A 115,343-nucleotide genomic window follows, 5' to 3' on the forward strand; every position below is an offset into this window, starting at 1 on the left:
GACCACCTGAGCCTTTCAGCCCGGGGATCGCAGGCTATGCGGTTATCATTGTTTTGTTTATTCTTTTTGCTGCCCTTCCTGGTGTTGTCTATTTGAAAAGAGCCAAGATCCGAGTGAGTGGATCATGACCAGATTATCCCGACAACGCCCAAGGTAGCGATTGAGTAGTCCTATGAGAATTTAAACTATATCATATATATTTCAATATGTTATCAGGATCATATTGTTATATCTCCCCTGAAGTGTAAGATAAAGCCACTGTACACGACTAACTTTAGAAAAACTCAAAGGATAAAATCATGACCGATGAAAAACCAGTGTCAGAGGAAACTCCAAAGACGGAAAAAGAAGAAATCAACGTTAAATATATTGGACTAGGCCTTGTTGCGGGGGTCGTCTTTGGCAGCCTGCAAGGAAATGTTGGTTTGTGGATTGCGATCGGAATAAGTATCGGCGCAGCTCTCGCAGTAACTTACAAAAAAAAGTCGAGTAGTGAAGACTAGATGTGGGGAACCAAATCTAAGATTTAGTCTTTTATAAGTTCTTTTCGCACATTAGGCATGATCCGCCGGCTAACCGGCACCTTTGTTTTATCTTTAAGGGTCAAAACACCTGAGCCCGACGGATCGCGGATCAATTTATCGATAGCGTGTCTGTTAACGATCCAAGAGCGGTGCACTCTAATAAACAAGCTCCCTAACTCTTCGTGTAGGCCCGATATTGATTTTGATGCTAAAACGGTAGGCGCCCCTGACCGATATATTTCGGTATAATCGCTGGCTGCTTTACAGTGATTGATATGGGAAACTTGGATGATCACCACTTTCCCTTCTTGTGGGATTTGAATGTGAGCCGGTGCCTGCTGCTCTCTTTCTTCTTCAAGGGCCTGTTGTAAGTCAACAGCGCGTTGCTTATCTTCTTGGATCTGACGTTTTAATCGCTGTATTTTTTTTGTCTCTAAAACGAATAAAATCAAAATCAACGCCGAGACCAAATAAAAATAATAGATATCCAAAATTTTATAGGGCATCCCCAACACTGCGACAGCGAACAAGCAAAGCCCCCCCGCCATAATGCGTGCTGAAGCGTGTTGTCGAACTACCGGCATGCAAAAAAGCACGCCTAAACCACAAGCCGTTACAAAAACCATGAACGATTTATTATCAAAACCAGGCACAAAACCTATTGGCACTAAGAGAATAAAGAATGAGACTAAAGAAAAGAGTTTAATGCGCGCTGGCCAATATTCTTTTATCACATAGGAGATCAGGCTGAAGGCTGCAGCAAACCCGAAAAGTTGCACCAAAATTAGCCGCAAATCATGGTATATCCAGTCGTAATTTAAAATGCCCCGCGAAACTTCTGCAACCAAATGCCCCAATGCAAAAAGAGCAACAAGCGGTATAAATATTGATTTGGGCACGCCTTTTTCCGTCGCAGTTATCAGGCCAAAAAAGAGAACGCCTACCAATAAAACGCCGAGCGGAAGTAAAGCTGCTAAATGCCTACGCAGAAGAAAGTCAGAGGGATCACGCAAGCTACCAATGGCAATAAATTGAAGAGGTCGTTTCAATTCAAGAAGAGTTGCATGCGCTGATAAATCCATGATCAGCCTATTCTTCCCGGCTTTTAACCATTCATTTTTCAAATAAAATACTGCATCAATTTTTCCGGGCACTTCTCCCTGTGGGGTCGAAGATGGTCTGCCCGATTGTCCAACCAATTGATCTTCTATATAAAAACGCCCACTGGCTTTTCCTGAAAAAAACAATCCTATTGGCTCGACTCGATCAAGAAACTCTCGAGGAATGTTGATTGTGGTTTGCACCCATATACGTCGATTTTGAGGATTAATTTCTCCCCCAAAGACTTGACGACAGGTTGTTGAATTGAAATCGACTGCCTGAGCTGCCTCACCGCTGCCCTTACAGACCGTGACATCTTGATAGTCAATGAAATAGAGCGCGTCATTATAGCTCTGTCCTTCTACTTGAGCCAGCAAACCTTCACAGATCATCCCCAAAGAACTCAGCAGCGCAGCCATATATAGTATAAATCTAATCATGGAAATAAACCTAGCATTTTCAAAGTCTTCAAACAACTACCGTTCACCGGACAAAGCCTACCGCTTACAGAATACGGAGGGATTCAATCAACGTGTTATGCGATTAAGAGGTGATCTTGACGACAGACATAGGAGATAAAAAATGAAAACCATCATGCTAACCATCAGTTTGAGTTTGGGGCTTCAGCTAACTGCGATAGCGGAAGAAACCGTACCGAGTGAAACCGCGTTCGACTTTATCGCATCAGATGGCACCACGGCCCCTGCTTTTAAAGGTGAAATCTGGGTACCAGAGAATAGAACCGTGCCCAACAGCACTAAAATTCCTGTAAGATATATTCGATTTCCAGCCACTGGAGACACGAAAGGAAGTCCAATATTTTACTTAGCCGGGGGTCCAGGAGGATCCGGGATTCGCACAGTAAAACACCGCAGAACCAAAATGTTTATGGCCCTAAGAGCCTATGGGGATGTTATTGCAATCGATCAACGCGGTGCAGGGCGCTCTAAAGTGCATTCAGAATGCCAATCATCTATTACACTCCCCATTGATAAACGCCTTTCTGATCATGACTTCATTGGGTTCCATCAAAATGCCCTGAGGGAATGCATCGCACAGTGGCAAGATAAGAAAATTGATATCGCTGGATATAATACAATAGAAAATGCTGATGATTTAAACGATTTGAGGCGTCACTTTGGCGCGAAAAAAATGATCCTATGGGGCACATCTTATGGCAGTCACTTAGCCTTCGCTGCGCTAAAAAAATATGATGATGTTATAGAAAAAGTGATATTGTCTAGCGCCGAAGGACCAGATCAAACAGTGAAACGTCCGGCCGCAACCAATGCATGGTTTGATCGTCTTCAGACGGCAATTAATAGCCAGCCTGCAAGTAAAAAACTCTGGCCTGATGTGAAAGGACTTGTCACTCGGGTGCACCAAAAATTAGAAACCAATCCGTTGAACTTGACTTTGAAAATGAGGGATGGTTCTAAGTTCGACTATCTCTTTCAAAAAAGAGACATACAACAAATTGCCTCCTTTTTCATTTCCGATCCAACTTGGACAAGAAATTTGCTTGGCCTTTATTCAGACCTTGATCAAGGAAATGGGGAGAAAAGTGGTGAAATCATTGCTCGATTTTTTAATCCTGGGCGCCCGCTTAAGTTGGACTTAATGTCTACAATGATGGATATAGCCTCTGGCATTTCAATAGAGAGAAAGGCACGCATCAAAAAAGAACTCGAAACAGCCATTCTTGGCAGTTGGATGAATTTTTCGTGGCATTACGATGCTCTTTATCCTGAGTATGACCTTGGAAAACAGTTTAGAATGCCAACACAATCACGAACGCCTCTCCTATTGTTTAGCGGGACTTTAGATGGCAGAACTTATTTACAGCAACAACAGTCTACACTTGCTGAGATGCCCAACGCTGTCTCCATTATTGTAGAGAATGCAGGCCATAATCTTTTCATGTCTTCTCCGGAAATTCAAAAGACAATCAATTTGTTTTTGGAGAATAAACCAATAAAGAAAAAGACTATAACGATACCTTTGGTGTCCTTAACCTCACCGTAAGTAAAGTGATCACACTTTCAGACGATCATGCAAGACTAAAGCAGTCTTGCATGACTTTCCTCTCTAGCATGCAAATACTTTATTCGCCCCCCTCTACTTGCCCAGTACACCAGCCAAATGCATCAACAGTGTATCAGCCCACAGTGCATGAATAGTGCATCAACAGTGCGCCGGCGCACTGCCATTGATCTACTCTCTTTTCTCAGATGGAATTCACCTCCTTCTCGATATGCCCTTGAGGCCGTTTTTCAGACACCGGGCATTAAACTCTAAAACAATGTTCACTATTCTTCCTCTCTGTCTTATTTTTTATTCCATTATTTCCCCATGCTTTAGTTCTTCATCTTTCTCTTTTCAAAATGAGAAACATCGGAGGAGTTCACATTTTCTGTAACCTTTTGTTAAGGATCTTATGGTTAATTGAAATAGTTAAGACTACTGATCTGGGGGTTGGTATTAGAAAACTGTGTAATGAACACAGTTTGGATAGGTAAAGAATACCATTTTGAGCCACGTGCTCAGAATGACATAACTCCGTGTTATGTTATGAGCTGTACACCCCTGAGAGTCGTATAACCAGCGAACAGGACAGATAAAAATATGAGAAAGCAAGTCTTTTCTCAAGCATTGATATCTTACGTACAGACTTTGAAACATGCATAAAGTTACACTGAACTTAAAAACTCTTATGAGTTTAATATATTATTCGTCGTGGTTAACAAATAGCCCCGCCAATAAAAAATGACAGAAACAAAAGGAAAGAGATATGCGAAATCTTCTAATGCTAAGCTTAGTTGTCCCTATATTAGCAACGCTCAGTTTTAATGCCGCTTATGCAGAACTATCGGAAAAGCATGTACAGGTTGCTCTTAGATCAATTAAATTTATCACACCTAAAATTGGCTCTGGCGCTTCTGTTGCTGTTGTATACGCGGACGGCGATGCCGCTTCAAAGGCTACTGCCGAAAGCATAGCAGCCTTTATCAATTCTGGAAAAGCGGTCAGGAAAATTAAACTAAACGCAAAAGCTGTTTCTTCTTCTGGAGATTTATCAGGTACGCGCATCACCCTTTTCACAGATGGGGCAATGGCACAAGTTGATAGTGTTTCAGCTGCAGCTAAATCAAATAATTCTATTGGCGTTGCTTCTGACACGGCCTGCACACAAAGTGGTAAGTGTGTCTTAAGCATCCAAACAAAACCAAAAGTTCAAATCTTTCTTAATGCCGCAGCAGCAGGTGAAACAGGTGTAAGTTTTTCTAACGCCTTCATGATGCTCGTGAAGAAGCATTAATTTAATACTATTTTATCGGTTACAAAGGACAATATGATGACAATCCTAAAGAAAAAAATGCTTATCTCTAGCGCAAGCGCTGTGGCAATTTGCATAGCTACAGCAGCTCCTGCAGCAGCTCAAGACATAGACTATGGAACACTTGAAGAAATGTTTGGTCAGGCAGTGACCTTAGGGGCCACTGGCACACCTAAACTGGCTTCAGATGTGCCCGTAAACATGACAATCATCTCCGCTGAAGAAATTCGCCGCAGTGGTGCGCGCGATGTGCCGACAGTGCTGCGTCGTTATGCTGGCATTGATGTCCAAATGCTTGGGCCAACAGGCTCGATGGTCTCCATCCGCGGCAGAAACAATGATGGAATGCGCCTCCGTGTTTTAATTAATGGTCGCGACACATTCCGTCCTTATGAAGGCTCTACTCTTTGGTCATCTCTTCCTGTCTCAATGGAAGAAATTCGTCAAATTGAAGTAGGTCGAGGACCTTCTACATCACTCTACGGTGCGAATGCGGTGGCTGGCGTAATTAATATCATTACCTTTAGCCCCTTGCATGATAGCAAGAATGTTGCCACTGCACGTATCGGCGATAAAGGCGTGAAAGAGCTTTCAGCAGTAAGTACGATAAGTCTTGGTGATATGGGCGGCATCCGCTTATCAGGAGGCTATGCAGAATTGGATCGTTTTAATGGTCCTCTGAATGCATCAGAACAGCTGACCCGTCCTGAGACATTTGAGAACAAGCGGTTTTCTGGAGATGCCCTCTTTAACGTGACAGATACACTTAAAGTTGGTTTCGAAGCCACTTACTATGAAGGTGATGTCCTTGCTCAAACACCGCAAGGAGGATCTGTCGATGGATCAACAGAAGACAGTTCCTTCAAGCTTTATATGGCATTAGATAGTGACTTTGGTCGCTGGACATCAAGTGCTTTTAAAAACAGCAACACGGAAACTCGCGATTCTGTGATTGATATTGGTACAGGTCCTTTCGTCTTCTCTCAAGAGATCGAGGCCGAAACAAAATATTTTGATATCACGAATAGCCAATCGGTTGGCTCCAATACGACCCTGCGCTTCTCGGTAGGATACCGCGAAGATTCTGTAACACAGTTTGGCGGTAGTGCCATTGATAGGACTGGTGAGGTGGGTTATAAAACCACTTTTGCTTCAGCTCTAGCAGAACATGCTCTGTCTGATGCTACGACGATCACAGGCTCTCTCCGATACGACAGCCTTGATAGTTATAGCACTGCCAATAATTTTGCACTCACAAATTTCACGAATAGTGATTTTGGGACACTCAATGAAATTAGTGTCAATATTGGTGTGACCCACAAATTCTCTGAAACAGACACTGTGAAACTTATGTATGCTCGTGGATTTCAGTCCCCCAACTTATTTGAGCTTGGCGGTCAGGTGATTGACGTGGGGAATAGTGGTGTCTTTACAGGCATTGGGGCCCTAGGCGGACAACCTAATCTGAACTCTACAATTGATACGCAGTATGAAATTCAATATCTAAAATCTTTAGAGTCGCTGAATGGTAAGTTGAATGTTTCAGTCTTCTTGCGGGATGAAAAGGATCTAATTGGTGCTGCAATCACTGGAGAACTTTACTCGACGAATGAGCCAACTGTGCCTTTTTACGCCGGCACAACAAATGTTGGTGACGCAGAGACTTGGGGCCTAGAGATTGACCTTTCTGGAGAGACTGACAACGGCATCAGATGGGCGGCACGCTATGGCTATGCCAGCACAAGTGAAGATCTTGAGCAAACAGGCTTGGTTCTTTCTTCCCTCTATCCCTTTGTACCTCTTGGCTATGAGGATCGCAGCTCCAAGCATATTCTCACAGGCTTGATTGGCTATGAGAAAGACGCGTTCACAATTGATGCGATTGTCCAGTATAAGTCTGGCTTCACTTCGATTAAGGACTTTATCAACTTGCCTGCTTTTGGCCTTGACCCTTATGGATCAGTTGACGGTTTCTGGACAGCCAATTTGTCTGCGCGCTACCAGATCAATGAGAGTGTAAGCGTCTTTGCTTCAGGCGAGAACCTGCTGGAAAAAAGACATAACCAATCTGTAAATTCCACCATGATTGCAGAGCGTCGTGTCTGGGCAGGATTGACCATCGACTTTTAAGCCTTAGCGCACACAAAATAATGAAAGCCAGTTCTTTTGAGCTGGCTTTTTTTTATTAAGCCCCTAACCACTCTTTCAGAAAATATAGGGGGTGCTCATACAAAACCAACTCTTTGGGCTGGCTGAGAAAGGTAAAGCCTTCAAATGAGCGCAGGGCTAATTTTGAACAGAAGGGCCTATTTATAACTCCGCCACATACACAAGCGAAGGTTTATAAAATCCAATTCTAGAGTCAGCTTTTATAAGCACATCATAACGTGAGGCTCTTTCGATCATATGTCCAATCGTGTATTTTCTATCCTCTCGAGGCCCTTTTATGGGCAACATAAGTGTTTCAACATCTACAACTTTTCCATCAGGATAGTGAAGATAATATCGAACGAGGGCAGCACAGGCATTATCGTGAATTAGTTTTTGCACTTTCTCCACAAGGTCCATGACATCTACTGCATATTTTTCATATGGGTCTTCGTGGACCAGATCAATCTCAAGAACAGAATTTAAGTCCGATCCACTTAATCTGAAATTTACTCGTCCAGAGGGCAAATATTCGCAGACGCGAATTTTAGGGACTTCTTCACCAAGGTCTCTGAGGCCAATTTTTCTTCTCTCAGGCCAGTCTAAATTTTCATCAGAATATAGTTTAGTCCAGACATCCAGTAGCTTTTGATGCGACTTCATAAGCCTCTTATCGCCGAGAGAAAACCTTCCATCAATTTCAACAACCTGCTTCATTAAAGGGTTTCTTCCTCTGTCTCTGTGCGGAGAGAGTCCTTTTCAAGTTGAAAGCAGAGGCTATCAAGACGGTCCTGACCGAAAAATGGCTCCCCTTTATAGACAAATGTTGGGACGCCGCTATGGCCGCAAGCGTTGTGATCCTGATGATTATGAGATAATTCTGCCTCGTATAAAGATGTCTCTTTGACCGCCTTTTCCATAGCATAATAATCCAAACCGCTTTTAACTGTAGCAAGGGCCAACTTCCCTCCCTGATGCCAATCCTTAGTCCCCCCCCATATGAGAGACGACACTTCTTTTGCAAATTCAAGGCCTTTTCTTTGACGATTTGCTTCAATCCCTAGATAGATAAGGGTGTAGATATAGGGTTGCTCAGTCGCGATCTCAAAAGTTTCCATATTTTGGACAACAGGGTCAGGTGATGGCCATGCGTGTGGCATGTTCAATAACTCTGCTCGGCGTGTCCAATCCATAAGAATATAGTCAACCTTCTCACGATTAGCTGCTTTGAAAAAAGCTGGGTTTCTTAGCGCTTGAGGCAACACGGGGCGAAAATTAATATCCACATTATATCTGTTCTGAATTTCAATCGCACCTGGAACCGCTAGATAACTATAGGGGCTTCGAAATGAAAAATAAAAATCTATTACCTCAGGCATCCTATTCTCCTCTTAATGCTCAGATCACATATTCTTGGCGGCTAGGTCAGAAAAATCCTTCCGGCCATAAGCAAGAATGAATGCCGCTATAGGGCTAATAACCAAGGCGAGCAAAGCCATTGACTTTCCTATGGCCATATCGTCTTGAAAGAGGCCATCTGTGAACAACCCTATCAGTACTGGACCTAAGCCATATCCAAGAAGGTTTGCTGCTAAGACGGCAACAGCAGCGACCTGCCCCCTTAGGTGACTTGGGGTGATAATCTGTAGCCCGGCATAACAAACACCAATAGGCAAATTCAAGAATATGACTTGTGCACTAAGCATGAACCACATCAGCGAAATATTATCGGTCAGCGGAAAAATAAGTGACGGGATAAAGCTAAACAATAAAGCCAATAAAATGACAAGGATCGGCGCGTCCTTCCGACCACGTTTCCATAATTTATCAGAGGCCCATCCCCCAAGAAATAAACCCAATACGCCACCAACCAAGGTAATCCCCCCAAAGGTTTTACCGACTGTGCCAGGATCAATCTCATGAATTCTTCCCATAAATATCGCCAGAAACACGATCACGCCAAAACTAATTGCTAGCATCAATGAGGTGCCAATGATGATGGCATTATATGCCTTTGGTGCCTTTTTATACTGCTGTATCAAATCAGAAAAATTTAGTGTCTTCTTTGCTTTTTCTTGGACAGCGCCCTTTCGTAAAGGCTCTCTCAGTGCTGCCACCAAAAATGCGAGGAGGATCCCCGGCACCCCAACCATAAAGAATGCTTTTTGCCAGGCCTCTGCAACACTGAAACCCATAAAAGAAATCTCAGGCAGAGTATGTGCTAGATCGATAACATGCCCTCCTAAGATAAAAGCAAGGCCAGACCCTACAGGCAAACCCATTGAATAAACTGAGAGGGCCATGGATAATCTTTCACGTGGAAAGCTATCTGCTATCAAACTATTCGCTGCAGGTGCAAGCGTCGCTTCACCAACTCCCACGCCTATTCGGAATAAAAACAACTGCAAAAAGCTTTTAGAAAAAGCTGTTAAAGCTGTCATAATACTCCAGACGAACAATCCAAAAGCAATCAACCATTTCCGACTTTTTGTGTCAGCTATTTTTGCGAAAAACAACCCGAACGCCGCATAGAATAAAGCAAATGCATAGCCTGTAACCAATCCGAACTGGGTATCAGAAATAGCGAATGTCTGTTTTACTTCATTTCCAAGCAACCCAAGAATTTGGCGGTCTATGAAAGAAAATGTATACACTACCAACAATAGCGCAACAGTATACCAAGCATATGAAGCTTTCGGATAGCCGGAGGATAAATTATCAGATTTCTTTGGTTCCATTGTCATAAACTTCGCGTCCTTATGGCTTGTTAATTCACCATTTTCTCGTGATTTTTCCAATATGGCTCTCTGATTGTCACCTTTAAGACCTTGCCAGCAGAGGAGAGAGGAAATGCTTCTGTTCTATACTCAATAGACTTGGGGCATTTATATCCAGCAATTTTCTCTTTACAGAATTCTTGAAGCTCTTTTTCATCTACTTTTTGATCAGGAGACAGAATAACGATAGCATGCACTTGTTCACCCCATTGTTCATTGGGTATGCCGATCACAACAACATCATTCACTGCTGGATGAAGGGATAGGATACTTTCAACCTCAGAAGAAAATACATTCTCTCCGCCAGTAATGATCATATCTTTCACACGGTCCACTAAGAAAAGATATCCGCCCTCATCTAGATAGCCAGCATCGCCTGTTTTAACATACCCATCTATCAAAGTTTCTTGTGTGATTTCCGGCTTATTCAAATAGCCTAACATGACGTTGGGCCCTGAAACTTCCACTTCTCCCACTTGTCCTACATGAGCCAATTGACCGTTCTCTAGCCGAATGCGCACATTGGTACAAAACGTTGCCCGTCCTGCAGACCGCATACGTGGGTTTCCAATCTCATGATCTGACGGCATTGAGACTGTCGCGATAGGAGAAAGTTCCGTTTGCCCATAAGCCTGATATAGCTTGGTGTGCGGAAGACCTTCTATGGTCTTTAGGGCCACACTTTCTTGCATGGGCGATGCACCATAAATAAGCTTTTTTAAACTGCTCAAGTCGGCTTGATGAAAATCAGTATGCTCAATCATCATTTTAATCATCGTTGGCACTAAAATCGTGAATGTAACATTAGAATTCTGGATAGTATTTAAGACGGCAGCTGGGGTAAACGAGGGCACGAAGGTTTGAGCCGCACCAACAATTGTCGCCGCCATGCCAACGCCGCAGTCCGCCACATGAAACATCGGCGCTGCGTGCATAAAAATATCTGTGCTTTCAAGCTTTAGGTCCATGGCGATTGACATGCTACTGACAAAAAATCCATTATGAGACTGCATTACACCTTTAGGAAGCCCCGTCGTTCCTCCCGTATACATGATGTAAGCGACATCCTCTCCTCCTGTAGGGGTAGAGGGAATTGCCTCAAATTCTGACCATAATTTGATATAGGGCACAGCCCATTCTGGACACTCTTTTTGACCTATATGAATAAAATTTTTAATGTGTGGGCATTTATCTTTAAGAGCCCCAGCAATTTCAATAAAGGCATCATCAAAAACAAGTACTGTCGCATCACTATCTTCAAGTGCATACATATTCTCACTCAAAGACCACCGTATATTTAGCGGGACACAAATTGCCCCTAGCCAAGCTGGAATATACAGAAATTCAAAATAACAATCTGAATTCAACCCAAGGAGAGCTATTTTATCATTCTTTTGTACGCCCATGCGTCCCAGGCCTGCTGCTGCAGACGCGATACGGTCCTGAGTCTGTTGCCATGTTCTAGTTTCATGTTCACAGATTATTGCAGGTGAGTGCCCAAATGTTTGTGCATTTCTCTCAATAATGCGGCTAAGGCCAGTATATGTACTGTTCACTTTAAATATCCTATTGTCAGAACTTTTTTATGAATTGCACAACAAACTCTCAAAACTGAACAGAGATGTTGGTGATGGTATCAACGCTTAAATGAAGGCCGGCAAATCTTTTTCACATGCCGACCTTCCTCACTTAGAATTGAATTTTTGCCTGAAGCGTAATTGTGCGAGGCCGCATTACATTCGCTGTTCTAGACGGCGCTCCAAAACTTGAAAACGCAAGAGGCTGGTTAGCAGAATAGGTCACAATTGTCTCATTCTTGAGGTTTTTACCAAGAAGGAAAATACTCCATCCGTCATCAACATTTTCGATGCCAATTCGTGCATCAATGAGTTGATTAGACGGCTGAATCATACCACTATCCTGTGTGGCAGCTGGGTTAAAGCCACTTGTATGATTGATGTCCGCAGAAAGACTAAATTCTAGAGAATCTGAAATCATATCTCTATATTCTAAGCCAATATTTCCTTGGAATTTAGAATGGAATTGAGAGCGCAAACCTGAATAATCACATAACCCTGGGAAATCCCCTTCAGGGAGACCTTCTGGATTATCAAAAGAGCACTGTCCTGTGTGATAGTCCCCATATTTGAAATCATTATAGGCTGCTGCATAACGAGCTGTAATGGTTTCTGTCAGCGCAAGGCGGCCATCGACTTCAATCCCTTTTGAACTCGCGGTAGCCGCATTACCAACGTTAAATCCAAGTGTCCCATCATAAACTGACACTTGAAGATTTTCAAATGACTGATCATAGATCGCAAAATTGAGTTCGGCACGGCCATCCCAAAATCCAACCTTACCGCCAATTTCGTAGTTTTCAGCTTTTTCCGCCTCAAAATCAAAGGACTCTTCCATGGTATCATAATACCCTTGGTTATTCCCTCTAAAGTCAAAACCAGCTGATTTATACCCTATGGACCACGATGTATAAAGCAGCACATCATCGCTAGCATTCCATAATAATTTAACATCAGGACTAAACTTGCCCTCTGACAGCTCTCCGGCAACTTCATGTTCGATGACCTTAAAACCACCTGCATATACTAGATTGGCGATATTTCCAGCTGCTAGCTCTGACCCATCTGCATTTTGAACATCAAGCGTTCTTGCCCCTGTTTTTGATTCCTTCGTATAGCGACCACCAACCATCAACTGCACAGAATCAGAAAGCGTCCATGTTCCTTGGGCAAATACTGACCAACTATCTGTCTCAGTAGACGCCTCTCTGTGAGCACGTGTATCTGCTAAGAAAGCTCTAGCGCCACCCAAGGCAACCAGTAGCGAATCTGCTGTCACATTGATGTTATCATAAAAATCCAAATCACTTGTTTGATAAAACCCACCAATTACATAATCAAAATCTTCGCCCAACGGAGATTGGAAGCGAACTTCTTGGCTTAATTGATTATAGCGCTCATGCAGATCAAAACTAAAGATATCTACACTGGTAAAGTCGCAATCACATAATTCATCACTGCGGCTGTCTACATAGCCAGTTGTCGCCGTGAAAGTCCCTGCCTCTGTAGAATAAACTGCATTTAAGACATAACTATTCACAGAGTTGGCATCATATTCCTCACCTGTACTCATGACGTAATTTAATTGGTTATCAATATTTTCGCCGCCTGGTAATCCATATATCCCTGTCAAAACACCCAAGATTTGATTAAACCGCAATCCTGATCCAGCAAAAGAGCCTGCTCGGGCAGGCTCTTGCCCAACACTTTCATAAGGTTTACCGTCGCTATCAAATTCGCTGTGCTCAACTTTTAGGCCCACCACTAGATCATCAGAAACATCCCATTCCAGCTTGCCGCGAATTGAAAATTCATCTTTATTTCCAAGATCTTTATCTAAGAAATCATTATAAACATACCCACCTTCATCATTATACTTTACAGCCACACGTGCTCGCATCGTATCCGAAAGAGGCCCCGATAAAACTGCCGTAATAGCCTTAGAGCTGAATTCCATCTCATAATCGACAGCCACAAACCCTTCAACTTCGTCGGTTGGGGCAGCAGTCGTGATATTCAGCGCTCCTGCAATAGAATTTTTCCCAAATAAAATCGACTGTGGCCCCTTAAGCACTTCGACACGCTCTAAGTCATAAAAAGGTGCTTTTGACATCGGACCGCGACCAGTGTGAATGTTATCAACATACGTACCCACAGACTGCTCAAACCCTTGGTTTTGACCAGAATAAATCCCTCTCATTTGGATTGTATTAGCTGTACCCGCTTGAGTTATTTTGAAATTAGGCGTGTAGGATGACATTGAAACTAAATCTGTAATCCCCTTCTCTACCATCATTTTACTTGTGAGGGCAGATATTGAAATTGGAACATCTTGAAGGCCTTGCTCACGCTTTTGAGCAGTAATAACAATTTCCTCAAGCATTATCAGATCATCGTCTTGAGCTGACACTGCTGAAGCTTGCATACATAGCGCAACGCTCACTCCAGACATGAATAACATTTTCTTCCGCGAATTTAACATTTGAAATCTTCCCACTTTCCATTTCAAGATATATTTTCAAATCCACCAGAAACCCCACTTTCTAGTTTCAGGATTGAAAAACCGTCCCCATAACAGCTTATTCTTAAAACGTATCACTGATCACCTCGCTCAAAAGTCAACAAGTTGACAGGGGCGCAGTAAATACAAGGAAGTTTAATAAAATTATTAAATATCAATGAGTTAGATTCTAATAATTATTGAATCTAGTTAAAATTTCGACATCCTTTACATAGAGATGTCCACCTTTTGTAAAAATAGCCCCTTCTTTTTTTAGAGTTGAGAGCAACTTATTTGTACTTTGTCTTGAGACACCAATCATTCCCCCTAAAAACTCTTGATCTGTTTTAAAGTTTATCTTTATCCCAAGATCTGTTTCGACGCCAAACACATCCATTAAAGAGAGCAATCGACCGGCTAATCTCGCTTTCGGAGACTTAACGGCATATTCTTCAACATTTGAGAGGACAAGGCGTAAATACCCACATAGAACACGTACAACTTCAAGAGAATAATCAGGTTCTCTCTCCAGAGCTGTTCTGGCAACTTTTCCTTGCATCACAAGTAACCTTGTTGGTCCAACAGTTACCATATCATGAGGACTTTTCTTACCATCAAAAACACCAAGCAACCCAATGGCATTTCCTGGCACAAGCAGGGTAACTACATTTGACTTACCCTCAGCGCTTACTGAACATATTTTTACGATGCCTTCCAATATATAATAAATATTGTCGACAGGGTCATTTTGATGGACAAATTTGTGATCATTTTCCAGGTTCACTACATTACTATTTCTGAGTATCAACATTAAGCTTTTCTCAGGCAGACCGACAAAGGCGTTGTTTAAGGCGCGCATCCGTTTCTCTATTTCTACTTTTGTAGGAATAGAATTATTCATAATACTTTCCATCATTTGATACTCCTTCTTAACTTAGTATACTTAATCTTAGTGTTGTTTTGTCAACTAATTGACATATTTCCCAAAAAAACCACGCCACCTTATGAAAATATGAAAAGGGTCGATTTTACTTAAGGTAGGAAAACTATGACACTTCAGAGACTGCATTATGATGTTATCGTTGTCGGTTCAGGCATGGCTGGCGCTGCAGCAGCTAATCAAGCGATGAAAGAAGGCGCCCGCGTTTTGGTCGTCAGTAAAGACCCTCTGATTTGCTCAGATACAAAAATTTCTGAAGGTATTATTACTGTTAGAGAAAGTGGTTCAGAAAAAGACACCGTTGAAGAGCTTGCTAATAATATGCAAACTGGGGGAAGCGAGATAGGGGATACTAGCTTATCGCAAATCTTTGCTGAAAATTCTCAAGACGCGCACAAATGGTTATCAGATAACGGCCTCAGATCTAGAACGGATCCCAAAACTGGGAAGCCCATTGCTCTGGGAGTTCCCATGGGTGGTCATAGTCTTCCAAGATCTGTAGATCACGAAAATGGAGGACTTGACCATGCGCAAGCATTGCTCCACGCGCTTATCGCTGAAGGAAAGATTGATACTATTGAGGATGCGTGGTTTCTCGATCTCTACATAAGCAACCAGAAGAATAAGTCTATCTGTGGAGGACTTCTCTATCATGCCACAAAAGGAACTTTTATTTCTATTGTCGCGCCTTCAGTCATCATTGCCTGTGGGGGATTAAGCACTCTTTATTATCCTCATACAGATACGATGCGCGGTAACACAGGCGATTCTTTTGCCCTTGCTGCCCGGGCCGGAGCTCAACTTGTGGATATGGAGCATATTCAATTTATTCCCTTTGCCATAGCAACACCAGGTTCTTATCAAGGTCTTGTCATCGGGGAACCTGTCACCACAGGAATTTTAGGTGTCCTCAAAGATAAGGACGGTAATGAGATAGCAAACAATTTGATGACAATGACGAGAGCAGAAGCCAGTGCCATTATTGCCCAAGCTGTCGCCGCGGGGAAAGGTACAGAAAATGAGGGCTGTTACCTTGATCTAACTCCAAACATGATTGGTCAATCTGGGGCTCTCTTTAAACGAATTTACTCTGAAAAATTCCCGACTGTCTTAAAAACGGTTAAAAAAGCCCTTGGCCCGAAGGCTGCACGGATTGCAGAAGCATGGGAGGTAAGTCCCTCTGCTCATTATTGCATGGGGGGCATTAGGGTCACAAGCAGTACTGAAGTTTTAGACTCTGAACAAAAGGTTATCGAAGGTCTTTATGCAGCCGGTCAGGCTCTAGGTGGACTTCATGGGAGCAACCGGCTTGGCTCTACGTCCCTTTCAGAAGGAGCAATATTTGGTCAAATCTCAGGAAAGCGTGCTGCGCAACATCACCGCTCTTCTACTTCTAATGAGGATATCGATCAGCTTGAGAAAAAACATTATGATTTTTACTCCAGTAAATTAGGCCAACAGGGCGACACCGCTCCCATCCATGTTCAGCGTAACCTGCAAAGCCTTGCATGGACGGGCATTGGTCCTGCACGGGATAGTGCAAGCCTTAACAAGGTCCTTTCAGGACTAGAGACTGTCCGCGTATCAAATGAAAACTCTTCAATTCCGACTGATCATGTATGGAACCAATCTTTCATAGATTATGTTGAAACTCGCAATCTCAGTCTGTGTGCAGAAGTGATTGCATCCTCTGCTCTCGTCAGGACTAAATCAACTGGCGCCCATGTAAGGTTAGATGAGGATTCGTTTCCCTCTGATCCTATGAATTATGCCGTGACTAGCTTTTACCTTGACGGGAAAGTCTTCACGGCAAAGCTAGAGAGAGCTCTAAATCAAAGCGATTTCAAAGAAGCTCAAAGTCAATTGCACAATCAAAAAAGAGATCGACACTCACAGATTGCGCGGATGCCGCTTGAACAACAAGATCCTTTACTCTGCGATGTCTATAATAGCTTTTTAGGAGATGCACCATGAAGTTTACAATCACCAGAATAGATCCAAACAAGGATAGCCTTGACTATGAAGTTGATTTTTCTCCGCTTTCTCCAGATACAAAGCCGACGGCATTAGATGTCTTATTACAGGTTCAAGAAAACATATTCCCTGATCTCGCTTACCGGTATGGGTGTCGAAATGCCCTATGCGGTGTTTGCACCATCGAGGTTAACGGCAAACCCAAGTTAGCCTGCAAACATAAACTCCGAGAAAATGATCATATCACATCATTTTCGAGCTTGCCGACAATCCGCGATTTTGTCGTAAGACGGGATCTTGTCAACAAGCAGCTTCAGGGCCATCTTGAAAAAGACCAAGACAATGGCATAGTAAGCTCAGATCCAGCAGCAGTAGAAAAATTTGATTCTCTTAATCAATGTATAGAATGTTATGCTTGCTTGGATGGGTGTCCTCTCCATGAAAAAAATGAAGAAGGTGGTCATACAGAAGCGCTCCCTTATGGTAATCCGTATGCTTTCTTGAAAGCTCAGCAAGCCATTGTTGACCCTCAAGCCACATCCAAAAGCAAAGAGAAGGCACTTTCTTTTGCTACAGATCTAGGTCTCAATACCTGTATTGACTGTGACGGCTGCAAATGCGGCGTTGGAATTAATCTGATGCGTGAGGTGATTAATCCTTTGCTGGACGCTAAATCAGCTCAAGAAAAATAACATCATTTTTTCTAGGGGGCATCGAGCACCAAACACAAGCCCCCTATATATTTTTTTGTTTATTTGACATGCCAGGTTTGTCCGCCGAGGACGATGTCTTTAATAGATCTTTTCTTTTTCTGCCTTGCGTGGTCGATTTGGGCGTGGACAGCACGCTCATAAGAAAGGTCGACGCTTTCTTGATACAAGACGCCCATAGCCACAGGCTCTCCGTCTCCCGCTCCGAGTTCTGCCAGCAAGCGTGCGATCCCTATATGGCTTTCATCGTGGGTTAAAACATCCTCTTGTGTGATATTATTTTCGCCGATGGTGACCACTTTCAGGCTGAAGCTATCCATATCAAAGACAATGCCTTTGTTCCCTTCTTTCCCGAAGATCATCTTTTCCCCATGCTCCAGAAGCAACTGTTTGTCTTGGGCGGTTTTCTTATCCGTAATATCGGACCATGCATCATCATTATAGACGATACAATTTTGCAAGATCTCAACAAAAGCAGCGCCTTTATATTGGTGTGCGGCTTTGAAGACACCAGGCATATGTTTTTGGGCTGTATCCACTGTCCGTGCGACAAACTTAGCCCCGCAGCCAAGCGCAAAGTTAATCGGATTAAGGCTGGGATCCACAGACCCCATAGGAGTAGACGGGGTCTTAATCCCAACTTCTGAGGTGGGACTATATTGTCCTTTGGTCAGGCCATAAATCTTGTTGTTAAACAACAGAATATTCAGGTCCACATTCCGCCGCAGCGCATGCAGTGTATGGTTCCCCCCAATGGAAAGACCATCCCCGTCGCCTGTGATCAACCAAACATCAAGATCTGGATTTGCCAACTTAAGCCCGGTCGCTACCGCGGGGGCTCGACCATGAATGGTATGGAACCCATAGGTGTTCATATAGTAAGGGAACCGGCTCGAACAGCCAATGCCAGAGACAAAGACTGTATTCTCGAGCGTCGCGCCCATCTCAGGCAAGGTTCTCTGCATACATTTTAAAATCGCATAGTCTCCGCAACCCGGACACCATCTGACTTCTTGATCACTGGTAAAATCTTTAATGGTTAGTGGTGATTGATCTGTCATCGTCTCCCCTCCCCTATGCCTTCTCTGAGGCGAGATCGCGAATAGCGTTCAGCACTTCAGTAATTTTAAATGGTTGGCCCGATACCTTATTCAACGGCTGGGCATCAATAAAGAAACGATCGCGGATCACTGTTTTCAGTTGACCCGTATTCATTTCAGGGATCAGAACATGATCAAAGGATTTCAATAAAGCATCCGTATTCGACGGCATCGGATTCAGATGACGGAAGTGTACATGGCTCACATCCACTCCTTCTGACCGAGCAATCTTCACCGCTTCCTCAATCGGACCAAAGGTCGATCCCCATCCCACAACACCTATCCGAGCACCCGCGCTGCCCGTCGAAGGCTCTAAAGGCGGAATTTCCCGCGCAATACCCGCAACTTTCGCCGCTCTGACATCCGTCATCTTCTGGTGGTTCGCAGGGTCGTAAGAGATATGACCCGTATCATAGCTTTTCTCAATCCCGCCAATTCTGTGCATACATCCTGGCGTCCCCGGCTTCGCCCAGTTCCGTGCTAGCGAAAGATCATCCCGCTGATAAGGGTTAAACTCCCCGTCCTCTGGGGCCGACGCAAACGCCACCTCAAATGGCTCAAGCGCTTCCATATCCGGTAACTTCCAAGGCTCCGCAGCATTCGCAATAAAGCCATCCGACAGTAAAATAACCGGCGTCATATATTTGAGCGCAATCCGACATGCCTCAATGGCTGTCTCAAAGCAATCCGCAGGAGAGCGGGTCGCGAGCACCGGCAAAGGCGCATCCCCGTTCCGGCCGTATATGGCTTGGTACAAGTCAGACTGTTCCGTCTTGGTCGGTAACCCCGTTGATGGACCTCCGCGCTGGACATTCACAACAACCAAAGGCAATTCCGTAGAAATCGCTAACCCAAGCGCTTCCCCCTTAAGAGCAATCCCAGGGCCTGACGAAGATGTCACCCCCAGAGCCCCGCCAAAAGCAGCCCCCAAGGCCGCACAGACTGCCGCAATCTCATCCTCCGCCTGGAACGTCAGAATGCCAAGGTCTTTCAACGACGAAAGCGTATGTAAAACGGGAGAGGCCGGCGTAATCGGGTAAGACCCAAGAACAATATCCAATCCAGACAATTCTCCGCCCGCTGCCAAGCCCCAAGACAAAGCCTCAGAACCCGTCACCGTCTTATAAAGACCCGGCTCTTGCTTCACTGCACCAATGTGATACCGCTTTATACTGGTGGATAACTCAGCCGTTTCTCCATAAGCATGCCCCGCATTCAATGCCGCAATATTCGCTGCCGCAATCTCAGGCTTTTTAGCGAACTTCTTCTCAAGCCAATCCGTAACCGGCGCTCTGCTGCGGTCAAACATCCAAAGCATCAACCCCAGCATATACATATTCTTTGAACGCAGCGCATCCTTGTTCCCAAGGCCAAACTCTTTCACTGATTCAACCGTCTGCTTAGACGCATCCAACGTGATCAGCTGATAATCTTCAAGACAACCATCCTCAAGGGGATTCGTCTCATAACCCGCTTTTTGAAGATTCCTCTTGGTGAAACTGCCCGCATCAACAACCAACAAACCACCCCGCCGAAGATTATCCAAAGAGACCTTCAACGCCGCAGGGTTCATCGCAACCAAAACATCAGGCTCATCACCTATCGTCTTAATCGATTTAGCACCAAAATTAATTTGAAACGCAGACACCCCAAACGTCGTCCCAACAGGGGCGCGGATTTCCGCAGGGAAATCTGGAAATGTCGCTAAGTCTGAGCCCGAAAGCGCAGTAGAGTTCGTAAATTGGCTGCCGGTCAGCTGCATTCCGTCACCAGAATCACCTGCAAACCGAACCACCGCAGATTCTAAAATCTGGACGTCCGTTGTCATAGTATTTTCCTTGTCATACCTTTTTGGGTCATGTGAATAAACACAATGCCCGAGAGGCCTTTACAGAACCAGGCAACCTGTCCCGATCCCTTATTAAAGTTAAATTGACTGTGACCTGTGCTTGAATATAATTCTGTCAACTAGTTTACACCTCATATCCCCTCTTACCGTCACTGCTCAAGTGAGGCCATCAACAATGAAGGCGTCAAGAGGCCGAACATCTTTCACAGCAAAAACATCATCGAATATAGCCATAGAAGGACAGTATCCATCCTAAAAAATAAACATTCTTGAATTTAAAATAGACGATGCTTAGAAATATATGCATATATAATTCAAGCAGTTATTGAGAGTATTTTGTACATTTACGGGCTATCCACTTGGGATTAATTTTAGAAAGATTGTATGTTTACTGTTGTCATTAATGTCTACAATAGAGCCTCTCTCATTGAAGAAACCCTCCATTCAATTTTTAATCAAACACAGCCCGCGCAAGAAATTGTCGTTGTTAACGATGGATCAACTGACAATTCATTAGAGATCCTTGAAAAATATTCGGACAGAATAAAACTGTTTACAATTGAGAATGTGGGGTGTGGGACTTCGCGGAAAAAAGCCATTGAATATAGTGACCCTTCAATTCCCTGGATCACTTTTTGTGATAGTGATGATTTATGGAAACCAAATCACCTAGAGACCATAGCAGCCTTGATCACCGATACACCTGAAGCCAGCGTCGTCGCAACAGATTTTGATACATTTGGTAAGGACGAGAATAGAGGATATTTCCACCTACGATCCATCCCCAAAAAATGGTGGGCAGGCTATGCCTCGATGATTAAAGAAGATGTTTATCTTTTACCAGCGCCTTTTCTACCTCTTTTAGAGCATAATCCGCTTGTGATCACCACGATGGCTATAAAAAGGGACATCTATGAGAAATGCGGTGGCATTAATGAAAGCTTTTCGAGGTATCAAGCAGAAGATTCAGACCTAACGCGGCGCCTAGCCCTCGCCAATCACCCCTTTGTCCTTTCCCTAGCTCATACGGTTCGCCTCAGAAGAGACGGCAGCAATATGTCACAGAGCGCGGCGGGGAATTTTTTAGACAGAGCTCGAATTTCCATCTCTCATATGAATGAGGAGCTTATTCCTGATAAATATAGTCAAAAAACACACCTGTTTATTCAATCTTCCTTAGAAGAAGCAATACGCAGATTATATATCCAAGATGAACCGCAGAAATTCGAATTGGCTTATGAGGCCATAACCCCCTATCAAATAAAACGCTCAACTCGTTTTCGTATGAAAACGCGCGCTTTACCTGTCTGTCTCAGGAGGATGATCACGGCAGTCCTAAGTTAAGTGCTCAATAGCCTTTCTTATGAATTGCAGGATAGGGCATAGACTTTTTGGTCGAAAGCCTTCAGGCCAATTTCTGCTCGAATCTCATTTATGCGCTTCTCATTCTCGAGGTTGTTAAAAGTCGCTTTCTTTATCTCGCATGTGATATGAGTAGCATATCGTTGTGGCTTGCCGCTGTTCAGCTGTGCCCGGTCATACATTGAAGCATAATGCCCTCATTATCTGAAACTCCCTCTAAAATTACTTGAGCATATCAAAAAACGTTTTCAAGAAACTCTAAAAATTTATCAAGCTTAGGAGATGTCATTCTCTTTTGTTGATATAGTGCATAAAGCGTTCTTTCAGACTGCTCCCACTCGGGCAATACATGGCATAGTCTGCCGTCACCAATGGCATCATCAACTAAATAATCATACAAATTAGCGATGCCCATGCCGTCGAGAGCAGATTGTAATAATAGATTATAATTATTACTAGAATAGAGAGGTTTCGGATAGACTACCCTATGGCTGTTTGATCTTTGAAACTCCCATGACGAATTTTTAGATTCGTCGTTATAGCTTAACAAGTTTAAACCACTTAGGTCTAAAGGATCATTCAGTAGATCTATTGATTCCATATAAGACGGAGATGCCACAAGCTTGCGACCGTGAGACGCTACAACCATAGAAAACAGGGGAGAGGTCTCTGCCGCCTTTATAGAACGAATAGCAACATCATAGCCCTCAGCAGAAATATTACTCACATTGTCAGCGAGATTTAAGGACAGATTTATATCAGGGAACTGACTATGAAAAACGTGTAATCGAGGGGCGAGGAGACATTGCCCCACCGAAATTGGCGCAGTAACTTTAAGCAACCCGGAAGGGTTGGTCCCTCGCTGGTATAGGCGCGCTTCTAACTCTGACAGATCATTCAACATAACCTCAGAAGCATTTAGATATTCATTACCGCTATCAGTCAAACTCAATGTCCGAGTTGTACGGTGCATTAGCTTTACATTCAACACAGCCTCTAGCTGTTGCACAGCCTTACTCACTGAGGAGACAGTCATCCCCATTTTAGCGGCACCCTTCGTGAAAGAGCCTTGCGTTGCAACAGCATGAAACACTTTCATTAAGTGAAATTTATCGAGATCTCGTTTCATTATTATTTCTTTAATGGAAATTGTAATTGTCGATATATCTACATTATCACCTTATCAATAATAGTATACATAAATCCAATACATAACAATAAGCAGCAAGGATATCCTATGATGATTAGAGCCATACTTCAGTTTTTACTTTTTGCCACAGTTGTTTCAGGGATAACTGCGGCACATTCGACCCAGCTGAAATTCGAAGATATCGCCATAAATTTCTCCTTACCAGAGGGGTGGTCGCTCGGTGAGGTTACTGGCATTCAAAGGCGTGAGAACGGGAATTTCATTATATTTCATCGCGGTCAACACCAATTGCTAGAGTTCGATGAGAATTTCCAGTTTGTCCGAGAGATTGGGCATGGTCTATTTAAAAACCCTCACGGTCTAAGAATAGATAAGATGGGAAATGTTTGGACAACCGATACTGAAACACATGTGGTACTGAAGTTTTCCGAGACAGGCAAGGTAACAATGGTCCTAGGGAAAAATGGATTATCAGGCACAGGTTGGTTTGATCGCGATTACAATCTCACCTTATTCAACCAGCCCATGGATGTCGCTTTTGATCGAAAAGGCTATATCTATGTAGTCGACAAAGGGAATGATAGGATCGTCAAGTTAGATCAGAATGGCTTTATAGAAACGTCATGGGGTCAAAAGGGCACAGGCCGCAGTCAATTTAATTTCGCGCACTCTATTGTGATTGATTCTGAGGACAGGGTATATGTCGCTGACAGAGAGAATCAACGTATCCAAATTTTCGACTTAGAGGGCACTTATTTAAAGCAGTGGAAGAACGTTGGATATCCATACATGATCACTCTTTCAAAGGACAGTTTATGGATGACAGACGCAAGAGCCGAGCAGGTCAAGCAATTTGATATGAAAGGAAACTTGATTAGGCATCATCGCGGTATTCCTGGGCGAAACACAGGACAATATAGCGCAGTACACGGTATTTTTGTCGACAAGAAAAATCAAGTATGGGTTACTCAAATATTCAATTGGGCTGGCGTGAATCTCTTAAAATTCACACCCTGATAATCGAGGCAAATCAGGCTATAAAGATCATGGCCCATAGACGTAAAAAGTGTCTAAAAGATTTCAGTGGATGCTCACCCTTTTCCAGCCGGCACCACCTGCCCACGACGAGATGATGCGACAGGGTTATTCGCAAAAGGCGATATTTATTCTCGGATGCTACTCACATGTTCATGCCATATAAATTTTTCTAAAGTATGTCTCGTCGAAAGGCCTGATTAACAGGCCTTTAAAGCTTCTTCTAAAAGATCCAACCCTTCATGCAAGTGATGATCAGGAATGGTTAAAGGTGCAAGCAATCGGATTGTATTCCCAAAATAGCCACATGACAACAAGATCAAGCCTTTTTCGTGGGCCTTGGTTACCAGCTTGGTCGTGACTTCTGAGTCTGGCTCATGGCCACCTTTTTCTTTTACCATCTCAAAAGCGACCATTGCTCCAATACCGCGTACATCACCGATAGCTGGCAGGCACTTGTTTGCTTTAAAAGCATTTAATCGATCCACCATCACGTCGCCAATTGCCTGACTTCGCTTAATCAATCCTTCTTCTTCTATAGCCTCAATCGTCGCAAGGGATGCAGCGCAAGCAACTGGATTTCCGCCATAAGTGCCACCAAGACCACCTGGTAAAGTACTATCTAATACATATGACTTTGCAATAACACCCGAAATTGGGAAGCCGCCGCCCATGGCTTTTGCCACTGTCATAATGTCAGGCTCTGTTTCATAATGCTCTGTGGCAAACATCTTCCCTGTCCGCCCAAAACCAGTTTGAACTTCATCACAGATTAAGAGGATTCCATGTTCATCACAAATCTCTCTCAAAGCCTGCATGAACTCTTTAGGGGCCTGATAAAATCCACCTTCCCCTTGCACAGGCTCTAGAATAATCGCGGCCACGTCGTGGGCTTCAATATCGGATTTAAAGAGAGCCTTCACTCCATTCAAAGCATCTTTAACTGATATCCCGTGATGCGGAATTGGGAAAGGAGCATGAAACACATTCGATGCGCCTGTACCAGCACTTGCTCTATAGGGAACGATCTTTCCTGTTAGGGTACTCGTAAGAGCTGTCCGGCCGTGAAATGCCCCGCGAAATGCTATGACACCAGGGCGTTTTGTATGGACCCGAGCAATTTTAATCGCATTCTCAACCGCCTCAGCTCCCGTTGAAAAGAGAACTGATTTTGCTTCACGAATTGGAGCAAGAGCATTTAAGCGCTCACATAACTTTACATAAGGCTCGTAAGGAGAAACCTGAAAAGCTGTATGAGTGTAAAGATCGCATTGGTCTTTAGCCGCCTGAATAATTTTAGGATGACAGTGACCTGTATTGCATACGGCTATCCCCATAGCAAAATCAAGATATCGTTGACCATCAGCATCCCAGACTTCTGCATTTAAGGCTTTGCTCGCAAAAACACTCGTTGCTGAGGCCACACCTGGCGCAACTGCTGCTAATCTTCTCAAGCGTAAATCATTATTTTTGGTCATGATAGACCTCCTAATAAGCAATATTTAATTTCTGTATATTCATCTAATCCGTACCGGCTCCCTTCACGACCAACACCGCTTTCTTTGACACCGCCAAAAGGGGCAACCTCTGTTGAAATGATACCTTCATTGACGCCGACCATGCCGTATTCAAGAGCTTGCATGATACGAAAGGAACGACCCAAATCCTGAGTATAAAAATATGCCGCAAGTCCGTACGGCGTATCATTAGCCATCTGCACAGCTTCCTCTTCGGCATCAAATTTAAACACAGGGGCCACAGGGCCAAAAATTTCAGCTTGAGCTATGGCATTACTGTGATGGATATCCGTTAAGATTGTGGGAGAATAAAAATTACCGCACGCATTATGGCGTGCTCCCCCAAGGGCTACGTTTGCTCCTTGTTCCTTCGCGAGAGATACCAGTCCTTCAACTTTTTCGACAGCAGCTTCATCTATCAGAGGGCCAACTATTGTACCTTCTTCAGCCCCGTTCCCTACTGTAAATCCTGAAACGGCTTTGGTGAATTTAGAGATAAATTCATCGTAAACATCAGCCTGAACATAAAATCGATTTGCACAGACACACGTTTGTCCTGCATTTCTATATTTACTGATCAGAGCCCCTTCAACAGCCTTATCAATATTTGCATCGTTAAACACAATAAAAGGGGCATTGCCGCCGAGTTCTAAAGAAACCTTCTTCACAGTTCCAGCGCATTGTTTCATCAAAAGTTTGCCAACGGGTGTTGACCCTGTGAAGGAGAACTTCTTAATAACAGGATGCTCTGTTAAGACCTTCCCAACTGAGACAGGGTCAGTTGTTGGAATAATTTTCATTACACCCTTCGGAATTCCAGCTTCCAAAGCAAGTGCTTCTAATGCTAATGCAGATAAAGGAGTTGTCTCAGCAGGCTTGACAACGGCTGTACATCCAGCAGCCAGAGCCGGTGCTACTTTTCTGGTAATCATTGCGATCGGAAAATTCCAAGGCGTAATGGCACTGATAACGCCGATAGGTTGCTTTTGTACAATAATTTTCTTACCAGCAAGAGGAGATGGAATCACATCACCGTACATGCGTTTACCTTCTTCCGCGAACCACTCAATAAAGGAAGCGCCATACGCTACTTCGCCGCGAGCTTCTGCAAGAGGTTTACCACATTCAGCAGTAATGATCTGAGCCAGGCCTTCCGCATTTTCAAGAATGAGCCCATACCATTTTTGGAGTAGCTCTGCTCGGCCCTTAGCTGTCAAGTGCGACCATTGTTTAAAGGCACGTTCTGAATCAATAACTGCACTCTCAACAGAAGCCGCGTCATATTCTTTTACAGTCGTTATAACTCTATTTGTCGCTGGATTTAAAACAACGAGGCCTGTCCCGTGACTGATATAGTCAGTCACAAGCGAAAGATCGAGTGTCATCATATGCTCCTTAAATCAAGTTCTCGCTGGAACTTTTAATTTCCCAAGATTATCCAAAAATTTACTTCTATTCGCCATGCCTTCATGCGGGTAGCTATGAGAGGCATCACGAAAACTCTTTAAGGGTTGTCCGAGCCCCATCAGCCCTCTCTCGCGGCATCTTCGAACGCGATCAAAATCAACTTCAATAAGCATCACTTCTTCGGATCCTGCCGATTGATATAATATATCGCCATCAGGTCCAGCCATCATAGACCGCCCAAGCCCCTGCTCTCCTGTGCCATTCACATCAATAAAATAACATTGTTGCTGTGCTGCAGTTGCACGCACCATAGCCAACTCTACGTCCCTGTCACAACTATCCGTCAATGTTGGATGTAAGAGTACTTCGGCGCCTTCTGTTATCATGGCTCTTGATAATTCGGGGAACCACATATCATAGCAAATATATACACCAAATTTCCCATACCCTGGCACATCAAACACACAAATGTCTTGGCCTTCAGAGACGCCCTTTTCATAGGGATAGAAAGGATACATTTTCCGGTACCGATCAACAACCTCACCTGCAGGATTAATCACAGGCGTTGTATTGAAAATTTTTCCGTCCAGGTCTTCCATCAAGGAGCCACCTACAAGCCAAATATCAAGCTCCTTTGCAAGACGGCATAGCCTTTCTTCACAATCAGCCAGCCGCGGGGACGCCGTCGTTGCACCGGCGCCGCAAATGGCAAGTTCACTCAGAACAATCATCTGAATAAACGGATATCTCAACATGGTTTTTCTAATTTTGGAAACAACAGTATCCAAATTATTACCTGCGGCTAAATCGAGCTGCAAACCCGCAATTGTCATTTGTGTCATGCGGTTTTCTCCCCATCTAATTCTTTCGAATTTGAGTTATTTACTTTTGTTGTATGATCCACTTTTAAAGCGGGAATAAAGACGGCTACTGCACAAATTGCTAAACCTACTGATGCCGTATTTATTATAGCTGAAAAATCATTCTCACCGACAAGGTAAGCAGCAACCATCGGCCCTGATGCTAACCCCAGTTTTGAAATAAACCCTGCAAGGGCTCCCATTTGGCCGTGACCGTCAAAACTCGCTAAAAGCCCAAGCAGGTAAGGAATAACGAAAGCCCAGCCAATGCCTGTCACCGTATTCGCAATAAAATAGATTTTAGGATCCTCTGACCAATGGAACGCATAGGTAAAAATTGCTTGTAAAGTGAGTCCAATTAGGAGGGGCTTGAAGCGTCCATATTTAGAGCCAATGACAAAAACGAGCACAGCCCCAGATACACTTATAATATTGGCTAAAGAAAGCCAGTCAGAGATAGCACTCACCTCATAGCCATTCTCTTTTCCAAGCTCAATTGCATAATCTGCAATTCCCATATTTGATGCTTGAAACATAAAAATAGATAGCATTGCCAGCACTAAAGGAAAAATGATCAACCCCTTGTTCGTTCCACTCCCCGCAATTGCCTCTTGCTCAGATTTAACTTTGTAATCAGGAATGAAAGGGACCATCATCAGTGTGATAAGGCTGAAACATATTAGTGCTCCAAAAGCAGCGCCATGGCCAAAAGAAGAAACTAGTTTAGGAACAAAGTAAATACCCAAGCTACCGAAAGTATATTGCACGACAAGTAACATGCCATAGCCTTTGTCTGGGTCGTTGGTTCTTGCGATGACTCCAAGACCAATTCCCACTAAAAAGCCACCAATTGTACCATGGCCAAATCGGATATATTTCAACAAATTCGCGTCAGTGATTTGAAAGGATAATACATCAACAGCAATCATCAAAGGAAGGATGATGTAAGCCGTTTTTTTCCACTGAAAATATCGTATACCAAATGTTGCGATCAAAGCACCAAATGCTGCTCCGTATTTATTGGCGGCCGTAATGTAGCCCGCATCTTGGCGGCTAATACCTAAACCGTCCACAAAAGCTGATAAGAAAGCCCCTCCTAAGTTCACATAGAAAAGACCCGCAGTTGCTAAAAATGCTAGCATTATGGCTGCGAGTAAACTCTCCGAATTGACAGATTTCATTATGCATCCCCTTTACAAATTGGTCTGTGTCTATGAAATTCTGCAATCACATCTGCAAACCGGTAAACACCGCCGTCGCTAAAATAATAATAGATGTCCCCACTTGGTAGCAGCACAACTGTTTTGCCGCCATATCCCGACATAAAGGGCACCCATAGATCTGTGGAACACTTTAAATAGGCCCCAGCATTAAAGCCCCAAAAGCCATGTTTATATGTTTGAGACCTCGTGTCCGCACTCAGGCCCACCTTTCGGGGGGATCCCTGCATCGCAGCGATCAACATGTTCTGATCTAAATGATCATATAAAATCGAAGATTTAGAGTTCAAAGCTTTGGCAACTTTCATGATATCGCTACGCGTAAAAAACAATCCTGTTCCAGCAAAAGGGATTCGCCCTTCCATGCGTTCTACAGTCATCTTCTTCAGACCTAAGTCATCCCATATTGGTTGAAGCAAGTCTGTGTAATAATCAGCAGACGGGTTACCTGTCTTTTCTTGCCAAAAAGCTTGCATAGCGACACTCAATAACCCTGTATCCACTGTGCGATAAACAAATTTTTCACCAGGCGCCAGTTGCTTTACATAGCGGTTACAAGTGTCCTCAGTCTTTTCCTTAATTGTTGGCAGAAGTAACCAATCTGTAATCTTGTCTTCATCCCCATAAGTCGTTCCCTTCTTATAGTGGCCACTTTCCATATTAAGAAGATGTGAAAAGGTCACGCCGTGCCATCCCGATTGAGCACAAGAGGAAATATAGTCACTTACTAATGATTCTTTTGCTCCAGGAAAGAGCTTTTCTAAGCGCATTAAGGTAAGACCGGCCAAAATAGATTTTGCAATCGAATAAGACGGCAGGATCACATCTTCACAAGGCCGATTGACTTTGCATTCAGATACATAATGTGTGCCTTCAATGACGGCACCATATAGGATCATATCTTGCTTTTTAATGATCCCATCTTGTCTTAGAATTGCTTGATCATAGCCTTTGAGCTTAGAGATTGGCTTTACAGGTAAATCTTCGGCATAAACAGAAAAGGCCAAGAAGCAAAACAATAAAACAGTGAAAATCTTCATGATATCTCTCCGCAATCTATACCCAAAGCATTTAACTTGGTTTTTAAAGGGGATAATGCGGCTTCATATCGCTTCCATAAGTTGACAGAAGATTGATACATGGGCATGCGAACTTGCGCTGCACTGGCTGTTGCTGATGCAGATCGATTTTCATGAAAATTAATGCAGTTCTCTTCCCACTCGAGATCACAGTAAGCTAACAGCTTCTCAGTTTCTGCTCTCTGATCAGTCACCAAACTCTCATAAGAAATCTCATGAATTCGGCTCGGCAGCACAGAAGACCAATGGTCCATTAATTTTACGTAAGAGGCATAGTAAATTGCCAGATCCTCCATATCGTAACTAAAGGGGTATCCCATTCGAAACAGCGTTTTATAGATTGCGTAACAGCTGTCCATAGGGGCACGTTTTATATGGATGATTTTTGCGGTTGGCAGCGCTTTTGCAATCAAACCAATATAGAGGAAATTTGCAGGAGTTTTATCAATTAGGTTTGGTGATTTTTTCCGTCGGGAAGCTGTCAATTCATTGTAAAGCTGCGCCAATTTTGGGAAGTCAGCCTCCGTGGACCTCTTAACCAACTCATCTTTACTACTCACCTGCCCCGTTACCTGCATCATCGCAACAGCAAAATCATTAATCTCACCGATACTCTCAACCTTAGAATGGGAGGCTAGAATACGATCAACTAATGTCGACCCAGTTCTTGGCATACCAAGAATAAAAATTGGGCCGGCCCCCTCTTTCCTTTTAATGTCAGTACAAAAGTCTAAATTCATATGTTTTTTGAGACTATCCATAGTCTCAACATCAGACTGCACAGTATATTGCAACATTCCTTTACGCGCTTTTGTGCCTACCATCAGATGAGAGATAGACTGTGCATAATCTCCGACATCTTCATACTCTTTTGCCAAGGCAAAATGAACAGGAACCATTGCTTGTTGCTGGCTCGAGACTTTCAACGCAAGATCATTTAACTCTTCGAGATGGTTATTGTCTTTGGTTTGCTTTCGCAATGTAGCCCGATTGTAATAGGCATCATAATCATGAGGGTTCAAACTAATAACTTGATCTAGGCAAGCCTCAGCCTTCACCATATCCCCAGTAAAACTATAGGCTGTCGACAGATTATAATGCGCTTGTGGATCTTTAGGATTTAATTCAACGCTTTTGTTATACACTCTAAAAGCGGAATCATACTCGGCCAATTGCGTATAAAATTGTCCAACATACTGTAAAATTACTGCATTAGAGGCGGCTAAAGCCTCTATACTTTCTAACCGAATGAAGGCGTCACCTGGCCTTGAGAGATGAATAAGGGCTTCTATCTCTTGTAGACGCCCTACAGTATGGTTTTCATCCAAATGCAGAACTTCTTGCGCACATGAGAGAAGACCCGAGTAGTCTCCTTTCATCTGAGCAATACGGCCCCTTTGAACCCATCCATCTAAATGAGCAGGATAAGACGCTGTAAGGCTTACTGCCAATTTTTCAGCATCGCTGATCCGGCGCTCTTTTATGAGTCCGTTTATTTGTTGCATGATCGTCATGATTTTCATTTTCTTCCCCGCAAAGTATATCGGATTAAATTTGTTGATATAGTTTGCGATAAAAAAAGGTGAGAAGGAAGAATTACCTTCCCACCCTTCCTCACTTATTAGAAGCTATAGCGGACAGCCACACCAACAGTGCGCGGCAATGTGATTTCGCGTTTAGCACCATTACCGTAATAATTTTGCTGCGCTGAATGTCCCATATACGTCGCACTGAAATTTGCTGTAACGCCTTCTTCATTTGTGATGTTTTTCACAAATAGACTGACATCAAAAGGCTCTAGATCAAATGTAACATTACCATTCCAGACACCAAACCCTGCATGATAACGGCCATAGGTGGCGTGATCATTATTGATATAATTGTGAGACTTAGACTGAATATATCCGTCTAATCGGAATAGCGTTTCAACACCGCTAATCTCAGTCGTATAATTTGCTACAATATTAAACACGTGTTTTGGGGTTCCTGGCGTCCGGTCCCCAGCATGCGCAATTGAATAGGCCCCAGTAGGCGCAACAAAATCTTCTGTTAATGACGCATCAACAAACGCATAGCCTGCTGTCAGATTTAAATTTTCAGATAGCTGAGCTTCAACTTCAAGTTCGAGACCTTTGGTACTGGCTTTATCACCGTTTGCAACTGTAAAGAAACCCCAGTTTGCTGTTGCGGTATTTATTTGAGGATTGCTCCAATCCACATAAAATACACTCGCAGTATAGCGCAGAGTATCAGTCTGACCTTTAACACCAAACTCATAGTTCACAACACTGTCGCTCTCATAAGAAAGCCAAGCTGGGTCTTCGGCAAAGTTACCCGTTGTTGGTACTGATGCAGCACCGCCGCGGCGATAGCCCTCAGAAATCGTTCCGTAAACCATCATTTCATCAGAAACATCGTAAGATACATTCAGTTTAAAGAGAGCATCTTTTTTCCCAGATGATGTTTGCGTTCTTGCTGCTTGCCATGATGCTAGAGAGTCCCAAAATGGCAATTGTACAATTGCATCTGATTCAACATCGCTGTCAAAATAACGAATGCCAGCTGTCACATGCAAGTCTTCTGAAACATCATAGGTAAGCTCACCAAAAACGGCCTTTTCACTAACCTTTTGAACATCATCAAAAATAAAGTCATTATCGTTGGCATCATATCCAAACCCTTCAGACATCCATCCGAAATTTTCCATAGCCCAAGCGCTATAGCCCGCCAGAGTTGACGTTTGTCCTATGGACTTATCTTGATCTTGATAATAAGCACCAACAACATAATTAAGTGGCCCTTCATTATTTGACACTAGGCGCAATTCTTGAACAAAAGCCTTATCGCCAAAGCGACGATCCGCGCGCGCTAGAGGGCGGGGATGGTTATAATAAAGATTCGCGATCCAGCCTTTTTGAGCGTAAAATCCAGTATTTTCGCTGATGGCACTGCCGTCCACTTCATAGTATGAAGTAGAAGATGTCAATGTCGCAAACCCAAGGTCTACATTCACTTCTGCAGAAATGAGGTCGGTGGTCGCTTGGCTTGGCTCAAGTTGTACGGATCCAGCCTCATACTCACCGTATTGTTGCAGAGATCCGTATGCAGTATTATAGTAGCCCTCAGCCGTTGCACGACGCGCTGCTGCACTATCTTCTTGGTGAGAGTACATCAAGCTAATATCAACAGTTTCACTTAACTCAGCCAGAGCTGTAATCCTTAAGAAATCCACTTCAGAGCTATCGGCATCTTTGACTGATGTAAAGACCGCGTCTGTGCTTGAAAGACCGCCAGATGGTAAAACAGGCGCCATGTTCGAATCTAAAGCATAGACATTTGTATAATCAATAATACCTGCGTTATCGATATGACTTGCTACAGCACGAATAGCAAAACTGTCACTGAATGGAATATTAAGAACTAGATCACTCGACCAGTTCGCACCGCCGGAGCCATCAGATTTACTGATTTTACCTTGGACATACCCTGAGAATTCATCAAACTGAGGCTTTTTGGTAATATACCGCACGGCACCGCCCAAAGCTCCAGATCCGTATAAAGTACCCTGAGGCCCTCTAAGGACTTCAACGCGATCAAGGTCTACGAGCATCAAGTTTGTAAATATTGGAGTATCATTAATGTAAGTCGCTACAGTCGGTGCTGAAGAGGCAGCATAATCACCTCGCGCTGCCCCATCAACATTCAGACCTCGAATTCGAATGGAGTTTAAGGTCGCGGCATTGCGCGTTCCTCTATCAGGAGAAACGATACCGGGAATAGACCTTAGTAATTCCGTACTGTCTGTCATAATCGCTTTATCAATTGCATCGCCGCCGACTGCTGAGATATTGTATGGAATATCCTGAACACTCTGGCTTCTTCTTGTCGCGGTAACAACAATTTCTTCCAATGTAAATTCTTCATCTTGCGCGACCACCGCTGATCCGGCTGATAAAGTCATTGCCGTTGTTGACAAGAGCGCAACGCACATTCTTCTACTCTTTATTTGATTGCTAACAGACATATCTTTCTCCCAATTTATATTCATTGATAAAAATATGCTTCAATATATTTTTATAGTCAACTATAAAATTCTTCTTCACTGTTATATTTAAAAAACAAAAGGCATCATTTAGATGCCTAAATTTTACTAAATAATTGAAGTATATGCATTTATCTCACTCTAAAGTTTCCACCAAAAGAATAACATCGCGCCTCACGCCCTCCAACATTTCTTCCTGAGTTAAGGATTTCAAGTAAATGAATCCCAAAAAGTGATTCCGCTCCAACCGAGAGAGAACAGTGGAGAAATGTGCTGCATCCACCTTTTTCAATCTTCCATTTTCCATATATTTTATAAGTGTTTGTTGAAGAGCTTCAACGAGGTAATCAGCAATTGTATCAATGTAACGAGGACCAACTTCAGGGTCATTCGTTGTAGCAACATAGGCTACAACGTGCCCCCATAACTCACGGGATAAATAGTTAAGAGTATCTTGCATGTTACCGCAGATAATATCCCCTATCAAATCCGCAGGAGCATCTTGGTCAGCTCTTTGTACAAATTCAGCCAACCGACTCTGGGTCCCTTCCTCGCCACGTGCGACAAGAGCGAGCAAGAGCTCCCCTTTGGTCCCATAGTAATTGTAGACCGTTGCCGGTGATACCAAAGCCTCTTCAGCAATTTCATCAATCGTCGTCAGCTCAAATCCTTTATCTTCAAAGAGTTTGATAGCTGCTGCTTCTATGAGGGCACGACGTTGCTTTTTTTGTTTTTCTCTTAGACCTGACATAATAGACTCCACACTTGGTTTCTATAAATTTATACCCGACTATAAATTTATATCAAGCTTTATGTAATTGAAATCTATATGACCCTGAAAGATCATGGGCATGTCAGGTGTGATTAGTGAACATTCTACCAGCGTAAGGGATGAATAAAGCTTACCTATGGCCAGTTGTTATTTTTTCTTTCAACTTGTTATATCGCCCAAACTAAAAAAGATGCAGCCCTGAAATTTAATAGTAATTTATAGAGAAATAGGGCGGTCGGTACTGGTCTACACTCATTTTTTAAACTCAATGTCAATGAGTGGCAATATCCCACTGGATCTTGTGGATTCAATGTTTAATCCCAGCAAGAAACCATTAGAGCGCGTATACAGAAAATATTCGCCTCAACATATGGAAGCTCCGCTCAATTCTTTAGCCAAAAGTATGGATTTAGCAAATTCCTTTGCAAAACATGCAGGGGGAAATTCATGAAAAACGATCTAAACTATTGGAAAATATGGTAGTCGGTACTGGGCTACACTAATTCAATAAAATCAATATGTTACAAAATAGTGGGACACTTTTTCTTTCCATAGTGTTCTTATAGTTTCTTTTTAAGTGTCCCACAAAAAGATATAAAACTTAAACATCAAATTTAGAAATTAATGTATCAATAGCATGAACAAGAGCATTGTTCTTATTGGTATCCATGGCATCCCCATGAGGGCTAGAAAAGTCCCCTAAATCATTATCAAAATATCTGCCCGTTGCTTCAGAAAACTTATCACTGATCGCAGCCTCGACCAAAATTTCAGAACCAATAGACAACTCTTTACCTTGCATGCCGTATGCCTCTTTCACCATTTTACTGCCTAACAAAGACCCAGGATTTACAGATATGATAGCAGGGCCTCCCTTGCCTGTTTCTTCCGCCATACGGGCAGACCACATTGTAAGCGCAAGCTTGCTTTGGCCATAAGCCTGATTGTCAGATAAATCAGTCAACCCTTTTAAGGCATCTATATCGACAACCCACTGAGCTGCAGAAGATAAATTTATCACGCGCCCGCTATTAGGCATCATTGAAATAAGCTCTTTTGTCAGCATATAGGGTGCGATGGTATTCACCATAAACCTAACATCCAAGCCGCACTCTATTTTCGGTTTTGGTGTGCTAAATATGCCGGCATTATTGATAATCACGTCTAGCTTTTGATGATTAGCTTGAATTGCCGCAATCAGTTTATGAATATCAGCAACTATGGAAAGGTCTGCCTTGTAGGTCTCCAGTTTACCAACACCTTCCACCTTTGATAATTGAGTTAATGTGCTTTCAAGCTTTGATTGATTGCGCCCATGAATAAGAAGCGTATGTCCTCCAGCCGCTAATGATTTTGCTGTTTCAAACCCAATTCCATCTGTTGCACCTGTAAGTAAAATAATCTTTTTCATTGCTATTCTCCGCATTAAACTAATTTAAAGACACTTTATTCTATTTAATTTTAATATATAATAGACTATATTTCATTTCAGAATTCGGAAAATGGATATAATTATATGGATACTAAAGGCCTTAAACTATTTGTGTTAGCAGCTGAAAAGTTGAATATCAGCGCAGCTGGGAAGCAGTTAGGCATAGCCCCTGCTGTTGCAAGCGCTCGCCTGGCTAAATTAGAGCATCAAGTTGGTGCTGATCTATTACATCGATCAACACGTAAAGTTTCCTTATCCCTTGAAGGATCAGAATTCTTGCCGTTCGCAAAAGAAATATTAGCGCAAGAAGATGCAGCAAAAGCTGCTCTTGGTCATGGTAGCGCAGTGATCTCAGGTACACTAAAGTTTGCAGCTACAAGCACCTTTGCCCAGCTATACATCATGCCTATATTGCCAGAGTTCCTAGAGCTTTACCCAAGCATTAAGATGGATATGAAATTATCCGATACCAAAATGGATTTAATCGAAGGGGCGTACGATTTAGCGCTGAGAAATTATGCTATAGAGGACAGCACTCTCAAAGCTAGAAAGCTAGCAGGTGATAAGCGAATTTTATGTGCATCACCTAGCTATTTAAAAAAGCATGGAACACCTCAAGTTCCTAGCGATCTAGATAAACACCAACTCGTTTTACTGAATAGTAGTTCAAATAGAAAACTACTAACATCAAGCCCTAAAAGCGAAACATTCTACTTTCCGCCTAGCAGCCATCAAGCGCGCATTACATGTGACGATGGTGCCAGTATTAGAATTGCCACTAAATCAGGAGCTGGCATATCAATGAATTCACTTTGGAGTATACATCAAGACCTTAAAGATGGTTCTTTAATCAGAGTTCTGCCTGACTATGAAATATCCGACCAGTCTGCACTTTGGCTTGTATATCCTAAATCAAACGTACTAACAGCAAAAGTACGTGTGTTTATCGATTTCTTAGTCGAAAAAATCGGACGGTGCCCCTCATGGGAAGAATAATCTCCACCCTTCCATTATCTGTAATATACGAATACTGATTTAATAATTTAAGCATTTATATTGATTTTCAAAAATATATCATAATCGCAAATCAGATTAGATATGGAGAAATTCGATGAAAACAATGGCATTAAATGAATATGGGGCAGAAGCAAAATTCCAAAAGCTGGAAATTGAGACACCTACTGTGAAAGAAGGGCATGTGCAGGTAAGGATTGCGGCGAGCAGTGTGAATACTGTGGATACCATGATACGCCAAATGGGTACTGATTTACCACTATCACCTCAATTACCCGCGATTTTAGGAATGGATTTTGCTGGCATAGTTACAGCTATTAGCGATGATGTGAGTGGTTTTTCTATAGGTGACGAAGTGTATGGCTGCGCAGGCGGTCTAGCTGATTTACAAGGTTCATTAGCGGAATATATGGTCGTAGATGCTGACCTGATTGCTCATAAACCTAAAAGCCTAACAATGAAACAGGCAGCAGCCCTTCCACTCGTCGGCATTACTGCTTTTGAAGGCCTACAACGAGCAAATATCTCTCAACATCAAAAAGCATTGATTCATGGCGGTGCTGGTGGTGTTGGTCATGTTGCAGTTCAACTGGCAAAACACTGGGGCGCAGACGTTTATTCAACAATATCGGATGAGAAACAAGCCGACATCATTCAATCATATGGAGCAACACCAATCAACTATATAACCGAAGAAGTAGCCGATTATGTAGACCAGCATACTGGCGGTCATGGTTTTGATCTGATATTTGATAGTGTTGGCGGTGCAAATATGACGAATTCATTTGAAGCGGCCAGCCTTAATGCAAATATAGCGACAACCGTTGCTATGCTAGATATTGACCTCACGCCTGCCCATTTTAAAGGTCTGTCTATTCACGTGGTCTTTATGCTAATCCCCATGTTACATAACTATAAAAGGAAAGATCACGCTAACACCCTTCAGGAATTATCTACAATTATTGATGCAGGCGGCTTAATTCCTCTACTTGATGAAGAAAGCTTCCATTTTGATGCTGTAGACAAAGCATATGAACGCTTATCTAGCGGAAAAGCCATAGGTAAAGTTGTCATAGAAATTTAATCACGTACAAATCTTAACACTCAAAAACATGGGAACAAATGTGAACCCGAATTAGACTCACACATCTATGTAATATCAACGCTTTACAAGACTAAAAATGTCCCACCATTATAAAATCATGCGAAATTGGGACACTTTTTACTGCTAAGTCATTGAAATATATAGATGTAGAAAATTATGGTGGTCGGTACTGGATTCGAACCAGCGGCCTCTTCGATGTCAAAAAATGATATAGCTCAAAAAGTCCCTTTTTCTGAAAATAAGCCCTTGAGATCGCTCATATAAAAACAATCACTTACGGTTTCTGCAAAGGGGTTTTACAAACTGGCTTGCAAAACTGATAAAAGCCTTGGCAGCATCTCTGCCACTTTACCCTTAATGAAGTCAGCCAGATTTTCAGTCCCATCAATCCCAGACACTACTTCATCAGCCATAGCCCCGCAGCACACTCAAGCTACTAAAAGTTTTGTTTTCTTTAACTTACTGCATCTGAGTGACCAATTCGTAAAATTAAAAAGCTCAATAGGTTTTATGTTGCAACTGTCGTTCTGGCATTTTTTACAAACTCATCAGCGGCTTCTTTATTATCCAGTAAGCTATCCAGCGGAATAGGCACCTCTAGACCTTTTTGCAAACTAGGCTTTTCTTTCATGGCCTTTAACCAACGATCCAGATTATCCAAGCCCTCTCTGGACACGCCTGACCATTTATAGGTTCTCACCCAGCACCAATTTGCTATATCAGCAATCGAATAGTCATCCGCTAACCACTCACTTTCACCCAGCCTTGCGTCCAGCACTTCAAACAAGCGCCTACTTTCATTTTGATATCTATCGATGACAGGCTGAATTTTTTCGGGAAAATATCGATAAAATACATTTGCTTGTCCCATCATGGGGCCAATCCCTGACATTTGAAACATCAGCCACTGCGTCACCAACGATCTTCCCTTCGCATCAGCGGGCAGTAACTTTCCGCTTTTTTCAGCTAGATACAGCATTATCGCCCCAGATTCAAAGATTGGAAAATTCCCCGCTTCTGTATCTACAATCGCAGGGATTCGACCATTTGGGCAAATTTTTAAATAGTCAGGATTCTTCTGATCACCCGCCATAATATTAACGAGATGGGTGTTATACTCCAGCCCCAATTCTTCCAATGTACAGGATACTTTGTGGCCGTTTGGAGTTGGTGCTGTATAAAATTCAATCATGTTTGTAATCCCTGTTTGCAGTGCCTGAAACGGCTTCGGTTACATCTTTGACAAGTGAATGAAGGTCAAACCTTTCAGGCGGAAAGGTCACACCCAATCTAACAATGACCATATCCAATGACGGAATAATGATTACATATTGACCGTAATGGCCTTGCGCCCCATAGGCATCTTCTGGAACACCGTCCATCCAGTGCTGTTCTGATTTGGCATTCAGCCAGAACTGCGCCCCGTAAGCCCGCCGCTGCAAAGACGCTTTGGTAGGGGTTTTAGTATACTCTACCCAGCCTTTTGGTAAAACACGGATACCTTTATAAACCCCATCATTCAGATACAACAGGCCAAATCGCATCCAGTCACGCGGGGAGGCATACATCAATGCCCCCCCTGCGAAAGTTCCATCTGCGTCTGCCTGAAAGAAAGTGTTCGTCATACCTGCTTTTTCAAAAAGGTCTTGATGGGCCATTTTATAATAGGCCTGATCATCCCCCACTTGTTCACGCACATATTTTTGCAGCAAAACTGAATTAACGGTTTGATAATCCCAATAAGAACCAGGCTCCTTGTCGATATCCTGCTGAACAGCAAAGCCCGTCATATCCTGCACGCCAAACAACATTTTATTAAGCACATTACGAGGATCGCTTTCCATTTGCTCTTTATAGGCATGACCACTGGTCATTGATAAAAGATGATGCAACGTTAAAGCAGCCCTTGGGTCTGTATCTTGTGACCATTCTTTGAATATTTTAGGGGCATGAATATCAATATCTTGTTGCAGTGCCAATACGCCCACCAACGCACTGCTGGCACTTTTGGCCATAGACATACTGCGCAAAGGTGTCTCGCCAGTGAAACCCTTGGTGTATCGTTCAGCGATCAAATCCTCGCCCTGCCAAACAAGAACAGCGCGGGTGTTTTTTTGCTGATCATAACCCAAAGCAGTTTCCTGATATGCCTGATCGATTGCCTTATTCAACAGACTGTAATTAATGCCCTGCTTATCACGTGTGACAGTTGGCCAATCAACAGTTTTTCCAGTTATCTCTTGACTGCCTTCGCCATTATAGATTTTGTTAAAAAACTGCTGATCATTTGCTGAATGCAGAACAGAACACCCCAGCCCTTTTCTATAGGCCGATCGATTTTTATGCGAAAAAGGCCCGATTTGCAAATGGGTAGTCACCATTTTCTTCTCATGATCAATATAGGAACGGGTTAATTTCCGCTGAATTGCGCTTAGATCATGGTCAATAACATCTTGCTGGTCACGCTCCAACATTAATACATTCGTACATAATGTCTGCGATGACATACCACTGGCAATAGGCGCAATATCTAGAAAGAATTTATAGGCATAAGACCCAGCGCAAATTACTAAAATTACAAATACAAGCAGTAATTTCTTCCAAATGCCCATTTATTTCGCCCTTTTCCCGTCGTTATGAAAATTATGTTTGATGTATTGGCACATCTTATGCTAATACATATGTTGTGGCATAATTTATGTCAATATGGGAAAGGGAAATTCGAAAGGGAGATAGATGGGAAAACCATTTTTAACTCGGATGCTGGCGACAACAAGTGCGCTGGCAACTGGTTTGGTGCTTAATGCACCCGGTTCACTGGCACAAGATTCAGATCAATTGTTAGAAGAAATTGTTGTGACCGCAACAAAAAGAAAAACCACACTTCAAGACACACCTGTTGCGGTTTCAGTAACAAGTGCAAAAACAATTGAACAATCAAGAATTTTAGATTTGAAAGACCTTCAATCTGTTGTTCCTAGTTTGCGTGTTGCACAGCTGCAAACCTCAGGCAATACGAATTTCATTATTCGTGGATTTGGTAATGGGGCGAACAACCCTGGCATTGAGTCGTCTGTCGGTATGTTCATTGATGGTGTCTACAGATCTAGAACAATGGCACGTATTGGTGATTTACCAAAAATAGAACGGGTAGAAGTATTGCGCGGTCCTCAAAGTACCTTATTTGGCAAAAACGCCTCTGCTGGTGTCATTAATGTTGTGAGCGCAGCCCCGTCATTTGAGCCTGAAGGTTATGTGGAAGCGGGATATGGAAACTATAATAATTTCACCGCCAAAGCCTATTATACCAATGGTCTCTCAGATAATGTTGCCTTTAGTCTAAGCGCAAACCTTAACGTTCGTGATGGCTATACTGAGGCTGTTATTGACGGTGTTGAAGATATCAACAATCGGAACCGCAAGGGAATTAGAGGCCAACTATTATTCACACCTTCCGATAATACACAAATCCGCTTAATTGCCGATTACTCTGAGCTGGATGAAGTATGTTGCTCCATTGTCAATCTGCAAAATGAAGGGGCTGCAAATGTTCTTTATGCACTGGGCGCTCAGCTTGCCGATGATCAAGATCTTTTTGCTAATAAAGCCTACATGAATGTTACGCCGAGTAACAAGATTGATGATTATGGATTTTCTGCAAATGTCAGTCATGATTACGAGACTTTCAATCTAACATCTATTACTTCATATAGGAAAAATGAATCTGCCAATGATTATGATGCTGACTTCACCAGTTTACCTATCATTCAAAGACAAGAATTAGTCAACGTAGAGACATTCACGCAAGAAATTAGACTGACATCTACAGGGGATAATACCATTGACTGGATGATTGGTGGTTTCTTATTTAAAGATGAAGTATATTCTGAGGACGGCTTAGATTGGGGCGCGGCAACACGCAATTATGTTAATGCTCTCGCGGGTGGGCCTGCATTACTAGGCGTAGTAGAAGCCGCGAACGGCTTTGCTCCGAATACATTTTTCAGTCCTGGCGTCGCCGCGAGTGAATCATATACACAAGATAATACATCGATCTCATTTTTCGGGACCCTTGATTATCATGTCACTGAAAATTTCACAATTACAGGGGGGCTAAATTATACTCGCGATAAAAAAACGATCTCTGCGATCAATAACTTTATGGACCCATGGTTCTTCCTTGATATGACCACTGCGAATGGAACTGACATCCTTGCGAATGGTCAGATTATGGCTGCTTGGAATGATCCATCGAGCGCATTATATCAGGCCTTCCAAGGTGCCTTTGGTATTCCCCTTACTCAACAAACCCAAACATTGATTGCAAGTGGTGGCGCTGGGCCACTCGCGCAAGCTGGCTACTTACAAGGGTTTTTCCCTCAAGTTCAGCAAGGGGTTATTGGCTCGCTTCAAGGACTGCAATTTGTACCGCCGATGATTGATATTCCAAATAGTGTGGAAAGCGGCAAATCTGATGATGACGATCTAACATGGAATATCCGTGGTACCTATGAAATCAATGATAACATGACTGTTTATGTCGGTGCATCAACTGGTTTCAAATCTTCCTCATGGAACCTTTCTCGTGCCAGTGCCCCCTTCTACGCCGATGGTGCGGCCATGCAGGCTGCGGGCCTATTGAACCCTGGTATCAATGTTCTGGGTAATTCAATTGCTACATCCAGAAATTTTGGGACACGGTTCGCTAGTCCAGAGAAAGCTAAAGTCTATGAAATAGGCTTTAAATCACGGTTCGAACGCGGTGCCTTTAATTTAGCTATATTTGATCAAACGATTGAAGGCTTCCAGTCTAACCTTTTCCAAGGCAATGGTTTTGTTCTGGCTAATGCTGGTGAACAATCGACCAAAGGCTTTGAAGTTGATGCCACATGGTTGCCTGTTGATGCACTAACATTAACATTCGCGGCGACTTATCTGGATGCAAAATACGATTCATTCGAAAATGCACCGGGCCCAGACAACAGTGTTGTTGACCTTTCAAATGAAAGACCAGCTGGCATTCCTAAATGGGCATTATCAACCTCTGCAACTTATAACTTTGAATTAGGAGAAGCGGCGGGATTTGTTCGTGCCGATTGGCAATATGAAAGTAATGTCCTAATGGTTGATAATATCCTGGCGACCACAGGCGCGGAGCAACCCTTCCGCGAAATCAGCACATTCAACGCCAGCGCAGGACTATCATGGGAAAATGGCCTTTCTGTTCAGATATGGGCTCGCAATCTGTTTAATGACAAATATCTCATGTCAGCATTCCCGGGCGTCTTACAACCTGGTGTTATCAATGGATATAGAAACCCAACGAGAACCTTTGGATTCAATGTTCGCAAAGAATTCTAAAGACACATCTCTCAGGAGCCTTTTATCAGATGTTCCCTTCTAATTGTTTCGAGTATATCTGATAAGCTTCCACTCCTGAATCATGCGGATCTTCGGATCCGCATTTTTTTCTTACCAAAAAAAGAGACCCTATAATTTAGTGTCCCTTTTCCATAACAATCAATCCTACCATGAAAAATAAAACCTAAACCTCTGGAGATATTATGACTTTAGAGGTGTCTTAATCCACTGCAGATGAATCTCACCCAAATGGCCAAGAATTGGTTATAAAGGTCTCGTCGACACACCAAGGGTTTTGGGGAAGATGTTCGCTGACTCTCTTGAGCCATGGCCCAACAGTCGGATGGGCAAGCACAGGTAGATCCTTTACTAAACCGACTTGATAAAAAAACATCATCTGAGCATAGATTGCAAAATCAGCGAGCGATGGTTTATCTAATTTTCCTAAATAAGGGCCTGTGTCCAAATACTGAGTCAATTCCATAAACAAGCGCATTTGCATCGCTTCCAAGGGTTCACTGAGATCAAGCTGATTAACAATATGATGGATAAAAGGCGCCTGCCGCAGCAAATCCGGCCAAGACTTTTGGACTGTTTCTGATAACTCAGCGCCACTCGATACAATACTTGCCAGACGCCACGCACGCTTCTTAAAGCCCTCGTTCATTTCCCCGTCCAATGCTGGGCGAAAGACAATTCCAGGAATAAACTGCTCACTGATCCACTGATCAATTGCAAGAGCAATTTCACGGTCTTCGGCGTTGTCACTGACCAGCCGTCTTTCAGGATAAACCTCATCAAGCCATAAACCAATAGAAGACGAATCTAGGCGCCACTCATCTCCTATTTTCAATACAGGAACTTGTGATCCCTTTGTAAAGCCAATGGTTTTCTCGGGCTCAACAGGACTAACACCGACAAATTCAAATGATAACTTTTTATAATGTAAATAACAGGCAACTTTTCTGACAAAAGGACTCGTCGCATACCCATATAAAGTAATCGTCATTGTACTTCCATTTCTGCAGTTTCAATCTGTTTCAGCACAGAGCGAAACCCTCGCGCCGCTTGAGTTTCAAACTTTCGGTCAAGAAATAAGCGCCCGAGTAAAGGAACGGATACTCGTCCGATGGACGTCCAAGTAACTTTAGTACCCTCTGCACATTCGCTTAGGCAAATAGACCCAAGATCATGCTCGAATGGCAAAGGGCTCGTTTTTTCAATGAGATAATCTATTCTAAAGGGTCTTTCAAACTTTACAATCCGCTCTTCAAAACGAACCATACCCAAATCAATATATCTTAAGGCGCCCTCCCCATTCTTCTCCGAAACGCCTTCTTCAAGTAACTGAGCATCCTTTACACCACGGAAATTGCCGTAATTTCCATGAGCAGCCAGCATATTAAATACTGCATCAATATCTTTTTTAAGAATTTCTTCAATTTTAATATGAAACATCAGGCTCTTTCTTTTAGGTGTCTATAAACGGGATCAAATACTCTAACAATTCTTCTGGGGCTTCTTCAGGTGAAAAATGACCTACGCCTTCTAAAATTGCATGATTTTGATTAGTACTGCCTGGAATCTGTCTCATCAATACTTTATGCCCTCCCCGGGTTATGGGGTCTTTATTTCCAAATACAGTCAGTAAAGGTTTATGATAGTTAGCTAGTTTCGCCCAAGCATCCCTATTGGCTGATACACCAGGGTTGTCAGGGAATATTGCGATGAGTTGTGGAAATTTTAAAATGCCAGCTTGGTATTTTTTCTCTGGAAATGGGGCTTTATATGCTGCCAGAACATCTGACGTGGGGAAATTTCTTCGAAATCCTTTTTCAAAAGCCATTTTCCATGGGAATACAAGAGAAAATTTCATAAGGCGCAACCACCAACGCATCCAACTATTGCCTCCGTTACCAATTGGCAAGCCAGTATTCGTCGCAAAAATACGATCGAACCTATCTGGATAATCTGCAACCAGTTTTAGCCCTAAGGTGCCTCCCCAGTCCTGACATACTAGCGTAATGTTATTTAGGTCATTCGCCTCTAACCATTTTGAATACCATTCATGATGACGGGCCAAGGTGTAATATTTTCTTTTTGCAGGCTTATCAGACCGACCACAGCCGACTAAATCCAATGCAATAATTCTCCGCCCTGTAGGGATTAATCCTTTGATGACATGGCGATAAAGAAACGACCATGTTGGATTACCATGCATTAGCAAAATAGGATCGGCATCCTTTGGGCCTATATCTATACTGTGAATTCGAATATCTGTGCCGTCTTCATCTTTAATTGTCGTGTAAGTCGGTTCAAAATCATAATCAGGTAAATTTTCAAAATATTGATCCGGCGTTCTTTCAATTTTCATCATGATGCCTTATCTCCCCGGGGGATCATCGCCAAAATGAACATCAAAACTGTGATAACCATGAGCGGAAGTAAACCTGCCGTGGCAGGTGCTGTACCTGCCGTAACGATTGTTTTCATACTGGCCACTAAAACGCGCCCTGCCTGCTCTAAAATTAAAATGAAACACATAAGAGGCACTAAGGCTTTATAGCGAATAACGACAAGGAGTTGCAGCAAAGCAAGTAAGAGCTGAGACAAGCCCCAGAAAGCGAATATTCCAATAACAGTTTGACTAGCTGGTTCAGACCACTGATCTAGTGGAATTGTCGCAATTGATTGTGCACCGCCATCATCAGCAAACATATGGTGCTGACTACGCCAAATTAGTATAAGAGTTAAAGGCCAATATAACCAAAGAGCTGCTTTATGCCCCCTATATGTATTATCGACGATTTCAGGTAAAAGATGATTTAATAATGCCATAGTTTCCCCCTAGAGCGACACAAGAATTCCGCGTTTTCCTGATATTTTATTATCGAGCATATCTAACCAGATTTGAGCACAAGCTTCAGCACCCTGATGTCGCTCAACACTTAACTGGCCCTTCAGGCATACTGCTAATCCTGCACTAGCGACAGTAGCTTTTTCCATTAGAACGCCAGGTCCCCATTCTTTATTGCGTTTATCAATTTGGCCGGGTGTAAAGAAAAAGGCAGGACGTACACCAGGAACCTCTTGCTTCATGGATGCATCCTCCCAGTGTGTTGCGCCAACAATTTGACTCGATTGCAGATCACTTTCTAAATGCGTATGTAAGGCTAATCGAGTAGCTGCATCCCCTGACATATCTATATAGACGGATGATGTTTGTGCTAGGGATTTAATAGCATCATAAGTCACGACTTGATCACAAATATCTAATCCTTTGACAAAGTCTTTATTACCAGCAGAAGTTAAGCCAATCAGTTGACCTTTATAGCCATTCTTTTTGATAAAAGAAGCCGTGCCGATGCCTGTTTTTGAAGAAACAGATCCCACAATGATTTGACCTGCGTTAAACCAATCATGATCTAGCATAAAATCAGCGATCACAAATCCTGTCATAAATAATGGAAATAAAATGCACCGTTCATTTTCTAATGCTCTCATGCCTTCTGGCTCTCCCTGAGTCCGAGAATATTGATTATAGAGCGCAGGCAAACTTGCGCGATGAGAAGACTCATCAAAAAAATACCCTTCTTTAATTCTTCCTGGTATCATATCAAGATAACGGCTCATCGGGAAAAAGCCGTACAGCCGCTCACCAACCGAAATTTCAGCACAGTTGCTTTCAATGACATCCGCCATGCCCCATACAGTCACTTTACCCCAATCGTCTTCACCCGTCGGAAAATAGTGCCAATAGCCTATCATCTCGCCACTCATGGCATAGCCAACATTGTTTGATGTAAGAGCAAATTTATCGACCGATACACGAATTCCACCCTCTTGAAGAGGCATCAGGTCAGACTCAACAGTTCTCGTTTTTCGTAAGTTACTCTTTTTGGTCCATAATTCAGTATTTTTCATGATTTGATCGCCTTACAAAAATGTATTGATCCCAAAGGACAGTACAAAGCAGATGAGTAATATTAAGCACGGAACCCAGTAAAAAGGATTCATGAAGCTCATAAACCTGAATTGTATTGGGAAAGAAATGGTACGCTCTATTGCCATAAGTTTAAATTTATGCACATCCGGTAATTTATCATCTGATAATATTTCAGCAAAGTCACGGCGACTTCGATAGCGCATCATGCTCATCACAGGATAGTCTAAATCCTCCCTGATATTCCATGTATCGATATTATTCCCTACTCGCTTAACCATATAAACAGGATGGCCTGCACGTCGGAGCAGAGCTTTTGCAAATGGCTTATAATATCTATGCAAATTTTCTTGAGCCTCTTTTGTACTCATATCTTCGCTACTTTTCTTAAGCTCAATATAATTGGCTATAAAAAATTCTTTGCCGTCATCTTCTTCAAGAAATTTTCTAAAATCTTCTGGCTTGGTGGTCTCACTCGCTTTAGACCGCGAGAAATCATCCATAGTTTTTTCTATTTCAGCGGGCTTCATCGGCCCTCGAAAATTCCGATACCAGAAGACAAAAGTCATATGAATAATGGTGCCTATAACAAAAACTTCAAAAATCATTTTGCCACCTTTAATAAGAGTTTACCGTGATTTTTCCCTGCGTAGACCATCTTCATGGCCTCTCCAAAGTTCTCAATACCTTCTAGCATATGTTCTCGAAAAACAATTTTCCCTTCTTGCTTGGCTGCAATGAGATACTTAAGGGCCTCAGGAATGAGATGAAAATAATCTTTCATAGTAAACCCCTGAATTTTTAAGCTGCTGGAGATGACTTTTAGGAAGTTCGCTGGACCTTGAATAGCACTAAAATCTCCATACTGAGAGATAGCCCCACATATAACAATTTGTGATTGATAATTTGCCAAAGAAATTGCTGCTTCTAGTGTTTGACCACCAACATTATCAAAGTAAACATCAATCCCTTTAGGGCACTCGCGTTTCAACGCTTCATAAATATCTTCATTTTTATAGTCGATCACCCCATCCAATTTTAGTGTGCCTTTCAAAAAGGCACATTTTTCAGGGCCGCCCGCGATCCCTACAACGTATGCGCCTGCCAGTTTAGCAATCTGCGAAGCAACACTACCGACTGCGCCGCTGGCTGCTGAGACAACGACAGTATCGCCTTTTTTAGGCTTACCGATATCTGTCATCCCGAAATAGGCGGTATATCCCGTCATACCGAGCCCACTTAAAAAGTCTTTTGGCTCGCCATATGTCAGATCAATTTTCCGTAATTCGCGCTGATTTAAGATACCGTGCGTCTGTACACCTAAAAACCCAGTCACCCAGTCGCCAGCTTGAAAATACTTAGAATTACTCTCGAGAACTTCTGCGACACCAAAACAACGCATGATGTCCCCAGGTTGAACGGGGGGCATATAACTTTTTACATTCGTCGTCCAACCCCGCATAGCAGGGTCAAGAGAGATGGTATCCATGCGAATCCTAACATCACCCTCCTGCATGTCAGGTAATGGATCATGAGTAAGAGCAAAAATATCATCTGTTGATCCATCATGAAACTGAGTCGTTCTGACCTGTGTAATATCCAAAGTTCTCTCCTACTAAAATTACCACACTTCCTAAGCGTTGAAGATAAGCATTTAAGGTCGAGATCTAATGACCTCTACTAAAATGATCTGAGTAAGAAACGCTTACTTTTTAGCCACCCCTAAAGTAGCGCATTATATACATACAGGCCCTTGAAAACTGCGGACCTCTTGTCCCTTATGAAACCAGAAATATGTTGTGGCAACAGGCGCGGGCAATGCAATTATCAAGGGTTCATAAAGGGTGACTTTTCTTAGCACTGCTCCTTCTGGCAAAACAAGAGCACCATCATCTTTGGCTATTTCTTGTATTATTTCTGCTGCAGAGTTCAACACAATAAGCCTCTCTTATTTCCAAACTTCCAGACACTCTTTACGAATTATGCGACGCTGTGTTTTAAGTGTTAAAATCGATGTCAAATTTGATTTACTGAAAATATCACATACAGGCCTTTGACCTTCTGCACTCAAATCACCAAAATAATCTGTTAAGCGCTGTAAAAGGTAGAAACGATAAAGCATGACAGCACTGCTGTTTGTCTTACCGCGCCAATCAAAGGACGCATATCCAATACTTCGTTTAGATGGATTATCTAATCCGCTCGTTCCTGATTCAATGTGAGTATTTTTTTCAAGCCAGTCATTTGCAAATCCAACATGTGAAGTTATTTCAGGTAAATATTCTTCCGCCACATAAGCCATAAGTTTGATCAAGGTATCTGGAATTGCATCATCAGAAAATAAGTCACCCTTTGATGAGATATACAGATGGTTCTCATTACCAGCTGGCGCATTCATTCTTTCAACCCACTGGAATAAATGCGGTGCTTTTTTTTGCATAATCGACAATGGCTTTGGATCACGGCCTAAATGTGCAAAAAGAGGTCCAAAAAGACCGTAATCAGCGATCGTCGGCCGCCCGCCTAATAAGAAAGGATGATTAGTAAGATGGGCTTCAATATAAGTTAAAAACTCATCATACGAGTCTTCTACATCTTTTTGGTTCTCATCTTTAACACCAAATTGAATGGTTGCCTTTCTCATACGTCCACTGGCATGTAGAAAAAAGCCTTCTTGCTCTTCTGTCGAGAGATTTGGGGGTAAAACATCTCGGAACGCTAACTTAAGAAAGTCTAAATTAGCCTCATCAAAATTCCATCTGTAATGCATCGCTGGACGCAGCAGTCCCTCCCCTCCAAACAGTTCAAAGAGGTGAGCAATAGACTGCAAAACGGGCGTATCTGGATGAATAGACCCTTTATTGGGTTCCTCTTGATTCAGATAATCAAGAATCACTGTACCATCTTGAATAATATGATCTTCAGGGGTGACAACAGTTGGGATAATCCATCGCTGAACCTTTGGAACAATATTCTGAGTAAACTCTGGTAACCCTGCAGCCCGTTCAACAAAATTAACCCCATGAAAGCGCATATAGGCTCTGACTTTTGCCGTATAGAGCGAAGCCATCATGCCATATAAAATGTATGGTTTGTCCGTCATCTCACCCTGCCATTTGAATATTGATCCACATCTTCTAAATATATTGACATATTTTGTGTCATAATATTTAATGTTTGGCAAGAGGGGATTGAAAATAATCAAAACTCCACAACAAAATTTAGCCTATTTTTAATAGGAAAAATGAATAAGGAGGATATGAATGAAGAAAGTAAGCACCTTAGTTTTTCTATTAGTTACCATGATACTATACGCTAATCGTGATACCATAAGCATGAGAGTATTCGGAAAGATTATGGAATCTCGGCTTACAGTTTCATTATCCATAGACCTTGTTGACGGTTTACATGTTGGACTTTGTGGCGCGGGTTCTCCCTTACCTGATCCTGCAAGAAGCGCCCCGTGCACACTTGTCATTGCGGGCTCTCATCATTTTCTATTTGATGCTGGCCATACTGGCAACATTGGCTTAATGGGGTTTACCCCAGGAAAACTTGATGCTGTCTTTTTGACCCACTTTCATTCAGATCATATTGGAGATCTCGGTGAAATTGCCATGCAACGCTGGGTTTCTGCCAATCATACAAGTCCACTGCCTGTCTACGGGCCAGTTGGTGTGCAGACGATCGTCAACGGATTTAACCAAGCCTATTCATCTGATAGCTTTTATCGTACAGCACATCACGGGGAAGCAATAGCCCCCACGGCAGGCAAAGGATTGATTGCAAAGCCTTTTTTAGCAAGAGGCGAAGAAAAATTCATCATTTACCAAGATGGAGACACTACTATTTCTGCTTTTAAAGTTGGTCATGCACCGGTAGAGCCATCTGTAGGCTATCGCATTGACTATAAAGGACGTTCTGTTCTTATAAGCGGCGATACAGTCAAAACAAATTCAGTGATGACCTCCGCCAAAAATGTGGACCTTTTAATTCACGAAGGATTATCTAAAAGGTTAGTTAAAATCGCAGAAAACAGTGCCAAGGCCGTTGGTCAGAAGACAATGGCTAAGATATTCTATGATATTCAAGACTACCATACTGACCCTGAAGAAGCGGCAGAACTAGCCCAAAAGGCAGGTGTCAGGCATCTTGTATTTACTCATATTGTTCCAATGCTCCCTTTACCGGGGATGAAAAAGGCCTTCCTTGGCAAGTCAGATGAAATCTTTGATGGACCAATCACCATTGGGCAAGACGGTGATTTCTTTAGCCTTCCTGCCGGATCTGACCAAATAGTTATCGACAATAGATTATAGAGGTACGAGTATGACATCGCGCTTACGTCTTATTGGTGGAACCATGTCCCCCTATTCTAGGAAAATGGTTGCCCTTCTCAGATACAGACATATTCCCTATCAAGTCATATGGGGCGATATAAATCAAAAACTGCCTGAGATGGGCATTGAAAAGCCTAAGCCAGTTTTATATCCCGTTTTTCTTATGCCCGACAAAAACGGACAGGAAGTTGCGACTGTTGATTCAACTCCGATCATCAGAACGCTAGAGAGCCAATACACAGGACGCTCTGTTCTTCCTGACCACCCAGTCATGGATTTTATAAACTCACTTCTTGAAGACTTTGGTGATGAATGGTGCGTAAAATATATGTTCCACTATCGCTGGAATTTTAAAGAAGACATTCGTGTCTCTGGCCCAAAATTAATTTATTCGAGCGTTAATACGCTCCCAAAAGAGCCTGCAAAACAAATGGCTGATATGTTTAGTCAAAGACAAATAAGCAGGCTTTTTTGGGTTGGCTCTAATGAGACAACAGCCCCTTTGATAGAAGCATCTTACGAACGATTTCTTATCCTTATGGATAAACATCTAGAAGCACAACCTTTCCTTCTTGGCAGCCGCCCTTCCTCAGCGGATTTCGCTGTCCATGGTCAATTAACACAGCTCATCGCTGAAGATCCCACACCGCGTCGTATTGCCCATGATGTCTCTCTCAGAACAGTGAGTTGGACAGATATCATGGAAGACCAAAGCGGTCTTGATGAGAAATCAGCACGCTGGAATGCCCCTAGCAACCTGCCTGAAACACTAATGGATATCCTTAGAGAAGTTGGACGCACTTATGTTCCCACAATGATAGCTAATGCCAAAGCAGTCATTGCTGGAGAGGAAAGCTGGACCTGTCATGTAGATGGTCATACATGGGAACAGCCTGTCAATCTATACCAGGCTAAATGTCTCAAATGGATACGAGAAGAATTTAAAACTCTCTCGACTGATCACCAACATCAAGCATTAGAGATCCTCTCTGAAGCAGGGTGCAAGCCCTTAATTGATGCCTCTATTGAAAAAAAGTAATTTATTATGTTCAAGAAACTATACAGCCAACTGAAATTCATTCGAGGCATGTCTCATATTCTCAAGATCATGAAGGGACAAGAGCCGGAAGCGACAAGAACTTTGATAGATGATATTGAAGCCTCCATCGACAGAAGCAGAGACAAGCTTGCTATTATTGATGAACAGGGATCTTACACTTTTGCAGAGTTTGAGGCGCGTGCCAATCGTTATGCTCACTGGGCCAAACAGCAAGGATGGTCTGCTGGCGACACCGTCGCCTTGATGATGGAAAACTCTATAGATTATCCCGCTGTATGGTTTGGGCTCGGTAAGGTTGGGATCATTACTGCTCTCATAAACTCAAATCTTGAAGGCAAAGGTCTTATACATTCTATATCTATAGCGAATAGCAAAGCAGTCATTACCAGAGGCCGGCAAGCGATATCAGTCGCAAATATTCAAAATTCCTTAGACAGTGATCTCACAGTATGGGATTTAGATGGAAAGGTTGGAAATTATTTAGAAGTAGCTCTGTCAGAAGTAAATGATGTACGCCCTGATCGAATCCATAGAGCCCATTTATGCGGGCGTGATACTGCCCTCTATATATACACGTCTGGGACTACCGGACTGCCAAAAGCGGCACGTATACCCCACATGCGTCTGAGTCGCTCGGCCCGCATTCCTGTTGCAATGTGTGGTCTCAGAAACACGGATATCGTCTATATAGTTTTACCGCTTTATCATATCACAGGCGGGGCATTAGGCATGGGCGGTGCTTTATTAAAAGGAGCCACTACAGTTATCAGAAAACAATTCTCTGCATCAAACTTTTGGAATGATTTACATGACCATAAAGTAACAGTCTTTTTCTATGTTGGGGAATTATGCCGATATCTCGTAAACTCAGATCCTCATGAATTAGAGAGGTCCCATAGCCTAAGAGCTGGAGTTGGCAATGGGATGCGAGGCGATGTCTGGCGGAAATTTGTCGACCGTTTCAAAGTCACTCATATGCATGAATTATATGGATCGACAGAGGGCAATGTTGCTTTCATAAATATGGATGGAACAATTGGTGCTGTTGGTCAAATGCCTGCTTGGGCAGGCAAGAAATTAGGTATGGATTTTGTTAAGTTTGATATTGAAAAGGAACTGCCTGTTCGCGACCCACAAGGACGGTGTATCAGAGCTGAGATAGATGAGATAGGTGAAGTCATTGGTCGTATTGAAGATACCGGCATGAATAAATTTGATGGCTATCACGAGAAAAAAGCGACGGAAGCGAAAATTCTTCATGATGTCTTCACACCAGGAGACAAATGGTTCAGAACCGGAGACCTTATGAAGCGAGATAACTATGGTTATATCTATTTTATCGATCGTATTGGAGACACATATCGCTGGAAAGGTGAAAATGTAGCCACCAATGAAGTTGCTGATGTGCTCTCAGACTTTGAAGCTATTGAAACAGCCAATGTTTACGGCGTTTCTGTGCCAGGAAATGATGGGCGTGCCGGTATGGCGGCACTTACCTTATCAGGTTCCATAGATTATGAAGATCTGCTTGCCTACCTTCAATCAAATTTACCCAGCTATGCACTCCCTATATTCTTGAGAATTCAAGATCATGCGAGCATGACTGGGAATTTCAAGTTTCAAAAAGTGACGGTCCAAAAAGAAGGGTTTGATATCTCTAATATAAAGGAAAATGTCATGTTTTTATGTCCTGAAGAAAAAGCATATGGACCCCTGACAGTCGATAAATACCGCCGTTTAATAACTGAGGATTATCGATTGTAAGTCCCTCGGGTTATTTCAATAAACTCTCTAGTTGCCCTTGTAAAAGATCTTTAGCGTCGTCTCGGCTCATTCCTTGGTGTCTTGTAAGACGGTTCCAAGCTTCAAAAGAAACAAGAGCTTCAACAAATTGTTGAGTAGGAACATCTTTACCCTTAAGTTCTGGCAAACAAAGAAATAAATGCTGTTTGAAAATACTGTTTAAATCCTCATAGGTGTTCTTGAGAGCTTGGTATTTCCATAACTGACTGAGTGTACTTAAAATCATTTCTCTATATTTAATATATAAGACATGACGCGCTCTCAAAAAAGCATCAACTCTCTCTTCAAGCGGCCCTTCAATAATGGATTGCCTAAGAAACCCATATTCTGATTCTTTAATATCTTCATGAAGTGAATAAAACAGACTTTCCATATCATCAAAGTGACGGAAAACAGTCCGAATACCAACCTTTGCTCTATCAGAAACTTGTTGCGCTGTAGGAATACGAACGCCCTCACTCATCAAATCACCCAAGGCCTTTTTTATGGCCTCTCTGCTCTTTAGGCTTCTGGCTTTACGGCCATCATTATGTGATTTTTTTTTCACAACTGTCATAAATATCCTATTTTACTTATAAACTTTGCGATCAACCAAAGTCTATCTTGCCCCCAAGCTTTAATCACTTCATTACCTGCTTCATCAAGCAGTCTGTAACTTGGAACTCCCCATAATCCAAACTCATACATATCAAGCCTATTAGATTCTAATACCTCTGTCCATTCTATTTCATCAAGGTGACTTATCGCATCTGACCAATCGAGACCAACATTCTTGCAAACAGTCTTCAGTCCATTGTTCGTGTTAGTATTGATACCCTCCACAAAAGCCGCATTTAAAAAGGCACTCAGAAACTGCTCCCCTTTGTCATGGGTTTTCGCCCAATGATAAAGACTATATCCTTTCTTCACAGGTTCCCCAATTGGATCATAGAACTTTCCATAAGGGATATCTTGAGCACGAGCTTCACGCGCAGCATCTTTAAAGATATACATCCCCTTCTGTCGTGTTGCAGGTACACCGCGCATGACCATAGGGAGGACAGGTTTAATAATAAGATTTACGCCTGTCTTGCGAGCAAATTTAACAGTTTGATCATAGGCAAGCGCTGTATAAGGACTTCTCAAGGAGGCATAAAACTCCAGCGTTAAACTAGGTCCCTTTGCAGCCTGATCCTGAATAATTTCAGGTCGTGGATAGAGAAAACCTTGCTCTGGATATTTATCTGCTCCAAACAGTCTTAGGCGATTTTCTAGATGATAGAGCCTGTCGATCCCCCAATACCATTCACCCTCATAATAAAACATTGCCCCACTATAATGCCCAAGCCTAGCGCGCAATTGATTCCCAACGTCTTGCCTTTCACTAAGAGAGCCCTGAGCTGCTGATCCATATGAGTCCTGGATCGCCATCACCGCTTCATCAGACATACTCTGAGGACTTTGGAGACCAAAACAAGGGGCAATGAGAGATGCATCTGTATAAGAATATTTTTCTAATAAGTCAGGTTCAGGGGCATTATAACCGCACTCAGCAGTTACAAGATGCATGATGAGTTCTATGTCATAACGCTCTAGCAGCGGTTTAAGGGTTTGAACTGCCAAATCGGAATAGCCATCTTGACTTTGATGAAAGTAATAAACAACATGACCACGATTATCTTTTAGGCGTTTCTTTTCAGAGTTTGCCCATAATTTTTTTTGTGCTTTTTCGCTCCCAATAGAGGTCAATATTTTTGACTGAAGCCAACGAGTAAATCTATCCGGATTACTCTTTGAAGCGCCTGATTGTTGGGTCGTATAATCTGTCATTCTAATCCTTCGATTTCATGCGCCAATAAACACCAAAAGGCAATAATATCAGCATCAACAAAATAAGAGAGATGATTGAATTTCTATTCATCACAAGCGTGTTCAGTAAAAGTTGTCTTATATGGTTACCATAGCTTTCAGGGACTTCGTAAACACCCGCCTCTTTAGCCCATAATTCATATGCTGACAGCATCCGCTGAAACTGAAGCGGCTGGATAGTTTTAAGATCTTCTGTCTCGCCAGGATCTTTAAGGATATTAAATAGCTGCCACTCATTATTGCCAATGGGGCTGCGCAAGTGTCGGATTTTATAATCACCCATAAAGAGAGCACTATTTCCTGCGAGTTCATAAGCAACAGGTTGTTCTTCTGGATATACTTTAACCATCTTATTTTGTAGCACTGGCACAAGACTATTCCCTGATATTTTTTCAATCCGACGTCCTGCATAAATGTCACTTGGTCTTGGAGCTCCTACTATATCTAGAATTGTTGGTGTAATATCAGTCGCAAAACTAAAGGCATCAGATATACGACCTTTGTCTTTTACAAGGTCACCAGAAATGATAAGAGGGACGCGCATCCCGCCTTCAGAAGTATAAAATTTATAGTAAGAGAGAGGTGAAGCTGATGCGCTGGCAAAACTCAATGAAATAGCATTATAACTGCCCTGTAGACCCAAGGTATTATACTCACTTGTATAACCTGTGCGACGATTGCTTAGACGTGTTAATAGACCAGATTGCTGATTATCTCTACCCGAAGAATGTGTGCCATTGTCTGAGGTGAAAATAAAGATGGTATTATCATATTCACCTCTGTCCTTTAGATATTGAATCAGCCGCCCTAAATGATGATCCATGGCTTCCACCATGGCGCCGTATACAGCCATCCTTTTGGCTTCATATCGCCTCTCACCTTCTGATAAACTTTCCCAATTAAGCGTCGTTGACATTTCGTTCATTTTTGTATTCGCCGGAACAATACCTTGATCAATTGCGCCTTTTAATCTGGATTGACGTAGCGCATGCCACCCAGCATCATATTTTCCCATATATTTATCGATAAAATTCTGAGGGGCCTGAATGGGAATATGCACTGCTTGAAAAGGTAAATAGCCAAAGAAAGGTTTTCCGCCTTCAAGATCGCTATCAATAAATTCGATAAGCTTATCCACTAAAAATTCTGAAGAATAAAAATCATCTGGCAAATCGGCAGGCTTGCCGTCCGCATACCAATTCGCTTCTTTATAAAGAGGGATATAAGGACGATCTTCCCAATTATCAGCCCCACTATCCCCTAGAGAAAAAGTCCTATGAAACCCTCGATTAAAGGGCAATTTATCGGGTGTTTGGCCCAGATGCCACTTCCCCGCCATATAGGTGTTATATCCATTATCCTGCAAAAGTGTGGCGATAGTCACAGTGCGATGCGATAGAACACCATCATAAGCTGGCATCTTTCTTGTTGCATCGGGCCGCGTTTCACGAATATTGCCCACACCTGCACTATGGTTATTAACCCCAGTCATAAGCATCGCGCGAGCAGGAGAACAATTTGCTGCAGTATGATAATTCGTAAACCTGATGCCTTTAGACGCCAGAGCGTCGATAACGGGCGTTGAAATTTCACTGCCATAGGACCCTAAATCTGTATATCCAAGGTCATCCGCCAGAAGTAAAATAATATTGGGTTTTTTAGTCTTTGAAGCATTATTATCCTCAGAAGCATATAAAGCCTTTGAAGTATGAATAGGCAGGGGTAAAAAAACACAAAGACTGATTAGGGCACCAATAATATATTTCATTTTCAGCCCCTCTTAGTTTCGCAAATATATCCACTTCCATAATACCACAAGAGAGCAATGATGATCTCAGGCATGATCATATCGCCCGCAAAATCAGCGTGATGAATGAGCCAAGCCATAAGTCTACCAAAGGCAGTCAGACCAAGCATGATCACAGGCATATAAAACCAAAATCTTTTTTTTGTGACGATACCCAGAAAGGCACAGAGTCCAAGGGTTAAAAAATAAGCTGAAAGATCACCGATCTGCGAACTCAGTCCCAGTCCAGTCATAAGTTCAAATCCAAATTCAGGAGCCACACCTGCAGGATCAATGATCCACCTTAAGCCAATCAAGATAAACAGAAGGGCCGGCAAAGCCATAATAATGCGTACAAAATTCAACAATTTACTATTCATTCATTCCGTCCTATTTATCAGCGATCAAACTCAGCATTTTATGGGAAGTTTCAAGACCAGAATTTTGATTTTGACCCGTCACAAATCGTTTCTCAGCGTCAATGACAACATGCGTTTGAAAGATGTCACGAAACCCAGTACTCGCTTCATATAATGCGCCAGCCTTTCGGAGCTCAGTTTCTGGATGCTTGGGTGTCACTTCGATCCCTAACTCTTTCAATTGTTTATCAGTGACACCTGTCATTTTTCTACCTGCTATTAATAAATTGCCATCTTTATCTTTTGCATTCACCAACCCTAAGACACCATGACATACGCCGCCAATTACTGCTTTTTTCTCGCTATAATAAGCCTGCGTAATTTTGGTCGCTAATACAGAGGACTGCGCCATATCATAAGCAGCACCCCAACCGCCTGACAAAAAGATTAAATCATAGTCTTCAAAATTAACATCTTGAATTGCGAGAGAATTCTTGACCTTGGCTTGAAAAATTGTGTCTTTTTGAAATTGTTTATCTTCCACAGTAATCACAGGATGACTAAAACTTTGTGGATCAATCGGAATTTCACCGCCCTTAATACTCGCCACATCAATTTCCATTCCAGCGTCTAGAAATGTGTAATAAGGATGCGTTAACTCTGAACCGAATACACCTGTCGCCGGACCCTCAGTTTGACCGGGCTCAGAAAGAATACTGTGGCTGGTTGTGATAATGAGAGCCCGTTTCCCTTTTGCACTATATGTTGGTCCCGTGTAGACTGGATGCAGCCCAGCTTTATGAAGAATTGTTGGCAGTGCAATGGCAATTAATAGGACAACTGCACCTAATCCAGCTGCAATTTTCAATAGTTTCTTTTTCATTCTTCACTCCTAGTTTGGCCAATAAATATATTCATCACCTTTTTTGTAAGACTGCTCATTGGTCTTATCAATCAAGATTGGGGCGAGGATTGAATAGGGATAGCGAGCCCCTTTTCCCGAAGCGATGTGATTTTTTATGAGGTGATGTAACTCACTTACTTTTGTTGGTATCTGCTCAGCAAGATTATTTTGCTCCGTCGGATCTTCCTTAAGATCATAGAGCCATACTTTCTTGGGGTTTTCAGAAACCTTCAACTTCCAATCGCCAAGTCTGATTGCCCTGTAGAAACCACTCTGGAAAAACAAGGGTCGTTCTTTTATTGCACCTTTGCCACGGGCATAGGGCAGTAAATTGACACCGTCAATCTTTACATTTTGCGGCAGAGGCGCGCCGGCTGCTGCAGCCAATGTTGGAAAGATATCAATATGCATAACGGGGGTATCTAATTCTTTAGCTTCAGGAAGGCCATTAGGCCATTTTATGAAATGCGGAACTCTCAATCCCCCTTCAAAAAAGGTTAATTTCCAACCTCTAAATGGTTTATTCAACTCTGGAAGCCCCACATATCCAGCACCGCCATTATCACTTGTGAAGACAATCATAGTATTATCAGCCTGCCCTGTTTCTTCTAAGGCTTGCTGAATTTTACCTACACTGCGATCAATAGCTCGCATCATAGCCGCATACACACGGCGATTATGAGGTTTAATATCGCCAACCGCTTCATAGTCTGCACGTGTTGCCTGTAAGGGAGTATGCGTACCCCAATGGGCTAAATAAAGAAAGAAAGGACGGTTTTTATTCGCCTTGATAACTTTGACACTTTCATTAGTCCAAAAATCAGTGAGATAGCCTTTAGGCTGAAAAAGATCTTCATCCGTCGCATTATTAAATGTTGCTGAATACCGCAATCTTGCCCATAAGATCTTATCGATAGGATCCTGCTCTAATTTTGCATTCACCACATCTGGATGATCTTCTGGCAAGTAAAGTCCGCTATGCATATACAAGCTATCATCGAAACCTTGATCATTCGGTGCCATGCCATTATAGCGCCCCATATGCCACTTCCCGATATGGGCTGTATAATACCCTCGCTCTTTCAGCACTTCTGCAATAGTTACTTCCTCTGCAGGTAACCCCTGATTTTCAAAGGGCACATCATTTTCAAAGCCTGGAAGTGTTTCGGGCATGTTGCGATCAATAGAGTTACTAACAGATATCAATGGACCAGCACCACCAGGAAAAGGTGTGAATTCATAGCCCGTCGTATTTTGATATCGTCCGGTCATCATCATACCCCGCGAGGGCGCACACGTAGCATTTCCAGCATAGCTTTGTCTGAAAACCACAGATTCTGAGGCTAATTTATCAATGTGCGGCGTTTTTAAAAGTCCGCCCGCAATTCCACCTCCAAATGTTGAAATGTCATTGTAACCAACATCATCAAGGACAATAAATATAATATTAGGCTTTTGATTAAGCGCCTTCGATTCTGTCTCAGGACCTTGCTGCCATACTACCTCTCTGTTTGGCCGGATATCATATTGAGCATCAGTGCGTTTACTAATCATAAACAACATCAACTCTATTCGATTAAACCAAGCAACTGATCCACCAACAGCAATCACTAAAGTAAAGAATATCAGAAATTTCTTCATCTCACTCCCCAGAAAGAAGGTCACATTTATATATTGACATAAACTATGTCATAATAAAAAGGAGATGTCTATACCTTAAGCCGAGGCGTGAGATGAGTTGAGAATACCAACAAGAAAAGGCAGCCCCTTACTCATTCAATATTTCAAAAGTTAAGCCAGCATTTTGCTCTAATCTCTCTATCAGAGTATGCCCAAAAAGAGTGGAAGGTGTCCAAAAACCGCCCTTCTTCTCTAGTTTATCTAACGCAGCAAGGCAAACTGCGGTTTCAGATATCATTTTAGAGGTACTACCATATCCAGGATCTTTATCTCCGGTAAGTTTCAGCGTCAATTTATCACCTTGATCTGAACGTCCAACAAACCTTAGATCATACATACCTGTCTCTTGTTCTTTTGGTGAAGGCCCTTCTCCAGGTTTGGGCAAAATAAATTTTTCCAAGATCCATCGTGTAGGCGCTAATGCCGCGAGTGTCATAAAAATAGTTAAGCCTAAACTCATTTTACGTGCTCGCGACTTTCCATTAGAGTCACGACCCATCACCATTGCTTCACTATATTTAAAATCTCTGCCATAGGCCTTATCACGCAGGGCGTTCGAACGATGCACAACCCGCGAGTTCACAGCTTCCATGACAAAAGGTGCAATCCAAGCATGATACTGTTCGTCAAATTCTGCCTTGCTAACATTATGCTGTCGCACGGTGAACCCATGCCCTTCAGGACAAATACTATAAGGATTTTTAACAAGTTTACGTACTTTCGGGTCTTTGACAGCTTCTTTTGTCAAATTGACCATACTTGCTATAGTCCCTCCGCTGGCTCCCCCTTTGATTTTGGCAACGCGCATATCCACCTGCGTCAAATAAGATCCTGTCTTTTGTTTGGCATGCTCCTGCAGATAAAACACGCCCATATCAGATGGAATAGAATCAAAACCACTACAATGGACAATGCGTGCACCAGATTTCTTCGCTGCTTCCTCATAGTGATCGAGCATTTTTTTATACCACTGGATTTCACCTGTTAAATCACAGTAATCTGTACCTGTTTCAGTACAAATTTTAACAAGAGGTTCTCCGTACAATGCATAAGGGCCAACTGTTGATAATATTACTTTGGTTTGATCCACTAGGGCCTTCAAGGACTCTTCGTCCCCTGCATCCGCAATAAAATAAGGAATATCTTGCGCTTTATGCTTTTCTCTTAGATCAAGCAATTTGGCTTCGCTTCGTCCTGCAATGGCCCAAGAAATACCACGATCAGTACCGTATTTATCCATCATATAGGCGACAATAATATCCCCAACAAAACTTGTTGCCCCATAAATGATTATATCAAATTTTTCCATTCCAACTCTCCCATAAAAATCCCTCCTAAATATTGACATATTATATGTCATAATATTATAACACTGCAAGACCATAGCGTATTATACTATCAAATGAGAGTTTAGCATGAACATTAAACAAAGCGCTCGAATTAAAAAAATCAGCCTACAAAGGGATCAATAAATGACTAACTTATTTGATTTAAATGGAAAAATTGCGCTTGTTACCGGCGCCAGTCGGGGGATTGGCGAAAGCATTGCGAGAACACTGGCCGATGCTGGTGCCCATGTCATTGTTTCCAGTCGCAAGGCGGTCGACTGTATGGCTGTTGTTGATGCCATTAAAACTGACGGTGGTTGTGCCAGCGTTTTTGAATGCAACGTGGGCAACATGGACGATATTCATGCAATCTTTAATCATATCCAAGATGAATTTGGCAAACTGGATATTCTCGTCAATAACGCCGCTGCTAATCCTTATTTCGGCCCTATATTAGACACACCCGATTGGGCCTTCGAAAAAACTGTTGAAGTGAATTTACGTGGATATTTTTATATGTCTGTTGAGGCAGGCAAGATTATGCGCGAGCAAGGAAGTGGTTCGATCATCAATACAGCGTCAGTGAACGCCTTACAACCGGGCATGCACCAAGGTATCTATTCCGTTTCTAAAGCTGCTGTTGTCTCAATGACAAAATCTTTTGCTAAAGAATGCGGTCAATTTGGTATTCGCGTGAACGCTTTATTACCCGGCCTGACAAAAACAAAATTTGCAGGGGCATTATTTGAAAACGGAGACATGTATAATGCATTTCTAAAGCAAATTCCCCTTGGTATACATGCCCTACCAGAGCAAATGGCAGGCACTGTTCTCTATCTTGCTTCTGATGCATCTAGTTATACAACAGGGGAGTGCATAGTCGTTGATGGTGGCCTTACAATCTAGTGAATATTTAGCCTTTATAATTGGAGTCTTCACATGTCTCTTCCTTCAAAATCGGATGATCCTAAGCTGTTTAAAATGCTCTTAAAGCGCCCCAGCATTGCTTGGCCGACCCTTCTCTTACTGGTCTCCGCCTATGGGATATTCAGCCTCACTCTGTTGGCTTATTCTGACGCAGCCCTGTCCCTTCCCTGGGTCATCTTATGGAATTCAATCGCGTCTTATATGGCTTTCACGGTGGCCCATGATGGGACGCATAATGCAATTAGCACAAACCAACACGTAAATGACTGGGCCGGACGCGCTGCTATAGCCCTTTTAGAGCCAGGGCCATTTTTTAAAGTCTTTCGTTTTATTCATATGCGCCACCATCAATATACCAACGATCCAGAAAAAGATCCTGATACTTACTGTGGTCATGGACCCGCATGGGTTATGCCTCTAAGGTGGTTAAGTCTTGATGTCATTTATTTCAAAACCTATTTGCAGAAAGAAAACTTCAGCAAGAGTAAAAAAGCTGAAAAAATAGAATTTTTCCTCTGCCTGATTTTTGCAATTCTAGTTATCAGTACAGTCACCCTTTTGGGATTGTTAGAGGCTTACCTTCTATTATTTTTTATTCCCACACGTATTGCAAAATTATTCATTGTATTTGGCTTTGATTTCTTACCGCACTACCCCCATAAAATAACCGTGAAAGAAAATCGCTATCAATGCACCTCTAACCGTGTTGGTCTAGAGTGGCTTCTAACCCCTCTATTCATCTCGCAAAATTACCATCTCGTGCACCATATTTATCCTTCAGTACCCTTCTATCGCTATCTTAAAATTTGGAATGCTAGACTAGATTATCATAACGCTAAAAAGCCTGCGATAACCGATACATTCGCGATAACGCCGAAAGTAAAAAATAATACTTAGGCACAGATTTGGGCACAAGTGGAATTTGACATTCCCTTTAAAAGTATAACCAATTGAAATGTAAAGAGAAATATGGTGGTCGGTACTGGGTTCGAACCAGCGACCTCTTCGATGTCAACGATAAGAGAGATGAATTACAGAGAATTATTTCAAGTGATCTAAAATGATCTAAAATGACATCGTCAGAATAACCTATTGAAATTACTATAGTAATCACGACATCAATAAAGATACTATAAGATTATATGAAATAGTCACAAATTAATCCAGCCACATTAGTAAGTTTAACCTGTATAGAAATGGACACCGATATTTCAAATATCGCTCTTCCAATACCTCGATGAATTCAAATATATTAAGGCAAATTATTTTGAATTAAAATCAAAACATAAAGTATATATGCATTTGAATAAGCAGCTAATTCAGTCAACTTTTTTTAAGCCAGTTTCTATATCCAATATCAGCAATACCTAAAATTAACCTACTGAGTTTCTGAGCTGCGGGCGCTAAGGGTATATTATCCTTCGTAGCGATCACGCCAGTAATGTCCATAGGAAATAAATGACGCGCCCCAGGTACAATCTGAGCACGACCCTCTCTCAGAGCCGCTTGTAGTGTGCTCTCTGCAATAAAACCGACCGCGTCTGTTGCAGGAATTAACTTTCGCAGTAAACCAATTTCATGAGAAATGAGGAACATCTCACGTAAAGAGTCTATTGTGGGGAAGTGATTAGGATATTGGTCCGTAATCTGTTTTAAAAACCAATCAGGGACATCTCCTCCAATAAAAGGGTAATCAAAAAGGTCCTCAACTTTAAGGTCTTTAAGATCAAGCAAGGGATGCCCGGAGCGGCATATTAGCGGAGACTGGGCAATCTTAAATTCACGGTAATCAATGTGTGGCACTTCTCTATCCGGAGCGAGCCCAATATACATATCGATAACACCGTCCATCAGATCTTTATCCATGGTGCGCCAGTTACGAGGCAAGACTGTAAATTGTAATTTTGGATGGTCAGTCAGCAGTTGAACGAGCGCTGGTGCAAGAAGCCCCTCACTCAAGTTTGGATCGATTCCGACGATCAATCGCCCAATTTCAAGGGCTTGCATCATGGATAGTTCGCGTTCAGCTCTATCCATTTGCTCAACAGAACTTCTCGCGGCATCTAAGATACGCCTCCCATAAACTGTAGGCACTGTTCCAAGCTTGTTTCTGGTAAACAGCATGACGCCGTAGCGTTCTTCCATTTTATTCACTGTTTGACTGAGCGCACTATGTGAAATGCCAAGATTAGCCGCTGCTTTACGGTAGTTTCCTGTATCTTCTAGTTCAATTAACTGTCTGAGCTTCGATAAGTCATCCATCATTTTTACCCCATTGGTAAGTGTAGCTTACCTTATTGACTTAAAAGGTAAGTGGTGTCAAGACTCGAGCTGAGGGACAAAAAAGGTATATTAAATACCAGAGAAAATGACATAACTCATGGGAGAGAAACAATGGCAGACAAGGGAAAACCATCCGTATTTACTAAGATATCATATGGCATAGGCGCTGTAGCCTTTGGTGTTAAAAATAATGGTTTCGATTATTTCTTGCTCATCTTCTACTCACAAGTTTTAGGTGTAGACGCGCCTCTTGTCGGCCTTGCTCTCCTGATTGCCTTAATCTTTGATGCGATATCAGATCCTATTGTTGGCTATCTGAGCGATAATACAAAAAGTCGTTGGGGGCGCCGTCATCCATGGATGTTTGCCGCTGCACTTCCTGCAGCTGTTGCCTATTATTTTCTCTGGTCACCACCAGAAAGTATGACTGGTAATGATTTATTTCCGTATTTGGTGACACTGTCTGTTGCAATTCGTCTACTCATTACTTTTTATGAAATTCCAAGTTCAGCTTTAGCTGCTGAGCTTACAAAAGATTATGACGAACGCACGAGCTTAATGAGCTACCGCATGTCGTTTGGATGGATCAGCGGCACAGTCATGGCTATCTTTGTCCTCACAGTATTGCTCGCCTCAACTGAAGCCTATCCAGTTGGCATATTAAACAAAGAAGCCTATAGTACATACGGCCTTGTAGCTGCCTGCGTCATTGGGGGTGCGATCCTCTTAACAACATTTGGCACGGCTCATCTCATACCCGATTTACCAAAAGGGAAAGTAAAAGAAAGCAAAGGCCTCTCTATTATCTTTAATGATTTCAAGAAGGCCTTAGCAAATAAGTCATTCGCGGCGCTTCTTGTGGCTTCTATTGTCTCCTCTGTAATCATCGGAATGGCCTTCAGTCTAAATCTCTACATGAATACTTTTTTCTGGGGATTTAACACAGATCAGATTGGTGCCTTAAATCTATCCTTTATTATTGCTGCTATGATTTCATTCTTCATGGCCCCTTATATGTCTAGAAAATTTGGTAAGAAAAAAGCTGTCTTTATATACGGTGTTTTGACGCTGCTCATAACCCCTGTCATGATTGGCCTGAGAGTCATGGGTGTTTTACCTGAAAATGGAGATCCTTCTCTCTTCCCGATTTTATTTATTGTCGCAATTCTTGATGTGACAATGTTCATCGGCGTTCAAACTTTAATGTATTCTATGGTAGCAGAGCTTGTTGAGCATAACGAGGTCAAAAATAATGATCGGACAGAAGGGATCTATTTTTCTGCCATTTCCTTCTCAAGAAAAGCTTCTCATGGCCTTGGTGTCATGGCGGCCTCTATTGTCATTGCAGTTGCAAACTTTCCCAAAGGTGCAAAAGCTGAAGATATAGATAAGCAAGCTATTCTAGACTTAGGCATTTCCTATGCAGTCGCTGTGGTGCTCCTTTGGCTTGCCGTTTTCTACTTCTTGAAATTCTTTAAAATTGACCGTGAAAGCCACTTGGAAAATCTATCCAAGCTTGCAGAGCGTGAAAAATCATAAAGGGTGCTTATGTTTAAATTTCAATCCTTAATGTCTTATATGATGCCCGCACATTTTGGTCCCCGCTATGCAGGGCCTGGCACAAGTGGTTGGTATAGAGATGTGACGACTATGGTAATTCCTTACGTGACAGACAGAGAAAAGTTAGCTGCTTACCTGCCTGAGCATTTTGAAGTAGCTGAAGAAGCTGTCATTACAGTCTACTTTGCTTGCAACAAGCAGATCGACTGGCTGGCTGGGCGTGGTTACAATATGATAGGCGTGAATGCCAATGTTATCTATAAAGGCAAAGAAGAAACATTAGAAGGGACCTATAGTCTTGTCATTTGGGAAAATCTTACGGATCCTATTTTAACGGGTCGCGAAATGCAGGGTATTCCTAAGATATATGCGGACATACCAGATCATGCCATATCGCAGAATAGATGGACTACAAATGCCAGTCATTTTGGGAATAAAATTATTGATTTGTCTCTTTCTAATTTAAGAGCGCCCTCCCTTGATGAAATTGCCTTCATGCACCAAAAAAGCCAAGGTAAAGATACCCCAATGGGCTGGCGTTTCCTACAAAACGCAGGCAAAGAGGGCGTTAGCGAATATACTACCTTCCCATCTGAAAATCATTTTAAACAAGTGATGCTTGGTGAAGGAAGTGTGAAATGGAACCAGTTAAGCTGGGAAGAAAATCCCACGCAATACCAGATCGTGAATGCTCTCGCTGATCTGCCAATTCTAGAATACCGACCTGCTTTAATGACCAAAGGGGCTACAAATCTCTTGGTCCCTGAAAATATGCCTAGGGCGCTCAAATAATGCCTATGAGCGGAAAACATATTGCTTTTATAGGCGGCGGAACGATGGGGTGTTATAATGCCTTACTTGCAGCGCTAGGGGGGCATCAAGCAGTCATTCAAGATGTCTCAGATGAGACGCTCGAAAGCATCCCAAATATCGTCCAAACAATTGCTACTGAATTAGTGCAAGCAGGTCTCCTGCCTTCAAATAAAATCCCTGATGCACTCACCAAAATAACCTGTGAAAAAGACTTAGAAAAAGCCTTGAGAGGCGCTTGGTTGGTGAGTGAATCCATTCCAGAAATTCTTGGTATCAAGCAAAATCTCTTCAAAGAATTAGAATCGATTGCAGACCCGCAGGCAATTCTCACGACAAACACGTCAGCTCTGCTCCCCTCACACATTGGCTCTTCCCTTAAAACAGGGCACCGTTTTGCAGCCCTTCATTCACATCTAGGGGCAACGTTATTTGATATTGTCAAAGGGCCTGATACTGATGACAAAATAATCACTCAACTAGAAGACTACGTGAATTCTATAGGATGTCATTCCATAACATTAACGAAGGAAAATAAAGGCTATCTCTTTAATGCCATGATTGGTCCTATTCTCACAACAGCCATGGTTATGGTAATTGATGGGGTCGCTTCAATAGAAGAAGTTGATAAAGCTTGGATGGACCGCACGAAAAGCACAATGGGTCCCTTCGGCATGATGGATCTATTTGGCTTGCGTCTCATTTATGATGGTTGGTTTCATAGACCGGAAGACGAGCTTTCTGACTTGAAGACGAAAGTTCTCTCCTTCTTAGCACCGCTTGTCGGCATTGGACGTCTGGGCATGAAAACGGGACATGGCTTTTATACATATCCGAACCCTAAATATTCAGATAAAACATTTAATGCTGTTACTAAAACCAATGAAGCAGCAAATTATGCACTGACATCCGCACTCTCACAGAGTGCTGTGCTCTTGGCCGCCAATAAAATAGCACCCTATTCTGAAATAGACCGCGCCTGGTGCATTGCTACGCGACATCCACAAGGTCCATTCGCCATTCTTGACGAAATTGGATTGGATAAGACTCTTATTTTATTTGCTGCGACAGGTCCGATGGCCGGGCCAGAAAATGTTGAGAAAATCACAGGATTTATCATGGAATTTATTGCCCAAAACAAACTGGGTAAGTCAAGCGGTAGTGGCTTCTATAGCTATGCTGCGGGAGAAAATGAATAGAGTAGAAAAATTCTATTCTTGAGGAGAATGCCATGCGTGGCAAAATGACTGGAGGGAAAGATGTCATTTGAAAAAAGGAAACCAATCATGCTGGGGTTGATGCTTTCAACAGCAATGAGCTCATATACAGTATATGCACAAGAGGAAGAAGAGCTTGCTCTTGAAGAAATTGTTATTACTGCAACGAAACGATCAACAAATCTAAACGATACTGCTGTCGCTGTGACTGCAATCACTTCTGGATTTGCAGATAGAACTGGCCTTCTGGGCGTTCAAGATGTCGCAGATTTTACGCCTGGGATGTCAGCGTCTGATACACCAAATCAAATTGCTATTCGCGGGGTTGGGCGAAACACAAATGCACTTGGCTCTGATCCAGGCGTGGCCCTCTATCTCGATGGCGTTTACGAATCTGAATCAGCGATTTTCGGACTAAACTCATTAGTTGTAGAGCGAGTAGAAGTATTAAGAGGCCCTCAAGGCACACTATACGGACGTAACTCTGTTGGGGGTGCCGTGAATATCATCTCAAAACGCCCTGCTGACAACTGGGAAGGTGAAGCTCGTTTTTCATATGGAAGTTATGAAGCGAGAAAACTTGAAGCGCGGATCACTGGACCTCTAACTGATTCAATTCGTTTTTCTCTGGCAGGGTCGGTCTCTAAAAGGGACGGCTACCAAGAGAATGTTGGCATTGGGAATGACAAGTGGGGTGAAGACTCAACCTTTTGGGAAGCGCAGCTGGAAGTCGACATTACTGATAATCTCTCTCTATGGGCAAAATACGGCCAGTCAGACTCAGATACTGATCCTCGGCACGTTGTAAAAATTAACGATTATAATCGGACAACTTTAAGGGGTTCTTTGGTCCATAATGTTCGCTTAGGGTATACAGAAGCAAATCCATCTGTTGAAGACCCTTTTAAAATTCGAAGTGATTATGATGGATATGTAAGGATTTCTAATCAACATCGTGCAGCGATAGAACTCACATATGCGGGTGTCTCGTTTGATATGAAATATCTATATGGATCTCAAGCCTATGATTATGAAGAAAGTATAGATAACGATTATACAGATCGCACAGATAGCCTAGTATACCCTGATCCAAGCGGTGATCCGGCTGCCGGTTTTGTTAGCCTACCAAATTCTAACATCAACAATACCGCAGAATATAAAAGCTGGCATAGCCATGAGTTTCAAATTTCCTCAAAAGGCGATTCTGATTTCAATTGGATTGTAGGAGCTTATGCATATAAAGAAGATGTGCGGCAGCCTTTTTCACTTTCCAATCCAAATAATATCTATCTGCAAAATCCACGCGTTTTTGTACCTCAAACTCCAGCTCCAGAAAATGCGTTTTTCGGATTTGCATGGGCTGAAATTCTTCCAAATCCAGAAGGTCATTATTATTTCCAAGAAGGGGAACTCGAGAGTAAAGCTTCAGCTTTATTTGGAGAAATCAGCTACGCGATTAATGAAAACTTTACCATCAAAGCAGGCTTGCGTTATTCCAAAGATGAGAAAATAGGCTCAGAAAGACAGCGTATCGTTTTTGATCAAATGGCTAATAGTTTTGATCCAGTTGCTCTTGCTACACTTTTAGGCGGCGCACTACCAGTTGGTCCAACAGCACTAAATGCAGCCCCATATTATATGGCCTACAGTGTAGATTTTACAGGCGGTTTTCTCTCAGACACCCATGAGGATGAGTGGGATGATGTTACAGGCAATCTATCTGTGGAATATAGACCAGATGTTGACACTCTCGTTTATGGTACATTTTCAAAAGGCTATAAATCTGGAGGGTTTCGTTTAGGGGCCATCTCTGATGATCCTGCCACACCAAGGAATGAAGCGGCTGTCGATAAAGAAACTATCAATGCTTTTGAACTGGGCCTTAAAAAAACATTTGGAGACACCGTTCAACTGAATGCTGCCGCCTATTATTACGATTATAAAGGCCTACAGGCTGAAGTGCCAGTTTTCAGAAATGGCATTCCTTTTGTAGAGCTCTATAATGCAGATAGCGCACGCAGCATGGGCCTAGAAGCTGAGTTAATTTGGCAAGCGGGTGAAAACACCACTGTGGTAGGGAATTACTCCTTCATGGATACAGAGTATAATGACTTCTGCGGTGATAGAGCAGCAACGGCCCCTGATGGCAGTAGTGGCTGTCTCGTCGATTCAACAGGCCAAGGACTTCTCTATGATCCAACTGGTAATGAGCTCAACAAAGCACCGAAGCATAAATTTGCTCTCAATGTTACACATGTAGTGCCATTCGATGCTGGGGATTTAAGTGTGAGCGCGACCTATGCCTATGTTGACAGTCAATCGCACTCAATCTTCACATCACCGCTCACAACAGCGCCGAGCTATGACCGTGCTGATGTGCGTCTGTCATGGATCCCAACAGATAGCTTTTGGGAAGTACATGCAACAGCCAAGAATGTTTTTGATATACTGGCAACCTCTAGTCTATCTTTTGGCTCCTCACCATATTTCCATCAGCTCGCATCCTACAATGCGCCGAGAACACTTAATCTAGAATTACGCATGAAATTCTAAGTTTTGAGTACCAATCGAATTGCTGTGGCTTTCTGAGCCACGGCCTCTCTGTCTCGTCATTTTTTATAAGTAAAGGTTTCAGTTATGTCGGCTGAACAGATCTATAACGCTCAGTTCCTAAAAACCATCCAGACCTTAACTTCAGAAGGTCAACCACTGGAAATTGAAGAAATGGAAATCAAGGGTATTTCCTATCCTGTCTTTCGTCAAATGCCGAGTTTTTTACGGGACATATATGAAGCAGCTTACGAACATAACGACCGGGACTTTATGGTATACGGCCAAGAACGTTTGTCTTACCGTCAGGCTTTAGACAAAGCAAAGCAACTGGCTTGGGCCTTAAGACAAGACTATAAAATTAAAACTGGAGACCGCATTGCTATTGCTTGCCGCAATTATCCAGAATGGTGCATTACCTATCTTGCTGTCACCAGCATCGGGGCCATCATCGTTCCTTTAAACAGTTGGTGGAAAACGGAAGAACTAGAATATGCAGTACGAGATAGTGATCCTTCTCTTATTTTCCTAGATAGTGAAAGAGCAGAGTATTTATCTCCATACATGGATAGTAGTGGTCTCTCAGGCGTTATTATTCGCGGGAAGGCTGATGATTTTCCCGGCGCAGTAGAATGGGATGATTTGCTTAAATATAGACCTGCAGATACTTGGCCTTCATGCAATAGCTCTATAGATGATCCGGCTACACTTTTTTACACGTCTGGCAGTACTGGCTCTCCTAAAGGTGTCCTCTCTTCTGCCCGTGCGGTTATGACCTGTTTGATGACATGGGCAATGATGGGGGTTGCCAATAAATTAGTTGATGGAAAAAGCTTAGAAGACAAAGATACACATTTAGGGACATTAGTTAGTTTACCGCTTTTTCATATTACAGGGTGTAATAGTTTATTTTTACTTTCTCTTTTGCAGGGGCGTAAAATTGTCTTCATTGATAAATGGGACGTAACACACGCCATGCAGCTCATTGAGGAAGAAAAGTTAACTCATTTTGTTGGGGTCCCAACTATGACCTACGAGCTCTTAAACACCCCCAACCGTGATGAATTTAATCTATCTTCACTGGAAGACATAGGCGGCGGCGGTGCCGCAAGGCCTGCTGATCATGTACAACGCTTAAAAGATAGTTTCGGTGTGGATAATGTAGGGATTGGCTACGGTATGACGGAGACAAATGCACTGGGCACCTTAATTGGCAAAGACAATTATCTCCGCCGCCCAGCAAGCGTTGGACAAGCAAATACCCCCATTGTAGAGATCAAAATAGTTGACGATCATGATATGTCTTTATCAGTCAATCAGCCTGGTGAAATCTGCATCAAATCCGCATCTAACATGCAGGCTTACTGGAACAATCAGAAGGCAACAGATGCAACACTCAAAGACGGCTGGCTCTACACTGGGGATATTGGTTATCTTGATGAGGATGGGTTTTTATTTATCAGTGACCGCAAAAAAGAACTCATCATTTCAGGGGGTGAGAATATCAGCCCTTTTGAAATTGAAACTGCGATCCTCAAAGTAGACGGCGTTTTAGACGTTTGTGTCTTTAGCTTACCAGATGAGCGTATGGGGGAAGTGGTCGGCGCTCTTGTTCGCGTGTCAAAATTAATCCACTCGGCTGACGCTATTCTTTCTGCACTTGACCTTAAAATTGCTCATTTTAAACTGCCAAAATCGATCTATATACAAACTGATCCCTTGCCTGTTCTGGGAACAGGTAAAGCCGATAAAAAGACAATCCAACACAATTGTCGTTCTCTCTATTTAAAGGAGAAAATCTCATGCTAGCCTCAGAAAACCTCTTTAACGTTTCAGGAAAAACCGCCTTGGTTACTGGCGGCGCCTCAGGTTTAGGTGCGATGATTACTCAAGCTTTAGTGATGGCTGGCTGTCAGGTCTTTATTTCATCTAGAAAACTTGCTGATCTTCAAGCTTATGCTGCGGAAATGGACAAGATTAAACCCGGTAAGGTCATCCCTATAGCTGCAGATCTCTCTTCTGGAGAAGGAACCATCAACCTCGTGGAAGCCTTGAAGGTTCAGACAGACAGACTCGATATCCTGATCAATAATTCAGGGTGCACTTGGGGAGAAGAACTGGAAAAATTTCCCCGTCATGCTTGGGATAAGGTCTTGAATTTAAACGTAACAGCCATGGCTGATCTAACTCGTTTATGTCTCCCGCTCTTGAAATCAAAGGCGGCATTCAATGCACCGTCTCGGGTGATCAATATTGGGTCAATTATGGGAACAAAAGCGACGCCAAGCGTGACTGGCAGTGTCGGCGCTTATAGCTATACAGTAAGCAAAGGAGCGGTTCATCATTTAACTAAATTATACAGCAATGAACTCGCCCCAGAAAATATAACGGTGAATGCCATTGCGCCCGGCCCTTTCCCTAGCCGCATTATGGCTTTTGCAACAGATACAGAAGATAAGAAAGATCAACTTGCTCAGCAAATCCCTTTAGGTCGTATCGGAGAAGAAAATGATATGGCTGGCACGATCTTATGGTTATGCTCTCGAGCAGGAGCTTATATTACAGGTGCAATTATCCCGCTTGATGGGGGTATGTCTGCAACACCGTAAATACATAGGAAATGAAAATGGCAACAGTATCTATGACAGAGTTAAAAGCGAACATCGGCAAGGAGATTGGAATAAGCGATTGGGTGAAAATTGATCAAGACATGATCAATAAGTTTGCAAACCTAACGCGTGACCATCAGTTCATTCACACAGATCCAGTTCGAGCAAAGGAAACACCCTTCGGCGGGACAATCGCTCATGGCTTTCTCTCTCTATCCTTCTTAAGTCATTTTGCTGAATCAATCGATTTGACTTTAGAAGGTGTAAAGATGGGCATCAATTACGGCTTTGACCGCGTCCGCTTTATGACACCTGTTAGCGTGGACGGAGATATTAGAGCTCGTATTAAACTTCTTGATGTCCAAGAAAAAGGCGTAGGCCGTTTGCTCATGAAACATGAGTATACCATAGAAATAAAAGGAAATGAGCGCCCAGCACTCAAAGCTGAATGGCTCAGTATGTTAATGATTTAAGGAGTATAAAATGTCTGATATACGATTTGACAATCAAGTAGCTATTATTACTGGAGCAGGCCAAGGCCTTGGCCGCACACACGCCCTAGGCCTTGCCTCAAGAGGCGCTAAAGTTATCGTGAATGACATGAACGCTGACAATGCACAAGCTGTGTCAAAAGAAATTGAAGACGCTGGCGGCCTGGCCATTGCAAATAGCGCGAATGTCGCTGAAATAGATCAAGTTCAAGCAATGGTTCAAAGTGCAATGGATGCTTGGGGGCGCGTTGACATTCTCGTAAACAATGCGGGTATTTTACGCGATAAGTCTTTTGCTAAAATGGATATGGCTGATTTCGAATTAGTGGTTAAAGTTCACCTTCTCGGCAGTGCTCTCTGTGCAAAAGCAGTATGGGATATTATGCGTGATCAAGGCTATGGCCGGATCGTTATGACGACCAGTTCTAGCGGCATGTACGGTAATTTTGGCCAAGCCAATTACGGCGCAGCGAAATGCGGCGTTACAGGCCTCATGAATACTCTTTGTCTAGAAGGGGAGCGCAGTGGTATTAAAGTGAATACACTATCACCAACTGCCTTCACTCAAATGACAGACGGACTACTCCCCCAAGAAATGCTCGATTTAATGACCCCTGAAAGTGTCACAGCTGGATTGTTAACTCTTTGTGATAAAGACGCCCCGAACCGCACAATTCTATGTGCTGGGGCTGGAGCTTACGCTCGGACAGTTATTCATGAAACAGACGGCGTTTACCTAAAACCTGAAGACCAGACACCAGAAGCAATCAGAGCTCAGATGGATAGCATCTCAGATCTAAATGGCATGGAAATGTTAACAAATGGATGGGGTCAAACTGGTAAATTTGTAAAGAAAGCCGCAGACAATTTAGGCATCGACTTACCAAAGGGATAACCATGAACTTTCTTGATAAGTTAGATCCAGAGTTGCGCCAATGGATTGAAGCGCAGCCGCAATATAATCTGGAAACTTTGCCTCTTTCTTACATTGCAGAACTGGCTCGAAAACGGCCAATTCTCTTTCCTCTTGAACAAGCAGAAGGCATTGATATTAACGATCACACCCTGCCAACAAGCGGTGTAAAAATTCGGGTTTACAAGCCCAAGGGTAGAACTGAAAAGCTACCTCTCTATGTCTACTATTACGGCGGAGGATTTTTTAGTGGCTCTATTGCTCATAACGATATGCTTTGCCAGCGCTGGGCTATGGAGGCCCAGTGTGCTGTTGCTACTGTGGAATATAGGAAGGTCCCTGAGCATCCCTATCCGGCTGCTTTTGATGATTGCTATGACACCCTTCTCTGGGCAGCAGAGAACGGTGCCTTTAACTCGCAAAAAATTGTTGTAGGAGGCGTCAGTGCTGGAGGATCCCTGGCAGCTGGTGTTGCGCTAAAAGCACGCGATACCAATGGCCCAACGCTTCAAGGTCAGCTTTTAATCATACCTGGGCTTGATCATCGTTTTGTGACACCCTCTAGTTATCTGCCTGTTGATACACGCATTTGGAACCGATCTTTAGCCCTAAAGGCATGGGAGGCTTGGCTCAAGAACTGTACGAAAGATATTCCCGTTTATGCCTCCCCTGCAACCTGCACAGATTTCAGCGATCTTCCGCCCGCTTTTGTCAGTGCAGAAAGCGAGGATATCCTTTTTGATGAAGCCCAAATATATGCCAAAAACCTTATAGAAGCTGGCGTAAAAACAAAGCTACATATAGCAAAGAGGGCATTCCATGCTTCCTTTGCTTATTTGCCTGACGCAGAACCATCTCGCAATCATCATCAAGCCATCATTCAGGCCCTTAAGAATTTCATACAATAAAGAAAGTCCTCCTTATGTCTCATGTAATTGATCGAAGAGAATTAGAATTTCAACTCTTCAATGCCCTTGATGCAGAAGCTTTATGTGAAAGTGAGCGCTATAATGATCATGACTTAACCCTGTTTAAGTCCATTCTTGATACTGCAGAAAAAATAGCGATTGATCATTTTGAACCGCATGCTGCTAAGGCTGATGAAGAGGAACCAAAATATAAAGACGGAAAGGCCATTGTAATTCCTGAGGTGAAAGCCGCTTTGGATAAATATATTGAGGCAGGATTTATGACCGCGGGTTTTGATTATGAGCACGGCGGCATGCAACTCCCAGCGCTAGTGACTTCTGCCATAGCCGCTCTTTTTACCTCTGCAAATACGGGGACAATTGGCTATCCCTTCTTAACCATTGCAAATGCAAATTTACTTTCCGTCTTTGGCTGTGATGAACAAAAACAGAAATATATGGAGCCAATGATAGACGGGCGCTATTTTGGGACAATGTGCCTCAGCGAACCTCATGCTGGTTCCTCTCTAGCTGATATTCGCACTCTGGCTAAACCTCTTAAGGATGGGACTTATGCCCTGACTGGTACCAAGATGTGGATCTCAGGCGGTGATCATGAACTCAGTGAAAATATCATTCATCTTGTATTAGCAAAAACACCTGGCTCACCAGCAGGAACGAAAGGGATCTCGCTGTTTGCCGTTCCTAAATATCTGGTGAATTATGATGGTTCATTAGGTGAGAGAAACAATGTAGATCTCGCTGGACTTAATCATAAAATGGGTTACCGGGGCACCACCAATACGCTTTTGAATTTCGGTGAGAAAGGCGACTGTATCGGGACAATCGTTGGTCAGGAAGGCGAAGGCCTAAAGGGTATGTTCCACATGATGAATGAAGCCCGTATTGGTGTTGGTATTGGGGCGGCTGCCATCGGATATGCTGGCTTTAAAATCGCCCGTGAATATGCAGCTGAGCGTCCTCAGGGCCGGGCGCCTTCCAATAAAGACGCCTCAACAGAGCAGCTTAATATTATTGAACATACAGATGTTAAAAGAATGTTGCTGGCGCAAAAGGCCTACACGGAAGGAGGCTTAAATTTAACATTTTACGGGGCCTGGCTTGTTGATAAAATTGCAACATCAAAAACAGAAGAAAAAGCATATTTTGATCGTTTACTCGGCATCTTGACACCCATTATTAAGGCCTGGCCTTCTGAGTTCTGCTTAAAAGCTAATGATCTAGCGATCCAATGTTTGGGCGGGTACGGTTATACAAGGGATTATCCTGTTGAGCGACTTTACCGCGACAATCGCTTAAACCCCATCCATGAAGGGACTAACGGCATACAAAGTATGGACTTACTAGGCCGTAAAGTCGCCGGTGACCAAGGCAAAGGATTGCAGATCTTAATGGGTGAGATGAAGAAAACAATTCAGACTGCCCATGCGAGCAAAAATGAAAAACTAAAAATTCACGCCACTACTCTTGCAGAAAAGATGACCTTGATGGGGGATGTGACAACCACACTTCTGACCACCGCGACTTCACCAGAATACCTCTTTATGAATTCTCATGATTATCTAATCGCAATGGGGCATTTAGTGGTCGCATGGCGCTGGTTAGAACAAGCTCTTGTTGCAGATAGATTGCTAGTGGAAGAAAAAGCTGATGTTGCCTATTTGAAAGGCAAACTACAGGCCTGTACTTTCTTTTTTACACGTGAACTGCCTCATATCACTGTTTATGCGACAACTCTTACAGCACAAGATTCAACTTGCTTAGATACAGACCCTGACTGGCTGTTATAGTCAAAGGCGTAACCAAGAAAATTACGCACTCTTAACCCTCTTTGTATGAGATGACGTCTCGAAATGATACCGATCGACGGCCTTTAATAATTCTATTTACTCCACTCAGGGGCTTTTGGTTTATCATCACGACGGGTGACATAAATAACAGACTCCTGAGAACCATTATTTTCAAAAGACCGTATCATATCAACTGGGACCGTCATTGTATCGCCTTGCATGATTGTGACCTGACCAAATTCACCTGTAATGGTAAGCTCTCCTTCGTGAACAAAAAGCACTTCAGGTTCAAATCTTTTATGAGCAGGAATTGAGCCTCCAGCACTCAGGTTCCAACGACGCACTTGATAATCATGGCTCCAATTCATTTTACCTGCACGTATCCCTTCATCGGAGTTTTCTACACCGATAACAGCAACTTCTTTTAGCCCTTTTGAGTGCTTAGTAAGCTCTGTTTCAGATTGAGGCACCATATCTTTTGCTAACAACACACACTCAAGCATTTCATCCCTACTCATACGACGAAAGTTTTTTAGGTCTTCGACACGTGTTGCTTTTGCTTCTTTTTTACCTTCTGGGATCGTTTCACCGAGTGTTGTATCAATTAACGAACTGTCTTCAAGAAGGATCATTCCATAATTTTTAGCTTCCTCAAAAACATAGGGAGCCCAAGTGACAAAGCCTGGATCGTCTTGACCGAGTACGCAGAACAAATAGCCTTTGCCCTCGCCTACATATTCAAACCCACGAAAAACATTGACTGGAATAGATATAGCATCTCCTGGACCAAGAACTGCAGCCCCATCAGAGCTATCATGCCCCCATGTAAACTTCCATTCACCCTCATGAACAATAAACATTTCCGCTGTTTCATGACTGTGTTGAGAATTAACACAGCCTTTTGGTTGGCGTGCAGCACCCACATTAAAACCATGAGGTTCCGCGATATGTATATGCTGATCAGGGCGCTCCGCAACACCAGGACCAATAAGACAGAAGTTCTCTTTCTGGTCACTCCCCGGCGTTTTGGTATCAATGAAGGCATTTTTACAAGGTATCTGATCCTTATAACGAACTACACGTGCTTCTAATGCTGCATTATCCCATGTCATCAATACTCTCCAATAAACTCTATACTTAAAAATGTACTTCGAATGCAAAAATGTCAAGATGAATATTTTTTAGTCTCAATACATTGTTTTCATTTACCTAAATTACATACAACCTCTAGTAACCGTTGAGAATTTTACCGGTTCTATCTAGGATGTCCACTCCCTGCTGTTTCAACCAATAGGGAATGTCTATAAGAACCCAATTTTCTGCTAGTTTATCGCCATCCCGGCGGTAGACGTCGACAACACGCATATCCGCCCGTACATCACTTTCTGGCATCCCCAAAAAACCACCCTTTGGAGAATTTGTAAGATTTGGCCATCCAAAGAAACAAGCGTAATTCCCTTCAGCAAAGCGAGATACATGCCCATTATACACCTTATTTTTTAAGCCTTGTCTAAAGGGGTATTGATGCTGTTCTTGATAGCGGGGAATGGTATAGGTCGCTCCGATACCTGCAGGGCCATACCAAATCATATCGTCACACCATGCTTTCGCCAGCAATTCTGGCGGACAGTGATCATTTTCCGTTTTATTAAGCATATCAAGGTCAGCAATCATCTGATCCAACAGATCCAGTGTTTTTACTGCCTCAGTAGGATCATGATCACCATATTGAAGGCCATCATGAGTGCGCGGCCCGGGATAAACAAACGATGCCCCCGTTTGCATCGGCAGGGGGTTAATTCCGTTTTGATGCATGACGCCTATGATATCGATAAAGAAACCAGTTTTAATAATCTTACCGTCTTTGACACAATTAAAATCAGCGTAGCGAAGCATAGAAATTTTGCGACTTGCAGGGATACCAAACCAAGGGGCATCTAAGAGCCCCATAAAGTGCCCCATGCTCATAACCCATGTTTCACCGTCAATGACACCGGTCCCCGCGATAAATATATCTTCACGGCGTTGGACTGGCGACCATGATTGCAAGAAAGGCTTCCAAAAGGCTTCCGCCACAGCTTCAGCAGAATTTTTCTCATTAAAGGGATAAACACCGCGCCAGTCATAATCTTCTGCGACAAACCGACCAATTATTTCGGATACTGTATCGGGTGTTGCCCCTTCTAAAGCACTATAATATTCACGCACTATAGATTTTTCTTTTTGAAAGCTAGTCATCGCAATCCCTTTTTATTTCATCAAAGACATCTCTACCCAATTGATCAAGAATATGAAGGATATCAATGAAGACCCAATTTTCTTTTAACTTATCCCCTTGCCTCAACCAAAAGTCAAAAACACGCAGTTCAAAGGCCTTGCCTGTTGGATTTAAGCCAAGCCAATTTGGCCCTGTATGAGTTGCATGCATATGAGGCCACCCTCCAATTGCAGCATAATTACCTTTGCCCATAAACGTAAATTTTTCATCCACACTGCGATCTGGGCATCCTAGAAGAAAAGGACCTTGATGATACTCTCTAAAGCCATAAAAATCACGCGTGGTGCCAATGCCTGCCGGACCATACCACATAAAACCATTATGCCAGTATTTCTCCATATCCATACTCATCAAACTTTTACCGTCGTATCGACCCAATCCGTGAAGCATATCCATCACAAGCTTTTGGGTTTTCCGGCCTTCAGCAATCGCGTGATCAGGTATCGACAATCCATCTTGCGTGGACGGCGGCAGGACACTGTCCATTTTCCCTAGAGAGTGCCGGATAGGAAAGACACCAACTTGCTGCATGGCATCTAAAAAATCTGGGATAATATAGGCTTCTGTGATTTTACCGTCTTCCACACATATAAATTCGCCGTATCGAAGAAATAGAGCCTCTTTGCTCGCTGGAATGCCAAACAAGTCATTCATGAAGGAACCAACTAAATACCCCATGGAACATACCCATGTTCGGCCATTATAATCATCTTCAAAAGCAATAAATGGCTGCCGTTCAACATCGGGCAATGCTGACTTTATCGGATTCCAATAATCGCTCATAAAGGGATCTTTTCCTTTAAGATCATTCACAGGATGCGCTGCATGCCAACGCACATTATCCGATAAAACATCTAAGGCTGCGGCATTATCATCAACGCTCTTACTGCATATCAAACGATAAAACAGATCAACTGTTTCTAAAGCAATACTCATACCTTAACTTCCAACTAAATCAACGCATTGAATGCATATAGGAAAATCAATGTTACAAAGAAGAAGGCTATCAATATATAGCTGATAGGGTCAACTTTACCCGCTACACGATACCAACCATCCTGCTTATCTTCTTCGTCGTCTGCTTTGAATTTGGCGATCTGCCCCTTGACAGAATAGTCAGACCATTCGTTTTGACGTCCATCCAGGATGAGCGATGCTGTCCATGAGACGGCAATATTAACAATTGCACCAATCGCGCAATACCAAGGCCATGCAACATCCGAACTGGTTGCAACAATCGCCACAGCAACAAATCCCACAAAAACGCCGACAAGAAGACCGCGTTCAGTTGTATGCTTTGAAAAGAACCCTAAGCCATACATAGAAAGACGCGCCCCAACAAAGTAAGACCCCACTTTGCTGAGAACTTCAAGAATAGAGCCCGTAGAGTCGATGTACATAAAAGCTGGAACAACAATGATCAGCGCCCAAACAAGCGTAAAAATACGAGAAGCTTTCAGGTAATGTTCGCTCGTTTCATGCTTACGAAAATATTTTTGATAAAAGTCTACAACACTAATGGTCGCCATTGAGTTAAACGCGCTATCAAGGCTAGACATAGAAGCCGCCAAAACTGCCGCTGCGATTAATCCCATTAAGCCCGGCAAGCCATATTCTGATGCAAAGGTAAGAATAATGGTATTCGGATCTTCAAAACTACGGCCGCCATAGTAAGAATAGAAGAGGATACCCATTAACATAAACATAAAATAGATGAAGAAGGCGGCAAAACCCATCATCAAGAATGACTTCTTCGCATCACCGATTGTCTTAGCAACAAGTGTTCTTTGCACCATCATCTGATTGGTGCCGTATACAGTGATATGATAAAGTGTCATAGCGATAATTCCTGTCCAGACCGTTGTTGTTTCTGTCCAGTCAATAGACGTGACCAACGCATCCGTTTTGCCTTCAGCTTTTAGCGCAACAAGTGCATCAGATACAGGAATTTGCATTTGATCGATCAGGGCATAAAATATGATACCGGCTCCAACAAGAAGAATACCCGCTTGAATAACATCTGTCCAAATCACAGCTGCAATGCCGCCCATGACTGTATAAATCAAGGCAATAATAGTGACGACCACAATCGCAGTTTCAACGCTAATACCCGTGATAAATTCAATTACCAAAGCTGTCGCATATAAGATGGCCGCAGACGATAACGCTTGTGAAACTAAGAAAATGATCGACATAATTGTACGAGTCGTCGGTCCAAAGCGCTTCTCTAGATATTCATATATTGACGCCACACCACTGTTCATGAAAAACGGAATAAAAAGCGTAATTACAATAACAACCACAAGAGGATAATTCAGCTGCAAGGCTATAGAAGCCATACCATCTCCGTAAGCCCATCCTGGTGCCCCCAAGAAAGTCATGGCACTGATATAAGTCGCGACTACAGAAACACCGATCGCCCACCATGGTGTAGACTTATCGCCAATGAAAAAATCTTCCGCAGTTGTCACTTTTTTACTGAGAATGTAGCCAAGGAATAAATTTCCAACCAAATAAAGGATCAAAATCGACCAGTTTAAAGTCCCAAAATTTTGTGCTATCTCTGACATTAATTTTCCCCATCCCTAATTATGAGCGCAGATCAATACATTTGCATACTAATCTGCATTCACTATTGACATATTTTGACTTCGAATGCAAACAAGAATATACAAACCGATAAAAATGCGTATACTGTATAAAAAAGCAACCTGGAAAGCTCGAAATGAAGACACCCTCTCCTCTCCCTGTCACCCTATGCTCTGTTACTGACTTATCAGACATGCTTACGCCTAAAGGGCCTCGCCGCCAGCCGATGAAAGGATTTGATGACGAATTCATCGATATTGTTGATTATATCGTGCGCATTACCTATCGCATTTGGGATGAGAAACAGGTCGACTTATGTAAGCGTTATTATGCTGATAGTGGTAACATTCAAACCCTTGCAGGTAATGTTATGGGTGTTGATACTGTCATCAAGAATACATGGGCAACACTAGAGGGGTTCCCAGATAGAACATTGGATGCGGATAATGTTGTCTGGTCTGGAGATGACAATGAGGGTTTCTATTCTTCCCATCTCATTACCAGTCACATGACTAATCTTGGGCCTAGTGAGTATGGTGAACCAACTGGGAGAACGGCGCGCATTCAGACAATTGCTGACTGTGTCTGCTTAGAAAATAAAATTGTTGAAGAGTGGCTGATGCGCGACAATCTAGGCTTAGCACAGCAAATTGGTCAAGACGGCCATGAGATCGCAAAACGCCAAGCCCTTTCGGACCATGAAAGCCAGAATGATTTACGCGATATACACCTCAATCATTTCAATCGTACCATGAATACAGATGTTTCTGGATATGCAAAGAAACCGTCAAATCCAGAAGACGATGCTACTGCTTTTGCACAAGCTGTTTTTGGGACCCTTTGGAATAACCGCTCACTTAAACAAGCAGATCAATATTATGATTATCGTGCTGATGTGAATGGCCCGTCTGGTCGTCGCTATTACGGTGCAAAACAGGTTATCAGCTATATTGAATCTCTCTTAGAGGTCATGCCAGACCTTAAAGTCACTGTAGACCATGTCGCAGACGTCCCCTATTTAGAGGGCGCCCGTGACATCGCCGTGCGCTGGTCTCTGGCCGGTACTCATACAGGCGACGGCATGTACGGCACTCCTACAGGTGAGCCAATTTACATTCTGGGAGGAAGCCACTTTAGAGTTATCAATGGCCGCATCCGCTCAGAATGGACCGTATGGGATGAGCTTGCTGTATTACGTCAAGTTGAGCGCAATCGACTCATCACTGGGAAATAATCAAATGTCACTTCTGGCCAACATAAAAATCATCGATGCTCATCATCACCTATGGGACCTTGATGCCGTCGACTATCCTTGGCTAAATGCGCGCGGAGTTCAGAGGTTTTTTGGAGACCCGACACCTATACAGAAAAATTATTATCCTGAGAATCTTAGTGCCGATGCAGCACCCTTAAAACTTGAGAAATCAGTTCACATACAAGTCGGGGCTCAAGATAGCATGCAAGAAAGTCAGTGGATACAATCCATAGATGGATCAGTGCCCTCTGCTCATATAGCAGAGGCTGCCCTCCATTCTGGTAATATTGCCCATACTCTTCAAAACTTTAGCCTGCTATCAAAGATTAGAGGGGTGCGTCAAATCATAGGAAGACATCCTGTAGAAGATGCCAAAACAGGCACCGATATGCTCCTAACAGACCCTCAATGGCAAAAAGGATTAAAAATACTGGAATCTTCAGGATTAAGCTTTGATTTACAACTGATTGCAGGCCAATATGAAAGAGCACATGCAGCCTTAGAAAAAGTGCCTGATTTAAAAGTAGCAATATGTCATTTTGGATCACCTTGGGAAATGGACAATAACGCCTTTCAAAATTGGGAAACCTCTATGGAGCGGTTTGCTACATTACCCAACGTCATGATAAAATTGTCTGGATTTTCCATGTTTAAGCCAACTTGGGTAAAAAAAGACTTAGCCCATTATATCCAATCAGCATTAAAGATATTCGGCCCAAAACGTTGTATGTTTGGCTCTAACTTCCCCGTGGACGGTCTTCACCGTAGTTACCAAGAGATTATTGAGACAACTGCTGATCTTGTTTCCAAGTATGACGCATCATCTCTTCCCCTCGTCTTTGCAGAAAACGCACAGTCATTTTATAGACTCTAAAATGTTTTTGAATTAAACTCGAATTTGCAATACAATATACCTTAATACATAGAGTTTTATGCGCAGAAAGTATTTATTTCGTATAAGGGGGCCTATGAGACTTTACTTGGTTACTATAATGCTTTTCATAATTTGCCCAAGCGCGGCAAATGCCGATGAGACTTGTAAAACTATTAATGCTTACTCGGCAAATTGGCGCGGCATCTCTGAATTTGGCGACTCCATGCCTCTACAGGGTGTTGCCATAGACGCTGTTAAAAAACTTCTCACCCATCAAGATCTTCCATACACCATAAAGCCTAGAAAAAACTGGCCTAGACTATTAGCTGCCCTTAAACGCGGTGAAATTGATATGATCGGTGGCATATATAAAACGACAGACCGACTGAAAGATATTTCATTTATTGGCCCCATTCACCGTGTCCCCGTGCACATTTATACCACTAAAGGAAATGCTGAGTTCATTAAAACAAAAGAAGATTTGACTGGAAAAGTTACTATCATGTCTACTCACAGTAGCTTTGGAGAAGAAATTGAGGCCTATCTTGCTGAAAAAACTACAGTTTTAAAAATAAGCAGTTATGATTTTCATATTACAAAAATGCTTGCAAGAGGACGAATTGACTTCTTTGTCGGAACTCAACTGAACTCGCTGAATGACATTAAAGTTGCAGGTTTAGAAGGGAAAATTATAGAGCTTGAAGAGCCTATAGGATTTAATGATGTCTATCTTGGTTTGAGCAAAAAGTCCCCATGCTATGATCACATTGTAAACATTAGCATTTATCCTGTTGTGGAATAATCAGGGATCAAACTGAAGCCGTCGTGCTTTTGTCATTTCGCTCATTCTGTGAAGCACATTTACACCCAGTTGATGATAGACATGAAGCAAATCAACTAATACCCAATTTTCGCGGATCATCTGATTTTCACAGCGCCAAAAATCAAGGCTACGCATAGTAATTTCCTGTCCAGACGGCGCGATTCCAAGCCACCCATCCCCGGATACACTCATTGACATACCTGGCCATGCGGTAAAGCCAACAAAATCACCATCTGCGAATAAATACCCCTTTGACGCATCACCTACGCGGTCCGGTAATCCATTTAAAAATGGAATTTGATGCCAATTTCTAAACCCCTTGATCCCGCGTGCGGTACCAATACCACTTGGCCCGTACCAGCTACATCTTTCATGCCAATACCTCCCAAGTTCCATAGCTTCAACACCGCCCTCTGCATGATTGCCAAGAGCATTACACATATCCAGTACGGTCTGATAACTGGACTGTGAGGAGGCTGCATCCCATGGTATTTGTGATAGACCGTTTTGAGGTGCTGGGGCTGGGACATGCCACTCTCTTCCCAAACTCGGGGACATCGGCCAGCAGTTTGCTTGCATCATGACTTCTGGAATATCCCAAAGGGCCTGCATTTCTATAATTTGATGATCTTCGATTTTATAAAATTCATGAAAGCGCATGGAAACCTGATGGCCTGTAGGGACTATCCCAAGCCAAGGTTTTTCGAAGCTGCCCGTATAGTAGCCACAACATCCCACCCAATGAGAGCCGTCCTCGCTTGGACCAGACATTAAAAGAGTATCGCGACGCTCCAAGTCTGGAATAGCTTCATATAACGGTGCATAAGCACGGTCATATAAGTCTTCAATACACGCCATATTTTCAAAAGGATGACACAGTTGTATTTTAGCATCTTGAGAGAAGGTAGACTGCAAAGCGTGTCGAACAGACATTTCTTCAAAATTATACATAGCATTTCGAAGAGGGGCGATAAGAGTTTTATTCAGCAGATGAGGACAGAGCATTACTCTTCCCATTTTCTAGAGAAATTGTCCTTCATGGCTTGAGCACCACTTAAAATAAAGCTCTGTTCTGAACCAAGAATAAACACACTCGCCCCTACATCACGCCACATAGGAATTTCATCTGTTGACGGTGTAAACATGCCGACGATTTTACCGTGCTTTTTCCCGACTGCGCATATTTTCTTTACTGCATCAACGACGCGATCATCCATCGGCGAAGGCGCACCAAGAGCGACTGTTAAATCTATACGCCCGACGAACAAACAATCTATACCGTCTACGCTTGCAATGTCGTCTAAACACTCTAGCGCCTCTATATCTTCAATTTGAGCGATTGTGACAGTTTCTGTCTGATTAATTTCAAGGTTTTTTGAGAGTGGAGATGTCGTAAAAGCAGCCGCCCGCGTTGACCCTGCATATCCTCGGGTCCCGCCATTCGCACCGCCAAATTTACACATTTTAGCAAAGGCCTCGGCACTTTCTTTTGTACAGATATGAGGCGCAACGATCCCTGTTGCACCACAGTCTAGAGCATTCAAAATCGTTGAAGCCTCCATGTTTGGCACCCGAACAAGGCAGGACATACCCTTCGCCATACTAATCGCCAGACATTGGTCTAGCTCTAGTCTACCAAAAGGTGCATGCTCTGCATCAAGGCATATCACATCAAGATCTGTCAATGCGAGGACTTCACAAACAATAGATGACGGCGTCTTCACCCAAGTGCCGATAATGCCCTCACCAGCTAATAATCTTTGTCTAAAGTCAGACATGTCTTTTCCCTACTCATTTCTACGACCAAAGCTGCTTAGTTGCCAGTTGAGCCCCCTCAGCCATAGCGGCCAATTTACCGTATACAATATCTTCATCTACAGCGCCGAACCCAGCAAAAGTCGAGAACCCACAGTCAGTCCCTGCGATGACGCGTTCTCTTCCGACAATAGCGGCAAAACGACAGAGACGTTCTGCAACCAATTTGGGGTGCTCAATAAAATTAGTCGTGCTGTCAATCACGCCAGGGATAAGAATTTTATCTTCAGGAATGTCCGCATCTCTAAACACGGTCCATTCATGAGCATGACGCGGATTTGACGATTCAAATAAAAGCGCTTGTGGTTTCGCCTTTAATGCTACAGGCAATACAAGATCCATGTCAGCGTCACAATGATGCGGTCCTTCGTAATTTCCCCAACAAACATGCAGTCGCATCTTGTCCGCAGGAATATTCCTTGTGGCATAATTCAACGCCTCAATATGTGTTTCCGCCAGTTTTTGGTATTCACTATCTGGCTTATCTTTAAACATCATATGCCGCCCTAAACCAATGTCTGGGCTATCCAGTTGCAAGATTATCCCTGCCGCTACAATAGCTTCATACTCTGGGCGCATTGCCTCAGCCAAAGCTTCGAGATAGTCCTCTTGGGTCTTGTAATGATTATTCGGCTGGAAAAGGGCAATGACACCTGGTGAAGCTGCATTCATAAAACCTTCTGTCGCAGGATTGTCTACCATTGCCGCCTGCATATTATCAATATCTGCCTTTAAGGGGGCCATATTCACATGCTTGATCTCTCCGACACATTGAGGTCTTCGGTATGTTGGCGTTCCGCCGCCTTTCGCCTGTCGCTCCAGAAAACCAGGATATTCTTCAAGATCAGCAGGAGCATTTCGCGGACTGTCGCCATCAAATCCGGAAATACGGTCCTTAATGTATGTAGCATATGAAATTTTGCTCATTTCACCGTCAGAAACCAAATCAACACCAGCATCTACCTGAAGCTTAACGACATCCTTAACAGCACCGCGTATGGTTTCTGCTAGGCCATTCAAGTCTTTAAGTGAGCCCTTCTCCTCAGCAAAAACGCCTTCACTCACAGCCTGGGACCGCGGTAAACTTCCCACATGTGTGGTTAAAATTCTATGCGTACTTTGCTTCACGGTGACCTCCTTCAACTCGTGCTAATAAATCTCGCAGCATCATATTGACCATTGCAGGAGCCTCCATGGAAGACATATGGCCGCAATCTGGAAGAACTGTTAGACGCGCACCATCAATCCTGCTGGTGATTGTTTGATGATATTCTATTGGGCATAACTCATCTTCTTTGCCGCACAAAACCTCTACAGGGCATGTAATCTTGGATAAAATTGACATCTGATCCCCACGGTGCATCAATGCCACCGACTGTTGCTCAAACACTGTAACACCAAGACTGCTCCCCATATCCAAAATTTGATCTAACAATTTTTTATTGTTACGGTGAATGGGTGCCAGATAATTCGGTTTTAATTCCTCAATTAGAATTTGCTCTAGTGCACCATCATTGGCTTCAACAATCTGACGTTCTCGTACCTTTTTTCGTGCTGGTGAGTCGGCATAAGCATTCGTGTCCATCAGAGCCATACCTAAAATGCGCTTTGGCGCCTGCTTCCACATTTCAAAGGCAACAATGCCCCCCATAGATAGCCCTACAGCGATAAATTCCGGTGGGGCGGCCTCAAGTGCCTTACTTGCCATATCTTCAATAGTTGAGCCATTTGAAAAATCAGCGACAAAAACCTCTCGATCTTTGCCGAATTCTTCAATTTGATACTGCCACAAGATATGATTGCACATCATGCCCGGCAAAAAGAGTAAGGGTATATTGGTCATACCTTATTTTTATGAAAAATGTACTTCGAATGCAACTAAATTCCGAAGCGAACGCTTATATGGACCAGATTGATATTTAATCCTCTGCTAATCTTGCTGAATTACCAGGAATGATAACGCCAGCAAAAACACGTTTTTCAGGAGGCATGCCTGCGTCCTCGATACGCTCCATTAGCATTGTAACAGCAGCGTCAGTCATGCGGCCCACTGGCTGGCGCACTGTTGTCAGATTATAACTTGACCAACCTGCTGGCCCTACACCATCAAAGCCAACAACTGAGACTTCTTCTGGCACTTTCTTGCCAAAATCATGACGCAAACCATCTATGGCCCCAATCGCACACATATCATTTACACAGATAACAGCATCAGGAAACTCACCAAGCTTATCATGCATAGTGGTCACTGCCCCTTCTCCTGCCTCATAACTAAATCCACCATTAATAAGAGTTACATTTTCTTGCTCTAGCTGCTTAAGGCGTTTCAAAGCGGCTTCTTGTCTTTCATTCCCAACAACAGAATCTGAAGGCCCTGCTATGAATGCAAAGGATTGATGGCCCGCCTTAACGAGATCATTAACAATTTGCCGCGCTCCCTCAGCTTGATCACAGCAAACCGTATTAATGGCATGGGATGTATAAAATCTATTATAAAAAACAAGAGGAATTGCCCGCTTATCAAATTCAGATAATTGATCGTCTGTCAATTTAGCAGCGGCAATCACACCGTCGACTTGATACGGCCAAATTTGCTGAAGCACTTCATCTGCTTTACTTTCAGACTCAAGAGCAAATAGTAGAACGCGCATGCCTTTATCAGATAAACACTGTGTAAGTTGCGCAAGAACTTCGGGATAATAGAGGTTCGTCAAGTTTGAGATGATAATCGCAACAAGATTTGAACGTCTGGTTATAAGACTTCGCGCAATGGCATTGGGTTCATAGCCCAGTTCCTTTGCAGCTTTCATGACCCGGTCGCGCATTTTCTGCGATACACTGGCCCCAGGTTTGAAGCATCGCGAAACCGCAGACTGAGAGACCCCTGCTAACTCCGCAACATCGTAGGAAGTCGCCTTATGTCTCTCAGCTTTTTCTAGTAATTTATCAGTCTTATCAGTATTTTTCTTTACTTCCGGCATAACGTCTCAGTCTAATGTCAGCTTGTTCTTTATGACCCATAAAGCCTTCAAGTTTGCACAAACGCGAACAATATTCACCCACAACAACCGAAGCCTCTTTTGTTACGCGCTGATAAGTACATGTTTTAATGAACTTACCAACCCACAGACCTCCCGTATATCGTGCTGCTTTCTTTGTCGGCAATGTATGGTTTGTGCCAATAACTTTATCGCCATAAGAAACATTTGTTTCTTCACCGAGGAACAGTGCACCGTAATTGGTCATGTTTTCAAGGAAATAATTTGGATCCTTTGTCATTACTTGAACATGCTCCGAAGCTATTTCATCAGCTTTCTCTACCATCTCCTCATATGTATCGCATACAATGACTTGGCCATATTCGGCCCAAGCAACGCCTGCAATATCTGCTGTAGGTAGTTCTGTGAGCTGACGCTCAACCTCAGCCATCGTTTCCTTCGCAAGTACCTCACTATTCGTCAGCAAGACAGCGGGCGAATTAGGACCGTGCTCTGCTTGCCCTAAAAGATCTGCTGCACAAAGTTCTCCATCCACGCTTTCATCCGCAATGACCAAAGTTTCTGTTGGACCCGCAAATAAATCAATGCCGACACGACCAAAAAGCTGCCTCTTGGCTTCTGCAACAAACGCATTACCAGGACCAACGAGGAAATCAACAGGCGCAATTGTTTCTGTACCAATTGCCATGGCACCGATCGCTTGAACGCCTCCAAAACAATATATTTCATCAGCGCCAGCAAGGTCCATTGCGACGACAATCGCAGGGCTAGGACGACCATTAAAAGGCGGTGCGCAAGCAATAACCCGCTTCACCCCTGCAACCTTAGCCGTCACAACAGACATATGGGCTGAGGCAACCAAGGGATATTTACCGCCTGGGACATAACAACCGACACTATTCATTGGTGTATGTTTATGGCCAAGGATTACCCCAGGCAGTGTTTCAACTTCAACATCAAGCATGCTATCGCGTTGTGCTTGAGCAAAATTGCGAACCTGTTCTTGTGCAAATTTTATATCATGCAACTCTTGGTCTGTTACCTCATCATAGCACGCTTTAATCTCTTGAGCGCTGAGTCGATAAGAAGTCGGAGACCAGTTATCAAATTTTTCAGAATATTCACGAACAGCTGCATCACCATTTTTTTGAATATCTTCTAAAATACCCTCAACAATGCCTTGAACCTTTTTATCGGTTGCTTCTGCGATTTCTACATCAATACCATCTTTTAAATATCTGATCATTTTACATCTCCACATGATCGATCACTGCAAACTAACTAGAGAAAGCTCTCAGTTTCAGCCTATGATTTACGTTATATATGTGCTGTTTAGGATATTTTGCATTCGAATGCAAACAAAATATAAAAAGAGTAAGTCAGCCATATTTAGGAAGGCTCCAACCGTAGACTATTGAACAAGCCCGAACCGTAAAAGAAACGACAACAGCAATTGAGAGTTTGAAGGCATCATCAAGGCCCACAGGCAGAAGTAAAAGAGTAACACCGCCGATAAGAGCTGCGGTAATATAGATTTCTTTTCTAAAGAGAACTGGAATTTCATTACAGATAACGTCTCTTACAATGCCGCCGAATGTGGCACTCATGGCACCAAACAGAATGACTGTCAGAGGGTGAGCGCCGTACTGCTGTGCTTTAGCCGCACCCAGGACAGCAAATAAAGCCATTCCAACGGCATCAGCCCAAAGAAGTAGATCAAGTCGTCGGCCTATAATTTGTTTGTTTGCAACAACTGTTAGGCCAGCAAAAGTAACACAAACAATAATATCAGTTGGGTCATTGACCCAAGCAACTGGGGTAGCTCCCAGTAAAAGATCACGCATTGTACCGCCGCCTACACCTGTGACACAGGCTATAAAGGAGACGCCGACAATATCCATGTCATTACGCAGAGCCTGCAGGGCTCCACTCACTGCGAAAACAGCTGTCCCTGCAAGAGAAAGCCAGAAAAATAATATTGTGATTGTCACTTCCATAACCATATATAGACAGCTAATTAATGCGCTGTCCAGCCACCATCAACTTTTAAAGAGGTACCGGTAACCATGCTCGCAGAGCCGCTTGCTAGATAGGATACAGCCGCTGCAATATCATCGACCTTTCCTATCCGGCCGAGGGGAATCATCCGATTTACAAATTCCATAAATTCAGGATTTTCAAGCATAGGCTTTGTCATAGGTGTTTCGATAAAGGTGGGCGCAATTGTATTTACACGAATGTTTTCTGGTCCAAGCTCGACAGCCATGGCTTTACTCAAGCCTTCAATTGCATGTTTCGTCATACAGTATACTGACCTATTTGGCGAACCGACATGACCCATTTGGGATGACATATGTATTATTGAACCACCCTTTCCAGCTTTCTTCATGACATTGACGACTGCTTGCGACACAAGAAAAGCCCATTTCACATTCAAATTCATAACAAAATCTAAATTTTCTTCACTCACATCTGTAAATGCCTCAGGTCTATTCGTTCCTGCATTGTTAACAAGAATGTCAATACACTCAAGCCCTTCAATCTTTGAAAGAAAAGCTTGTGATGTAACATCCATAGCCCAAGCCTCAACAGAACCAGATGACTCGGCCATGACAGCCTGCAGGTCAGACTCTGTTCTTGCCACTGCAATCACGTGAGCTCCCTCTGCTGCAAGCTTTAAAACGCATGCTTTGCCAATACCCTTGCCTGCACCCGTCACAACGGCCACCTTATCTTTCAGCGTCTGCATCTCTATTCTCCTCAAATCATCCATACTTACAAGTAGTCTACCTACAGGTCAGCATATTGCAATCAACTGCATTCGAATGCAATTATTATTTACACCTCTTACATACTTAGGTACAAAGACCAAAACGCCTGGTGTAGCTTGACTTACTTTGGGAAATTACCAATAGTCAGGTCAAATCAACAATACGGACACTATGATGCATCCTGAGATACAAAAAAAACTATTGGCAGCTTTTGAAATTCAAAAAAAGGGACAGTTTGATCAAGCGGCCCAAGAGTATCAATCCATCTTAAAAGTGGAGCCTAAAAACGTTCATGCCCTCAATCTTCTCGGGATGATTTATCTAGAACAAAGCAACTTTGAAAATGCCCTACCCCTTATTGAAAAAGCAACGCGCCTTCAGCCAAACGATCCGGAAGCGCAAAATAATTTAGGCCTCGCTTACAAGGGCACTGGTCAGGTCGATAAGGCTGCGCAAGCATTTCACTCATCATTGCAGCTTGCTCCAAAAAACCCACAAGCGCTGCATAATATCGGCGCTATTAATTTTGAGGCTGGACAATATGAAGAAGCTATAAAGCTTTTTATGCAGGCTGTCCGACTAAATCCCAATTATTTTGAATGCTTCTGTCTCCTATCAAAAGCCTTTCTAAATCTAGGTAAACTAGACGACGCTTTCGGCACCGCCCAACGAGCCTTGCAAATCAACTCAAATAATGTAGGCGGTCACTTAGCTATTGGCGAGGCTCTCTTCATGCGAAGTGATTTCAACCAAGCACTTAAAGCATTCAGAAAAACAGTTGACCTCGAGCCTCTTAATCGTGCTGCTCAAACAAAAATCTCTGACTGTCTTATTGAGCTAGGAAAACTCGATGAGGCTGAAACACATTTAAAGACTGTTATCGAAAACGACAGCGATTACGTATATGCCATTCAAAGCCTTGGTATTTTGAAGGAACAGCTTGGTCATTTTGACAAGGCTGCAACCCTTTATAAACAGGCAATTGCCTTAGCACCAGACTATGCAGAGGTCTATTACTTACTCGCTCAACTAAGAGGTCGCCCCGTTTCTGAGGAAGAGTTTCAGGCAATTCAGTCTGGATATACTGCCTCACTAGACGGAACTGAAAGTCGGCAATTTTTCGCTTTCGCTCTTGCTTGTGCTTTCGACAAAGAAAAGGACTATGAACAGTCCCTTATCTATATGAAAGAAGCACAAAGCATCATTGCTGCGGGCGCCCCTTACGATGACCAAGATGCACAGGGGAAAATTGAAGAAATCAAGAAGGCTACACTCTCGTCTTTCCAAAATATAAAAATGGATGACAAAATGCCTACCCCCATCTTTGTTTTTGGTATGCCGCGCTCAGGCACTAGCCTCGTGGAACAAATTCTTGCTAGTCATGGGTCCATCCGGGGGGGCGGTGAAAGCACTTACATCGCGGATATGTCTGCACAAGCCAGTCAAATGGTCAGAATGTCCTTCCCACATCATATAAGAAACCTATCCAGAGAACATCTCGATATACTGCGAAAGACTTACCTTAATAGACTCGTGGAAGCGAATGGCACCGCTCCCTACATCGTAGATAAAACCCCGAGCAATTTCAAATATTTAGGTCTAATCAAAGCAGTTTTTCCGGATGCAGTTCTGATCAATTGCAGACGCGATCCAATTGATAATAGTGTTTCAATATTTAAGCTGCCTTTTGAAGCAAGCCAAACTTATGCTCATGATTTATCTGCTCTGGGTCGATACCATATGCACTACCTTGATCTAATGGATCACTGGCAAACTACTTTTGGTAACGACATGCTTGTTGTCCATTACGAAGACAATATTCATGATCAAGAAGCAGAAGCTAAGCGTATGCTCGATCATATTGGACTTTCGTTTGATGATGCTGTCACCCGCTTTTATGAGACAGATCGGATTGTAAAAACACCCAGTGCAAGTCAAGTACGGCAGCCTATCTTTAAAACCTCTCTAAAAATGGGAGAGCGATACGGTGAAGGTCTGAACGATTTACTCTTAGCTCTTCAGTCTTAATCAATTCCTTAAATCACTTATCGCTCTCCAAATAAAAAAGCCCGCATCTCAGACACGGGCTTTTCTCTTACATTATTTCACTTCTGTTTAGAAGTTGTAGCCAAAACGAATTCCAAATGTACGCGGATCAGAATAATCAGCCATCACCCGAGCGCGTGAGAATGTACTGATTGAATTCACATTGATCACGTCCGTAACATTCTTAATAAAGGCTTTAACATTGAACTGCTCATCCGCAGATATCCATGTCATAGATAAATCAATCTTTGTATAGCCATCTTGGCGAGAGAAGAAATACCCAACTGGATGAGCCTTATAACTTGTGGATGTATACGATTGGAAACGCGGGATTAACATACCCGAATCGCCGAGATCAAGCTCATAAGTCATCGCTAAACCTAAGGTAAACTTAGGCGTGAACGGAAGATCTTTTCCGTCAAGAACAAAGAGCTCTGGACCAACGTCATAGTTATTCGGCGCCCCAAACTCATCAAAGTTAGAGAAATCGATAGAAGTATTCGCTTCAATATGGAAATTCTCCATTGGGCTGAATTTCAATTCAGCTTCAATACCTTTAGATTTGATCGAGCCACCAATGATAGACCGTGCAATGGCAATATCATTTGGTCCTGTATCGTAAACAGTTGTCAGAAGGTTATCATAGCTCACCATAAAAGCCGATGCGTTGATTTGCATGCGACCGTCAAGCCATGTTGACTTAAAGCCAGCTTCATAAGAAGCCGCTGTTTGGTTTGGTAGAAGTTGGCTATCAGACCCGCCAGATAGACCACCCAAAATATAGCCTGAAGCCGTATTTGCATAAACCATCATGTCATCATTCACATGATAAACAAGACCGATTTTATAATCAACATTATCGCCAGACTCAGTGGTATAGCTTGTCGCAGGGTCATACTCAGGGACGGTATTGCCGCCTGTATTATGTGTCCCGTAAATGGTACTTTGATTACCATTTGTCCGTTCATCATCTGTATACCGTAGACCAACCTCAGCAATTAATTTTTCTGAAAGGTTATAAGTCGCATTACCATAGAGCGCTAATGATTTGGCACCGAAATCAGATCGACCACCAACCCAGCTCCACGGAGACCAATATACTTCGTCTCTCGCAAGGCCTGTCCACTCACCGTTATACCCAAACAACCAAGCATAGCCTGTACCTGGGTCAACTGAATCGTAATAGTAACCACCAACGGTATATTGGAGGTCACCATCATGTGTTGAGTTAATATAAGCGTCAATCTGTGTTGAAGTAACACCGTTATCCTGACCTTCTACCCAATTTCTTTTCGGTGAAAAATCAGCATCTGAAATACGCACTTCCGTAAATTCAGTACGCTCAGCATTGATTTTCAACTCATGCCCTTCGAAAGCCCAATCTAGTGCAACAAAGATTGTATCTTCGTCGATATCTCTATACGGGGTAAAATCAAAAGAAACTTGCATAGGATCAGGAAGCACAAGACCTTCGCCGTTCTCATAAAGACCCGCATTATCGCGGCCCCCATTAAAGCCTACACGTGTACTATAGCGCTGATCGAGATACCCATTCTTACCGTCAGTCATGTAATTACCGTTCGCATCAACACGATCTAGATTAATGGGAACCCCAATTGGCTTCGCGCCATAAGACCCATTGCCGTTCGCATTATCACGCCAATATGTATATCCAGCGCGCAGTGCAAGATCTTCAGTGACATCATACTGAACTTGAAGACGGGCATAAGTATTGTCTTCATCTTTAAAGCCTGTTCCTGGATTATAAACATTCTCTTGATATGGATCTCGCTTAGCGTCGCGCGCAGTTAAGCGAAATGCTAGCTTTTCTCCCAGCGGAACGTTTACAAAGCCTTCAAACTTCGCGGCTCCGTAATTCCCGAATGTCATGGCGCCGCCGTAATCAATACCCTCAGTGCTTGGCTTCTTTGTAACAATATGAATTAATCCACCCATCGAGTTACGACCAAAAAGGGTTCCCTGAGGGCCGCGCAGTGTTTCTACACGCTCAACATCAAGGAAGCCTGCCAGAGCCATAATGGTATTCGACTTATATGCACCGTCAATATAGACTGGAACAGCCACGTCGCTTGTTCCAGCGACACCAGCACCACGAATAATTGGCGTCACATTGTTACCGTTCATACGGAAGGATAGACCCGCAACATTCTTATCCAAATCACGAATTTCAGTTGTCAATGAATCTTTGAGACTATCGCCTGAAAGAGCAGTGATCGCCATAGGCACATCCTGAATACTTGCAGACCTCTTTGTCGCGGTCACAACAATCTCTTCTAACATGTGCTCGTCGTCATCTTGTGCAGATCCTGCAGCACTCATACCAAAAGAAAGGGCAGCAACAGATGCTGTCCCCATTAAAAACTTTGAAATTTTAGCGTTACTATTCACGATGAACTCCCTATGTCCCACATACTTCAACTTATCATTAATTTACTATCTCAAAACTAATATACTTCGAATGCAAAATTTAGGCAATCTTTTTTTGCATTCGAATTCATTTTACAATCTAATTTGTAGTATTTTTACCACAAATACTCAACATCCGCAGAAAACCCAGTTTAATTTGACTTGAATTTTTCAATATCACGCGCAATCATTATATCAAACCCTTCCCTGGACCCCTCTGGAGAGAACCATTTATGCTTGCTCAACTTCATAGAATGGGTATTACCGCCATATTGATATCCAACACACTGTCCGCCGCCTTTATTAATCCGCTTACACAAACTTTCATTCCATTTGGGTATTGAATAGAAATCACGGTCTGGATAATGAAGAAACAAGGGAACGTTAATTAAGTCATGTCTATGAAAGGCACCAATATTATCCATAGCGTCAGCAATTTGAGAGTCATGTGCATAGATCGTTTTTCCGTCAGTATTTTTTTCAATTGAAAAATCTGCACTTTTGATTGTATCAACGCCTGCATTTAAAGCAGCATACATTTCTTCGTATTTCTCTCGTACACTTTCAGCAACTGTTAATCGATCATAAGTATCCCTTTGCCAAGTCCAGTCTTTATAAATAAGCGTTCCGATCCACTCTGAAGGATAAGCAAAGATAAAATCCTGATTAATGGACCCATTCACACCCACTGCGGAACCAGTCCATGAACCATCCCCAGACAGGAAAGCTTGAGGGCTATTTTGCATCGGCGCATAGGTCTCTGCTTGCGTAAAGCGACTGGGGAATGTGCCAGACCAAATTGAGGCCTTTCTAAAGTTATTTCCCATAGACGAGCCATCCGCTTGAATTGCAAGTGCGACTAAAGCTGCATCTCCCCCTTGAGAATGGGCCGTGAGATTAATGTTCTTAAGGTCAATGTCCAAGTCTTGATACTCTGAGAATGCAGCCTTCATCGTATGCACACCGCCTAATAAATTCAGAACATCCTTTGCGTAAAATATTGGACTAAGATAACTACCGTTATCCCAATCTCTCATAAATTCAATACCACCTGCTGGTTTGCCTTTTACTGTACCATGCCCTCTATATCCAGGCGTTAGAACGACAAAGCCTGCGTCTACAAATCTATCAATATAAGCGCCGTAATAGCTTTTAGGCTCATAGCCGAATTTATAAAGGGGCGCGGCTTCAATTCCTACATAGCCATGAGCAAAAATTACAACGGGATACCCACCCTCTGGCATCGGGGTCACTGGTATATCTATGCGCGTGTAGAGAGTCAGCTCATCAGATTTGTATGACCCCATATAGGTTTTATAAGCTTTTGATCCATCTTTAGAATGAAACTCTTGATAGCCTTCAGACGTGATTTCTTCAATAACTTGAAGCCGCGAGGTGTAATCTTCTTTTCGAAGGGCATCGACTGTCATACTCTCTAGTGACAGGATTGACGTGTCTACTTTAGTCTCCGAACATGCAGAAAGCTGGATACAGAAAAACAAAAAAGGTAACCAGCTATACTTTAACATTTACACTCCTATTCATAGATACGTCTTATAGAGTTACACAATAAAGACTTCGAATGCAAATTGAAAATTATGGGCACAAATGGCATTGGCAAAGTAACTTGTTGTGCAGATTTATGCGAGTGATAATCTGATCCCATGAACATATCCTTCAAATACTTTAAACACAATCCAGCCGTCATCCAACTGGCTGCACTTCTTTATATCCGATTTCAACTTTCACTTCGCCAGGTTGAAGAACTGTTGTTTGAGATGCCCCTATTAAAAAAACATACCTTCGAAGAATTTAAGAAAACTATTTTTTTGTGAATACAACAAAACAAATTAACAACATGATTAAAGAGAGAATTCAAAGTGAACTCACGAGAGAACTAATATAGTCACCGATTGGTCACCTAGCTGACATCTGAAATCCTAGATCTTGATAAGCTATTGAAATATAATGAGAAAATATGGTGGTCGGTACTGGGTTCGAACCAGCGACCTCTTCGATGTCAACGAAACGCTCTACCAGCTGAGCTAACCGACCTAACCACGTAAGAGACTGAACTGTCTTGGAGGACTGTTTAGGGGCTTTTCTTATGGAGTTCAAGCAAGAAATGTGTCTCATCGTTATTTATTTGATGCAAAGAGACCCACTCCTGTCATATAAACCGTATAAATCATCCACTTTAGTGAAAAGCGAACCATCAAGGCAATCCTGGCATAATGGGCTGCCACTTTCATCTTCCCCTGCTCTTTCAAAAACAGACTAAGGTGACGGGCCACATCCCCTTGCCCAATACGCGCCAACTCGCGGATCAAAGGCGTACGAGCATTCATATGTAAATTTGTATAAAGGCGGAATTGATACTGCAATTTTATCAACTTTGATTGCTGTGTTGTGACTGTCTCTGCTTTGCCAGGGTCAGGAATATAATGTTTCGAAACAATTCGATCATTAATCAGCACGCGCGCCCCTTGGTCGATGGCTCGCAAATATATCTCTCGGTCCCCTTCATAGCGAAGATCTTCATCAAAAGCCCCGATGTCCAGAATAAACTGGCGGCGCAAAATGAGCGTATTTGCATGGCAAAAAATACCTTTATCGACACATTCTTCCGGACGGCCATAGTAAAATCCTGAATGTTGGGCAGGATTTTTAATAAAGCGATCGCGATTTAATCCATGCCATAATAACTCAGCAGTCTCTTCTCCTTGATGATCCACAGCCACTTGTAATGCACAGAGCATATCTGGCTGTTGCTGCGTCTGTTTGACCTCTTCTGTTAGTGCCGCTAATGAAGTGGAAAGATAGTCGGGATCCGTCCAATGGTCATCATCATCTAAAAAAGCGAGATACTCAGCTTGCGCAGCAAGAATGCCTTGATTTAAAGCATGATAGGCGCCGTGTCCCTGCAGGGAATGATCGAGTGTTATAAAAGAAACCGACGTTGGGGCTTCCTCTATAATGGCTTTATATGCTGCCCTATGCTCTTCGAGGGATCCATCATTGATGACAACAACTTGAAAGGTTACATTTTTTTGGTCTAAAACAGATGCTAAAGCCCGCTTGAAAAGAGCTGGTCTATTACGCGTGGTTATTACAACCGAAAAGTCGTAATCAACTGCTATCTCTTGATCTTCAACCATTTTGATTAACCCAAGCGGGCTCAATCACCATCTCCGCTTCCTTATATCCGCAAAAGGACAGAATCTCTTTGATACCCTCTTCCTTATTCATCATCTCCAAGGGGTAAACTTTGACATTTTCTGGATAGTCTAGGGCAAACATGTGTGCCTGTTTGTAATAATAATCATAATAGTGACCGATTGCTTCTTCCTTTGAGGCCGCTTCAAACGTTGGAAAACATTTGTCCCACAGTCGGTCTATGGCCCACTGTCTTCCATCATGCTCCATGAAATGATTACTTGATGAAATATAGGGCTTCCTCTTAATTAGGGCTGCACACCGATAAAGCAGCTTTTCGATGAAGCCATAGTTCAAAGTGGTTTTTTTCATAAAACTTTGTATGGTGGCAGTCCGATCTCGTTGCAGACAGACGAATTTCACGGCTGAATTCTCTGCCAGCATATCGGGCACATATTGCAGATAGTAGAGCCCCGCATCTGAAAGTACGTCAACCTTGTTTGCTACTTTTACTTTAGAAAAATCAGCGACACTAGGTTTACGGGAAAGGTCAACAGTTAGATATGAAGGATCTCCCCCTTCAATAATGGCTTTAAATTCTCGCAGTGTGTTCACCACCGGTGCCACTGTGCCCTTATACGCCATCACCGAGGGATTCATTTCGTGAAAAGAATAGGAATTCTGCTGCTTAGCTATCATCGCAGCAAATGAATTTGTTCCACTTCGTCCTGAGCCTAACCCAATAATGATCACGTTCTTCTATCCCTCATTCTCTTCACGCCAGTACACTATCATGCCCGTTATCCCCGCTGCAACTGAAAAGCCTTTAGGATCAAGGGTTAATCGGCCTACTCTTCTGGTAATTCTTTAGCGGCAAATACTGCAAAGTCCGTGACAGAGATGAACTCTCCCCCAAGATCTTCCTTAAAATAAGTCGCGACACTGCTTAAGCAATCACAAAGGTGGTCAATATTTTCTTCACTGGCAGCATAGGGAGACCCACCCTTCATCAAGGAGGAAGAGTGATAAGCCATTGAAAAGAAGCGATCCCCTTTCGCCACTCGCTCTGCTAACAAAGAGTATAACGCTGAAGTCGGCATGCCTTCTGGTGACAAAACCACCCGGGAAATGCCGAGCCGGGAAAGCAAGCCGATTAGCTTAAGCTTTTTTGCAAGCGGATAATCAAATAGGCCGCCAAGAGCAGGCCCTATCAGGGAGAGCCACCCTGTAAAATGGCGTGTCAGGGGCTGAAAGGCCATCTGCTGTAGTTCAAAGGGTTGGTGAGGTGCACGCAAATAATTAGTGCCACCATCTTGATATTGGTAAGTGCCGTTTGGAACTACGCTCAAATCTATTTCATAACCTGCACGGTGTAGCAGTGCGATACTATTTGGGCCAAGGCCGTATCGTCCTGCCTTAAAAATCTTTGGGGAAAAGCCTATTCGCCTCTCAAAAAGGGCTGTGATGGTCTCGATTTTTTTAAATTCCAGATCCTCAGACAGGTTCCCTTGATAGCTATTGTAGGCAGAAACTTCTTCCTCATAAGGGGGCGTCAGCCAAGGGTGAAGGTGAACACCTAAATCTATTTCACCGAGGCCGTGTAACGTCTTGAAGTACTCAACTGACCAATCATCTTCCAGCACTGCCTGATCAAGTACGTAACAAGGCTTAATGTCAAAGGTTTTAAAAACCGCCTGATGCATACGATGTTGATGTTTGATATTTTCTACAGACCGTGCTGACCTAGAAAAAGGCGCAGACCAGTCAAATTCTTCTTCTGTATCAATAACCACGGTCATCAAGGGATGAGTGAGGTCTTGGACAGCATTCTTCATAACAAGGCTATCTCGCTTTACAACTTCATCCATTATGAGACCTCTCAATATACTCAATAATTTTAGCGCCTGCTGCCTCAATCTGAGCATAACAGGCATCAAAAGCGTCTCGCCCCTTTCCATAGGGGTCAACAATATCCTGTGGTTGATTTAAGAAATCCCCCACATTCAACGATTTAGAGAAGGATTCCGGATAAAATGCTTGTATGTCATCTTCGTTTTTATGATCAAAATAAAGAATGAGATCTGCCTTCTCCATAAGAGACGGCGATGCATAACGCGACCGGTGTGCTCCCAAACTCTGCCCTAATTTTTCCGAGGCCGCTTTCGCATCAGGCGGAGACATACGCGCTTCAGGCATATGAAATCCTGCACTTATCACTGAGATCTGATTGTCATCAAAGTGATTCTGAAGATACTGCCCGAGGAAGGGGCTTCGACAAATATTGCCGTAACAAAGAACCAGTATGTTTTTGAGAGGCTTAGAGGACAGCGAACATTTCTGGTGATGCGCTGTTTTTCGATCTATTGCTGTGCGCCCCAAAAGTTTACGTATTTTGTTGTTGATCATCTTCTTCAAGCTCGCCCATTCCTGTTCAAATGGTGCTGGATCATCCTTACTCTGGGTATCAATCGTCGCTTTATTGATCAAATGATGAAAGGCTGCCTTTAGTCCATGAAAGACCAGAGACACCGCTTTACTGAAACTATTTTTCTGCTCTAAAGATCTATTCAAGTCATAAATTGACGCTGTTAATGCTCGAGAGATTTTTCCCGCAGTATAAGAGAAATTTTTCGCACATGCCTTTTTCCTCTGCAAGCTTTCTATGTAGAGCGATGGGAAATCTACCCCTGCAAATAGAGCTAAAGGTAAGGACCCCCAAAAGCGGGCGTTCACCTCTAATAAACAATGGGCTTTAGTAGAGGGGTTGTAGCGAAACTCAAACATAGCAACGCCGTTCAACTGTGTAGCCTCCGCCAGTTTCTTCACATCCTTCAGCATGACTTTAGAGAGGGGAACAGATTTCCTGATACTACTGCCACCTGCAATCCCTTCGCTTACTCTTTCATGTTGAAACGCATGGCTTACCTCTCCTGCCCAAGCAAGGACAGAAACGCCGACACCGATGCCTTCAAATGACGATTCCAGGAAATACTCTTCGTGATGATCAAGAGAAGAAAGGTTGGCCTCTAATTCTTGCATAGAGCCTATCTTCACTACCATTTGTTTCCCAGACAATTTATCCAGCGTTATGCTTGATTTAGGCTTTAAGAAAAGGGGGTAATGATGTGTATCATGTGGCGTATCAATCATAGAGACTTCGGGCCTTGCAATACCCAATTTGACTGCCAATTCATGTGTTTCCCATTTATCTATAAAAGTCGAAAAGGCTCTGTCCCCTGGGGTTGCAATCTTATCGCTATTGATACCATGCTCTTTAAGCATCAACGGCACCATAGCTTGATCTGTGCAAGGAATGATATAATCAAAAGCCTCATTTTGATCAAGCTGAGTAAGAAGCATCAACCACCTATCGAGGTCACTATAGGCGGGGGCAATTTTATGAATTTTTTTAATGAACGAGGAGGAAAGAGATATAGAATTTAATCGTTCAGGCAAAACATGGACTTCATGCCCTGCCCGTCCCAATGAGCGCACGACCGCAAGAAAACTTCTTAAATCATCACCAATGACTAGTATTTTCGCCATAACCCCTCATAATTCCTTAAGAATTAGATTTACAAAAAAGCCCGCAAATTGCAACCCATACAAAGACACCTTCATATAGGGCCCTTAATCTTCTCTCATAGAGCGTCTGACTAAGTCGGTAATTGGATCTAGAAAATATTCCATGGCAGTACGTTTACCAGCTTCAATAAGAATTTCCACAGGCATTCCAGGTAAAAGTGTTTCATTTTTCACTCTAGAAAATTCTTCAGGGCTAATAAAAATCCGCACCTCAAAAAACTGTTCTCCTGTGATATCATCTTTCTTAGCATCCCCTGATACATCCATCACCGTCCCCTTTAATTCAGGTGTCGTTCTTTGCTTTAATCCTGATAGTCTTATTCTTACAGGCATGGTGGCGATCACATTATCTGCATCCGTTGGCTTAATCCTTCCCCTTACAAAAAGGCCATCCATAGGAACAATATCTAGAATTGGCTGCCCCGGAGGAATAACACCACCAACAGTAAAGACAGAAAGCCCAATTACTTTTCCAGCTTGAGGTGCAATAATTTCTGATCGGATATAAATATCTCTAGCAGCAATAAATTCCTCTTGAAGTTCAAAAAGTTGCTCTGTCACTGACATCGTTTTTTCTTCAACATCCTGCCGTCGGTCATGTGTAAGCTGGAGTATTTGCATGCGGGTTTCACTGATGCCGATGGCAGCGGCACTAACATCTGTATTCAAGCGTGCAATCATGCCTTCAGCCTGTGTTTTTTCTTTTCTTTGCGCAAGGACACGAGGCAAGTCAACTGTGCCCCTTTTGGCCAGCTTTTCAAGCCGGTTGAGTTCATCCTGAATATACGTAAGCTCTTCTTTCTTGGCATTGAGTTGGGCTGCAAAACCTTTTTTCTGCCCCTCTAGCTGCTTCACCTTTTCCTGTAAAATGCCAATTTCACCATTCAATTGATCTCGCCGCGCATTGAATAAATTCTCTTGGGCGATACGGATGCCTTGTTTATTTCTTTCATTTCGGATAGGAACCGCAGGCGCTGTCCATGTAATCTTTTTGAGGTCACTGCGCTCTGCAGTTAATCGGTCTAGGATGGCTTGGGTCATCAAAAAGCGTGTTTCTAACAAATTCAACCTTACTTCAGCACGCGTCTGATCCAAGCTGATTAGTCGTTGACCTTGGCTCACTTGTTCACCCTCTTTGATGTGAACCTTTGCAACAATTCCGCCCTCTAAATGTTGAATTGTTTTTCTATTGCCATCAGCAACGAGCGACCCTTGAGAGACGACGCCCTCAGAAAGCGGTACAAACAGTGCCCATAAGAGAAAGAATCCAAATCCCAGCCCTGCGATCCAAAGTCCGTAAACAGAAACGCGCAGACTATCTGGCTTTTCGAGGCCATCTTCAGGTCCAAAGTCTTGCCAAATTTTCTCAATCCATTGAGTAAGCTTACTCATTCTACTTCTCCTTTAAGAGGAGTATCTTTTATCTCAGGCGCCACTTTGGAAAATTGCTTAATGACAGCTTCCGTCGTATCAAACTGCCTCACTTGCCCTTCATGTAAAACAAGCATATGGGTTGTCATCTGCATCAATCTCACATTATGAGAAATTAAGACGGTGCAGATATCCTCATGCCGAAGCAGCTGGATAACTTTCACAAGCTCCTGCTCACCGACTGTATCTAAATTGCTGTCCGGCTCGTCAAGTACGACCAAAAGCGGATCCCCAAAAAGAGCTCTTGCTAAGGCTATGCGCTGTGCTTGTCCTCCTGATACGACGAGACCACCTGGGCCAATTTTAGTCTGATAACCTTCGGGAAAGGCAAGGATAAGATCATGACATTGGGCGCGCTCTGCAGCACGAATGATATGAGCATCCTCAACCTCAGAAAAGCGGGCGATATTTTGGGCGACAGTACCGGGAAAGAGTTCGACGGACTGCGGTAAATATCCAATCAACTCTCCCTTTTGCTGATTATTAAACTGAGTGACCTCAACCCCGCCAAGCCGAACAGCGCCCCGCGTAGGTTTCACTGTTCCAATAAGATAGTTGCTCAGATAGGTTTTCCCTGCACCGCTTGGCCCAATAATACCTAGGGTCGACCGAGTGGGGATGTCAAATGTAATGCCTTTTAAAATCGCATCATGGCCACTTTTTCCTGCCACTAAGGATTTCACAGACAACCGACTATCTGGCCTCGGCAAATCTAAATGTTCTTCTAAGTCTGCCAATTCATCTAGGCGGGCCCGCATTCTTCTATAAGCTGCATTGGCTTTCACAATCTGACGCCAGACGCCAATGGCTTGCTCAACAGGCGCAAAAGCACGGCCCGCAAGAATTGAGCCTGCAACAATGGCTCCTGCGGTGATTTGCTGTTGAATAGCAAGATAGCCACCAAGACCAAGCATGCCGATTTGAAGCCCCAGCCTCAGAGCTTTGGTAATCCCAAGCAGTAAGCCAACTCTCCCGTTTGCCGCGCCTTGAAGCATAACACTAGGGTCTCTATCATGAGTCCAATTTGATTTAATACCATCTGCCAAATTCATCGATTGCAGTACAGCGGCATTTCGTAGGCTTGTATCAAAAAAATTATTGGCTAATGCCCCATGCTTCGCTGCCTCTTCCATTAAGGGCTTTGAAAGACGATCCGTCGCAATCGCAAGCAATAATATAAGCAGAGCCCCCACTAAAGCAAAAAGGCCGAGAAGGGGGTGAATAAGAGCAATAACTAGAATAAAAAGGGGCGCCCAAGGCGCGTCGAAGAAAATCAACGGAGCATTGCTGCCAATGAATTGTCTCACAGTATCCAGGTCCCGAACTATTTGCCCAGCTTGACTACCGCGAGCTGCATCTCCTACAGCAATTTTAAAGGTATCTTCTCGTGTAATGGCGTCTAGCTCAACGCCGAAATGCACTAGCATTCTATTCCTTATGGAATCGAGTGCCCCAAAGATGATCAATAGCAGCAAGGCAATACCCGTTAAGGCGATCAATGTTTCGACACTACCATTAGACATAACACGATCATATAATTGCAACATATAGATTGGTGAGACCAGAAAAAGTAGATTCACAATGGCGGAAAATAAAATCACTCGCACAACGATTTTTCTCGCCCGCGTGACGAGTCTTTCAGATTCTTTTGACCAACTTTTAAAAAGCGACACTCTTTTACCCCTGTAATCCTCGACCTTTACAACACTGTATGCCATATCTTGCTCTTAATGAAAAAGCTATATATCACTATGATTGATCGTTATGAAACTATAAAGAAAAAAGCAAAAATTTCGGATATATTGTAACGATACCTTGAGGAGACTTCCATGCGCCGCTTAATAATCGCTCCCCTTGCGACTGTCCTAATGATAACCCCTGCATCAGCCGCTCAATGTTTAACAAGCCCTGCTGCAGAAAAAAGCATCACCACCTCAGTTCTTTCCTTGAAAAGGGTTTTAGAACTGACCCTAGAAAATGATCAACGCATTGAAGCCGCAAGATTTGGTATTGATATGGCGCGCCATGACCTATCTGATGCCAAGTCTTTCTATCGACCAAAGATCTCCGGCATTGGTCGTCTGTCTGTGAATGACCGGCCAACCCTTGTCCAACAATCCATCACAGGGGCTGAGCAACGATTAGATCAGGATGGCACAAGCTATTACGGAGGCCTTGAGGTTTCACAAAATATATACGGATTTGGTCGCTACGCGGCCTTAATCGGAAAGAACAAAGCCGCTATTGAACAAAACCGATATCATTTAAAAATGACCGAGCAAGAAGCGCTTCTTGAAGCCATCTTTGCTTATCTTGACTATGGCAGCGCCTTAGCCCGCCACAAAGCCTTTGAAGCCTATTCAGCAGATATGCGTGACTTAGTAAAAAGAACCAAAGATAAGTTCGACAATCAGCTTATAGGACGGGGTGAGTTCATGCTTGTTCGCTCAAGACTACAGCAAGCGAAAGCCTCTCTCAATACAAACAAAATCTCTACAACACGCGCTTTCCAGCGCTTGGCAAAGTTAATTAACAAGCAAGATTTTGATATAAACGTACAACAATTTCCCACCTATGAGCGCTTCCTTCCCAAAACTCTCAACGAAGCAATTGATCGCTCTCAAGAGTATGACCCTCGAGTAAAAGCGGCTCAGGAATTAGTAAAAATAAAACAATTAGAAGCCAAATATTCTAAAGCCCAAAGCCATCCGCAAATCAGCCTTTCTGCCAGTGTTGTCAGAGGTCAAGGGCAATTGGAAGAAAGAAGCACTCAGGAAGCAGTCGTAGGTCTAAATCTCTCTATGCCCCTCTATGACGGTGGTAGCACACGGTCAAAAACACGCCGTGCAAAATCTGCAACAAATCAAGCCAATGCCCTGCTTGTCGACGAAGTTGCCAGTGCTGAAGAAAGAGTGACTGCGGCTTGGAAAATTTATGAAAGTTTACAGGTGAGTGAATTAACTTGGGCAAAGGCTTATGATGCTGAAATGAAAGCAGTAGAAGAAATCAAACAAGAAGTTGATAATCAACTGAGCTCTCTTATTGTGCTCCTGGAAGCGAGAGAACAACTGGTCCAGACTGAAGTAAACAAAATCTCCTCAGTCTATGAAAAACTAAAATCAGGGTATGAGCTTCTTACATATTCTGGGAAACTAACTGACCTACTGAAACCCTAGAGGGCTGTCATTCTTTGAGGAATTCTGAGCTCTGAGATCCATGTCCGAAAACGGCGAGAAATATTAAAGCACTATGGTACCCTTCGCCCATGACAAAAGATGAAAACATTTTATACCAAGCGCTCGTGGCTCGGGATGCCAACTTTGACGGCCATTTCTATTTTGGGGTAACCTCTACAGGAATATATTGCAGGCCTATATGCCCCGCGATTAAACCCAAACCACAAAATGTCCTTTTCTTCACATCCTATTCTGATGCCGAGGATGCAGGCTTTAGAGCCTGCAAAAGATGTCGCCCGGAGAGCCGCCCTGGCAGCCCAGCATGGCACGGAACAGAAACCACTGTAAAAAAAGCACTCCGCTACATAGCTCAAGGGTTTTTAGAGCAAAATTCCCTCAATGACTTAGCCGATAAATGTGGTATTTCCTCTCGCCATTTACGCCGGCTATTTCAGCAACATCTTGGAAGATCGCCCCATCAAATTTCTAGTCAGAGACGGATAGAAATTGCCGTTAAACTTTTGGAAACGACCGATCACTCAATTGCAACGATTGCTTTTGCCAGTGGCTTTAAAAGCCTGCGTCGCTTTAATGATCACTTTAAGGAAATATATCGGACGTCACCTTCCCTTTATAGAAGGAAAACTAATGGCTGATTTAAGAAAATCACAGTTTCAAACGCCCATAGGCTGCCTCACACTCTTACACTCCAAAGAAGGCCTTTGTCTGGCAGAATTTACAGATCGAGTTGAGAGAATTTCACGATTTATTGGAACTCAGTCCGTGAAAGACGATCACCCCCCTCAAGAAGTGAAACATGCCCTAACCGACTATTTTAATGGTAGATTATCCGCGCTTGAGGCAATAGAAATTTTTCCAATTGGCACAGACTATCAAAGAAAAGTATGGACTTATCTCCAGACGATCCCTTTAGGGACAACACAATCATACGGGGAAATGGCAACGGCAATTAATAGCAGTGCGCGTGCTGTGGGCACGGCAAATGGAAGAAATAATTTAGCCCTTTTCATCCCCTGTCACCGTGTCATAGGAAAAGATGGTCGCTTAACTGGGTATGCTGGTGGATTGGACCGCAAACATTGGCTATTGCGGCATGAAGAAGCTCTTGAGGGCACTCATGAATTTCCTTTCTAAAGGCTACACTGCTGAGACACGGACTTTAATTTTATCGCCGCACGATGGGAAACAGTATATGTGGCATTCATGAAGGACTGGATAATCGAATCACTCCCTACCTCATTCACATCGACATTTTCGCTCACAGTAAATTCAGAAATAATCATCCCTGTCTTCAGCTGTATCAGAACCATTTCCATTTTAATCTGAACTTGGCCAAAATCTGTTTCTGTCTGAACATCTGGACTTCTAAGCTGATAATCCACCAACCGTACGCCCAGCCGACACCCCACCTGGATATCCAGAGACCCTTCGCCGTATGCTCTCATGTTACCACGGGCTCGTACTGCAGAAACCATATAATCTCTTATCATATCAGCAGGATGGCCGGCCCAAGCAACACCCGACATTTCCAACTGCTCCCCAGAAGGCATCCGAACAACGATGGATTCACCATCCAAACCTGCGCTGAAGGTAAATTCATCCACAAAAACAGTGGAGGTTTCTGAAGGTAATTCAGAAATTTCATCCGGATATTGTACAGAATAAATACGATCAGAACTCTTATTTCCAAGATCAATAATCGGACCACATCCTGCCATCGCAAGCGCTAGAAGAAATAGTGCTAAATATCGGATCATTTTTCTTTCTCCACTTTCCCTGTATTGGGATTGTATTTTTGTGGCTCCGGTGGAAATACCACGCGTGCAGGATTTGCTTCAATCTTTCGAGTCAATCTAGAGAGCGCACGCGCCGTAGAGCGCAGGTCCATAATCATTCGACTAATTTCCGGCAATGTCCCGCTAACAAATGTTGTCACGGTTCCTTCATTTGCAGCTACCAATTGATCCATTCTCTTTGCCATGGAATTGATATTCACCAGCGCTTCTGTAGCCTGATTAATCAGACGTTTAGCATCCTGAGCAAGCAATTCATTTCCAGAATCAGCAAGAGCATTAACCTTTGATAGAGTGACCGTCACATTTTGCATTAAGCTCTTTGCTTCTGCGACCATCAAATCCAAGTCCTCTGTACCCTGGGCTAAATTCCCTGTTAATCGATTTGTATTTTTTAAAATGCCTGAAACTTCTGAGCGATTTTCTTCATTCAGAAGTAATTGCAAAGCGCCAACAGCTTTGATCGCCTCATCTACGAGGTTTGGTGCTTTATCAAAAATAGCTTGGAAGTTAGACGATTCAGCCTGAATGACGGGAAAGTCTTGCCCTTCTTGAATAAGGAGAGGGGGGGCCGATGCGTCCCCGCCCATAATTTCAATATAGGCAACGCCAGTGAGACCTTGGAATTCTAGCCGGGCTCGAGATTGGCTGTTCACTTGCACTTCTTTTCGAATCCTCACATGAACTCTTACTTCTTGAGGATTTGGAGCTAAGGTAATTCGACGAACATCTCCAACTGGAATTCCGAGATAATAGACAGTACCTCTATTAACCAAACCAGAGACTGAACCTGTAAAATATATGTCATAATCACTATATTCTGCATCAGGATCTACTTTCGCCATCCAGATGGCAAAGGCGACCAAGCCTGCTAAAAAGACGAGAACAAATGACCCGACAAGTAAATGTGATGCACGCGTTTCCATACTTTATCCTTCCCCTGCTGTCATTTGGGGGGTTAACTCTTTTTGACTGCGCTCTTTCATAGAAATGCCTGCCGCTCTTGCCCTTGGCCCTTTAAAATATTCTCGTATCCAAGGATGGTCATAGTTGATCACCTCGTCAAGGGGCGCATTAATTAAAATCCGCTTTTCACCAAGCACTGCGATCCGATCACATACTCTGTAGAGTGTGTCTAGATCGTGCGTTATGAGGAAAACCGTTAAGCCAAGTGTTTCCGTTAATTCCCGAATTAAATCATCAAAGGCAGCTGCGCCAATGGGATCCAATCCGGCAGTCGGTTCGTCGAGAAACAGTACATCAGGGTCTAAGGCCAAAGCGCGTGCCAAAGCTGCTCTTTTCCTCATACCTCCCGACAACTCAGAGGGTAGTTTCATAGCTGCATCTAACGGCAAGCCTGCCAGCCTAATCTTTACAGTTGTGATATCATCCAATAACCCTTGCCGCATGGAAAAATGCTCTCGAAGAGGTACTTGAACATTTTGCCCGACAGTTAAAGAGGAAAATAAGGCCCCATCTTGAAAAAGCACACCCCAGTCTCTGCGTGACTTAAACGATTGTGCCGAGGTTAACTGAGACTGCACATCCCCATTAATTCTGATACTTCCCTCTTGGGGTGTAAGCAAACCAATGATATTTTTCATGAGAACTGATTTACCAGTACCAGAGCCCCCAACAACACCCACAATCTCACCGCGGCGCACGTCCATATCCAAATTATCATGAATAATTGTTGAGCCAAAGGCAGTCTTGAGCCCCCGGATTTCAATAATATTATCTGTCTCTGTCATCATCTACCCCTACATATTCAAAGCTGTGAAGAAGATGGCAAAAAGAGCATCAAGAATGATGACTAAGAAAATGGATTGAACCACCGATTTTGTTGTGTGGTAGCCAAGGCTATCCGCATTATTTTTGACGCTTAAACCTTCGTAACAACCACTGACTGCAATGACTGCCGCAAAGGCCGGGGCTTTCAAAATACCTACCCAGTAATGAGTGAGAGGGACTTCCTCTTGCAAGTAAACAAGAAAGCTAGCGAATGAAATATCCAGTTGAACTGCAGCCATCGTAGCACCGCCGAGAATACCGAGCACGTCCGCATAAACGGTCAATAAAGGCATTGCGATAACGAGGGCAATGAACCGGGGTATGACAAGGACTTCCATAGGACTCAGTCCTAAGGTCTTCATCGCGTCAATCTCTTCATTGATTTTCATAGACCCAATTTGGGCCGTAAACGCACTGCCTGACCTTCCGGCAACAATGATCGCAGTTAATAGAACCCCTAATTCCCTTAAATGAGTAATACCCAGCATATCAATCACCAGAATATCGGCTCCGAATTTAGCCAATTGGATTGACCCTTGATTTACCATCACGGCTCCGATGAGAAATGAAATCAACCCAACAATTCCCAGCGCCCGAAGGCCGACAGCTTCTAATTGAATAATCATGGCTTTATATCGAAAGCGCCAGGGCATAAAAATGACCCGCGCTAGAGTTGCCAAAATAAACCCAATGAAACTTAACAACTGTCCGAGGTTCAGCGCTGCAGATTCGATCGATTTTCCTATATCGCTGACAAGTTCCGTAAACCAATTTGGCTCTGGCGGCATACAATCTGCCCGTTCGAAACTATTCTCTACCATCTCCAGTAGGTGATCATATTTTGGTGACAAATTTGAACGAGAAACAGGACCCGCAGGGGCAAGATGAGCTGTTAATTTCCTGATTAAAATCGCTCCTGCCGTATCAAGACGGTTTACGCGAGAACAATCTATCTCAACAGGATGTCGTCCTGTGATAGCGATATTTCTAATTTCTTCATCAAGCGAGCCTGCATGATCGACAACCCACTCTCCTATAAGAGAGGCCCTAAAAGCCCCTTCTTTCATCTCTGTTAGGAGAGCAGTTTTTGTATCACGATCTTGCATAGATAAATCTTTGACCTCAAAGTATTTTTTCGTTAAAGCTATCATACTTTATACGTGTGCCTTATGCTAAACAGATTCAAGGCAAAAAAGAAGGTAAAATTTTGTCCACTACTGAGCAAAACCCACTTTTTATCCTCGCTGACTGGATCTCGGCCATTCAGTCAAACTGGAGTGATCAATCTCTCCTAACTGCTCAAAACTGTTTTGTTGATACTGTAGGCTGCATGGTCCCTGGGTCTAGAGAAGAGGTGACAGAACGCATCTTGCCTGTTGCGTCCCGTTGGGGTATTGGGAAATGCTCCCTTGTCGGATCCCCCCAAGGCCTATCAGCACCTATGGCAGCGCTTGTAAACGGCACAGCTGCTCATGCTCTTGATTTTGATG

Annotated in this window: 97 protein-coding genes, 2 tRNA genes and 1 pseudogene (2 of these 100 only partly in view); 36 read left to right on the forward strand and 64 right to left on the reverse strand. The window is 43.0% G+C overall.

Translation table 11 applies throughout. The features are described from left to right. Window positions 1-128 carry the end of a CPBP family intramembrane glutamic endopeptidase gene (locus QGN29_RS01070; protein ID WP_310798797.1) on the forward strand. The gene continues 667 nt to the left of window position 1, outside the view, so the window shows 128 of its 795 coding nt (coding positions 668-795); its start codon lies beyond the left edge, outside the window; the stop codon is at window positions 126-128. A 171-nt stretch (window positions 129-299) separates the two neighbouring features. Then, on the forward strand, window positions 300-503 hold the full coding sequence (locus tag QGN29_RS01075; protein WP_310798798.1) for a hypothetical protein: 204 nt from the start codon (window positions 300-302) through the stop codon (window positions 501-503). 23 nt (window positions 504-526) lie between these two features. Here the strand turns inward: QGN29_RS01075 and QGN29_RS01080 are convergent, their stop codons facing one another. Next, a complete protein-coding gene (locus QGN29_RS01080) occupies window positions 527-2,065 on the reverse strand; it encodes a LytR/AlgR family response regulator transcription factor (RefSeq protein WP_310798799.1) in 1,539 nt (512 codons plus the stop codon). Between the two features lie 142 nt (window positions 2,066-2,207). Here QGN29_RS01080 and QGN29_RS01085 point away from each other — a divergent pair, with 142 nt between their 5' ends. The 3 genes from QGN29_RS01085 to QGN29_RS01095 all read left to right on the forward strand — a co-directional run bounded on the left by QGN29_RS01085 (window position 2,208) and on the right by QGN29_RS01095 (window position 7,092). Continuing rightward, complete coding sequence (locus tag QGN29_RS01085) at window positions 2,208-3,650, forward strand: alpha/beta hydrolase (RefSeq protein WP_310798800.1); 1,443 nt, start codon at window positions 2,208-2,210, stop codon at window positions 3,648-3,650. Window positions 3,651-4,416: 766 nt separating this feature from the next. Then, on the forward strand, window positions 4,417-4,944 hold the full coding sequence (locus QGN29_RS01090; RefSeq protein ID WP_310798801.1) for a hypothetical protein: 528 nt from the start codon (window positions 4,417-4,419) through the stop codon (window positions 4,942-4,944). A 36-nt stretch (window positions 4,945-4,980) separates the two neighbouring features. Continuing rightward, complete coding sequence (locus tag QGN29_RS01095; RefSeq protein WP_310798802.1) at window positions 4,981-7,092, forward strand: TonB-dependent receptor plug domain-containing protein; 2,112 nt, start codon at window positions 4,981-4,983, stop codon at window positions 7,090-7,092. A gap of 180 nt (window positions 7,093-7,272) precedes the next feature. Here QGN29_RS01095 and QGN29_RS01100 read toward each other — a convergent pair whose 3' ends face one another. From QGN29_RS01100 to QGN29_RS01125, 6 genes are all read right to left on the reverse strand, one after another. Beyond that, window positions 7,273-7,827 (reverse strand): PAS domain-containing protein, encoded by a 555-nt coding sequence (locus QGN29_RS01100; protein WP_310798804.1) that lies wholly within the window; start codon window positions 7,825-7,827, stop codon window positions 7,273-7,275. After that, on the reverse strand, window positions 7,827-8,489 hold the full coding sequence (locus QGN29_RS01105; RefSeq protein WP_310798806.1) for a 2-hydroxychromene-2-carboxylate isomerase: 663 nt from the start codon (window positions 8,487-8,489) through the stop codon (window positions 7,827-7,829). Before QGN29_RS01105 ends, QGN29_RS01100 begins: the two co-directional genes overlap by 1 nt. A 24-nt stretch (window positions 8,490-8,513) precedes the next feature. Further along, window positions 8,514-9,854 carry an MFS transporter gene (locus tag QGN29_RS01110; protein WP_310798807.1) on the reverse strand — a complete coding sequence of 447 codons (1,341 nt, stop codon included), beginning with the start codon at window positions 9,852-9,854 and terminating at the stop codon, window positions 8,514-8,516. Window positions 9,855-9,877: 23 nt separating this feature from the next. Continuing rightward, a complete protein-coding gene (locus QGN29_RS01115; protein WP_310798808.1) occupies window positions 9,878-11,443 on the reverse strand; it encodes a long-chain-fatty-acid--CoA ligase in 1,566 nt (521 codons plus the stop codon). A 133-nt stretch (window positions 11,444-11,576) separates the two neighbouring features. Then, window positions 11,577-13,946: a TonB-dependent receptor gene (locus tag QGN29_RS01120; protein WP_310798810.1), complete on the reverse strand. Its 2,370-nt coding sequence runs from the start codon at window positions 13,944-13,946 to the stop codon at window positions 11,577-11,579. Between the two features lie 208 nt (window positions 13,947-14,154). After that, entirely contained in the window at window positions 14,155-14,880 is a 726-nt protein-coding gene (locus tag QGN29_RS01125; RefSeq protein ID WP_310798811.1) for a Crp/Fnr family transcriptional regulator, read from the reverse strand. A gap of 132 nt (window positions 14,881-15,012) precedes the next feature. Here QGN29_RS01125 and QGN29_RS01130 point away from each other — a divergent pair, with 132 nt between their 5' ends. After that, window positions 15,013-16,878, forward strand: coding sequence for an FAD-binding protein (locus QGN29_RS01130; protein WP_310798812.1), 1,866 nt, complete (start codon window positions 15,013-15,015; stop codon window positions 16,876-16,878). Beyond that, the gene (locus QGN29_RS01135; RefSeq protein WP_310798813.1) at window positions 16,875-17,570 is read left to right on the forward strand and encodes a 2Fe-2S iron-sulfur cluster-binding protein; all 696 of its coding nucleotides are present in this window, start codon (window positions 16,875-16,877) and stop codon (window positions 17,568-17,570) included. The genes QGN29_RS01130 and QGN29_RS01135 overlap by 4 nt, the downstream gene beginning before the upstream one ends. A gap of 59 nt (window positions 17,571-17,629) precedes the next feature. On the opposite strand, the gene QGN29_RS01140 is transcribed toward QGN29_RS01135, so the two are convergent. Together QGN29_RS01140 and QGN29_RS01145 are read right to left on the reverse strand one after the other, a co-directional pair. Then, on the reverse strand, window positions 17,630-18,649 hold the full coding sequence (locus QGN29_RS01140; protein ID WP_310797701.1) for a 2-oxoacid:ferredoxin oxidoreductase subunit beta: 1,020 nt from the start codon (window positions 18,647-18,649) through the stop codon (window positions 17,630-17,632). A gap of 13 nt (window positions 18,650-18,662) precedes the next feature. Beyond that, window positions 18,663-20,516 carry a 2-oxoacid:acceptor oxidoreductase subunit alpha gene (locus QGN29_RS01145; protein WP_310797700.1) on the reverse strand — a complete coding sequence of 618 codons (1,854 nt, stop codon included), beginning with the start codon at window positions 20,514-20,516 and terminating at the stop codon, window positions 18,663-18,665. A 405-nt stretch (window positions 20,517-20,921) separates the two neighbouring features. Between QGN29_RS01145 and QGN29_RS01150 the strand changes: the two genes are divergently transcribed. Beyond that, a complete protein-coding gene (locus tag QGN29_RS01150; protein WP_310798814.1) occupies window positions 20,922-21,881 on the forward strand; it encodes a glycosyltransferase family 2 protein in 960 nt (319 codons plus the stop codon). A 253-nt stretch (window positions 21,882-22,134) separates the two neighbouring features. On the opposite strand, the gene QGN29_RS01155 is transcribed toward QGN29_RS01150, so the two are convergent. Then, window positions 22,135-23,028 (reverse strand): LysR family transcriptional regulator, encoded by an 894-nt coding sequence (locus QGN29_RS01155; RefSeq protein ID WP_310798815.1) that lies wholly within the window; start codon window positions 23,026-23,028, stop codon window positions 22,135-22,137. Between the two features lie 111 nt (window positions 23,029-23,139). On the opposite strand from QGN29_RS01155, the gene QGN29_RS01160 reads away from it, so the two are divergent. Next, complete coding sequence (locus QGN29_RS01160) at window positions 23,140-24,066, forward strand: peptidyl-alpha-hydroxyglycine alpha-amidating lyase family protein (RefSeq protein ID WP_310798816.1); 927 nt, start codon at window positions 23,140-23,142, stop codon at window positions 24,064-24,066. 218 nt (window positions 24,067-24,284) lie between these two features. On the opposite strand, the gene gabT is transcribed toward QGN29_RS01160, so the two are convergent. From gabT to QGN29_RS01205, 9 genes are all read right to left on the reverse strand, one after another. Then, complete coding sequence (gabT, locus tag QGN29_RS01165) at window positions 24,285-25,562, reverse strand: 4-aminobutyrate--2-oxoglutarate transaminase (protein WP_310798817.1); 1,278 nt, start codon at window positions 25,560-25,562, stop codon at window positions 24,285-24,287. Next, window positions 25,559-26,986 (reverse strand): NAD-dependent succinate-semialdehyde dehydrogenase, encoded by a 1,428-nt coding sequence (locus QGN29_RS01170; protein WP_310798818.1) that lies wholly within the window; start codon window positions 26,984-26,986, stop codon window positions 25,559-25,561. Before QGN29_RS01170 ends, gabT begins: the two co-directional genes overlap by 4 nt. Window positions 26,987-27,001: 15 nt before the next feature. After that, window positions 27,002-27,850, reverse strand: coding sequence for a carbon-nitrogen hydrolase family protein (locus QGN29_RS01175; protein WP_310798819.1), 849 nt, complete (start codon window positions 27,848-27,850; stop codon window positions 27,002-27,004). Continuing rightward, entirely contained in the window at window positions 27,847-29,049 is a 1,203-nt protein-coding gene (locus tag QGN29_RS01180) for an MFS transporter (RefSeq protein ID WP_310798820.1), read from the reverse strand. Before QGN29_RS01180 ends, QGN29_RS01175 begins: the two co-directional genes overlap by 4 nt. Continuing rightward, entirely contained in the window at window positions 29,049-30,128 is a 1,080-nt protein-coding gene (locus tag QGN29_RS01185) for a serine hydrolase domain-containing protein (protein WP_310798821.1), read from the reverse strand. The genes QGN29_RS01180 and QGN29_RS01185 overlap by 1 nt, the downstream gene beginning before the upstream one ends. Beyond that, the gene (locus QGN29_RS01190; RefSeq protein ID WP_310798822.1) at window positions 30,125-31,690 is read right to left on the reverse strand and encodes a tetratricopeptide repeat-containing sulfotransferase family protein; all 1,566 of its coding nucleotides are present in this window, start codon (window positions 31,688-31,690) and stop codon (window positions 30,125-30,127) included. Before QGN29_RS01190 ends, QGN29_RS01185 begins: the two co-directional genes overlap by 4 nt. A gap of 98 nt (window positions 31,691-31,788) precedes the next feature. Then, window positions 31,789-34,191: a TonB-dependent receptor gene (locus tag QGN29_RS01195; protein WP_310798823.1), complete on the reverse strand. Its 2,403-nt coding sequence runs from the start codon at window positions 34,189-34,191 to the stop codon at window positions 31,789-31,791. A gap of 154 nt (window positions 34,192-34,345) precedes the next feature. Further along, window positions 34,346-34,960, reverse strand: a complete 615-nt coding sequence (locus tag QGN29_RS01200; RefSeq protein WP_310798824.1) for a TetR/AcrR family transcriptional regulator — start codon at window positions 34,958-34,960, stop codon at window positions 34,346-34,348. Between the two features lie 622 nt (window positions 34,961-35,582). Then, entirely contained in the window at window positions 35,583-36,392 is an 810-nt protein-coding gene (locus QGN29_RS01205) for an SDR family NAD(P)-dependent oxidoreductase (protein ID WP_310798825.1), read from the reverse strand. A gap of 105 nt (window positions 36,393-36,497) precedes the next feature. Between QGN29_RS01205 and QGN29_RS01210 the strand changes: the two genes are divergently transcribed. Together QGN29_RS01210 and QGN29_RS01215 are read left to right on the forward strand one after the other, a co-directional pair. After that, window positions 36,498-37,409, forward strand: a complete 912-nt coding sequence (locus QGN29_RS01210) for a LysR family transcriptional regulator (RefSeq protein WP_310798826.1) — start codon at window positions 36,498-36,500, stop codon at window positions 37,407-37,409. 115 nt (window positions 37,410-37,524) lie between these two features. Next, entirely contained in the window at window positions 37,525-38,511 is a 987-nt protein-coding gene (locus QGN29_RS01215) for a zinc-dependent alcohol dehydrogenase family protein (protein ID WP_310798827.1), read from the forward strand. Between the two features lie 529 nt (window positions 38,512-39,040). On the opposite strand, the gene QGN29_RS01220 is transcribed toward QGN29_RS01215, so the two are convergent. Then, window positions 39,041-39,724 carry a glutathione S-transferase family protein gene (locus QGN29_RS01220; protein WP_310798828.1) on the reverse strand — a complete coding sequence of 228 codons (684 nt, stop codon included), beginning with the start codon at window positions 39,722-39,724 and terminating at the stop codon, window positions 39,041-39,043. Further along, complete coding sequence (locus QGN29_RS01225; protein ID WP_310798829.1) at window positions 39,717-41,144, reverse strand: serine hydrolase domain-containing protein; 1,428 nt, start codon at window positions 41,142-41,144, stop codon at window positions 39,717-39,719. The genes QGN29_RS01220 and QGN29_RS01225 overlap by 8 nt, the downstream gene beginning before the upstream one ends. A gap of 124 nt (window positions 41,145-41,268) precedes the next feature. Between QGN29_RS01225 and QGN29_RS01230 the strand changes: the two genes are divergently transcribed. Then, the gene (locus tag QGN29_RS01230) at window positions 41,269-43,893 is read left to right on the forward strand and encodes a TonB-dependent receptor (protein ID WP_310798830.1); all 2,625 of its coding nucleotides are present in this window, start codon (window positions 41,269-41,271) and stop codon (window positions 43,891-43,893) included. A gap of 241 nt (window positions 43,894-44,134) precedes the next feature. Here the strand turns inward: QGN29_RS01230 and QGN29_RS01235 are convergent, their stop codons facing one another. The 9 genes from QGN29_RS01235 to QGN29_RS01275 all read right to left on the reverse strand — a co-directional run bounded on the left by QGN29_RS01235 (window position 44,135) and on the right by QGN29_RS01275 (window position 50,939). Next, entirely contained in the window at window positions 44,135-44,902 is a 768-nt protein-coding gene (locus tag QGN29_RS01235; RefSeq protein ID WP_310798831.1) for a glutathione S-transferase family protein, read from the reverse strand. Continuing rightward, window positions 44,899-45,351: an SRPBCC family protein gene (locus tag QGN29_RS01240; RefSeq protein ID WP_310798832.1), complete on the reverse strand. Its 453-nt coding sequence runs from the start codon at window positions 45,349-45,351 to the stop codon at window positions 44,899-44,901. Before QGN29_RS01240 ends, QGN29_RS01235 begins: the two co-directional genes overlap by 4 nt. Before the next feature lie 13 nt (window positions 45,352-45,364). Then, on the reverse strand, window positions 45,365-46,270 hold the full coding sequence (locus tag QGN29_RS01245; RefSeq protein ID WP_310798833.1) for a haloalkane dehalogenase: 906 nt from the start codon (window positions 46,268-46,270) through the stop codon (window positions 45,365-45,367). After that, the gene (locus QGN29_RS01250) at window positions 46,267-46,731 is read right to left on the reverse strand and encodes a hypothetical protein (protein ID WP_310798834.1); all 465 of its coding nucleotides are present in this window, start codon (window positions 46,729-46,731) and stop codon (window positions 46,267-46,269) included. Before QGN29_RS01250 ends, QGN29_RS01245 begins: the two co-directional genes overlap by 4 nt. 9 nt (window positions 46,732-46,740) lie before the next feature. Continuing rightward, window positions 46,741-47,817, reverse strand: a complete 1,077-nt coding sequence (locus tag QGN29_RS01255) for a DUF2855 family protein (protein ID WP_310798835.1) — start codon at window positions 47,815-47,817, stop codon at window positions 46,741-46,743. Window positions 47,818-47,829: 12 nt separating this feature from the next. Then, window positions 47,830-48,444 (reverse strand): hypothetical protein, encoded by a 615-nt coding sequence (locus QGN29_RS01260; RefSeq protein ID WP_310798836.1) that lies wholly within the window; start codon window positions 48,442-48,444, stop codon window positions 47,830-47,832. Then, window positions 48,441-49,439, reverse strand: a complete 999-nt coding sequence (locus QGN29_RS01265) for an NADP-dependent oxidoreductase (protein ID WP_310798837.1) — start codon at window positions 49,437-49,439, stop codon at window positions 48,441-48,443. The genes QGN29_RS01260 and QGN29_RS01265 overlap by 4 nt, the downstream gene beginning before the upstream one ends. A gap of 132 nt (window positions 49,440-49,571) precedes the next feature. Then, window positions 49,572-49,772, reverse strand: a complete 201-nt coding sequence (locus QGN29_RS01270; protein WP_310798839.1) for a hypothetical protein — start codon at window positions 49,770-49,772, stop codon at window positions 49,572-49,574. Between the two features lie 12 nt (window positions 49,773-49,784). Next, window positions 49,785-50,939 carry a glutathione S-transferase family protein gene (locus tag QGN29_RS01275; RefSeq protein WP_310798840.1) on the reverse strand — a complete coding sequence of 385 codons (1,155 nt, stop codon included), beginning with the start codon at window positions 50,937-50,939 and terminating at the stop codon, window positions 49,785-49,787. Window positions 50,940-51,099: 160 nt separating this feature from the next. Between QGN29_RS01275 and QGN29_RS01280 the strand changes: the two genes are divergently transcribed. From QGN29_RS01280 to QGN29_RS01290, 3 genes are read left to right on the forward strand one after another with little or no spacing between them, the layout of a single operon-like run. After that, the gene (locus tag QGN29_RS01280; protein ID WP_310798841.1) at window positions 51,100-52,155 is read left to right on the forward strand and encodes an MBL fold metallo-hydrolase; all 1,056 of its coding nucleotides are present in this window, start codon (window positions 51,100-51,102) and stop codon (window positions 52,153-52,155) included. Between the two features lie 10 nt (window positions 52,156-52,165). Beyond that, window positions 52,166-53,215 (forward strand): glutathione S-transferase N-terminal domain-containing protein, encoded by a 1,050-nt coding sequence (locus QGN29_RS01285; protein WP_310798843.1) that lies wholly within the window; start codon window positions 52,166-52,168, stop codon window positions 53,213-53,215. Window positions 53,216-53,221: 6 nt separating this feature from the next. After that, window positions 53,222-55,000, forward strand: a complete 1,779-nt coding sequence (locus tag QGN29_RS01290; protein WP_310798844.1) for a long-chain-acyl-CoA synthetase — start codon at window positions 53,222-53,224, stop codon at window positions 54,998-55,000. A gap of 10 nt (window positions 55,001-55,010) precedes the next feature. On the opposite strand, the gene QGN29_RS01295 is transcribed toward QGN29_RS01290, so the two are convergent. From QGN29_RS01295 to QGN29_RS01325, 7 genes are all read right to left on the reverse strand, one after another. After that, complete coding sequence (locus QGN29_RS01295) at window positions 55,011-55,595, reverse strand: TetR/AcrR family transcriptional regulator (RefSeq protein WP_310798845.1); 585 nt, start codon at window positions 55,593-55,595, stop codon at window positions 55,011-55,013. Then, window positions 55,592-56,848 (reverse strand): DsbA family protein, encoded by a 1,257-nt coding sequence (locus tag QGN29_RS01300; protein WP_310798846.1) that lies wholly within the window; start codon window positions 56,846-56,848, stop codon window positions 55,592-55,594. Before QGN29_RS01300 ends, QGN29_RS01295 begins: the two co-directional genes overlap by 4 nt. Before the next feature lies 1 nt (window position 56,849). Beyond that, on the reverse strand, window positions 56,850-58,655 hold the full coding sequence (locus QGN29_RS01305; RefSeq protein WP_310798847.1) for an arylsulfatase: 1,806 nt from the start codon (window positions 58,653-58,655) through the stop codon (window positions 56,850-56,852). Window positions 58,656-58,657: 2 nt separating this feature from the next. After that, the gene (locus QGN29_RS01310) at window positions 58,658-59,053 is read right to left on the reverse strand and encodes a hypothetical protein (protein WP_310798848.1); all 396 of its coding nucleotides are present in this window, start codon (window positions 59,051-59,053) and stop codon (window positions 58,658-58,660) included. A gap of 10 nt (window positions 59,054-59,063) precedes the next feature. Then, window positions 59,064-59,915 carry a type 1 glutamine amidotransferase domain-containing protein gene (locus tag QGN29_RS01315; protein ID WP_310798849.1) on the reverse strand — a complete coding sequence of 284 codons (852 nt, stop codon included), beginning with the start codon at window positions 59,913-59,915 and terminating at the stop codon, window positions 59,064-59,066. A gap of 9 nt (window positions 59,916-59,924) precedes the next feature. Continuing rightward, a complete protein-coding gene (locus tag QGN29_RS01320) occupies window positions 59,925-61,577 on the reverse strand; it encodes a sulfatase-like hydrolase/transferase (RefSeq protein WP_310798850.1) in 1,653 nt (550 codons plus the stop codon). A gap of 127 nt (window positions 61,578-61,704) precedes the next feature. Beyond that, window positions 61,705-62,925, reverse strand: a complete 1,221-nt coding sequence (locus QGN29_RS01325; protein WP_310798851.1) for a saccharopine dehydrogenase family protein — start codon at window positions 62,923-62,925, stop codon at window positions 61,705-61,707. Window positions 62,926-63,088: 163 nt separating this feature from the next. On the opposite strand from QGN29_RS01325, the gene QGN29_RS01330 reads away from it, so the two are divergent. Beyond that, entirely contained in the window at window positions 63,089-63,850 is a 762-nt protein-coding gene (locus tag QGN29_RS01330) for an SDR family oxidoreductase (RefSeq protein ID WP_310798852.1), read from the forward strand. Between the two features lie 33 nt (window positions 63,851-63,883). Further along, on the forward strand, window positions 63,884-64,768 hold the full coding sequence (locus tag QGN29_RS01335; protein WP_310798853.1) for a fatty acid desaturase: 885 nt from the start codon (window positions 63,884-63,886) through the stop codon (window positions 64,766-64,768). 73 nt (window positions 64,769-64,841) lie between these two features. Here QGN29_RS01335 and QGN29_RS01340 read toward each other — a convergent pair. Together QGN29_RS01340 and QGN29_RS01345 are read right to left on the reverse strand one after the other, a co-directional pair. After that, window positions 64,842-64,930 (reverse strand) — tRNA-Val (locus QGN29_RS01340). 264 nt (window positions 64,931-65,194) lie between these two features. Further along, window positions 65,195-66,136 carry a LysR family transcriptional regulator gene (locus QGN29_RS01345; RefSeq protein WP_310798854.1) on the reverse strand — a complete coding sequence of 314 codons (942 nt, stop codon included), beginning with the start codon at window positions 66,134-66,136 and terminating at the stop codon, window positions 65,195-65,197. A 129-nt stretch (window positions 66,137-66,265) separates the two neighbouring features. On the opposite strand from QGN29_RS01345, the gene QGN29_RS01350 reads away from it, so the two are divergent. From QGN29_RS01350 to QGN29_RS01395, 10 genes are all read left to right on the forward strand, one after another. Further along, entirely contained in the window at window positions 66,266-67,693 is a 1,428-nt protein-coding gene (locus QGN29_RS01350; protein WP_310798855.1) for an MFS transporter, read from the forward strand. 9 nt (window positions 67,694-67,702) lie between these two features. Next, a complete protein-coding gene (locus QGN29_RS01355; protein WP_310798856.1) occupies window positions 67,703-68,506 on the forward strand; it encodes an acetoacetate decarboxylase family protein in 804 nt (267 codons plus the stop codon). After that, window positions 68,506-69,723, forward strand: coding sequence for a 3-hydroxyacyl-CoA dehydrogenase (locus tag QGN29_RS01360; RefSeq protein WP_310798857.1), 1,218 nt, complete (start codon window positions 68,506-68,508; stop codon window positions 69,721-69,723). Before QGN29_RS01355 ends, QGN29_RS01360 begins: the two co-directional genes overlap by 1 nt. 60 nt (window positions 69,724-69,783) lie before the next feature. Continuing rightward, window positions 69,784-72,294 (forward strand): TonB-dependent receptor, encoded by a 2,511-nt coding sequence (locus QGN29_RS01365; protein ID WP_310798858.1) that lies wholly within the window; start codon window positions 69,784-69,786, stop codon window positions 72,292-72,294. Window positions 72,295-72,378: 84 nt separating this feature from the next. Continuing rightward, entirely contained in the window at window positions 72,379-74,100 is a 1,722-nt protein-coding gene (locus QGN29_RS01370; protein WP_310798859.1) for a class I adenylate-forming enzyme family protein, read from the forward strand. Beyond that, window positions 74,094-74,900: an SDR family oxidoreductase gene (locus tag QGN29_RS01375; RefSeq protein WP_310798860.1), complete on the forward strand. Its 807-nt coding sequence runs from the start codon at window positions 74,094-74,096 to the stop codon at window positions 74,898-74,900. Before QGN29_RS01370 ends, QGN29_RS01375 begins: the two co-directional genes overlap by 7 nt. Before the next feature lie 17 nt (window positions 74,901-74,917). Continuing rightward, on the forward strand, window positions 74,918-75,373 hold the full coding sequence (locus QGN29_RS01380; protein WP_310798861.1) for a MaoC family dehydratase: 456 nt from the start codon (window positions 74,918-74,920) through the stop codon (window positions 75,371-75,373). A gap of 10 nt (window positions 75,374-75,383) precedes the next feature. Then, on the forward strand, window positions 75,384-76,286 hold the full coding sequence (locus tag QGN29_RS01385) for an SDR family NAD(P)-dependent oxidoreductase (RefSeq protein ID WP_310798862.1): 903 nt from the start codon (window positions 75,384-75,386) through the stop codon (window positions 76,284-76,286). Window positions 76,287-76,288: 2 nt separating this feature from the next. Further along, window positions 76,289-77,212 carry an alpha/beta hydrolase gene (locus QGN29_RS01390; protein WP_310798863.1) on the forward strand — a complete coding sequence of 308 codons (924 nt, stop codon included), beginning with the start codon at window positions 76,289-76,291 and terminating at the stop codon, window positions 77,210-77,212. A 14-nt stretch (window positions 77,213-77,226) separates the two neighbouring features. After that, window positions 77,227-79,023, forward strand: coding sequence for an acyl-CoA dehydrogenase (locus tag QGN29_RS01395; RefSeq protein WP_310798864.1), 1,797 nt, complete (start codon window positions 77,227-77,229; stop codon window positions 79,021-79,023). Window positions 79,024-79,115: 92 nt separating this feature from the next. On the opposite strand, the gene QGN29_RS01400 is transcribed toward QGN29_RS01395, so the two are convergent. The 4 genes from QGN29_RS01400 to QGN29_RS01415 all read right to left on the reverse strand — a co-directional run bounded on the left by QGN29_RS01400 (window position 79,116) and on the right by QGN29_RS01415 (window position 83,871). Next, window positions 79,116-80,135 (reverse strand): cupin domain-containing protein, encoded by a 1,020-nt coding sequence (locus QGN29_RS01400; protein ID WP_310798865.1) that lies wholly within the window; start codon window positions 80,133-80,135, stop codon window positions 79,116-79,118. A gap of 115 nt (window positions 80,136-80,250) precedes the next feature. Further along, window positions 80,251-81,261: a nuclear transport factor 2 family protein gene (locus QGN29_RS01405; RefSeq protein WP_310798866.1), complete on the reverse strand. Its 1,011-nt coding sequence runs from the start codon at window positions 81,259-81,261 to the stop codon at window positions 80,251-80,253. Further along, window positions 81,254-82,237: a nuclear transport factor 2 family protein gene (locus QGN29_RS01410; RefSeq protein WP_310798867.1), complete on the reverse strand. Its 984-nt coding sequence runs from the start codon at window positions 82,235-82,237 to the stop codon at window positions 81,254-81,256. Before QGN29_RS01410 ends, QGN29_RS01405 begins: the two co-directional genes overlap by 8 nt. A gap of 14 nt (window positions 82,238-82,251) precedes the next feature. Further along, window positions 82,252-83,871, reverse strand: coding sequence for a sodium:solute symporter family transporter (locus tag QGN29_RS01415; protein ID WP_310798868.1), 1,620 nt, complete (start codon window positions 83,869-83,871; stop codon window positions 82,252-82,254). 155 nt (window positions 83,872-84,026) lie between these two features. On the opposite strand from QGN29_RS01415, the gene QGN29_RS01420 reads away from it, so the two are divergent. The 3 genes from QGN29_RS01420 (at window position 84,027) to QGN29_RS01430 (ending at window position 86,821) form a co-directional block, all read left to right on the forward strand. Continuing rightward, window positions 84,027-85,124 (forward strand): ester cyclase, encoded by a 1,098-nt coding sequence (locus QGN29_RS01420; protein ID WP_310798869.1) that lies wholly within the window; start codon window positions 84,027-84,029, stop codon window positions 85,122-85,124. Window positions 85,125-85,128: 4 nt separating this feature from the next. Beyond that, window positions 85,129-86,019 (forward strand): amidohydrolase family protein, encoded by an 891-nt coding sequence (locus tag QGN29_RS01425; RefSeq protein WP_310798870.1) that lies wholly within the window; start codon window positions 85,129-85,131, stop codon window positions 86,017-86,019. Window positions 86,020-86,113: 94 nt separating this feature from the next. After that, complete coding sequence (locus tag QGN29_RS01430; protein ID WP_310798871.1) at window positions 86,114-86,821, forward strand: substrate-binding periplasmic protein; 708 nt, start codon at window positions 86,114-86,116, stop codon at window positions 86,819-86,821. Here QGN29_RS01430 and QGN29_RS01435 read toward each other — a convergent pair whose 3' ends face one another. The 8 genes from QGN29_RS01435 to QGN29_RS01470 form a co-directional block, all read right to left on the reverse strand. After that, window positions 86,822-87,847, reverse strand: a complete 1,026-nt coding sequence (locus QGN29_RS01435; protein WP_310798872.1) for an ester cyclase — start codon at window positions 87,845-87,847, stop codon at window positions 86,822-86,824. Further along, on the reverse strand, window positions 87,847-88,620 hold the full coding sequence (locus QGN29_RS01440; protein WP_310798873.1) for an HpcH/HpaI aldolase family protein: 774 nt from the start codon (window positions 88,618-88,620) through the stop codon (window positions 87,847-87,849). Before QGN29_RS01440 ends, QGN29_RS01435 begins: the two co-directional genes overlap by 1 nt. 19 nt (window positions 88,621-88,639) lie before the next feature. Further along, on the reverse strand, window positions 88,640-89,785 hold the full coding sequence (locus QGN29_RS01445; protein ID WP_310798874.1) for a cobalamin-independent methionine synthase II family protein: 1,146 nt from the start codon (window positions 89,783-89,785) through the stop codon (window positions 88,640-88,642). Then, complete coding sequence (locus tag QGN29_RS01450; protein ID WP_310798875.1) at window positions 89,766-90,500, reverse strand: alpha/beta fold hydrolase; 735 nt, start codon at window positions 90,498-90,500, stop codon at window positions 89,766-89,768. Before QGN29_RS01450 ends, QGN29_RS01445 begins: the two co-directional genes overlap by 20 nt. A 76-nt stretch (window positions 90,501-90,576) precedes the next feature. After that, window positions 90,577-91,638, reverse strand: coding sequence for a LacI family DNA-binding transcriptional regulator (locus QGN29_RS01455; RefSeq protein ID WP_310798877.1), 1,062 nt, complete (start codon window positions 91,636-91,638; stop codon window positions 90,577-90,579). Continuing rightward, complete coding sequence (gene hisD, locus QGN29_RS01460) at window positions 91,613-92,902, reverse strand: histidinol dehydrogenase (RefSeq protein ID WP_310798879.1); 1,290 nt, start codon at window positions 92,900-92,902, stop codon at window positions 91,613-91,615. Before hisD ends, QGN29_RS01455 begins: the two co-directional genes overlap by 26 nt. 133 nt (window positions 92,903-93,035) lie before the next feature. Next, a complete protein-coding gene (locus tag QGN29_RS01465) occupies window positions 93,036-93,647 on the reverse strand; it encodes a trimeric intracellular cation channel family protein (protein WP_310798881.1) in 612 nt (203 codons plus the stop codon). 26 nt (window positions 93,648-93,673) lie between these two features. Further along, window positions 93,674-94,405, reverse strand: a complete 732-nt coding sequence (locus QGN29_RS01470; protein ID WP_310798882.1) for an SDR family NAD(P)-dependent oxidoreductase — start codon at window positions 94,403-94,405, stop codon at window positions 93,674-93,676. A 193-nt stretch (window positions 94,406-94,598) separates the two neighbouring features. Between QGN29_RS01470 and QGN29_RS01475 the strand changes: the two genes are divergently transcribed. Continuing rightward, window positions 94,599-96,455, forward strand: coding sequence for a tetratricopeptide repeat protein (locus QGN29_RS01475; protein ID WP_310798883.1), 1,857 nt, complete (start codon window positions 94,599-94,601; stop codon window positions 96,453-96,455). Between the two features lie 87 nt (window positions 96,456-96,542). Here the strand turns inward: QGN29_RS01475 and QGN29_RS01480 are convergent, their stop codons facing one another. Both QGN29_RS01480 and QGN29_RS01485 read right to left on the reverse strand, forming a co-directional pair. Then, window positions 96,543-98,882 carry a TonB-dependent receptor gene (locus QGN29_RS01480; RefSeq protein WP_310798884.1) on the reverse strand — a complete coding sequence of 780 codons (2,340 nt, stop codon included), beginning with the start codon at window positions 98,880-98,882 and terminating at the stop codon, window positions 96,543-96,545. 170 nt (window positions 98,883-99,052) lie between these two features. After that, the gene (locus tag QGN29_RS01485; protein ID WP_310798885.1) at window positions 99,053-100,429 is read right to left on the reverse strand and encodes an alpha/beta hydrolase family protein; all 1,377 of its coding nucleotides are present in this window, start codon (window positions 100,427-100,429) and stop codon (window positions 99,053-99,055) included. A 135-nt stretch (window positions 100,430-100,564) separates the two neighbouring features. On the opposite strand from QGN29_RS01485, the pseudogene QGN29_RS14515 reads away from it, so the two are divergent. After that, a pseudogene (locus QGN29_RS14515) lies at window positions 100,565-100,678 on the forward strand (IS6 family transposase); the annotation flags it as partial. Between the two features lie 201 nt (window positions 100,679-100,879). Here the strand turns inward: QGN29_RS14515 and QGN29_RS01490 are convergent. From QGN29_RS01490 to QGN29_RS01520, 7 genes are all read right to left on the reverse strand, one after another. Continuing rightward, window positions 100,880-100,955 (reverse strand) — tRNA-Val (locus QGN29_RS01490). Between the two features lie 83 nt (window positions 100,956-101,038). Next, window positions 101,039-102,058, reverse strand: a complete 1,020-nt coding sequence (locus QGN29_RS01495; protein WP_310798886.1) for a glycosyltransferase — start codon at window positions 102,056-102,058, stop codon at window positions 101,039-101,041. After that, on the reverse strand, window positions 102,051-102,809 hold the full coding sequence (locus QGN29_RS01500) for a hypothetical protein (protein ID WP_310798887.1): 759 nt from the start codon (window positions 102,807-102,809) through the stop codon (window positions 102,051-102,053). The genes QGN29_RS01495 and QGN29_RS01500 overlap by 8 nt, the downstream gene beginning before the upstream one ends. Window positions 102,810-102,904: 95 nt before the next feature. Further along, window positions 102,905-103,924 carry a polysaccharide deacetylase family protein gene (locus tag QGN29_RS01505; RefSeq protein ID WP_310798888.1) on the reverse strand — a complete coding sequence of 340 codons (1,020 nt, stop codon included), beginning with the start codon at window positions 103,922-103,924 and terminating at the stop codon, window positions 102,905-102,907. Next, a complete protein-coding gene (locus QGN29_RS01510; RefSeq protein ID WP_310798889.1) occupies window positions 103,917-105,602 on the reverse strand; it encodes an arsenate reductase/protein-tyrosine-phosphatase family protein in 1,686 nt (561 codons plus the stop codon). The genes QGN29_RS01505 and QGN29_RS01510 overlap by 8 nt, the downstream gene beginning before the upstream one ends. 84 nt (window positions 105,603-105,686) lie before the next feature. After that, window positions 105,687-107,033, reverse strand: a complete 1,347-nt coding sequence (locus tag QGN29_RS01515; protein ID WP_310798890.1) for an HlyD family type I secretion periplasmic adaptor subunit — start codon at window positions 107,031-107,033, stop codon at window positions 105,687-105,689. Further along, a complete protein-coding gene (locus QGN29_RS01520; protein WP_310798891.1) occupies window positions 107,030-108,745 on the reverse strand; it encodes a type I secretion system permease/ATPase in 1,716 nt (571 codons plus the stop codon). Before QGN29_RS01520 ends, QGN29_RS01515 begins: the two co-directional genes overlap by 4 nt. Before the next feature lie 156 nt (window positions 108,746-108,901). On the opposite strand from QGN29_RS01520, the gene QGN29_RS01525 reads away from it, so the two are divergent. The 3 genes from QGN29_RS01525 (at window position 108,902) to QGN29_RS01535 (ending at window position 111,403) form a co-directional block, all read left to right on the forward strand. After that, window positions 108,902-110,248 carry a TolC family protein gene (locus QGN29_RS01525; RefSeq protein WP_310798892.1) on the forward strand — a complete coding sequence of 449 codons (1,347 nt, stop codon included), beginning with the start codon at window positions 108,902-108,904 and terminating at the stop codon, window positions 110,246-110,248. Between the two features lie 89 nt (window positions 110,249-110,337). Continuing rightward, on the forward strand, window positions 110,338-110,904 hold the full coding sequence (locus QGN29_RS01530; RefSeq protein ID WP_310798893.1) for a bifunctional transcriptional activator/DNA repair enzyme AdaA: 567 nt from the start codon (window positions 110,338-110,340) through the stop codon (window positions 110,902-110,904). Continuing rightward, window positions 110,897-111,403 (forward strand): methylated-DNA--[protein]-cysteine S-methyltransferase, encoded by a 507-nt coding sequence (locus QGN29_RS01535; RefSeq protein ID WP_310798894.1) that lies wholly within the window; start codon window positions 110,897-110,899, stop codon window positions 111,401-111,403. Before QGN29_RS01530 ends, QGN29_RS01535 begins: the two co-directional genes overlap by 8 nt. Here QGN29_RS01535 and QGN29_RS01540 read toward each other — a convergent pair. The 4 genes from QGN29_RS01540 to QGN29_RS01555 are packed head-to-tail and all read right to left on the reverse strand — an operon-like array spanning window position 111,400 to window position 114,959. After that, entirely contained in the window at window positions 111,400-112,026 is a 627-nt protein-coding gene (locus QGN29_RS01540; protein WP_310798895.1) for a hypothetical protein, read from the reverse strand. The genes QGN29_RS01535 and QGN29_RS01540 overlap by 4 nt on opposite strands. Further along, window positions 112,023-112,988, reverse strand: coding sequence for an MlaD family protein (locus tag QGN29_RS01545; RefSeq protein ID WP_310798896.1), 966 nt, complete (start codon window positions 112,986-112,988; stop codon window positions 112,023-112,025). The genes QGN29_RS01540 and QGN29_RS01545 overlap by 4 nt, the downstream gene beginning before the upstream one ends. 3 nt (window positions 112,989-112,991) lie before the next feature. Further along, the gene (locus QGN29_RS01550; protein WP_375164619.1) at window positions 112,992-113,816 is read right to left on the reverse strand and encodes an ABC transporter ATP-binding protein; all 825 of its coding nucleotides are present in this window, start codon (window positions 113,814-113,816) and stop codon (window positions 112,992-112,994) included. Between the two features lie 6 nt (window positions 113,817-113,822). Continuing rightward, complete coding sequence (locus QGN29_RS01555; protein ID WP_310798898.1) at window positions 113,823-114,959, reverse strand: ABC transporter permease; 1,137 nt, start codon at window positions 114,957-114,959, stop codon at window positions 113,823-113,825. 101 nt (window positions 114,960-115,060) lie between these two features. Between QGN29_RS01555 and QGN29_RS01560 the strand changes: the two genes are divergently transcribed. Next, on the forward strand, window positions 115,061-115,343 hold the 5' portion of the coding sequence (locus QGN29_RS01560; RefSeq protein ID WP_310798899.1) for an MmgE/PrpD family protein. It continues 1,118 nt past the right edge of the window; 283 of the gene's 1,401 nt are visible here — the first part of the coding sequence; its start codon is at window positions 115,061-115,063; its stop codon lies off the right edge, out of view.

Source organism: Temperatibacter marinus, assembly GCF_031598375.1.
In the GTDB taxonomy this organism is placed as follows: Bacteria; Pseudomonadota; Alphaproteobacteria; order Sphingomonadales; family Kordiimonadaceae; genus Temperatibacter; species Temperatibacter marinus.

Coding starts and splice junctions, on each gene's coding strand:
- QGN29_RS01075 (WP_310798798.1), top strand. CDS start 300: ATGACCGATGAAAAACCAGTGTCAGAGGAAACTCCAAAGACGGAAAAA.
- QGN29_RS01080 (WP_310798799.1), bottom strand. CDS start 2,065: ATGATTAGATTTATACTATATATGGCTGCGCTGCTGAGTTCTTTGGGG.
- QGN29_RS01085 (WP_310798800.1), top strand. CDS start 2,208: ATGAAAACCATCATGCTAACCATCAGTTTGAGTTTGGGGCTTCAGCTA.
- QGN29_RS01090 (WP_310798801.1), top strand. CDS start 4,417: ATGCGAAATCTTCTAATGCTAAGCTTAGTTGTCCCTATATTAGCAACG.
- QGN29_RS01095 (WP_310798802.1), top strand. CDS start 4,981: ATGACAATCCTAAAGAAAAAAATGCTTATCTCTAGCGCAAGCGCTGTG.
- QGN29_RS01100 (WP_310798804.1), bottom strand. CDS start 7,827: ATGAAGCAGGTTGTTGAAATTGATGGAAGGTTTTCTCTCGGCGATAAG.
- QGN29_RS01105 (WP_310798806.1), bottom strand. CDS start 8,489: ATGCCTGAGGTAATAGATTTTTATTTTTCATTTCGAAGCCCCTATAGT.
- QGN29_RS01110 (WP_310798807.1), bottom strand. CDS start 9,854: ATGACAATGGAACCAAAGAAATCTGATAATTTATCCTCCGGCTATCCG.
- QGN29_RS01120 (WP_310798810.1), bottom strand. CDS start 13,946: ATGTTAAATTCGCGGAAGAAAATGTTATTCATGTCTGGAGTGAGCGTT.
- QGN29_RS01125 (WP_310798811.1), bottom strand. CDS start 14,880: ATGATGGAAAGTATTATGAATAATTCTATTCCTACAAAAGTAGAAATA.
- QGN29_RS01130 (WP_310798812.1), top strand. CDS start 15,013: ATGACACTTCAGAGACTGCATTATGATGTTATCGTTGTCGGTTCAGGC.
- QGN29_RS01135 (WP_310798813.1), top strand. CDS start 16,875: ATGAAGTTTACAATCACCAGAATAGATCCAAACAAGGATAGCCTTGAC.
- QGN29_RS01140 (WP_310797701.1), bottom strand. CDS start 18,649: ATGACAGATCAATCACCACTAACCATTAAAGATTTTACCAGTGATCAA.
- QGN29_RS01145 (WP_310797700.1), bottom strand. CDS start 20,516: ATGACAACGGACGTCCAGATTTTAGAATCTGCGGTGGTTCGGTTTGCA.
- QGN29_RS01150 (WP_310798814.1), top strand. CDS start 20,922: ATGTTTACTGTTGTCATTAATGTCTACAATAGAGCCTCTCTCATTGAA.
- QGN29_RS01155 (WP_310798815.1), bottom strand. CDS start 23,028: ATGAAACGAGATCTCGATAAATTTCACTTAATGAAAGTGTTTCATGCT.
- QGN29_RS01160 (WP_310798816.1), top strand. CDS start 23,140: ATGATTAGAGCCATACTTCAGTTTTTACTTTTTGCCACAGTTGTTTCA.
- gabT (WP_310798817.1), bottom strand. CDS start 25,562: ATGACCAAAAATAATGATTTACGCTTGAGAAGATTAGCAGCAGTTGCG.
- QGN29_RS01170 (WP_310798818.1), bottom strand. CDS start 26,986: ATGACACTCGATCTTTCGCTTGTGACTGACTATATCAGTCACGGGACA.
- QGN29_RS01175 (WP_310798819.1), bottom strand. CDS start 27,850: ATGACACAAATGACAATTGCGGGTTTGCAGCTCGATTTAGCCGCAGGT.
- QGN29_RS01180 (WP_310798820.1), bottom strand. CDS start 29,049: ATGAAATCTGTCAATTCGGAGAGTTTACTCGCAGCCATAATGCTAGCA.
- QGN29_RS01185 (WP_310798821.1), bottom strand. CDS start 30,128: ATGAAGATTTTCACTGTTTTATTGTTTTGCTTCTTGGCCTTTTCTGTT.
- QGN29_RS01190 (WP_310798822.1), bottom strand. CDS start 31,690: ATGAAAATCATGACGATCATGCAACAAATAAACGGACTCATAAAAGAG.
- QGN29_RS01195 (WP_310798823.1), bottom strand. CDS start 34,191: ATGTCTGTTAGCAATCAAATAAAGAGTAGAAGAATGTGCGTTGCGCTC.
- QGN29_RS01200 (WP_310798824.1), bottom strand. CDS start 34,960: ATGTCAGGTCTAAGAGAAAAACAAAAAAAGCAACGTCGTGCCCTCATA.
- QGN29_RS01205 (WP_310798825.1), bottom strand. CDS start 36,392: ATGAAAAAGATTATTTTACTTACAGGTGCAACAGATGGAATTGGGTTT.
- QGN29_RS01210 (WP_310798826.1), top strand. CDS start 36,498: ATGGATACTAAAGGCCTTAAACTATTTGTGTTAGCAGCTGAAAAGTTG.
- QGN29_RS01215 (WP_310798827.1), top strand. CDS start 37,525: ATGAAAACAATGGCATTAAATGAATATGGGGCAGAAGCAAAATTCCAA.
- QGN29_RS01220 (WP_310798828.1), bottom strand. CDS start 39,724: ATGATTGAATTTTATACAGCACCAACTCCAAACGGCCACAAAGTATCC.
- QGN29_RS01225 (WP_310798829.1), bottom strand. CDS start 41,144: ATGGGCATTTGGAAGAAATTACTGCTTGTATTTGTAATTTTAGTAATT.
- QGN29_RS01230 (WP_310798830.1), top strand. CDS start 41,269: ATGGGAAAACCATTTTTAACTCGGATGCTGGCGACAACAAGTGCGCTG.
- QGN29_RS01235 (WP_310798831.1), bottom strand. CDS start 44,902: ATGACGATTACTTTATATGGGTATGCGACGAGTCCTTTTGTCAGAAAA.
- QGN29_RS01240 (WP_310798832.1), bottom strand. CDS start 45,351: ATGTTTCATATTAAAATTGAAGAAATTCTTAAAAAAGATATTGATGCA.
- QGN29_RS01245 (WP_310798833.1), bottom strand. CDS start 46,270: ATGATGAAAATTGAAAGAACGCCGGATCAATATTTTGAAAATTTACCT.
- QGN29_RS01250 (WP_310798834.1), bottom strand. CDS start 46,731: ATGGCATTATTAAATCATCTTTTACCTGAAATCGTCGATAATACATAT.
- QGN29_RS01255 (WP_310798835.1), bottom strand. CDS start 47,817: ATGAAAAATACTGAATTATGGACCAAAAAGAGTAACTTACGAAAAACG.
- QGN29_RS01260 (WP_310798836.1), bottom strand. CDS start 48,444: ATGATTTTTGAAGTTTTTGTTATAGGCACCATTATTCATATGACTTTT.
- QGN29_RS01275 (WP_310798840.1), bottom strand. CDS start 50,939: ATGACGGACAAACCATACATTTTATATGGCATGATGGCTTCGCTCTAT.
- QGN29_RS01280 (WP_310798841.1), top strand. CDS start 51,100: ATGAAGAAAGTAAGCACCTTAGTTTTTCTATTAGTTACCATGATACTA.
- QGN29_RS01285 (WP_310798843.1), top strand. CDS start 52,166: ATGACATCGCGCTTACGTCTTATTGGTGGAACCATGTCCCCCTATTCT.
- QGN29_RS01290 (WP_310798844.1), top strand. CDS start 53,222: ATGTTCAAGAAACTATACAGCCAACTGAAATTCATTCGAGGCATGTCT.
- QGN29_RS01295 (WP_310798845.1), bottom strand. CDS start 55,595: ATGACAGTTGTGAAAAAAAAATCACATAATGATGGCCGTAAAGCCAGA.
- QGN29_RS01300 (WP_310798846.1), bottom strand. CDS start 56,848: ATGACAGATTATACGACCCAACAATCAGGCGCTTCAAAGAGTAATCCG.
- QGN29_RS01305 (WP_310798847.1), bottom strand. CDS start 58,655: ATGAAATATATTATTGGTGCCCTAATCAGTCTTTGTGTTTTTTTACCC.
- QGN29_RS01310 (WP_310798848.1), bottom strand. CDS start 59,053: ATGAATAGTAAATTGTTGAATTTTGTACGCATTATTATGGCTTTGCCG.
- QGN29_RS01315 (WP_310798849.1), bottom strand. CDS start 59,915: ATGAAAAAGAAACTATTGAAAATTGCAGCTGGATTAGGTGCAGTTGTC.
- QGN29_RS01320 (WP_310798850.1), bottom strand. CDS start 61,577: ATGAAGAAATTTCTGATATTCTTTACTTTAGTGATTGCTGTTGGTGGA.
- QGN29_RS01325 (WP_310798851.1), bottom strand. CDS start 62,925: ATGGAAAAATTTGATATAATCATTTATGGGGCAACAAGTTTTGTTGGG.
- QGN29_RS01330 (WP_310798852.1), top strand. CDS start 63,089: ATGACTAACTTATTTGATTTAAATGGAAAAATTGCGCTTGTTACCGGC.
- QGN29_RS01335 (WP_310798853.1), top strand. CDS start 63,884: ATGTCTCTTCCTTCAAAATCGGATGATCCTAAGCTGTTTAAAATGCTC.
- QGN29_RS01345 (WP_310798854.1), bottom strand. CDS start 66,136: ATGATGGATGACTTATCGAAGCTCAGACAGTTAATTGAACTAGAAGAT.
- QGN29_RS01350 (WP_310798855.1), top strand. CDS start 66,266: ATGGCAGACAAGGGAAAACCATCCGTATTTACTAAGATATCATATGGC.
- QGN29_RS01355 (WP_310798856.1), top strand. CDS start 67,703: ATGTTTAAATTTCAATCCTTAATGTCTTATATGATGCCCGCACATTTT.
- QGN29_RS01360 (WP_310798857.1), top strand. CDS start 68,506: ATGCCTATGAGCGGAAAACATATTGCTTTTATAGGCGGCGGAACGATG.
- QGN29_RS01365 (WP_310798858.1), top strand. CDS start 69,784: ATGTCATTTGAAAAAAGGAAACCAATCATGCTGGGGTTGATGCTTTCA.
- QGN29_RS01370 (WP_310798859.1), top strand. CDS start 72,379: ATGTCGGCTGAACAGATCTATAACGCTCAGTTCCTAAAAACCATCCAG.
- QGN29_RS01375 (WP_310798860.1), top strand. CDS start 74,094: ATGCTAGCCTCAGAAAACCTCTTTAACGTTTCAGGAAAAACCGCCTTG.
- QGN29_RS01380 (WP_310798861.1), top strand. CDS start 74,918: ATGGCAACAGTATCTATGACAGAGTTAAAAGCGAACATCGGCAAGGAG.
- QGN29_RS01385 (WP_310798862.1), top strand. CDS start 75,384: ATGTCTGATATACGATTTGACAATCAAGTAGCTATTATTACTGGAGCA.
- QGN29_RS01390 (WP_310798863.1), top strand. CDS start 76,289: ATGAACTTTCTTGATAAGTTAGATCCAGAGTTGCGCCAATGGATTGAA.
- QGN29_RS01395 (WP_310798864.1), top strand. CDS start 77,227: ATGTCTCATGTAATTGATCGAAGAGAATTAGAATTTCAACTCTTCAAT.
- QGN29_RS01400 (WP_310798865.1), bottom strand. CDS start 80,135: ATGACATGGGATAATGCAGCATTAGAAGCACGTGTAGTTCGTTATAAG.
- QGN29_RS01405 (WP_310798866.1), bottom strand. CDS start 81,261: ATGACTAGCTTTCAAAAAGAAAAATCTATAGTGCGTGAATATTATAGT.
- QGN29_RS01410 (WP_310798867.1), bottom strand. CDS start 82,237: ATGAGTATTGCTTTAGAAACAGTTGATCTGTTTTATCGTTTGATATGC.
- QGN29_RS01415 (WP_310798868.1), bottom strand. CDS start 83,871: ATGTCAGAGATAGCACAAAATTTTGGGACTTTAAACTGGTCGATTTTG.
- QGN29_RS01420 (WP_310798869.1), top strand. CDS start 84,027: ATGAAGACACCCTCTCCTCTCCCTGTCACCCTATGCTCTGTTACTGAC.
- QGN29_RS01425 (WP_310798870.1), top strand. CDS start 85,129: ATGTCACTTCTGGCCAACATAAAAATCATCGATGCTCATCATCACCTA.
- QGN29_RS01430 (WP_310798871.1), top strand. CDS start 86,114: ATGAGACTTTACTTGGTTACTATAATGCTTTTCATAATTTGCCCAAGC.
- QGN29_RS01435 (WP_310798872.1), bottom strand. CDS start 87,847: ATGCTCTGTCCTCATCTGCTGAATAAAACTCTTATCGCCCCTCTTCGA.
- QGN29_RS01440 (WP_310798873.1), bottom strand. CDS start 88,620: ATGTCTGACTTTAGACAAAGATTATTAGCTGGTGAGGGCATTATCGGC.
- QGN29_RS01450 (WP_310798875.1), bottom strand. CDS start 90,500: ATGACCAATATACCCTTACTCTTTTTGCCGGGCATGATGTGCAATCAT.
- QGN29_RS01455 (WP_310798877.1), bottom strand. CDS start 91,638: ATGCCGGAAGTAAAGAAAAATACTGATAAGACTGATAAATTACTAGAA.
- hisD (WP_310798879.1), bottom strand. CDS start 92,902: ATGATCAGATATTTAAAAGATGGTATTGATGTAGAAATCGCAGAAGCA.
- QGN29_RS01470 (WP_310798882.1), bottom strand. CDS start 94,405: ATGCAGACGCTGAAAGATAAGGTGGCCGTTGTGACGGGTGCAGGCAAG.
- QGN29_RS01475 (WP_310798883.1), top strand. CDS start 94,599: ATGATGCATCCTGAGATACAAAAAAAACTATTGGCAGCTTTTGAAATT.
- QGN29_RS01485 (WP_310798885.1), bottom strand. CDS start 100,429: ATGTTAAAGTATAGCTGGTTACCTTTTTTGTTTTTCTGTATCCAGCTT.
- QGN29_RS01495 (WP_310798886.1), bottom strand. CDS start 102,058: ATGGTTGAAGATCAAGAGATAGCAGTTGATTACGACTTTTCGGTTGTA.
- QGN29_RS01505 (WP_310798888.1), bottom strand. CDS start 103,924: ATGGATGAAGTTGTAAAGCGAGATAGCCTTGTTATGAAGAATGCTGTC.
- QGN29_RS01510 (WP_310798889.1), bottom strand. CDS start 105,602: ATGGCGAAAATACTAGTCATTGGTGATGATTTAAGAAGTTTTCTTGCG.
- QGN29_RS01515 (WP_310798890.1), bottom strand. CDS start 107,033: ATGAGTAAGCTTACTCAATGGATTGAGAAAATTTGGCAAGACTTTGGA.
- QGN29_RS01525 (WP_310798892.1), top strand. CDS start 108,902: ATGCGCCGCTTAATAATCGCTCCCCTTGCGACTGTCCTAATGATAACC.
- QGN29_RS01530 (WP_310798893.1), top strand. CDS start 110,338: ATGACAAAAGATGAAAACATTTTATACCAAGCGCTCGTGGCTCGGGAT.
- QGN29_RS01535 (WP_310798894.1), top strand. CDS start 110,897: ATGGCTGATTTAAGAAAATCACAGTTTCAAACGCCCATAGGCTGCCTC.
- QGN29_RS01540 (WP_310798895.1), bottom strand. CDS start 112,026: ATGATCCGATATTTAGCACTATTTCTTCTAGCGCTTGCGATGGCAGGA.
- QGN29_RS01545 (WP_310798896.1), bottom strand. CDS start 112,988: ATGGAAACGCGTGCATCACATTTACTTGTCGGGTCATTTGTTCTCGTC.
- QGN29_RS01550 (WP_375164619.1), bottom strand. CDS start 113,816: ATGATGACAGAGACAGATAATATTATTGAAATCCGGGGGCTCAAGACT.
- QGN29_RS01555 (WP_310798898.1), bottom strand. CDS start 114,959: ATGCAAGATCGTGATACAAAAACTGCTCTCCTAACAGAGATGAAAGAA.